The 114,997-nt window shown below is 71.0% G+C and carries 97 protein-coding genes, 1 tRNA gene and 1 pseudogene; 56 read left to right on the forward strand and 43 right to left on the reverse strand.

Features of this window, described 5'->3' with window-relative positions:
* Nucleotides 1–1,180 (reverse strand): hypothetical protein (locus tag ACH4U8_RS24105; RefSeq protein ID WP_395780106.1); only part of this gene is annotated, 1,180 nt, incomplete at its 3' end.
* A 2,048-nt stretch (nt 1,181–3,228) separates the two neighbouring features.
* Between ACH4U8_RS24105 and ACH4U8_RS24110 the strand changes: the two genes are divergently transcribed.
* The 3 genes from ACH4U8_RS24110 (at nt 3,229) to ACH4U8_RS24120 (ending at nt 4,906) form a co-directional block, all read left to right on the forward strand.
* A complete protein-coding gene (locus ACH4U8_RS24110; RefSeq protein WP_395780108.1) occupies nt 3,229–3,477 on the forward strand; it encodes a hypothetical protein in 249 nt (82 codons plus the stop codon).
* 507 nt (nt 3,478–3,984) lie between these two features.
* On the forward strand, nt 3,985–4,578 hold the full coding sequence (locus ACH4U8_RS24115; protein WP_360325167.1) for a sigma-70 family RNA polymerase sigma factor: 594 nt from the start codon (nt 3,985–3,987) through the stop codon (nt 4,576–4,578).
* Nucleotides 4,568–4,906, forward strand: coding sequence for a hypothetical protein (locus tag ACH4U8_RS24120; RefSeq protein WP_395780110.1), 339 nt, complete (start codon nt 4,568–4,570; stop codon nt 4,904–4,906). The genes ACH4U8_RS24115 and ACH4U8_RS24120 overlap by 11 nt, the downstream gene beginning before the upstream one ends.
* 1,307 nt (nt 4,907–6,213) lie before the next feature.
* Here ACH4U8_RS24120 and ACH4U8_RS24125 read toward each other — a convergent pair.
* Nucleotides 6,214–7,443, reverse strand: coding sequence for a styrene monooxygenase/indole monooxygenase family protein (locus tag ACH4U8_RS24125; protein ID WP_379990522.1), 1,230 nt, complete (start codon nt 7,441–7,443; stop codon nt 6,214–6,216).
* A 230-nt stretch (nt 7,444–7,673) separates the two neighbouring features.
* The gene (locus ACH4U8_RS24130) at nt 7,674–8,831 is read right to left on the reverse strand and encodes a hypothetical protein (RefSeq protein WP_395780112.1); all 1,158 of its coding nucleotides are present in this window, start codon (nt 8,829–8,831) and stop codon (nt 7,674–7,676) included.
* 184 nt (nt 8,832–9,015) lie between these two features.
* Between ACH4U8_RS24130 and ACH4U8_RS24135 the strand changes: the two genes are divergently transcribed.
* Nucleotides 9,016–10,215 (forward strand): CoA transferase, encoded by a 1,200-nt coding sequence (locus ACH4U8_RS24135; protein ID WP_360314714.1) that lies wholly within the window; start codon nt 9,016–9,018, stop codon nt 10,213–10,215.
* A 230-nt stretch (nt 10,216–10,445) separates the two neighbouring features.
* Here the strand turns inward: ACH4U8_RS24135 and ACH4U8_RS24140 are convergent, their stop codons facing one another.
* Nucleotides 10,446–10,829 (reverse strand): hypothetical protein, encoded by a 384-nt coding sequence (locus ACH4U8_RS24140; protein ID WP_360314716.1) that lies wholly within the window; start codon nt 10,827–10,829, stop codon nt 10,446–10,448.
* A 220-nt stretch (nt 10,830–11,049) separates the two neighbouring features.
* On the opposite strand from ACH4U8_RS24140, the gene ACH4U8_RS24145 reads away from it, so the two are divergent.
* Nucleotides 11,050–13,563 carry a DEAD/DEAH box helicase gene (locus ACH4U8_RS24145; RefSeq protein ID WP_395780114.1) on the forward strand — a complete coding sequence of 838 codons (2,514 nt, stop codon included), beginning with the start codon at nt 11,050–11,052 and terminating at the stop codon, nt 13,561–13,563.
* A gap of 38 nt (nt 13,564–13,601) precedes the next feature.
* The gene (locus ACH4U8_RS24150; RefSeq protein WP_395780116.1) at nt 13,602–13,985 is read left to right on the forward strand and encodes a hypothetical protein; all 384 of its coding nucleotides are present in this window, start codon (nt 13,602–13,604) and stop codon (nt 13,983–13,985) included.
* Between the two features lie 63 nt (nt 13,986–14,048).
* On the opposite strand, the gene ACH4U8_RS24155 is transcribed toward ACH4U8_RS24150, so the two are convergent.
* Together ACH4U8_RS24155 and ACH4U8_RS24160 are read right to left on the reverse strand one after the other, a co-directional pair.
* Nucleotides 14,049–15,362, reverse strand: a complete 1,314-nt coding sequence (locus tag ACH4U8_RS24155) for an ammonium transporter (protein ID WP_360314722.1) — start codon at nt 15,360–15,362, stop codon at nt 14,049–14,051.
* A gap of 334 nt (nt 15,363–15,696) precedes the next feature.
* Entirely contained in the window at nt 15,697–16,590 is an 894-nt protein-coding gene (locus ACH4U8_RS24160) for an IclR family transcriptional regulator (RefSeq protein WP_395780118.1), read from the reverse strand.
* 117 nt (nt 16,591–16,707) lie between these two features.
* On the opposite strand from ACH4U8_RS24160, the gene ACH4U8_RS24165 reads away from it, so the two are divergent.
* From ACH4U8_RS24165 to ACH4U8_RS24175, 3 genes are all read left to right on the forward strand, one after another.
* A complete protein-coding gene (locus ACH4U8_RS24165; RefSeq protein ID WP_360314726.1) occupies nt 16,708–17,820 on the forward strand; it encodes an LLM class flavin-dependent oxidoreductase in 1,113 nt (370 codons plus the stop codon).
* 134 nt (nt 17,821–17,954) lie between these two features.
* Nucleotides 17,955–19,808, forward strand: coding sequence for an exonuclease domain-containing protein (locus ACH4U8_RS24170; protein ID WP_395780120.1), 1,854 nt, complete (start codon nt 17,955–17,957; stop codon nt 19,806–19,808).
* A gap of 102 nt (nt 19,809–19,910) precedes the next feature.
* Nucleotides 19,911–20,345, forward strand: coding sequence for an SRPBCC family protein (locus ACH4U8_RS24175; protein ID WP_379990519.1), 435 nt, complete (start codon nt 19,911–19,913; stop codon nt 20,343–20,345).
* Nucleotides 20,346–20,463: 118 nt separating this feature from the next.
* On the opposite strand, the gene ACH4U8_RS24180 is transcribed toward ACH4U8_RS24175, so the two are convergent.
* Nucleotides 20,464–21,183, reverse strand: coding sequence for a M50 family metallopeptidase (locus ACH4U8_RS24180; protein ID WP_360314732.1), 720 nt, complete (start codon nt 21,181–21,183; stop codon nt 20,464–20,466).
* A gap of 393 nt (nt 21,184–21,576) precedes the next feature.
* Entirely contained in the window at nt 21,577–22,713 is a 1,137-nt protein-coding gene (locus ACH4U8_RS24185) for an FHA domain-containing protein (protein ID WP_395780122.1), read from the reverse strand.
* Between the two features lie 96 nt (nt 22,714–22,809).
* Here ACH4U8_RS24185 and ACH4U8_RS24190 point away from each other — a divergent pair, with 96 nt between their 5' ends.
* Nucleotides 22,810–23,595, forward strand: coding sequence for an ATP-grasp domain-containing protein (locus tag ACH4U8_RS24190; protein WP_395780124.1), 786 nt, complete (start codon nt 22,810–22,812; stop codon nt 23,593–23,595).
* A gap of 13 nt (nt 23,596–23,608) precedes the next feature.
* On the opposite strand, the gene ACH4U8_RS24195 is transcribed toward ACH4U8_RS24190, so the two are convergent.
* Nucleotides 23,609–24,094, reverse strand: coding sequence for a hypothetical protein (locus ACH4U8_RS24195; protein WP_360314738.1), 486 nt, complete (start codon nt 24,092–24,094; stop codon nt 23,609–23,611).
* 292 nt (nt 24,095–24,386) lie between these two features.
* On the opposite strand from ACH4U8_RS24195, the gene ACH4U8_RS24200 reads away from it, so the two are divergent.
* The 7 genes from ACH4U8_RS24200 to ACH4U8_RS24230 all read left to right on the forward strand — a co-directional run bounded on the left by ACH4U8_RS24200 (nt 24,387) and on the right by ACH4U8_RS24230 (nt 32,632).
* Complete coding sequence (locus ACH4U8_RS24200; protein WP_360314740.1) at nt 24,387–25,292, forward strand: helix-turn-helix transcriptional regulator; 906 nt, start codon at nt 24,387–24,389, stop codon at nt 25,290–25,292.
* 10 nt (nt 25,293–25,302) lie between these two features.
* A complete protein-coding gene (locus ACH4U8_RS24205) occupies nt 25,303–25,509 on the forward strand; it encodes a DUF397 domain-containing protein (protein WP_360314742.1) in 207 nt (68 codons plus the stop codon).
* Between the two features lie 202 nt (nt 25,510–25,711).
* On the forward strand, nt 25,712–28,321 hold the full coding sequence (gene valS, locus ACH4U8_RS24210; RefSeq protein ID WP_395780126.1) for a valine--tRNA ligase: 2,610 nt from the start codon (nt 25,712–25,714) through the stop codon (nt 28,319–28,321).
* A gap of 64 nt (nt 28,322–28,385) precedes the next feature.
* Complete coding sequence (locus ACH4U8_RS24215; protein WP_395780128.1) at nt 28,386–29,396, forward strand: hypothetical protein; 1,011 nt, start codon at nt 28,386–28,388, stop codon at nt 29,394–29,396.
* A 219-nt stretch (nt 29,397–29,615) separates the two neighbouring features.
* Nucleotides 29,616–30,545, forward strand: coding sequence for an ABC transporter substrate-binding protein (locus ACH4U8_RS24220; protein ID WP_360314748.1), 930 nt, complete (start codon nt 29,616–29,618; stop codon nt 30,543–30,545).
* A gap of 156 nt (nt 30,546–30,701) precedes the next feature.
* Nucleotides 30,702–31,808, forward strand: coding sequence for an iron ABC transporter permease (locus tag ACH4U8_RS24225; RefSeq protein ID WP_360314900.1), 1,107 nt, complete (start codon nt 30,702–30,704; stop codon nt 31,806–31,808).
* A complete protein-coding gene (locus tag ACH4U8_RS24230) occupies nt 31,808–32,632 on the forward strand; it encodes a heme ABC transporter ATP-binding protein (RefSeq protein ID WP_395780130.1) in 825 nt (274 codons plus the stop codon). The genes ACH4U8_RS24225 and ACH4U8_RS24230 overlap by 1 nt, the downstream gene beginning before the upstream one ends.
* A gap of 97 nt (nt 32,633–32,729) precedes the next feature.
* Here the strand turns inward: ACH4U8_RS24230 and ACH4U8_RS24235 are convergent, their stop codons facing one another.
* Both ACH4U8_RS24235 and ACH4U8_RS24240 read right to left on the reverse strand, forming a co-directional pair.
* Nucleotides 32,730–33,650, reverse strand: a complete 921-nt coding sequence (locus ACH4U8_RS24235; protein ID WP_360314752.1) for an alpha/beta hydrolase — start codon at nt 33,648–33,650, stop codon at nt 32,730–32,732.
* Between the two features lie 92 nt (nt 33,651–33,742).
* Entirely contained in the window at nt 33,743–34,921 is a 1,179-nt protein-coding gene (locus tag ACH4U8_RS24240; RefSeq protein ID WP_395780132.1) for an FAD-dependent monooxygenase, read from the reverse strand.
* Between the two features lie 190 nt (nt 34,922–35,111).
* On the opposite strand from ACH4U8_RS24240, the gene ACH4U8_RS24245 reads away from it, so the two are divergent.
* The gene (locus tag ACH4U8_RS24245) at nt 35,112–35,765 is read left to right on the forward strand and encodes a TetR/AcrR family transcriptional regulator (RefSeq protein ID WP_395780134.1); all 654 of its coding nucleotides are present in this window, start codon (nt 35,112–35,114) and stop codon (nt 35,763–35,765) included.
* Between the two features lie 89 nt (nt 35,766–35,854).
* Nucleotides 35,855–37,417, forward strand: a complete 1,563-nt coding sequence (locus ACH4U8_RS24250) for an APC family permease (RefSeq protein ID WP_360314902.1) — start codon at nt 35,855–35,857, stop codon at nt 37,415–37,417.
* Nucleotides 37,418–37,627: 210 nt separating this feature from the next.
* Here ACH4U8_RS24250 and ACH4U8_RS24255 read toward each other — a convergent pair whose 3' ends face one another.
* On the reverse strand, nt 37,628–38,335 hold the full coding sequence (locus ACH4U8_RS24255) for an IclR family transcriptional regulator (protein WP_360314758.1): 708 nt from the start codon (nt 38,333–38,335) through the stop codon (nt 37,628–37,630).
* Nucleotides 38,336–38,386: 51 nt separating this feature from the next.
* Here ACH4U8_RS24255 and ACH4U8_RS24260 point away from each other — a divergent pair, with 51 nt between their 5' ends.
* A complete protein-coding gene (locus ACH4U8_RS24260) occupies nt 38,387–39,646 on the forward strand; it encodes a phytanoyl-CoA dioxygenase family protein (RefSeq protein ID WP_395780136.1) in 1,260 nt (419 codons plus the stop codon).
* A gap of 190 nt (nt 39,647–39,836) precedes the next feature.
* On the opposite strand, the gene ACH4U8_RS24265 is transcribed toward ACH4U8_RS24260, so the two are convergent.
* Nucleotides 39,837–41,180 carry an MFS transporter gene (locus ACH4U8_RS24265; RefSeq protein ID WP_395780138.1) on the reverse strand — a complete coding sequence of 448 codons (1,344 nt, stop codon included), beginning with the start codon at nt 41,178–41,180 and terminating at the stop codon, nt 39,837–39,839.
* 479 nt (nt 41,181–41,659) lie between these two features.
* Here ACH4U8_RS24265 and ACH4U8_RS24270 point away from each other — a divergent pair, with 479 nt between their 5' ends.
* Complete coding sequence (locus ACH4U8_RS24270) at nt 41,660–42,418, forward strand: Fic family protein (protein WP_395780140.1); 759 nt, start codon at nt 41,660–41,662, stop codon at nt 42,416–42,418.
* A gap of 521 nt (nt 42,419–42,939) precedes the next feature.
* Here the strand turns inward: ACH4U8_RS24270 and ACH4U8_RS24275 are convergent.
* Together ACH4U8_RS24275 and ACH4U8_RS24280 are read right to left on the reverse strand one after the other, a co-directional pair.
* The gene (locus ACH4U8_RS24275) at nt 42,940–43,539 is read right to left on the reverse strand and encodes a hypothetical protein (RefSeq protein WP_360314764.1); all 600 of its coding nucleotides are present in this window, start codon (nt 43,537–43,539) and stop codon (nt 42,940–42,942) included.
* Nucleotides 43,540–43,766: 227 nt separating this feature from the next.
* Nucleotides 43,767–44,138, reverse strand: a complete 372-nt coding sequence (locus tag ACH4U8_RS24280) for a hypothetical protein (protein ID WP_395780142.1) — start codon at nt 44,136–44,138, stop codon at nt 43,767–43,769.
* Nucleotides 44,139–44,313: 175 nt separating this feature from the next.
* On the opposite strand from ACH4U8_RS24280, the pseudogene ACH4U8_RS24285 reads away from it, so the two are divergent.
* Nucleotides 44,314–44,925, forward strand: a pseudogene (locus ACH4U8_RS24285) (Scr1 family TA system antitoxin-like transcriptional regulator).
* A gap of 165 nt (nt 44,926–45,090) precedes the next feature.
* Here the strand turns inward: ACH4U8_RS24285 and ACH4U8_RS24290 are convergent.
* The 3 genes from ACH4U8_RS24290 to ACH4U8_RS24300 form a co-directional block, all read right to left on the reverse strand.
* The gene (locus ACH4U8_RS24290; protein ID WP_360314768.1) at nt 45,091–45,831 is read right to left on the reverse strand and encodes a class I SAM-dependent methyltransferase; all 741 of its coding nucleotides are present in this window, start codon (nt 45,829–45,831) and stop codon (nt 45,091–45,093) included.
* 214 nt (nt 45,832–46,045) lie between these two features.
* Nucleotides 46,046–46,738: a DNA polymerase beta superfamily protein gene (locus tag ACH4U8_RS24295; RefSeq protein WP_360314770.1), complete on the reverse strand. Its 693-nt coding sequence runs from the start codon at nt 46,736–46,738 to the stop codon at nt 46,046–46,048.
* A 95-nt stretch (nt 46,739–46,833) separates the two neighbouring features.
* The gene (locus ACH4U8_RS24300; protein WP_395780144.1) at nt 46,834–47,547 is read right to left on the reverse strand and encodes a hypothetical protein; all 714 of its coding nucleotides are present in this window, start codon (nt 47,545–47,547) and stop codon (nt 46,834–46,836) included.
* A gap of 226 nt (nt 47,548–47,773) precedes the next feature.
* Between ACH4U8_RS24300 and ACH4U8_RS24305 the strand changes: the two genes are divergently transcribed.
* From ACH4U8_RS24305 to ACH4U8_RS24340, 8 genes are all read left to right on the forward strand, one after another.
* Entirely contained in the window at nt 47,774–48,613 is an 840-nt protein-coding gene (locus tag ACH4U8_RS24305) for a hypothetical protein (RefSeq protein WP_395780146.1), read from the forward strand.
* Nucleotides 48,614–48,910: 297 nt separating this feature from the next.
* Nucleotides 48,911–50,509: an acyl-CoA carboxylase subunit beta gene (locus ACH4U8_RS24310; protein WP_379992162.1), complete on the forward strand. Its 1,599-nt coding sequence runs from the start codon at nt 48,911–48,913 to the stop codon at nt 50,507–50,509.
* Between the two features lie 144 nt (nt 50,510–50,653).
* A complete protein-coding gene (locus tag ACH4U8_RS24315; RefSeq protein ID WP_395780148.1) occupies nt 50,654–52,645 on the forward strand; it encodes an acetyl/propionyl/methylcrotonyl-CoA carboxylase subunit alpha in 1,992 nt (663 codons plus the stop codon).
* Nucleotides 52,642–54,408, forward strand: a complete 1,767-nt coding sequence (locus ACH4U8_RS24320; RefSeq protein WP_395780150.1) for an acyclic terpene utilization AtuA family protein — start codon at nt 52,642–52,644, stop codon at nt 54,406–54,408. The genes ACH4U8_RS24315 and ACH4U8_RS24320 overlap by 4 nt, the downstream gene beginning before the upstream one ends.
* A 3-nt stretch (nt 54,409–54,411) precedes the next feature.
* Nucleotides 54,412–55,578, forward strand: a complete 1,167-nt coding sequence (locus ACH4U8_RS24325) for an acyl-CoA dehydrogenase family protein (RefSeq protein ID WP_360314781.1) — start codon at nt 54,412–54,414, stop codon at nt 55,576–55,578.
* A gap of 230 nt (nt 55,579–55,808) precedes the next feature.
* The gene (locus tag ACH4U8_RS24330; RefSeq protein ID WP_395780545.1) at nt 55,809–57,065 is read left to right on the forward strand and encodes an alpha/beta hydrolase; all 1,257 of its coding nucleotides are present in this window, start codon (nt 55,809–55,811) and stop codon (nt 57,063–57,065) included.
* A gap of 151 nt (nt 57,066–57,216) precedes the next feature.
* A complete protein-coding gene (locus ACH4U8_RS24335) occupies nt 57,217–58,779 on the forward strand; it encodes an AMP-binding protein (protein ID WP_395780152.1) in 1,563 nt (520 codons plus the stop codon).
* A 52-nt stretch (nt 58,780–58,831) separates the two neighbouring features.
* Nucleotides 58,832–59,791, forward strand: coding sequence for a DUF1152 domain-containing protein (locus ACH4U8_RS24340; protein WP_360314785.1), 960 nt, complete (start codon nt 58,832–58,834; stop codon nt 59,789–59,791).
* 37 nt (nt 59,792–59,828) lie between these two features.
* On the opposite strand, the gene ACH4U8_RS24345 is transcribed toward ACH4U8_RS24340, so the two are convergent.
* The 5 genes from ACH4U8_RS24345 to ACH4U8_RS24365 form a co-directional block, all read right to left on the reverse strand.
* Nucleotides 59,829–61,370, reverse strand: coding sequence for a DUF6745 domain-containing protein (locus ACH4U8_RS24345; RefSeq protein WP_395780154.1), 1,542 nt, complete (start codon nt 61,368–61,370; stop codon nt 59,829–59,831).
* Nucleotides 61,371–61,632: 262 nt separating this feature from the next.
* Nucleotides 61,633–61,959 carry a hypothetical protein gene (locus ACH4U8_RS24350; protein WP_360314789.1) on the reverse strand — a complete coding sequence of 109 codons (327 nt, stop codon included), beginning with the start codon at nt 61,957–61,959 and terminating at the stop codon, nt 61,633–61,635.
* 91 nt (nt 61,960–62,050) lie between these two features.
* Complete coding sequence (locus ACH4U8_RS24355) at nt 62,051–62,719, reverse strand: response regulator transcription factor (RefSeq protein WP_360314791.1); 669 nt, start codon at nt 62,717–62,719, stop codon at nt 62,051–62,053.
* Nucleotides 62,716–63,996 carry a sensor histidine kinase gene (locus ACH4U8_RS24360; protein ID WP_395780156.1) on the reverse strand — a complete coding sequence of 427 codons (1,281 nt, stop codon included), beginning with the start codon at nt 63,994–63,996 and terminating at the stop codon, nt 62,716–62,718. The genes ACH4U8_RS24355 and ACH4U8_RS24360 overlap by 4 nt, the downstream gene beginning before the upstream one ends.
* 218 nt (nt 63,997–64,214) lie before the next feature.
* Nucleotides 64,215–66,461 (reverse strand): putative bifunctional diguanylate cyclase/phosphodiesterase, encoded by a 2,247-nt coding sequence (locus ACH4U8_RS24365; protein WP_395780158.1) that lies wholly within the window; start codon nt 66,459–66,461, stop codon nt 64,215–64,217.
* A 467-nt stretch (nt 66,462–66,928) separates the two neighbouring features.
* Between ACH4U8_RS24365 and ACH4U8_RS24370 the strand changes: the two genes are divergently transcribed.
* On the forward strand, nt 66,929–67,783 hold the full coding sequence (locus ACH4U8_RS24370) for an ADP-ribosylglycohydrolase family protein (RefSeq protein ID WP_395780160.1): 855 nt from the start codon (nt 66,929–66,931) through the stop codon (nt 67,781–67,783).
* A 135-nt stretch (nt 67,784–67,918) separates the two neighbouring features.
* On the opposite strand, the gene ACH4U8_RS24375 is transcribed toward ACH4U8_RS24370, so the two are convergent.
* Nucleotides 67,919–67,994, reverse strand: a tRNA-Thr gene (locus tag ACH4U8_RS24375).
* An 85-nt stretch (nt 67,995–68,079) separates the two neighbouring features.
* Nucleotides 68,080–68,877 carry an STM4013/SEN3800 family hydrolase gene (locus ACH4U8_RS24380; RefSeq protein WP_360314906.1) on the reverse strand — a complete coding sequence of 266 codons (798 nt, stop codon included), beginning with the start codon at nt 68,875–68,877 and terminating at the stop codon, nt 68,080–68,082.
* Between the two features lie 288 nt (nt 68,878–69,165).
* Between ACH4U8_RS24380 and ACH4U8_RS24385 the strand changes: the two genes are divergently transcribed.
* The 6 genes from ACH4U8_RS24385 to ACH4U8_RS24410 all read left to right on the forward strand — a co-directional run bounded on the left by ACH4U8_RS24385 (nt 69,166) and on the right by ACH4U8_RS24410 (nt 75,684).
* A complete protein-coding gene (locus ACH4U8_RS24385; RefSeq protein ID WP_360314799.1) occupies nt 69,166–70,020 on the forward strand; it encodes an NUDIX domain-containing protein in 855 nt (284 codons plus the stop codon).
* Nucleotides 70,017–71,231: a lipopolysaccharide kinase InaA family protein gene (locus ACH4U8_RS24390; RefSeq protein ID WP_360314801.1), complete on the forward strand. Its 1,215-nt coding sequence runs from the start codon at nt 70,017–70,019 to the stop codon at nt 71,229–71,231. The genes ACH4U8_RS24385 and ACH4U8_RS24390 overlap by 4 nt, the downstream gene beginning before the upstream one ends.
* Before the next feature lie 67 nt (nt 71,232–71,298).
* The gene (locus tag ACH4U8_RS24395; RefSeq protein WP_395780547.1) at nt 71,299–72,294 is read left to right on the forward strand and encodes a hypothetical protein; all 996 of its coding nucleotides are present in this window, start codon (nt 71,299–71,301) and stop codon (nt 72,292–72,294) included.
* On the forward strand, nt 72,291–73,574 hold the full coding sequence (locus ACH4U8_RS24400) for an adenylosuccinate synthetase (RefSeq protein WP_395780162.1): 1,284 nt from the start codon (nt 72,291–72,293) through the stop codon (nt 73,572–73,574). Before ACH4U8_RS24395 ends, ACH4U8_RS24400 begins: the two co-directional genes overlap by 4 nt.
* 253 nt (nt 73,575–73,827) lie before the next feature.
* On the forward strand, nt 73,828–74,607 hold the full coding sequence (locus ACH4U8_RS24405; RefSeq protein WP_395780164.1) for an electron transfer flavoprotein subunit beta/FixA family protein: 780 nt from the start codon (nt 73,828–73,830) through the stop codon (nt 74,605–74,607).
* 117 nt (nt 74,608–74,724) lie between these two features.
* Nucleotides 74,725–75,684 (forward strand): electron transfer flavoprotein subunit alpha/FixB family protein, encoded by a 960-nt coding sequence (locus tag ACH4U8_RS24410; RefSeq protein ID WP_360314807.1) that lies wholly within the window; start codon nt 74,725–74,727, stop codon nt 75,682–75,684.
* Between the two features lie 47 nt (nt 75,685–75,731).
* On the opposite strand, the gene ACH4U8_RS24415 is transcribed toward ACH4U8_RS24410, so the two are convergent.
* The 4 genes from ACH4U8_RS24415 to ACH4U8_RS24430 all read right to left on the reverse strand — a co-directional run bounded on the left by ACH4U8_RS24415 (nt 75,732) and on the right by ACH4U8_RS24430 (nt 78,814).
* Nucleotides 75,732–75,953, reverse strand: coding sequence for a hypothetical protein (locus tag ACH4U8_RS24415; RefSeq protein ID WP_395780166.1), 222 nt, complete (start codon nt 75,951–75,953; stop codon nt 75,732–75,734).
* A 196-nt stretch (nt 75,954–76,149) separates the two neighbouring features.
* Nucleotides 76,150–77,289 carry a LuxR C-terminal-related transcriptional regulator gene (locus ACH4U8_RS24420; RefSeq protein ID WP_395780168.1) on the reverse strand — a complete coding sequence of 380 codons (1,140 nt, stop codon included), beginning with the start codon at nt 77,287–77,289 and terminating at the stop codon, nt 76,150–76,152.
* Between the two features lie 355 nt (nt 77,290–77,644).
* Nucleotides 77,645–77,833 carry a hypothetical protein gene (locus ACH4U8_RS24425; protein WP_395780170.1) on the reverse strand — a complete coding sequence of 63 codons (189 nt, stop codon included), beginning with the start codon at nt 77,831–77,833 and terminating at the stop codon, nt 77,645–77,647.
* 54 nt (nt 77,834–77,887) lie between these two features.
* On the reverse strand, nt 77,888–78,814 hold the full coding sequence (locus ACH4U8_RS24430; RefSeq protein WP_395780172.1) for an EamA family transporter: 927 nt from the start codon (nt 78,812–78,814) through the stop codon (nt 77,888–77,890).
* A gap of 73 nt (nt 78,815–78,887) precedes the next feature.
* Here ACH4U8_RS24430 and ACH4U8_RS24435 point away from each other — a divergent pair, with 73 nt between their 5' ends.
* From ACH4U8_RS24435 to ACH4U8_RS24445, 3 genes are all read left to right on the forward strand, one after another.
* Nucleotides 78,888–79,835, forward strand: coding sequence for a LysR family transcriptional regulator (locus ACH4U8_RS24435; protein ID WP_360314819.1), 948 nt, complete (start codon nt 78,888–78,890; stop codon nt 79,833–79,835).
* A gap of 320 nt (nt 79,836–80,155) precedes the next feature.
* Complete coding sequence (locus ACH4U8_RS24440; protein WP_395780174.1) at nt 80,156–80,389, forward strand: tryptorubin family RiPP precursor; 234 nt, start codon at nt 80,156–80,158, stop codon at nt 80,387–80,389.
* Nucleotides 80,390–80,498: 109 nt separating this feature from the next.
* Entirely contained in the window at nt 80,499–81,542 is a 1,044-nt protein-coding gene (locus ACH4U8_RS24445; RefSeq protein WP_395780176.1) for a cytochrome P450, read from the forward strand.
* 125 nt (nt 81,543–81,667) lie between these two features.
* Here ACH4U8_RS24445 and ACH4U8_RS24450 read toward each other — a convergent pair whose 3' ends face one another.
* Nucleotides 81,668–82,618, reverse strand: coding sequence for a hypothetical protein (locus tag ACH4U8_RS24450; protein WP_395780178.1), 951 nt, complete (start codon nt 82,616–82,618; stop codon nt 81,668–81,670).
* Nucleotides 82,619–82,867: 249 nt separating this feature from the next.
* On the opposite strand from ACH4U8_RS24450, the gene ACH4U8_RS24455 reads away from it, so the two are divergent.
* The gene (locus ACH4U8_RS24455) at nt 82,868–84,601 is read left to right on the forward strand and encodes a choice-of-anchor A family protein (protein ID WP_395780180.1); all 1,734 of its coding nucleotides are present in this window, start codon (nt 82,868–82,870) and stop codon (nt 84,599–84,601) included.
* Nucleotides 84,602–84,773: 172 nt separating this feature from the next.
* Nucleotides 84,774–85,688: an SDR family oxidoreductase gene (locus ACH4U8_RS24460; RefSeq protein ID WP_395780182.1), complete on the forward strand. Its 915-nt coding sequence runs from the start codon at nt 84,774–84,776 to the stop codon at nt 85,686–85,688.
* Nucleotides 85,689–86,051: 363 nt separating this feature from the next.
* On the opposite strand, the gene ACH4U8_RS24465 is transcribed toward ACH4U8_RS24460, so the two are convergent.
* Nucleotides 86,052–87,266: an amidohydrolase family protein gene (locus ACH4U8_RS24465; RefSeq protein WP_360314831.1), complete on the reverse strand. Its 1,215-nt coding sequence runs from the start codon at nt 87,264–87,266 to the stop codon at nt 86,052–86,054.
* A gap of 157 nt (nt 87,267–87,423) precedes the next feature.
* Here ACH4U8_RS24465 and ACH4U8_RS24470 point away from each other — a divergent pair, with 157 nt between their 5' ends.
* Nucleotides 87,424–88,332 (forward strand): LysR family transcriptional regulator, encoded by a 909-nt coding sequence (locus ACH4U8_RS24470; protein ID WP_360314833.1) that lies wholly within the window; start codon nt 87,424–87,426, stop codon nt 88,330–88,332.
* 132 nt (nt 88,333–88,464) lie between these two features.
* On the opposite strand, the gene ACH4U8_RS24475 is transcribed toward ACH4U8_RS24470, so the two are convergent.
* Genes ACH4U8_RS24475 through ACH4U8_RS24490 form a run of 4 tightly spaced genes read right to left on the reverse strand, consistent with a single transcriptional unit; the run spans nt 88,465 to nt 91,510 of the window.
* A complete protein-coding gene (locus ACH4U8_RS24475; protein ID WP_360314835.1) occupies nt 88,465–89,238 on the reverse strand; it encodes an AIM24 family protein in 774 nt (257 codons plus the stop codon).
* A complete protein-coding gene (locus tag ACH4U8_RS24480; RefSeq protein ID WP_379989889.1) occupies nt 89,235–89,855 on the reverse strand; it encodes an AIM24 family protein in 621 nt (206 codons plus the stop codon). Before ACH4U8_RS24480 ends, ACH4U8_RS24475 begins: the two co-directional genes overlap by 4 nt.
* A 23-nt stretch (nt 89,856–89,878) precedes the next feature.
* Nucleotides 89,879–90,502, reverse strand: coding sequence for an AIM24 family protein (locus tag ACH4U8_RS24485; RefSeq protein WP_379989888.1), 624 nt, complete (start codon nt 90,500–90,502; stop codon nt 89,879–89,881).
* Nucleotides 90,503–90,538: 36 nt separating this feature from the next.
* The gene (locus ACH4U8_RS24490; RefSeq protein WP_360314841.1) at nt 90,539–91,510 is read right to left on the reverse strand and encodes an SPFH domain-containing protein; all 972 of its coding nucleotides are present in this window, start codon (nt 91,508–91,510) and stop codon (nt 90,539–90,541) included.
* 240 nt (nt 91,511–91,750) lie between these two features.
* Between ACH4U8_RS24490 and ACH4U8_RS24495 the strand changes: the two genes are divergently transcribed.
* From ACH4U8_RS24495 to ACH4U8_RS24510, 4 genes are all read left to right on the forward strand, one after another.
* Nucleotides 91,751–92,611, forward strand: a complete 861-nt coding sequence (locus ACH4U8_RS24495; RefSeq protein WP_379989887.1) for an AAA family ATPase — start codon at nt 91,751–91,753, stop codon at nt 92,609–92,611.
* 6 nt (nt 92,612–92,617) lie between these two features.
* Nucleotides 92,618–94,009 (forward strand): VWA domain-containing protein, encoded by a 1,392-nt coding sequence (locus ACH4U8_RS24500; protein ID WP_360314845.1) that lies wholly within the window; start codon nt 92,618–92,620, stop codon nt 94,007–94,009.
* Nucleotides 94,010–94,221: 212 nt separating this feature from the next.
* Nucleotides 94,222–94,884, forward strand: coding sequence for a class I SAM-dependent methyltransferase (locus ACH4U8_RS24505; RefSeq protein WP_360314847.1), 663 nt, complete (start codon nt 94,222–94,224; stop codon nt 94,882–94,884).
* 124 nt (nt 94,885–95,008) lie between these two features.
* Nucleotides 95,009–95,758, forward strand: coding sequence for an enoyl-CoA hydratase-related protein (locus ACH4U8_RS24510; RefSeq protein WP_379989883.1), 750 nt, complete (start codon nt 95,009–95,011; stop codon nt 95,756–95,758).
* Nucleotides 95,759–95,762: 4 nt separating this feature from the next.
* On the opposite strand, the gene ACH4U8_RS24515 is transcribed toward ACH4U8_RS24510, so the two are convergent.
* Nucleotides 95,763–96,230: a YbaK/EbsC family protein gene (locus tag ACH4U8_RS24515; RefSeq protein ID WP_360314850.1), complete on the reverse strand. Its 468-nt coding sequence runs from the start codon at nt 96,228–96,230 to the stop codon at nt 95,763–95,765.
* Between the two features lie 41 nt (nt 96,231–96,271).
* Here ACH4U8_RS24515 and ACH4U8_RS24520 point away from each other — a divergent pair, with 41 nt between their 5' ends.
* The 4 genes from ACH4U8_RS24520 to ACH4U8_RS24535 all read left to right on the forward strand — a co-directional run bounded on the left by ACH4U8_RS24520 (nt 96,272) and on the right by ACH4U8_RS24535 (nt 101,383).
* A complete protein-coding gene (locus ACH4U8_RS24520) occupies nt 96,272–96,823 on the forward strand; it encodes an NADPH-dependent FMN reductase (protein ID WP_360314852.1) in 552 nt (183 codons plus the stop codon).
* Nucleotides 96,824–96,925: 102 nt separating this feature from the next.
* Nucleotides 96,926–99,061: an endonuclease/exonuclease/phosphatase family protein gene (locus ACH4U8_RS24525; RefSeq protein ID WP_395780184.1), complete on the forward strand. Its 2,136-nt coding sequence runs from the start codon at nt 96,926–96,928 to the stop codon at nt 99,059–99,061.
* A 137-nt stretch (nt 99,062–99,198) separates the two neighbouring features.
* Nucleotides 99,199–100,629 carry an MFS transporter gene (locus ACH4U8_RS24530; protein ID WP_360314856.1) on the forward strand — a complete coding sequence of 477 codons (1,431 nt, stop codon included), beginning with the start codon at nt 99,199–99,201 and terminating at the stop codon, nt 100,627–100,629.
* Between the two features lie 40 nt (nt 100,630–100,669).
* Nucleotides 100,670–101,383 carry an SMI1/KNR4 family protein gene (locus tag ACH4U8_RS24535; protein ID WP_360314858.1) on the forward strand — a complete coding sequence of 238 codons (714 nt, stop codon included), beginning with the start codon at nt 100,670–100,672 and terminating at the stop codon, nt 101,381–101,383.
* A 66-nt stretch (nt 101,384–101,449) separates the two neighbouring features.
* Here the strand turns inward: ACH4U8_RS24535 and ACH4U8_RS24540 are convergent, their stop codons facing one another.
* The gene (locus ACH4U8_RS24540; RefSeq protein WP_395780186.1) at nt 101,450–103,240 is read right to left on the reverse strand and encodes a hypothetical protein; all 1,791 of its coding nucleotides are present in this window, start codon (nt 103,238–103,240) and stop codon (nt 101,450–101,452) included.
* A 547-nt stretch (nt 103,241–103,787) separates the two neighbouring features.
* Here ACH4U8_RS24540 and ACH4U8_RS24545 point away from each other — a divergent pair.
* Nucleotides 103,788–104,735, forward strand: a complete 948-nt coding sequence (locus ACH4U8_RS24545; RefSeq protein ID WP_395780188.1) for a LysR substrate-binding domain-containing protein — start codon at nt 103,788–103,790, stop codon at nt 104,733–104,735.
* On the opposite strand, the gene ACH4U8_RS24550 is transcribed toward ACH4U8_RS24545, so the two are convergent.
* The gene (locus tag ACH4U8_RS24550; protein WP_395780190.1) at nt 104,678–104,968 is read right to left on the reverse strand and encodes a hypothetical protein; all 291 of its coding nucleotides are present in this window, start codon (nt 104,966–104,968) and stop codon (nt 104,678–104,680) included. The two genes, ACH4U8_RS24545 and ACH4U8_RS24550, sit on opposite strands and share 58 nt — an antisense overlap.
* Before the next feature lie 286 nt (nt 104,969–105,254).
* Here ACH4U8_RS24550 and ACH4U8_RS24555 point away from each other — a divergent pair, with 286 nt between their 5' ends.
* Both ACH4U8_RS24555 and ACH4U8_RS24560 read left to right on the forward strand, forming a co-directional pair.
* Entirely contained in the window at nt 105,255–106,319 is a 1,065-nt protein-coding gene (locus ACH4U8_RS24555) for an acyl-CoA desaturase (protein ID WP_360314866.1), read from the forward strand.
* A 243-nt stretch (nt 106,320–106,562) separates the two neighbouring features.
* The gene (locus ACH4U8_RS24560) at nt 106,563–107,972 is read left to right on the forward strand and encodes an MFS transporter (protein ID WP_395780549.1); all 1,410 of its coding nucleotides are present in this window, start codon (nt 106,563–106,565) and stop codon (nt 107,970–107,972) included.
* On the opposite strand, the gene ACH4U8_RS24565 is transcribed toward ACH4U8_RS24560, so the two are convergent.
* Nucleotides 107,944–109,497: an ABC transporter substrate-binding protein gene (locus ACH4U8_RS24565; RefSeq protein WP_395780192.1), complete on the reverse strand. Its 1,554-nt coding sequence runs from the start codon at nt 109,495–109,497 to the stop codon at nt 107,944–107,946. The genes ACH4U8_RS24560 and ACH4U8_RS24565 overlap by 29 nt on opposite strands.
* Nucleotides 109,498–109,767: 270 nt before the next feature.
* Between ACH4U8_RS24565 and ACH4U8_RS24570 the strand changes: the two genes are divergently transcribed.
* Nucleotides 109,768–110,901 carry a chemotaxis protein gene (locus ACH4U8_RS24570; RefSeq protein ID WP_360314872.1) on the forward strand — a complete coding sequence of 378 codons (1,134 nt, stop codon included), beginning with the start codon at nt 109,768–109,770 and terminating at the stop codon, nt 110,899–110,901.
* A 100-nt stretch (nt 110,902–111,001) separates the two neighbouring features.
* On the opposite strand, the gene ACH4U8_RS24575 is transcribed toward ACH4U8_RS24570, so the two are convergent.
* A complete protein-coding gene (locus ACH4U8_RS24575; RefSeq protein WP_360314874.1) occupies nt 111,002–111,643 on the reverse strand; it encodes a hypothetical protein in 642 nt (213 codons plus the stop codon).
* A 117-nt stretch (nt 111,644–111,760) separates the two neighbouring features.
* Between ACH4U8_RS24575 and ACH4U8_RS24580 the strand changes: the two genes are divergently transcribed.
* Nucleotides 111,761–111,946 carry a DUF5703 family protein gene (locus ACH4U8_RS24580; RefSeq protein WP_020551221.1) on the forward strand — a complete coding sequence of 62 codons (186 nt, stop codon included), beginning with the start codon at nt 111,761–111,763 and terminating at the stop codon, nt 111,944–111,946.
* Between the two features lie 140 nt (nt 111,947–112,086).
* Here the strand turns inward: ACH4U8_RS24580 and ACH4U8_RS24585 are convergent, their stop codons facing one another.
* The 3 genes from ACH4U8_RS24585 to ACH4U8_RS24595 form a co-directional block, all read right to left on the reverse strand.
* Nucleotides 112,087–112,689 carry a chaplin gene (locus tag ACH4U8_RS24585; protein WP_395780194.1) on the reverse strand — a complete coding sequence of 201 codons (603 nt, stop codon included), beginning with the start codon at nt 112,687–112,689 and terminating at the stop codon, nt 112,087–112,089.
* Nucleotides 112,690–113,028: 339 nt separating this feature from the next.
* Nucleotides 113,029–113,268 (reverse strand): chaplin, encoded by a 240-nt coding sequence (locus ACH4U8_RS24590; RefSeq protein ID WP_395780196.1) that lies wholly within the window; start codon nt 113,266–113,268, stop codon nt 113,029–113,031.
* A gap of 211 nt (nt 113,269–113,479) precedes the next feature.
* Nucleotides 113,480–114,808, reverse strand: coding sequence for a M20/M25/M40 family metallo-hydrolase (locus ACH4U8_RS24595; protein ID WP_360314880.1), 1,329 nt, complete (start codon nt 114,806–114,808; stop codon nt 113,480–113,482).
* Between the last annotated feature and the right edge of the window lie 189 nt (nt 114,809–114,997).

The following is a 114,997-nucleotide window of genomic DNA, read 5'->3' on the forward strand; positions in this document are numbered from 1 at the left end:
GCACACCACTCGAAGCCCTGCAAAACCACCACGAGCTCGGACTCGCCGCATAAAAGGACAGCGAACAAGGCGTCCGGAAAACGCGGGGCACCTCATGCTCCAGGCCGCTCGCGTCGATGGCGGCGAGCGCTTCCAGGTAGGCGGGCCGCGCGTAGGAGTGCGGGGTGTGCAGCCAGAGCCGGCGCAGGTCGGCCACCGCCTCGGCGGCTTCCGGCCCGAAGCGGGCCAGTTGCCGTGCCGTGGCCTCGGGGCCGCACCAGGTGTGGGTCCGCCGTTGTTGCGCGAGTTCGGCCAGTAGGACCGGCAGCGCCTCGGGGACGGCCTGGTCGGCGAGGACGTTACGGCCGAGGCGGGCGAGCCATTCGCGCTCGTCGCCCGCCCAGTCGCGCGCCGCCGGTACGGCCAGGGCGCCGAGGTGTTCGACGGCCCGGGTGAGCTGCGGGAGGGGACGGCGACCGTCCGGGGTGGCGAGCGAGGGTACGAGGGGGATCAGGGCTTCCGTCGGGTCGCGGCGGCACAGTTCGTGCAGGGCGTCGACCCGGATGCGGTCCCCGGGCGGGGCGAGGGTCAGCAGGTCGAGCAGCTCGCCGTCGGTATGCCCGCCGAGATCGTGCGGAGCCGGTCGTGGATCGGGCCGCCGGACCACGACTCCGAACCCGGCCCACGGCTCGGTTCGCCACGGCGGCTCCGGTTCCCGGCCGATGCGGGTTTGCGCGACCTCGGCCAGGTCCTCCCACCAGGTGTCCGGCCAGTGGTCCGCGACGGACTCCAGTACGGGTACCCAGTGGGCGCCTTCCCGGATGTGGGCCCGCAGTCCCTCCCGGGCCTCGTGCGATCCGCCGAGAGCGAGCAGGACCAACACATCGGCCGCCCGGGAGCACTCGTCCTCGGAACCCGCGAGTTGCTTCACGATCGGTGCCGGCGACAACTCCAGCTCTTGGACCGACCGCGCCAGGTACAGGGCACGTTCGTCGACGAGTCCGTCCCAGGCCCAGTCCCGACGGATCCCGTCGTACACGAACGGCGCGGCTGCCGAGGGGCTTTGCCGCGCCTGTATGGCGCCCAGGCCCCGTCCTCGTTGCAGCAGCCCTTGGAGGGATTTGTGGGGGGCGTAGAACATTTCGTCGTTCTTGTTGTCGTTCTTGTCGTTGTTCTTGTTGTCGTTCTTGTTGTCGCTCATCGGGCGGAACCCTGCCGGATGAGGGGCTTGGCTGTCGCGTGATATTTGCCCTGCTTCGGTCCTTCGGTTCTGTCCCGAGGGGCGAGGTCCGGTGGGCTGTTTGGGTGGGGTTGTTTCGGTGGAGGAACCGGCGTGGGGGAAATGGGAGTTCGCGTGGTGGTGGCGCCGGCGTTTTGTGACGGGCGCCGTGGCGAGGGCGAGGATCAGTCCTGCCTCGCGGGGATCGCGTTTGGGAACGGCGTGCGTGCCGACTTCGGGTGATGCGGCATTGTCGTGTGGCGTGTCCTGGCGTGTCCTGGCGTGTCCTGGCGTCTCCTGGCCGATAACGGTCTCTGCGGCCGGTCCCACGGCGGGCGCAACGTCTCTGTGGGGGAGGGGATTTCGGGTGCTATTGGACACATCCGGATCGGCCGCATCGCAACGGCGGGGGCAAGCGTCAGGTCCGGACGCACCGGTCTCATGGGTCGACCACCCGGAAGTTGCTTCATCAACCTCATGGGAATACGTGCAGGGGTGTGGGGCGGTTTGGGGGGCTGACGACTGGTTCGTTGTTTGGTTTGGGGTGGGGTTGCGTTGTGGGATGCGTTGCGATGCGCGGTTGGCTCGGGGTGGGGGCGGACACTTGGACGAGGGATCTTCTCACTGTGAGTAGTTGTTCGTGTGCCGCCGGACACGTGGACCTTGATCAACCCTTAAGTGGGCCTTAAACCCTTGTCTCGGGGCCAATCCGGTCGGGTCGACAGGTGTTCTTCGGCCACGGTTTTCACTAGCCTTCAGAACGACGGTCCATTCGGAACCAACGGGACTCCCCCCTTTCCGAATGGCCCAGGCGCAGCCCAATCCCCCCCAGGGTCTGTAGCCGTTCGGGGATCTCGCATCCCCGGCCGCTCGTGTCCCCACCCCCACCCGGGGCACGACGGCATCCCGACCCGAGAGCGAAAACTCTCGGGTCGGGCTTTTTTATGGGCCGAATGGGGCTGGGGCTGGGGCTGGGGCTGCGGCTGGGGCTGCGGCTGCGGCTGCGGCTGGGGCACGGGCGCTGGCGCGGGGCGGTGCTTGGGCTTCCGGCGGGTCGCGGGGGTGGCGGGTCCGGGTGGCTGGGGTTGCGGGGCGGCGGTGGAGTTGGCCTGGGTCGTGAGCGCAGCGAGTACGGCGACCCGGTTGCGCACGGAACCGGTGGGACGGCCTGGGTCGCGAGCGCAGCGAGCATGGTGGCCTGGGTCGCGCACGGACGGGAGGGACGGCCTGGGTCGCGAGCGCAGCGAGCACGGTGGCCCGGGTCGTGAGCGGAACGGGTGGGACGGCCGGGGTCGTGAGCGGAACGGGTGGGACGGCCGGGGTCGTGAGCTGAGTGAGCGGGTGGGCGTCGGTCGGCGATGCAGCGCTGCTTTTTATTGGGCGCCTTCGGCGCCGGCTCGCGAGGCACCACTTTTTGCTCCCCCGCTGACGCTCCTCCGCAAAAAGTGGCCCCTCGCTCGTGACTTCGTGTCCCTTCGCTTCGCTACGGGCCACGAAGTCAAAGTTTGCGGCTCCGCCGCTCTCCGCGCTTCGCGCGTCGATCACCGGGGTGGGCCAAGGTCGTGGGCGCTGACGCGCCGAGGGTGGGGCTTTGGTTGGTGGGCGGAGGTCGTGGGCGCAGCGCGGCGCGCCGGTCGAACCGGGTCGCAAGCGCAGCGTGCCGGCGGACCCGGGTCGTAAGCGCGGTGTGCCGACCGGGCTGGGGTGCGGGGGTGGGCGAGGTGGGGATGGTGGCGATTCGTTCCGTTCATGTCAAGAAGTGGTAACCGGTCCGAACCAATGTTGGGGTGTCGTTCACCCGGTGACCATCCGGGCGTCGAACCGTGCATGCCTGCGCCGGTCAGGCTGTACTGATCGCCCATGCCCTGGAGAGCCGTCTCATGCACCCTGCCCGCGACGATCGATCGTTTTCGATGCCTGCCTCGGCGGTTCCGAGGCCGGGCCTGGCCGTGACGTCCGTTACCGGCAGGGCGAGCGAACTCGGGCGGCCCGATGGCCAGGGGCCGTGGTGGGCGACGGCGACGGCTGAGGTGACCGGTACGAGCGGCGATCCGGTCGCCGGCGCCTGGGTCACCGCCGAGGTGCGTTCCGATGGCAACACCATGAAGCACTTCGGCCTCACCCGCCGCGACGGCACGGTCGACTTCGGTGTCTCCGTGTCCTGGAGCAACGACGCGACGGTGACCGTCACCACCGTTCGCCACCTCGAACTGCCGTACTACCCGGACCTGTCCACCGCCCACGAGGTCCGCATCCAACGCCCCCGACGAAACGTCTGAGCCGCCGCCTACGGCTTCCGTATCCGGCCGGGTGGGTGGGGTGTGGCTTCCGCCCCGGTCACGGCGGCGGGGCGTGCCCCCTCGCGGCGCCGGCGGGCGTGGGCGATCGTGGGGCCGACTCCGACAGGCGTCGGAACATCCGCTGTCACGGCGGGCGTTGGGCCGGCGCGTCACACCAGGTGAGGTTGCGGCAGTGCTTGCACGCCACCGCGTCGATCGCCGTCGCCGCGCGGTGATCGGTCCACCGACCACCCCCGGTGTGGCGTGCGGTCGTGGTTCCGCGTTGTGGGGTGGGACGGACTGCACCACCACTCGGCTACGGACGGGGGTGAATCCTTTCGCGTCGTCGCGCCTCTTATAGGTGTTAGGTGTGCGGACGACCTCGTCCGCCCCCGTACCCCACCCGGGAGGACCTCATGACCGCTGTCATCGTCATCGCCGTCGCGGTTGCCGCGTTGTTGGTGTGCGCGTGTACCGTCACGCTGCTGCGCCGCCGGAGGCGTCAGGGTGTCTGACCGCACCTGGCCGGGCGCGACCCTGGTCGCCGCAGCGCAACGCGGCGATGTCGATGCGCTCACCGCGTTGGTGCGCGGCTCCTATCCGCACGTGAGCCGATTCGCGCACACGTTGTGCGCCACGCCCCAGGACGCGGAGGACGCGGCTCAGGAAGCGCTGATCATCCTGTACCGCAAGATCGGCATGCTCCGCGCGTCCGGGGCACTGGCCTCGTGGATGTTCCGGATCGTCCGCAACGAGTGCCTGCGGCGTACCCGCGCCCTGTTCCAACACGGGCCCGCCGACGATCCCGGTGGGTTGGACGCGTTCGGCGGCGCCGCGCGGTCCGCCGAGGAGGATGTCCTGCTGCGCCTGGAAGCCGAACGCGTCGCCGCCGCGATCGCCGCGCTGCCCGACGACCAGCGGCAGGTGCTGGTCATGCGGGACATCCAGGGCCTGCCCGGCCGCACCGTCGCGGACCGGCTCGGACTCGGCACAGCCGCAATGAAGTCCCGCCTGCACCGCGCCCGTTCGGCGGTACGCGAGGCCCTCCACGACGACCCGACCGGATCGAAGGGAACGAGGGAATCCGACCATGACTCCTGACTCGACCACGGCAACACGCCCCGCCCCGCCCGATTCCACCCCCGACGCCGCCGATGCACGTGGCGGCTTCGCCAGCGCCACCGTCCCGCGCCATCTGGCCCGCGGCGCCATCGGGTTCGGCGCACTCGCCGGATCCCTGGCCCTGCTACCGGTCACCGGCCCGGCAAGCCTGCTCCTCGCCCCGGTCGGCCTGGTCGCGCTGCGCGGCTGCCCGATGTGCTGGGCAATCGGCCTCATGGAGACGGTCTCGGCCGGCCGCCTGCGCCGCTCCTGCACGGACGGGAGGTGCGAACTGAAGCGAAGCGGTCCCCACGACCCCGCACATTGACCCGCCCCGGCGCGGTCGCGTCGGACACCAATCCCGAGCCCGCCCCCGCCGAACCGCCGCCGTCCCCACCCACGCCCCCCAACCCAACCCCAACCGGCCACCCCACCCCCCGGCGCGTCAGCGCCCCCGACCCAGCCCGCCCCCGTGATCGACGCGCGAAGCGCGGAGAGCGGCGGAGCCGCAGAACGTTGACTTCGTGGCCCGGAGCGAAGCGCAGGGACACGAAGTCACGAGCGAGGGGCCACTTTTTTGTGGAGGAGCCTGCGACGGAGCAAAAAAGTGGTGCCTCGCGAGCCGGCGCCGAAGGCGCCCAACAAAAAGCAGCGCTGCATCGCCGAAAGCCGCCCACCCGCTCGCTCCGCTCACGACCCGGGCCGTCCCACCCGTTCCGCTCACGACCCGGGCCGCCGTGCTCGCTGCGCTCGCGACCCGGGCCGCCGTGCTCGCTGCGCTCACGACCCGGGTCGTCCCGCCGGTTCGGTTCGCGATCGGGGCCGCTGTGCTCGCTCCGCTCGCGACCCAGGCGATCCCGCTCGCTGCGCTCACGACCCGGGCCGTCCCCGCCGGTTCGGGCCGTCCCACCCGTTCCGCTCACGACCCGGGCCGCCGTGCTCGCTGCGCTCGCGACCCGGGTCGTCCCGCCGGTTCGGTTCGCGATCGGGGCCGCTGTGCTCGCTCCGCTCGCGACCCGGGCGGTCCCGCTCGCTGCGCTCACGACCCGGGCCGTCCCCGCCGGTTCGGGCCGCTGCGCTCGCTGCGCTCGCGACCCGGGCCATCCCGCCGGTTCTGCTCACGACCGAGGCCGCAGTGCTCGCTCGCGCTTGCGACCCGGACGGTCCCGCGCGACTGGGGCGCTGTGCTCGCTGCGCTCGCGATCCGGGCCGTTCCGCCGGTTCGGTTCGCGATCGGCGTCGCCGTGCCCGTTGCGCTCGCGATCCGGGCGGTCCCACCGGTTCGGTTCGCGATCGGGGTCGCCGTGCCCGTTGCGCTCGCGATTCGGGCCGTCCCGCCCGTTCCACTCACGACCCGGGCCGCCATGCTCGTCGCCCTGCCGCCCGCAGCCCCGGGCGCTACACCCGCGACCCACCCCACCCCACCCATCGCACCCACGACCCACGCTCCACCCCGAACGTGCTCGCTGCGCTCGCGCCCCGCGCCCTCATACTTCGTCCGCCCACGACCCGCCTCGGCCCGCTCACGACCCGGGCCCTCCGCCTACGCCCCGCGACCGACGCCAACCGACCAAGCGCCCCCACTTCCATCTCGGCGCCCCCAACCCCCCAATCTCCCAATCTCCCCCAACCCCCCTAAACCGCCCCCACCTTCGTCAAAAACGCCATCGTCTTCTCCGGGTCGTACATGAACTCCTCGAACTCCACCGGGTTGTCGAAAGCGCTCATCACCGCGTCGCACACGGCGGGGCACGTATTGCCCGCGCCCATCAGCATCTGGACGTGCTCCGGGGGGACTCCGAGCAACGAGCTGGAGAACTTGACGCCGTGTCGGGCGCGGGACCAGAACGCGTCGAAGACCGACTGCATCCAGGCCGCGTCGAACGGGAGGTCGCCGCGCGCGACGATCTCGTTCAGGTACAGGTCGGCGGCTCGTGCGGCGTTGTTGGAACCCTGTCCGCTGATCGGGTCGTTGGTGACCAGGACGTCGCCGATGCCCAACGCGATACCGCCCATCGGCAGTTCGGCGATCGGCTTGCGCACGATCGGGGCGAAGCCGCCGCTGAGCACGCACATCGGGTCGGTGAGTTCGGCGCGGCTGATCCGGTCGTGGTCCCACGGCGCGAACTGCCGGACCAGGTCCCGCAGCACGGCCCAGTGGGTGTCGGGGTCGCGTACGTCGCGGAACACGTCCAGCGGGCCGCCCGGCACGGCTTCCAGCAGGATGATGTCGCACGGGCCGGACAGCGTCAGGCCCGGGAACATGATGATCTCGCCGATCCCGGGGATCGCGTTGACGTGCAGCGCGGCGTACCCGACCTCCGGGCGCGGGGTCGCGCCGTGGAAGTAGGCCACCGACAACTGCCGCTGGGGCTTGGTGAATTCGGACTTCTCGTGATCGCGGTCGAACATCGACACCAGCTCGCCCTTGCCGGCGGCCACCACGACCAGGTCGTAGTTGCGGGTGTACCAGTCGATGTCGGAGACCGCGACCGGGTGCACCACCAGGTTGCCGCCGCGGGCCACGAACAGGTCCATCCACGCGGGCATCTTCATCCGCTGGTCGACCGACTGCGCGCCACCCAGATCGCCCAGCCAGTTCACCACCGGCGTGCCGTCCGGGCCGGGGATGGTGAACCCGGCCCGGTCGATCGGCGGCACGCGATCCGACCACAGGTCCAGGCCGTGCGGCTGCTCCAGCGCGATCGTCGACGGCATCATGATCTGCGTCGAGGTCACTCGCCCGGCGCGGATCTCGTCGGGAGTCCGCTCGGTCATCACGGTCACGTCGTAGCCGTGGGCCAGCAACCCCAGGCCGAGTTGGAGCCCGGATTGGCCGGCACCGACGATGAGGATCCTGCGCATGGCTGACGTCCCTTCCCCTGATCAAAGTCGACAGCATCGTATGGCTCGCGCTGCGTGTTCAGCGGAATACCGACCGAGAAAGAAACCGCACAGCCCGCGCGCGGCCGGCTCGTGCACAGCCGTCCCGCATACGGCCGTCCCGCGCACAGCCGTCCCGCACACGGCCCCCGCGCAGCCCGCCACCGATCCGCCCGCCATCACGCAACGCGCCGCCACCCGACCCAACTCCGCTACATGAACGACGACTCCGCCGTGAGCCCCAACCCCGGGTCCGCGCCCGTCACGATCGGCTGGCAGTTGCCCCAGCCGACCCCGCCGCCGACCGGGTCGGTCACCCGTACCACCGTGTCCCGGATCTGGTGCAGCCGGCGGGCCTGTTCGGGGGTCGAGCAGTCCGCGATCCGCTCGCCCTCCACGTGCAGGTCGCCGCGCCACTCGCCGTGGTGTCGGCCGTCCAGGCCGAAGTACAGGCCCGCGCCGAGGTGGAAGCCGGTCGCCGAGACCACCTCCAACTCCAGCGGCCGGGTCGAACCGTCCGCCATCGTCGCGTGCAACTTCCCGCCGAGCAGCCGCCGGTTGGCCGGGTCGTAGCTCAACTCCGGTACCAGGTCGGCCCATTCCTCCACGCGGCCGTCGGGGTGCTCGACCCCGCCCATCACCCGCTTCTGCGCGAAGCCGGGCCCATCGGTGATCTGGTAGTGCAGGAACAACGCGTACCGGCTGCCGTCCGCCCGCTCCATCAGGATGGGCGCCCAGATCATCCGGAACGACATCGAGGCGGGCATCCCGGCCGGCTCCAGGTCGGCCGCCGGCGCCCCCACGTCGTAGCGGGTGCCCCACGAGTGGTCGCGCGTCGACACCCACGTGTCGGGGGTGATCTCGGTGCGCTCGCCGTCCACTTCGACCCAGCCCGAGGCCACCCCGGTCTGGTGGTAGCGCACCAGGTCGGCGGTGGTGCGGTAGCCGCGCCGGTTGTGCGTACGGTCCTCGCAGACCGCCGGGACGGCCGCCTCGAAGGTCCAGTCGAAGGCGATCGGCTGGGCTTCGTTCGCCTCCAGGGCGAAGCGCACCACCCGGAGCGGCTCGATCACCTCGTAGCGGATCGGTCCCACCGTCGTGGTGTGCGGTTCGGGCGACAACCGGCGCGAGGCGCGGACCGTGAGCTGTTCGACGCCGCGCGAGATGCCCGCATAGCCGTCCATCACGTTGCGGTTCGTGTACTTGCCCAGCCCGAAGCCCAGTTGCAGGCTGCCGTCCCGGGCCGCAGCCATCGCGCAGACCTTCTCGGTCCACGACGGGTCGGTAGTGGCCACGGTCGCGAACGTCTCGGCGACCTGGTGGTGAAAGCCTTCGTCGGCCGCGGTGAGCGGCCCGATCGGGTTGGTCACGAATCCTCCGTGGATCGGTGTGGCGTCCCGAGCACCGGGACGCTGCCGGATTCTCCGCCGGACCTCGCCAACAGACCAGAGCCTTGACCTGTGACAGAGAACCTGTTTTCGTCATCCGGGTATCCGAGGCACCGGGTCCCGTCGAATCACGTCGCGCGAGCGACATCGGAGGGGGAGCGCCACCATGGAACGTGTTCCGATCGACGGACCCCTGGCCGGCCTGCGCGTCGTGGACCTGTCCACGGCCGCGACCGGTCCGTACGCGGTGACCCTGCTCGCCGATCAGGGCGCCGACGTGATCAAGGTCGAACGCCCGGGGATCGGCGACATCTCCCGCTGGATTGGCACCGCGACCGGTGGCATCAGCGCGCTCTACCAGATGTGCAACCGCGGCAAGCGCTGCGTCGCGGTGGACCTGCGCACCGACCGGGGCCGCGACCTGGTGCGCGAACTGATCGCGCGGGCCGACGTGGTGGTGCAGAACTGGCGGCCCGGCGTGGCCGAACGGCTCGGCCTGGGCTACCCCGACGTGCGGCGGGACGACCTCGTCTACTGCTCGATCTCCGGCTTCGGGGCGCACGGGCCGTACGCCGGCAAAGGCGCCTACGACACGGTGATCCAGGCGTACGGCGGGATCGCCGAGAACCAGAAGGACCCGCAGACCGACCGCCCGAGGTTCTCCAACCAGGCCCTCGCCGACAAGGTCACCGCGCTCACCGCCGCGCAGGCGATCACCGCGGCCCTGTACGCCCGCGAGCGCGGACGCGGCGGCCAACATCTCGAACTGTCCATGCTGGACGCGGTGATCTCCTTCATGTGGGTCGACTCGGCCGGCAACGACGTGCTGCGCGACGGCGACGGCAGCCAACCCGGCAGCTTCGTCGCGGACGTACGCCCGTACGCCTTCCTGGACGGCTGGGGCATCGCCACGCCCACCTCGGACGCGGACTTCGCCGGCATGTGTCGGGCGTTCGGCGTCGACGGGTACGACGACCCCCGGGTGGCCACGATCGCCGAGCGCCGGCGCAACCGCGAGGTCGGCCACGCGCTGGTGACCCGCTGCCACGAGGCCGCGACCAAGCTCACCGTCGCCGAGGGCATCGCCCGCCTGGAGGCGCAGAACGTGCCGTGCGGGGTCGTACTGGGCCCCGCCGACCTCGCCGGCGACCCGCACATCGCCGCCGTCGGCGTGCTGGAGGACGATGTGCACCCCACCGCCGGTCGGCTGCGGCAGCCCCGGCATCCGGCGCTGTTCGGCGGTACACCCGCGCGGTTGGGCACACCGGCCCCCACACTCGGCGCCGACACGGACGCGATCCTCGCCGAACTGGGCCTCGACACGGACCGGGTGGCCGAACTACGGGCGGCCAAGATCGTCTGCTAGGCCCCGCGGGCGGCGGCCGTGGGGCCTGCGGCCGCCTCGTCCGCAAACGCCGGACGGGCTGATTCGGGCTTGCCCGGGCCTGTCGGCCCGGTCGTCCTCGAACGCCGGGCGGGCCGAGTCGGTGTGGGCGGGCCGATCGGTGTGGTCGGGCTTGCCGGCCGCGGTGCCGTCGCGTTGCGTAGAGGCGTCCTCGAACGCCCGACCGGCCCGATCGCGCCGCTCCCGATTCCTCAGGCCCGAAAGACCGTCCACTGGTCTCGGGCGCTCCAGCCCGAGTCGTGGCCCTCGTGGTCCTGGACGCGCACGCTCCAGTAGTACGTCTCGCCCCTCTCGACGCGGAGGCCGAAGGGGCGCACGCCGATGTGCTCGGCGGACTGGACCACGCCGCTGTCCCACACGGCGGGGTCCACGCCACCGTCGGTCACCGCGTCGACCGCGCGGGGGTCGGTCGAGACGACCAGGCGGTAGTTGCGCTGCGTCTGGATCCGGCCGCCCAGCCGGACCGTCCAGCTCATGCCGTCGGGGTCCGCCTCCGGGTTGTGCGCGGGCGCGACCGCGGTCAACGTGCGCGGCGAAGTGGGCGCCGTACAACCGAGGAGAGCGCCGGTCGACATCAGACCCATGAGAAGCACGAGGCCCACTCGGCCCACTCGGCCCATCTGTCGTACCGGCCTCACACACACCCCTGTTTCCGGCGGCAGATGATCACGGCGACTCTACGGATGTGACACGCGTCACCGGAAGTGCTCCGCCGGCGGGGCGCGCGACGTGCGCGGGTGGGCGGTATCCGGGTTGCGTCCGGGCCCGGGCGCGCGAGCAGGCAGGATAGAGCCTGTGACTCTCATCGATCTGCTCCCCGCCGAGGCCGACCCCGACGCCCTGTACGAAGCCTTCGCGTCGTACGCCGAGGAGCGTGGCCTCACCCTGTATCCCGCGCAGGAAGAGGCGCTGATCGAGCTTGTCTCGGGCAACAACGTCATCCTCAACACGCCGACCGGCTCGGGGAAGAGCCTGGTCGCCGCCGGCGGGCACTTCGCCGCGATGGCGCGCAAGGAGCGCAGCTTCTACACCGCGCCGATCAAGGCGCTGGTCTCGGAGAAGTTCTTCGACCTCGTCGCCCAGTTCGGCACCGAGAACGTCGGCATGATGACCGGCGACGCCTCGGTCAACGCGACCGCGCCGATCATCTGCTGTACCGCCGAGGTGCTGGCCAACATCGCGCTGCGCGACGGCGCGGACGCGGATGTCGGCTTCGTGGTGATGGACGAGTTCCACTACTACGGCGACCCGGACCGGGGCTGGGCCTGGCAGATCCCGCTGATCGAGCTGCCCAAGGCGCAGTTCCTGCTGATGTCGGCCACGCTCGGCGACATGGACCGCTTCCAGGGCGACCTGAAGCGACGCACCGGCCGGACCACCGCGATCGTCAAGTCGGCCACGCGCCCGGTCCCGCTGTACTTCTCCTACCGGGTCACCCCGCTGCACGAGACCATCGAGGAACTGCTGACCACGCGTGAGGCGCCCGTCTACATCGTGCACTTCACCCAGGCGTCGGCGGTCGAGCGGGCCCAGTCGCTGATGAGCATCAACATGTGCACGCGGGCGGAGAAGGATCAGATCTCGTCGGTGATCGGCGGTTTCCGGTTCACCACCAAGTTCGGCCGGCAGCTCTCGCGCTGGGTGCGACACGGGATCGGCGTGCACCACGCGGGCATGCTGCCCAAGTACCGCCGGCTGGTCGAGCGGCTGGCCCAGGCCGGTCTGCTCAAGGTGATCTGCGGTACCGACACGCTCGGCGTCGGGGTCAACGTGCCGATCCGTACCGTGCTGTTCACCGCACTGTCCAAGTACGACGGCCAGCGGGTGCGCCGGCTGCGGGCGCGCGAGTTCCACCAGATCGCCGGGCGGGCCGGGCGGGCCGGCTTCGACACGGTGGGCAATGTGGTCGCGCAGGCTCCCGAGTACGAGATCGAGAACATCAAGGCGCTGGCCAAGGCCGGGGACGACCCGAAGAAGCGCCGCAAGGTGGTCCGCAAGAAGGCCCCCGAGGGCTTCGTGGGCTGGAACGACGAGACCTACACCCGGCTTCAGGAGGCCGAGCCGGAGCCGTTGGCGTCGCGCTTCCGGGTCACCCACGCGATGCTGCTCGCGGTGATCAACCGGCCCGGCAACGCGTTCGAGGCGATGCGGCACCTGCTGGTCGACAACGACGAGCCGCGAGCCCAGCAGTTGCGGCACATCCGGCAGGCGATCGCGATCTATCGTTCGCTGCTGGACGGCGGCGTGGTGGAGAAGCTCGACGCTCCGGACGAGGAGGGTCGGATCGTTCGGCTCACCGTGGACCTCCAGGCCGACTTCGCGCTCAACCAGCCGCTGTCCACGTTCGCGCTGGCCGCCTTCGACCTGCTCGACCCGGAGGCGCCGACCTACGCGCTCGACGTGCTCTCGGTGGTCGAGGCCACCCTCGACGACCCGCGCCAGATCCTCGCCGCGCAGCTCAACAAGGCCAAGGGCGAGGCGGTCGGCCAAATGAAGGCGGACGGCATCGAGTACGAGGAGCGGATGGAGCGGCTCGCCGACATCCAATACCCGCGCCCGCTCGAAGAGTTGCTCGAACACGCCTACGCCATCTACATGCGCAGCCACCCGTGGGTCGGCGACCACCCGCTGTCGCCCAAGTCGATCGTGCGGGACATGTACGAGCGGGCGATGACCTTCGGCGACTACGTCGGCTGGTACGAACTCGCGCGCACCGAGGGCATCGTGCTGCGCTACCTGGCGAGCGCCTACAAGGCGCTCAACCAGACCGTGCCGGACGACGCGAAGAACGAGGACCTGCACGATCTGATCGCGTGGCTGGGCGAGTTGGTCCGACAGGTCGACTCCAGCCTGCTCGACGAGTGGGAGAAGCTGGCCAACCCGGATGCGACCCAGGAGGAACTCGACGACATCGAGGGCCGCACCACGCCGGTTACCGCGAACGAGCGGGCGTTTCGGGTCCTGGTCCGCAACGCGCTCTTTCGCCGGGTGGAACTCGCGGCCCTGCGGCGCTACTTCCAGCTCGGCGAATTGTCCGAGCAGGAGGGCGACGGCAACTGGGACGCGGAGCGCTGGCAGGACGCGTTGGAGGACTACTGGGACGAGCACGACTCGATCGGTACCGGTCCCGACGCGCGCGGCCCCAAGCTCATGCAGATCACCAAGGAGGACTCGGCGTGGCGGGTCCGTCAGGTCTTCGACGACCCGGCGCAGGACCACGACTGGGGGATCACCGCCGAGGTGGACCTGACCGAGTCGGACGAGACCGGGCGCGCGGTGCTGCGGGTGGTCGCGGTCGATCGCATGTGAAGTCGTCCGGGTGTGCGGCGGTCGGGCAGACTGGGCCGATGACGAAGAAGCGGTCCGGCGTCGACGCCCACGGTTCGATCCTGTCCTGGCGTTCGCACAACTCGGTGTTGTCGATCGCCTCCGAGGGTTCGGTGCTCTCGATCGGCTCGGTCGGCTCGGTGTTGTCGATCGGTTCGGTCGGCTCCGCCCTGTCCGCCGGGTCGATCGGTTCGACCCTGTCGGCCGCCTCGATCGGCTCCTACCTGGGCGTGGCCTCGGCGTTCTCGGCCCAGTCGGTCTGGTCCGCCTTCTCGTTCCAGTCCAGCGGCGCGATCTTCGACCACCACAACACCCGAAAACTCGCCCGCCGAGCAGCCCTGCCCGCCGCCGCCCTGGCCACCCTCGCCACGGCGGCCCTCCTCACCCGCCGACCCCTCCGCTGAACCGGCGACCCGCCCTCGGCCGACCCGCTCGATTCGCCGGCCCGTGATCCCCGGCCGGCGAGGTCAGCCCAGGTCCAGGTCGTTTGCCGGCTTCGAGGTGGGGCGGGGGGTGGGGGTGCGCTTGGTGCCGGCGAAGGCGGTGAGGTCGTAGGCCGTTTCGGCGTGTACGGCCAGGTCCAGGCCGACCTGCTCGTGGTCGGCGTGGGCGCGGAAGCCGATGGTGCGGTCGATCACCTTGGCGATCGTGTACGTGACGCCGAAGGAGAACGCGGTCACCACCACGATCGCCACCACCTGCTTGCCCAGCAGCGCGAGGCCGCCACCGTGCAGCAGGCCCGCCGGCCCGCCGGTGACGTCGGCAGCGGCGAACAGGCCGATCAGCAACGTACCGACCACCCCGCCGACGTAGTGCACGCCGACCACGTCGAGCGAGTCGTCGTAGCCGAAGCGGTGCTTCCAACCCACCGCGAAGCTGCACAGCACCCCAGCGACCAGGCCGATCGCCATCGCGCCGGGCAGATCCACCACGCCACAGGCCGGGGTGATCGCGACCAGGCCGGCGACCGCGCCGGAGGCCGCCCCGAGCGTGGTGGCGTGCCCGTCTCGGCGCTTCTCCACCGCCAGCCAGCCGAGCAGCGCGGTGCACCCGGCCGCCTGCGTGTTCACCAGCGCCTGAGCGGCCAGACCGTTCGCGCCCAGCGCCGAGCCGCCGTTGAAGCCGAACCAGCCGAACCACAACAACCCGGCCCCGAGCACCACGAGCGGCAGGTTGTGCGGTCGCATCGGATCACGCTTGAAGCCGATCCGCGGGCCGAGTACCAGGGCCACCGCCATACCCGCCGCGCCGCAGTTGATCTCGACCACCAGGCCGCCCGCGAAGTCGAGTGCGCCGAGCCGGTGCGCGATCCAGCCGTTCGGCCCCCACACCCAGTGCGCCAGCGGCACGTATACGCAGATGACCCAGACCGCGCAGAAGAGCACCCACGCCTTGAACCGGGTGCGGTCGGCGATCGCACCGGAGATCAGCGCCACGGTCAGGATCGCGAAGGTCAACTGGAACGCCATGAACAGCAGCTCGGGCACCGTGCCGTGCAGGTCGGTCGGCTTGGTGCCGGCCATGAACACGTCGCCGAGATCACCGAGCAGCCCGCCGCCCACATCGCCGCCGAAGGCCAGGCTGTAGCCGAAGGCGATCCAGACCACGGTCACCACCGCGATCGCCACGAAGCTCATCATCAGCATGTTGAGCACACTCTTGGCCCGGACCATGCCGCCGTAGAAGATCGCCAGGGCGGGGGTCATCAGCAGCACGAGCGCCGTGGCCACCAGCAGCCACGCGGTGTCTCCGGCGTTCGGGGCGTCGGTCGCGACGGTCATGCGGCTCCCTCATGGGCCTGATCGGGTCGGGGACTGTGGTCAGGGTGGGCAGCCCGGGTTTCCTGCCGTATACCTCGGTGTTACGCGCGGGTTAAGGAACCGGCCCCGTGTTACGCGCGGATTGCCCGACGGTGAGCGAGTGCTCACACGGTGAGCGCCCCGACACGCTCACGAAACACACACCCGCGCAGCGCCGATCCGAAACACACCCGCACGGCACCGATCCGAAACACCACGCACGCGAGCAGCGCAGCCGCGGCAGGCATCGCCCACCTCGCGGCACCCATCCGGACCCTGTCTCGGTCCCCGCCCCGCTCCCGCCTCGCCCCCGGCCCTACTCCGGTGCCCGGCCGCCCGACCGTCGGGTGACCAGCCGGGCGACCGCGCCCAACCGCTCGCCGTGGCCCGTCACCCGCCGACCGGTCACCCCCTTGAGGCCGTTCACGGTCAGCGCGACCGCGACCCGGCCGGCGGTGTCGAAGACCGGGGCGACCAGGGCCGAGATGTCGTAGACGGTGTCCGGGTCGACCGCGACCAGCTCGTACTCCTCCTCCCCGAGCGCGGCGGCCAACTCGGCCAACCGGTCGCGCAACAGCGCCGCCTCGCACGGGTGTTCGGCCATCCGCTCCAGCGTGTCGCCGATCCGGGTCCGGGTCGGACTGTCCAGGGTGATCGAGTAGCCGCGCTCGCGCACCGCCGCCAGCGTCGGCGGCAGGTGGATCCGGGCCGTACCGCGCACCCGTTCGTCCAGCCGGTCCAGCCACGCGTCCACCTCCGCCGGCGTGGACCAGGCGTGGAAGACCTGGCCCAGCGGCGGCACCATCCGCAACCGCTGGCCCACCCGCACGTCGGCGGAGGCCAGTTGCGGCCGACCCTCGACGGCCAGGATGACGATCTCGTCGCCCACCGCGACGCTGGCGATCACCTCGGTGTCGAACTCGTCCGCCATCTCCCGCAGTTGGCCGCGAGCCAGGTCCACCGCCGGGTTGCCGCGCAGCGCCGCGTCCCCGAGCGCGACCAGGGCCGGACCCAGCTCGTAGGTCTTGCGGCGCGGATGCCGCACCAGATAACCGGCGTCCTCCAGTGCCTGGAGCACCGACAACGCGGACGCGAGATTGATGCCGAGCGCGGCGTGCAGCTCGGACAGCGTGTACGCGCCGCCCGGATGCGCGGCGAAGAAGTTCAGAATCTCGACCGCACGACCGGCGGCCAGGGCGGGACGAACCATGACGGCGACTCTCCGACCCCCGGGCACCTTGTGGCCGGTACCTCGGCGGGTCACACTCGGGACCACGAAATACGGGATTCGAAAACATTTTTCAATATATCGAAAATGGAGTCCGCGATGAAGCTCGACGTGCTCTACGAAGTGGACGTGCCGCGCCCGTGGCACGGTGAACACCCGTACGGCCAACGGCGCGAGGAACAGCGTGCGTATCGCGAGGCGGTCGAGCAGATCCGGCTGGCCGACCGGATGGGCTTCAACACCGTCTGGGCGGTGGAGCACCACTTCCGCGAGGGCCGCTCGCACATGCCGGCCTCCGAGGTCTTCCTCGGTCACCTGGCCGGCATCACCGAGCGGATCCGGATGGGCTTCGGCGTCACGCTGACCCCGTTCGGGTTCACGCCGCCGCAGCGGATCGCGGAGAAGGTCGCGACCGTGGACATCCTGTCCGGCGGCCGGGTCGAGTGGGGGACCGGTCGGTCCACCCCGATGGAGCAGACCGCGTTCGGCGTGGACATCGCCCGCTCGCGGGACGACTGGCGCGAGGCGATCGAGATCGTCACCGGCATGTGGCGCGAGGAGTACTTCGAGTACGAGTCGGAGCGCTTCTCCTTCCCGCGCCGGATGGTCACGCCCAAGCCGTTCCAGGACCCGCACCCGCCGTGCTGGATGGCCGCCACGTCACAGGGCTCGGCGGAGATCGCCGGCCGCAACGGGTTGGGCATGTTGTCCTTCTCGATCATGCAGCCGCTGGAGACGATGGCCGCCCAGGTGGCCGCCTACCGGGCGGCGGCACAGACCCCGACGCCGCTGACCGAGGTGACCACGAACAAGGTCGCGGCCTACACCCTGGTGCACACGACCGGACGCAAGCAGATCGACCGGCGGGTCTGGGACTCGGTCGCGTGGTGGTACAAGAACCTGGCGATGTTCACCCTCGAATGGGAACTGCCGCACCTCTCCCCGGCCGAACAGGACAAGACCTTCCCGCTCCTGAAGCCGATGTTCGAAGGCACCGTGCCGGTGGAGACCTTCGACGCGGCGGACATGATCGTGATCGGCGACGTGGAGACCTGCATCCGCAAGATGAAGCGCTACGCCGACCTGGGCGTGGACGAGCTGATCTGCTACGTCCAGTGGGGCTTTTTGGAACACCGCGACATCATGCGGACGATCGAAATCCTGGGCAAGGAAGTCATCCCGGAACTGGAGAAGTACCAGCCGAACACCTGACGCCCGACCCGTGTTGCGCGTCCCGTGCCCCGCAGCCCGTGAGGCGCGATGCCAGGATGTGCGATCCGGCCGGACGATCCCTCGATTCCGGTGCTCACCAAGCGCGTTCGAGCGATGCGTTGTACGGTCCCTGGGTGACAGTCACACCGCTTGCCCACTGGCCCGCCGACTACCCGAGCGACTACGCGGTGGTGGACGTGGAGACCACCGGGCTCCGTAGTTCGGATCGCATCGTCTCGGTCGCCGTGGAGTTGCTCGATCGAGCCGGTACGGTGACCGACCGGTGGTCGACGCTGGTGGACCCGGAACGGGATCCCGGGCCGGTGCACATCCACGGGCTGACCCCGGAACGGCTCGCGGGCGCGCCCACGTTCGACCGGATCGCGGACGACTTGGCCGAGTACCTGGACGGGCGGGTGCTGGTCGCGCACAACGCGCCCTTCGACTGGGGGATGTTGACCTCGGAGTACCGCCGGCTGGACACGCCGTGGCCGATGCGCCGGCGGTTGTGCACGATGGCGCTGGCGCGACATCTGGAACTGCCGATCGGCGACTACAAGCTGGCCACCCTCGCGGCGCACTACCGGGTCCGCCAACTGCGCGCGCACGACGCGGTGGACGACGCGCGGGTGCTCGGTGAGATCTTCCGGTACGGCCTGCACGAGGCGGCCGGGGCCGGCCTGCCGCTGCCGTTGGCCGTGCCCGACAGCGGCTCCGGGCTGCGGCGCGGGGCGGCGGCGCGCAAGCGGATCCCGGAGCGGGCCGCCGGGCCGAAGGCGCCCTGCCCGTGGACGAATCCGGGCCGGCTCGACCTCGCGGTCGGTCTGGTCCAGGGCATGCGGGTGGCCTTCACCGGCGGCGCGGGACATGCGCGCGAGCAGTTGGAGCGACAGGCGGCCGAGGCCGGCCTGTACGTGGCGACTTCGGTCAGCGGCAAGACCTCCGTCCTGGTGACCGAGGACCCGGGCAGCGGCAGCGGCAAGAACCGTACGGCCGCGCGCCTGGGCACGCCGGTGATCGACGAGGCCACCTACCTGCGGCTGTTGGCCCGGGTGCAGCCGGGCACCCCGATCGCCGGATCCGCCCCGGTGCGAGTCCCGGCCCCACGCCCGGAGCCGGAACCCGAGCCGGAAGAACCCGCACCCGTCTCGGGGGTGGCCGACACCCCGTCGCCGCCGTCCACCCGCCCGACGGTGCGTCAGGTCCTGGTTCTCCAGGGCCGGGACGAGCACGCCGAGGGCGGCCGGGTGCGCCAACTCGTGAGCGAATCGGGCGCCCGGCTCCGGATCAACCTCACCTCGACCGTGGACACCGTGCTGGTGTTGCCCGGCGCGGCGAGCGATCCCCGGATCGCCCGGGCCCAGGCGTTCGGCGCGGTCTGCCTGACCGAAGCCCAGTGGCGGGCGGCACTGACCGAGGCGCCGACCCCCACCCCCGCCTCCTCCGGCCCCGGTGCGAGCGCGAGCAACCTTCCGCGCGGCGGCGCGGTGCAACTGCCCGGCGACGCCCGGCCCGGCCGGTGGATCCTGAACGCCTCGTGGGCGTGGGATCGCCCCGACGAGGACATCGACATCGTGGCGTTCCTGCTGGACGAGCACGAACGAGTACGCGGCGATTCCGATTTCGTGTTCTGGAACCAGCCGGTCGCCCCGCTGGACGTGGTCGCACTGGACGCGTCCGGCCCCGCCGAGCAGACCGTCACCCTCGAACTGGATACGCTGCCACGTGACGTACATCGCGTCGTGGTCGCGGCGTCGGTCGACGGGACGAGCACGTTCGCGGCGGTCGGGCCGATCGAGATCGACGTGGCGCCGTTCCAGGCCACCTCGTTCCGCCGCTCGGTGCTCGACGCCGCCACGGTCGAACGGGTGTTGCTGCTCGGCACGTTCTACCGCCACGGTGTCGGGTGGAAGTTCCGTACGGAGGGTCAGGGCTACGAGTTCGACCTGGCCGGGTTGGCCGGCTCGTTCGGCGTGGAGATCGCCTGAGACCCGGTGCCGACCGGCGGGTAACCGGAGCACGATTCGGTGCCCGGGCGGTGGAGTGGTTTGCTTGACCCGGCCGACAGCAATCGAGGGCAAGGAGTGGTCATGGCGCAGGTCAGGGCAACCGCACACACGACTGTGGCGGCGGAACCGGAGGCGGTTTTCGCGGCCGTCGCGGATTACGCGGACGTGCGGCCCAAGCTGCTCACCGAGCACTTCTCGGAGTACGACGTGCGCGAGGGCGGCAAGGGTGCCGGCACGGTGGCGCACTGGCGCCTGCAGGCCACGAGCAAGCGCTCGCGCGACTGCCTGGTGACGGTCACCGAGCCGGCCGCCCTGACGCTGGTGGAGACCGACGCCAACTCGTCGATGGTCACCACCTGGACCGTGTCGGCGGACGGCGCGGGCAGCCGGGTCGAGATCGTCACGGTGTGGAACGGGGCCGGCGGCATCGGGGGCTTCTTCGAGAAGACCTTCGCGCCGGCCGGGCTCAAGCGGATCTACGACGGCGTGCTCGCGAAGCTCCCCGACGCACTCTGAGCAGACGCAGGCCGGCCCCGCCTCCAGGCGGAGCCGGCCTGCGTCGGGCCGGGACGTGCGTTCGATCCGCCGGCGGGTTCGTGGAACCCGGCGGGGGATCGGGGACCGGTCCCGACGGTCAGGTGAGCAGCGAGCCCGCGCCGAGGCCCAGGGCCGCGGCCGAGACCAGCCCGAAGAAGCCGACCCACACCGCCCCGGGGATCCGGGTCAGGTCGGCGAGCTGGTCCGCGTCCGACCAGGGGGCCCGCCCGCGGCTGCGCATCTGCTGGAGTTCGAGCACCGGCCGTACCCCGGCCACGAGCAGGAACCACACCAACAGGTAGGCGAACGCCGCCTGGATCCGCGCACTGGCCAGCCAGGAGATCGCGAAGATCACCCCGCCGGTCACCAGCAGCACCAGGGCGCCGAACCAGTTGCGTATCGCGATGAACATCAGCGCGAGCAACACCAGCGCCACCCACAACACCATGGTGATGTGCGCCCCCGCGAGCAGCGCCGCGCCACCCGCGCCCAACAGGGACGGCGTGATGTAGCCGGCCATCGCGGTGAGCACCATCCCCAGGCCGCGCGGCCTGCCCACGGACACGGTCACGCCCGAGGTATCCGAGTGCAGCCGGATCCCGGACAATCGACGCCCGCTGAGCAGCGCGACCATCGCGTGACCACCCTCGTGCGCGATCGTCACCACCGACCGCAACGGCCGCCAGGTCGGGCGATACAACACCACCACGACCGCGACCGCCCCGGTCACGAGCGCGAGCCAACTCGGCGGATCCGGTTGGGTCCCGATCACCCGGTCCCACAGATCCTGCAACGACACCGTGTCGACGCTGCTCACGCCACCCCTCTCGTCCGACTTCCGTCCCCGACCCCCGCCGCGAACGCTACCGCCCGCCCCGCCCCGTCCACCCGCACCCCAACCCCCCTGTAACGCGACTGTCGCCAACCCGAACCCCCACCAACACCCCACGCCTCCCCGCGCCCACGGCGGGGCCGGCCGGGTGCGGTCTGCTGCGCTGAGCTCGCGGGGTGGGCCGGCCGGGTTCGTTGCGCTGACGGGGTGGGTGGGTCGCTGCGTTGTGCTCGCGGGGTGGGTCGGCTGGTTTGTTGCGGTTGCGAAGTGGGTCGGCCGGCTTGCTGCGCTCGCGGGGTGGGTGCGGTGCGCTGCGCTCGCGGGGTCGTTGCGCTTGGGGACTGTGTGGCTTTGTTTGTCGGTCTTGGTTCGGTTTCCTTACCTCGGTGGTTCGTTTGTTGGGTCGAGGTGGTGTTGTGGGAGCTCGACGCGTACCCCGCCGCCCAGGACGAGTCGGTCGTGGGGGGCGAGGAGTTCCTCCGTGTCCGCGTCGAGTGGGCGGCCGGGTTCGTGGGTCGAGCCGTTCCATCGCTCGATTTCCGTGCCGTTGGAGGAGCCCAGGTCGACGGCGAGCACGTGCTCGCCGGCCCGCCCCTCCGCGAAGCGCAACAGCACGTGTTGGCGGCTCACATACCGCACCGCCTCGCCGAAGCGGTCCTGTCGGCTGCCCAGGTCGTAGCCGTTCGCGATCCGGCCCCGGCCGAGTACGAGGTTGCTGCCCAGTTCCAGCGGGAGGCGCTCGATCGGCTCGCCGGTGGCGTGGTCGGCCAGCTCGACCTGCCGGGTCGGCCGCCGGGGCCCCAGCGCTCGGAGCGGGCTCGCGCACTCCGGGCAGACCGCCCCCGCGCGGGCATCCACGCGGGGCCAGACCGGGAGCCGGCCCGTCCACATGCGCGCGTACACACACAGCGGCTCCTCGCATCGCCACCGGGTGTTCGCGATCCCCGGGTGTTCGCCAGGGTCGAAGTGTTCGTCCCGAAGCCCCACGAACTCCGCGCCGGCCGTGACCTCGTCGCCACCCGCGACCTCTCGGCCCCGGAACCCCGTGGCCTCCCCGCCCCGATGCCCCGCGCCCGCCCCGTCCTCGAAATCCCCCCGCCCCCGCTCCCGTTCCGCCCCGATTCCGCGCAGCACGAACCGCACTCCCCGGGCGTCCTGGTGCCAGTGATGGAACCGCTCCGGGTGTGCCGGGATCCACGGATGCCGGCGTCGGAAATCGAGGAAGAAGTCGCCGCTGAGCACGTGCAGTCCGTCGGCCTCGGCGCGTTCGAGGACGAGCGTGTCGGCGACCGGGCGCAGGGTCACCTCGCCGTCGGTCACGCGCCGCCGCAGGTCGCGTCGATCGGTCGCGTCCAGCGCGTGCAACAACGCCTTGTCCGCGACGAGTTCGACCCGGACGTCGGCGCCGTGCCGAGCCCGCCAAGCGTCCACGACGGCGTCCAGACGGGCCAGAAACGGCCCCTTCTCGCCGATCGGATACAGCTCTTCGGAGTGACACACATTGGCCACATCCACGATCGCGTCCCACACATCGTCCCCCTGATCGAGCCTCGCCCAATTCCTATCCGAAACCCGGTCGCCCCGCTCGGCTACACGCCCTAACGTGCCACCGTGATCCAGACCCTGGCCCTGTCCGCCCAAACCACCCCGACCGCCGACCTGTTGGCCCGGGCCGCCGTCGCGCGCGGAATGTCCGTCGCGGTGCTCGCCGGCCCGCGTCCCGACCTGCGCGGATCCGCGGCCTACTACGGCGGCCCCCGATTCGCCGACACGGTGGTCGATTCGCTGGACGTGGCCCTGCTGGAGCCGGCCGACCACTGGCTGAGCACGCTGCCCGAGCGCTGGACGCGGCGGGAGATCACGGCGACGACCATGGACGAGGCGCGCCGGTTGCGAACGCCGGTCTTCGTCAAGCCGCCGAGCGACAAGTCGTTCGAGGCGGCCGTGTACGCCGACGGCACCCGGCTGCCGCGGACCGTGCCCGGCCGGACGCCGGTCCTTCTCAGCGAGATCCGGACATTCGTCGTCGAGTACCGGTTGTTCGTACTGGACGGCGTCGTGCACACCGGTTCGCGCTACGCGACCTTCGGCCGACTCGACCCGCTGCCGCTCAGCGAGGATCCTCGGTCCGGCGAACTACTCTCCTTCGCGGCCGAGTTGCTCGCCCACCCGGACGCCGACCTGCCCGGCGCGGTGGTCGTGGACGTCGGCCTGGCCGGTACCGCCGATTCCGCCGAGGAGCACTGGGTCGTGGTCGAGGCCAACATGGCCTGGTTCAGCAACAGCTACGCCGCCGACCCCACCCGTTGCCTGGACACCGTCCTGGCCGCAGCCGGCCCGCGAACCGCCCTGCCCACCACCGATCGACGCTTCGTCCGCCCTCGATCCCAGCCGTGACCGGCGTCGCGCGTCACGGGGTGGGCCCGGGTCTGGAGCGGGGGTCGGGTCCGGCGGCCTCGGCGGCCAGGTAGACGGCGGCCAGGCTGGTGACGCAGGTCAGGTTGGTGCCCAGGCCCGGGGGGACGATCCAGGTCATCGACGAGCCGGGGTAGGGGCGCGGGCCGGGCAGGGTGAGGCAGCCGCCGTGGCCGACGTAGTGGTATCGCGTGCCGTCGGCCGGGCCGACCGCAGCGAGCCACACCTCGGCGCTGCCGGGCCCGACCAGGTAGGCCCACTTGCCCGCGTGCTCCTCGGCGATCACCGCGCCGGTGGGCTCGGCCGCGGCGGTGAGCAGATCCAGTACGACGGCGCCCAGTCGGGCCCGCATCACGACCGCGTCGAACAGCCGGCCGGTGTCCGCCGCGCGGCGTGCGCCGGGGTTGGTCAGCCAGGTGTACCGCGTGTCGCGCGGATCGCGGGTGGCGGCGCTGATCCACGCGATGCCTGCCTGGTTCACGCCGGCATCTTGCTCCTGCAGCACGTTCCCTCGCCTCCCAATGGTCGGGAAAAGGCGCGACCGGTCACTCGCGGATCCCCTGCCGAGTGGTCGAGGAGTCGCTGTAAGTAGCGTCCTCGGTGAGCGCAATAAGTGCAAGTCAAACAACTCACTCGACTTGCAGCGTGTCGGACATGAGTACCATGACGGCGCACACGGACGACCCCTCGGAAATCTGCGTGTGTCGGGGGTCTTCAGGTTGTTCGAGCTTGGTTTCCGGACCTCGTTCGGGCTTGCCGGATCGGGAGGACCCATGGGCGCCGAGCAATACCCCACAGTGCGCAGACGTGTTCTGGGCGCCAACCTGCGCCGCTTGCGCGAGGACAGGTCGCTGCTGCTCGAGGACGCCGCCGACGCCCTCTCCTGCCATCCCGCGAAGGTCAGCCGGATCGAGTCCGGCCGCAGCGGGATCCGCGCACTCGATCTGAAGGCGCTGCTCGACCTGTACGAGGTACGCGATTCGGCCGCGCGCGAGGGCTGGCTGGCGCTGGCCCGCGAGGGTCGTCGACAGCGCTGGTGGCGCGACCTCGCCGATCGACTGCCGCAGGACTTCCTGGACTTGATCGGCCTGGAGGCCGAGGTGGCGTCCTGCCTGGGGTTCCAGCCGAGCATCATTCCCGGACTGTTCCAGACCGAGGAGTACGCCACGGCGGTGATCCGCGGCGGCACCGTGGGTCCGGTCGACGAACAATGCCGCACCCGGGTCCGGGTACGGCTGGATCGACAACGTGTGCTCACCCGCGAGGAACCGGCGCCGCTGGAGGTGCTGATGGTGATCGGCGAGGCCGCGCTGCGCCAGGAAGTGGGCGGACGACGGGTTCTGCGCGAGCAACTCGTTCACTTGATCGAAATTGCGCGACTGTCGAACGTGACCGTGCAAGTACTACCCTTTTCGGCAGGCGCCTATCCGGGCGGCCCCACGCCGTTCTCGATCTACGGATTCCCTCCCCCGTCGGGGATGGAAGTGGTTTCGCTGGAGAACATCACCAGCCACGCGTACCTGGAAAGAGCCCAGGACACCGCTCACTACGGCAAGGTCTTCGCCGACTTGCGGGGCATCGCCCTCAGCCCCGTCGAGTCCGAAGCCTTCATCGCGGCCAGTGCCCAGCACCTCGCAGACCGAGTCACTCGCGACCGGAGCGACTCGCCGACTGAGTAGGAAGAACGCCATGTCCGACAACGCCATGTCCGCGAACACCGCGCCCCGTTGGGCCAAAAGCTCCTACAGCATGCAGAACGGGGACTGCACCGAGATTCGCCCGCACCCGGACGGCACCGTCGACGTCCGGGACAGCAAGGACCCAGCCGTGGGCATGCTGACCCTCGCCCACACCCCCTGGACCACCTTCGTCGGCACCCTGCGCACCAACCCCTGACCGACGCCACCCGACCGACCACCCCCGACCGAGGCCGGCGGGCCGCCCCACCCCCCGAAGGGCGGCCCGCCGACCCACCGCACCGCACCCCCAACGCCGCGATCCGCCACGCCACGCCCGCGCCGCGCCGGAATCGGGTCGAGTCCAGCCCCGGCTCCCGGTACGCTCCGGGGGCATGGTCGCCCCCTCCGGATCCCCCCGCATGCCCGACAAGCCCACGCTCGACGGGCTGGAAGCGAAATGGTCGCGCGTCTGGGAAGAGACGGGCGTATACCGCTTCGACCGGAGCCGGACCCGCGCGGAGATCTACTCGATCGACACCCCGCCGCCCACGGTCAGCGGATCGTTGCACGTGGGACACGTGTTCTCGTACACCCACACCGACGCCGTCGCCCGCTACCGGCGGATGTGCGGACGCGAGGTCTTCTATCCGATGGGGTGGGACGACAACGGCCTGCCCACCGAGCGCCGGGTGCAGAACCACTTCGGCGTGCGCTGCGACCCCGCGCTGCCCTACGACGCCGACTTCGTGCCGCCCGAGCAGCCGGACGGGAAGTCGGACGACAAGCCGGACAAGAAGTCGGCCGGCCGGCAAATCCCCGTTTCCCGCCGGAACTTCATCGAACTCTGCGAGCAACTGACCCACGAGGACGAGAAGGCGTTCGAGGAACTGTGGCGGCTGCTCGGCTTGTCCGTCGACTGGACGATGACCTACCAGACCATCGACACGGCTTCGCGCACCGCCTCCCAGCGGGCCTTCCTGCGCAACCTGGAGCGCGGCGAGGCTTATCCGGCCGAGGCGCCCACGCTGTGGGACGTCACCTTCCGCACCGCGGTCGCCCAGGCCGAGTTGGAGGACCGGGAGCGTCCCGGTGCCTTCCACCGACTGGTGTTTCGCGGGCCGACCGGCGACGCGCTGGAAATCGCCACCAGCCGGCCGGAGTTGTTGCCCGCGTGCGTCGCACTGGTCGCGCATCCCGACGACACGCGCTACGCCCACCTGTTCGGGAGCAGCGTGCGCACCCCCCTGTTCCGGGTGCCGGTGCCGGTCTACGCGCATCCGCTGGCCGACCCGGAGAAGGGTTCCGGGATCGCCATGGTGTGCACGTTCGGCGATACCACCGATGTCACCTGGTGGCGTGAACTACGCCTGAACACACGGGCCGTGCTCGGTCGGGACGGCCGCTTCCGGAGCGATCCACCGGCCGGGCTCGACACCCCCGAGGCGGTCCGCGCGTACGCCCGCCTGGCCGGCGCGACTGTGTTCACCGCGCGCGAGCGGATCGTGGCGATGTTGCGCGAGAGCGGCGAACTGGTCGGCGAACCGAAACCGATCACGCACGCGGTCAAGTTCTACGAGAAGGGCGACAAGCCGCTCGAAATCGTCACCACCCGGCAGTGGTACCTGCGCAACGGCGGGCGCGACGCGGACCTGCGCGACCGACTGCTGGCCCGAGGCGCCGAGTTGACCTGGCACCCCGCGCACATGAAGGTCCGCTACGACACCTGGGTCGAGGGCCTCAACGGCGACTGGCTGATCAGCCGGCAGCGCTTCTTCGGCGTCCCGGTGCCGCTGTGGTATCCGCTGGACGAGACCGGATCACCGCGCCACGACACGCCGTTGCGGCCGGCCGAGGCGGATCTGCCGATCGACCCGTACACCGACGTGCCGCCCGGCTACCGGGCGGAACAGCGGGGCGAGCCGGGCGGGTTCGTCGGCGACGCGGACGTGATGGACACGTGGGCGACGTCCTCGCTCACGCCGCAGATCGCGGGCGGTTGGGGGCGCGACGAGGATCTGTTCGCCCGGGTCTTCCCGATGGACCTGCGCCCACAGGCGCACGAGATCATCCGTACCTGGTTGTTCTCCGCCGTGGTGCGGGCGGATGCGGAGAACCACAGCCTGCCGTTCGCACACGCGGCGATCTCCGGTTGGATCCTGGACCCGGACCGCAAGAAGATGTCCAAGTCCAAGGGCAACGTGGTCACTCCGGTCGACCTGCTCGCGCAACACGGCTCGGACGCGGTGCGCTACTGGGCGGCGAGCGGCCGGCCCGGGGTGGACACCGCGTTCGACGTCGGCCAGATGAAGGTCGGCCGGCGGCTCGCGATCAAGCTGCTCAACGTCGGCCGGTTCGTGCTCTCGATCGGCGCGGCCCGGGCACCCGACGCCGCCCACGCACCCGATGCGGCCGGGGCACCCGACCCGACCGAAGCCCCCGCCGCGGTGTGCGAACCGCTCGACCTGGCCCTGCTCGCCGAGTTGGCGGAGGTGGCCCGCGCGGCGACCGAGGCGTTCGAGGACTACGACTACGCCCGGGCGTTGGCGCGCACCGAGCGGTTCTTCTGGTACTTCTGCGACGACTACGTCGAGTTGGTCAAGGCCCGTGCGTACGGCGAGGCCGGTTCGGCGGCGGGTGCCGAGTCGGCTCGGGCCACACTCGCGAGTGCGCTGTCCGTACTGCTGCGACTGCTCGCGCCGGTGTTGCCGTTCGCGACCGAGGAGGTGTGGTCGTGGTGGCAGCCCGGCTCGGTGCATCGGGCGGGTTGGCCCGCGCCGCAAGCACCGGCGGCCGACCGGGCGTTGCCGGGCATCGCGTCCGAACTGATCGCCGGCGTGCGCAAGGCCAAGTCCGCCGCGCAGGTCTCGATGCGCGCCGAGGTGGCGGTGCTCACGGTCACCGGCGACCCGGCCGACCTGGCCCGGGTGGCCCTGATCGAGACGGACCTGCGCGCGGCCGGACACATCGCCCGTATCGATCCGGTGCCGGCGGAGGGCCCGCTCATGGTGGAGGTCGGCCTCCGGGGATGATCACCGACCGGGTTCGACGGCCATAATCATTGACTCGGCCAAGCACCCGTAGTACCCGTTGGCCATGACCACCGAGCACACCGAGCCGCACGCCGAGCAGGCTGCCGCAGATCCGGCCGAGCAGCACGCCGCGGACCACATCGAGCACCACCCCGACGACCGGTTCCACCCCCCGACCAGCGACGACCCGTACTGGTCGGAGACCTCCTGGTTCACCTTCACGGTGCCGCACAAGCGGCTGTCCGGACAGCTCTATCCGTTCTTCCGGGCGAACCAGGGGGTCGCGGCGGGTGGCGCGTACTTCTGGGACGACAGTGGGCAACACCCGCACGAGGCGGTCTACGCCAAGAACTTCTGGCACCTGCCGATCCCGGACCAGGACCTGACCGACCTGCGCATGCCGAACGGGTTCCGGGTGCGCTGCGTGCGGCCGCAGGCGGTGTACGAGATCGGCTACGACGATCCGGACGGCGGCGACGAGATCCACGTCGACCTGACCTTCACCGGGGTGCTGCCGCCGCACTACCTCGGGGACAAGCACGTGGACCAGCCCGGGCGGTACACCGGCACGGTGGTGCTGCGCGGCGAGGAGATCGCGGTCGACTCGTACGGCTTCCGGGACCGTTCGTGGGGGCCGCGTTCGCAGTTCGGTCCGGGCCTGATGCAGTCGCCCGCCAAGCGCGGCGGCTACAGCTACGCGACCGCCTCCGCACGGGACGCCTTCCACAGCATCACCCTGGATTTCGGCTCGGGCTGCGTGTCCATCCACGGCTACCTGCTCCGCGACGGCACCTGGGCCAAGCTGGCCAAGGGGCGCCGCGAGGTGGTCGAACGCGACGACGCCACCGGCTGGGCGACCCGGATCGTCCTGGACGGCGTCGACGAACTCGGCCGCGAACTGCACGCCGAGGGGCGCATGCACAACCGGCTCGGCTTCTTCCTGAATCCGAATCTGTTCACCGTCAACGGCCTCACCGAGTGGACCTTCGACGGGGTCACCGCGTGGGGCGAGGACCACGAGAACTTCTCCGCCGCCGAGATCCGTCGGCACAGCCGCGCCTGGCGCGAGCGCTGACGCCGGCGATGTCGGTGTCGCGCCTGCTCGTCCGGTGAGCCGGCGAGCACGCCCCACATGTGACGTTGTCCACCCGATCCGGGCTTGAAGTTAGGCAAGCCTCACCTCTAGGTTGCGGAGTAGGACAAGGCAAGGCTTGCCTAATAACGGAAGCCTGCCTTCCGCTCTCTCCACAGCCCGAAAGGCCGCCGGATGCGTCTGCGTCGAACAAGCTTGAAGGTGGCCGCGGCCGTCCTCGCCATCACCGCGTTCGCCACGGCGTGCGGCGACGACGACAAGAAGTCCGACGGCAAGGCCGACCAGGCCCCGGCCGGTTCGGTGCTGCCCGCCACCGTGGACACCACGATGGGCAAGGTCACCGTCAAGGACGCGAGCCGGATCGTGCCGCTCGGCGGCGACATCGCGCAGACCGTGTACGCCCTGGGCCTGGCCCCGAACGTGGTCGGCGTGGACACCTCCGGCGCCGTCCTGCCGGAGAGCAAGGGCAAGCCGACCTTCGGCAACTCGCGCGGCCTCAACCCCGAGGGCATCCTCGCCCAGCGGCCCACCGTCGCCATCGGCAGCGCCTCGGTCGGCCCGCGCACCGCGATCGACCAGCTCAAGGCGGCCGGCGTACCGATCGTGCTGATCCCGGACAGCAGCAAGCCCGAGGACGCGATCACCCGGATCACCACCATCGCCACCGCGCTGGGCGTGCCGGACAAGGGCAAGACGCTGGCCGACCGGACCGCCGGCGAGATCGCCACGGCCAAGGCCAAGGGCGCGCAGGCCACCACCAAGCCGCGCGTGGCGTTCCTCTACATCCGCGGGCAGGCCAACCTGTACCAGATCGGCGGCAAGGGCCTGGGCCCGGACAGCATGATCACCGCGGCCGGCGGCATCGACACCGGCACCGAGCTGGGCGTCGAGATGTCCGCCGCGCTGACCCCCGAGGCGATGGTCTCGGCCAAGCCCGACGTCATCCTGGTCTTCCAGAAGGGCCTGGAGTCGGTCGGCGGCGTCGACGGCGTGCTCAAGCTGCCCGGTGTCGCCCAGACGCCCGCCGGCCAGAACCGCAAGGTCGTCGCGATGGACGACCTCGAACTGGGCGGCGGCGGCCCGACCGCGGGCGTCGCGCTGAACAAGCTCGTCGATCTGCTGCATGGCTAGGGACGGCCGGGCCGCGGCCCGCCGACCGCAAGCGCCGGATGGGCCGTGCCGGCCCGCCCGGCGCTTGCGCACGAACAACGGGAAGGGACGGGGGAGACCGTGGCAACGGTGACGGAGCGTCAAGAACCCGCGGACGAACCGCACTCACTGCCGCCGGTGGTCGAACTCGCGAAAACGACCACCCCGGTACCCCCCGCGGCCTCGACGACCGCGGCGACCCCGGTCACCGCCGCGCCGCGTCGGCACGGCCGTTGGCTGATGCCGACCCTGTTGTTGCTGCTCCTGGTCACGAGCATCGTCTCGGCCGGCATGGGGGCCTTCGACATCCCCTCCGACCAGGTGCTCTCCTCGGCGCTGCGACATCTGGGCCTGGACGTCGGCCACGTCTCACAGGCCAACGAGGCGGTGTTGTGGAACATCCGCTTCCCGCGCATCGTGCTGGGCATCATGGTCGGCGCGTGCCTGGGCTGCGCCGGGGCCGCGATGCAGGGCGTGTTCGGCAACCCGCTCGCCGAGCCCGGCGTGATCGGCGTGTCCTCCGGTGCGGCACTGGGCGCGGTCGGCGCGATCGTGCTGGGCGTGTCCACGTTCGGCTCCTGGACGGTGACCGCGTTCGCCTTCGCCGGCGGCCTGCTCACCACGCTGTTCGTCTATCTGCTCTCGCGTGCGGACGGCCGCACCGAGGTGGTCACCCTGGTGCTGACCGGCATCGCGATCAACGCGCTGGCCGGCGCCGCGATCGGGCTGTTCACCTTCGTCGCCGACGACGCCGAACTGCGCAGCATCACCTTCTGGAACCTGGGCAGCGTCGGCGGCGCGAGCTGGAAGATCATCGGCGCGCTCGCGCCGTTCGCGCTCGTCGGCCTGCTGATCCTGCCCCGGTACGCCCGCGCGCTCGACATCATGGCGCTCGGCGAACGCGGCGCCCGACACCTGGGCGTGGACACCGAACGGGTGCGCATCGTGGTGGTCGTGCTCAGCGCCACCCTGGTCGGCGCGGCCGTCGCCGCGGCCGGCGTGATCACCTTCGTCGGCCTGGTCGTTCCGCACATCATCCGGCTGATCGCCGGCCCGCGACACCGGCTGCTGCTGCCCGCGAGCGCCGTGCTCGGCGCGCTGGTCACCGTCGGTGCGGACCTCGCGGCGCGCACCATCGCGATGCCCAAGGAGGTTCCGCTCGGCGTGCTCACCGCGCTGATCGGCGCCCCGTTCTTCCTGTGGCTGCTGCGCAGGACCCGTTCCCGGCAAGGAGGTTGGGCCTGATGAGGCTGCTCGCCCGGAACCGGACCGCGGCGCTTGCGAGCGCGCCCGAAATCGGCACGATCGGCGTCGAAGCGGAGGACGTCACCTATGGCATCGCCGGCCGCAACCTGGTCGACGGCGTCTCGTTGACCGTGCGCCACGGCGAGATCGTCGCGGTGCTCGGCCCCAACGGCGCGGGCAAGTCCACCCTGCTCGGCCTGCTCACCGGCGACCTGACGCCGCATCACGGCACCGTGCGGATCGCCGATCGGGCGTTGGCCGACTACTCGCAGCGCGATCTGGCGCTGCGTCGCGGGGTGTTGCCGCAGAGCGTCACGCTGTCCTTCCCGTTCACCGTGGACGAGGTGGTCCGGATGGGCCGCGCGCCGCACGCGGGGCTGCCGAGCGACGAGTCCGAGGACACGATCGTGGCCCGGTGCCTGGCCGAGACGGACGTGGCGCACCTGGCCGACCGGGTCTACCCGTCTTTGTCCGGCGGCGAGCGGGCCCGGGTCTCGCTGGCCCGGGTGCTCGCGCAGGGCGCGCCCGTACTCTTCCTCGACGAGCCCACCGCCGCCCTGGACCTCAAGCACACCGAGGACGTGCTGCGGCTGGCCCGGGACCGGGCCCGTCGAGGCGACGCGGTGGTGATCGTGCTGCACGACCTCAACCTGGCCGCCGCCTACGCGGACCGGATCGCCCTGCTCGCCCGGGGCCGCCTGGTCGGGTGCGGCCCGCCGGAAGAGGTGTGCACCGCGCCGGTGTTGTCCGAGCTGTACGGCCATCCCGTGGACGTGCTGCGTCGGCCGGGCACGGACGAACTGCTGATCCTGCCGTCGCGCTGACGCCGCCGGCGGGGCGCCCCGGGAGGCGGCGCCCGGGGGCGGCGGGCGCCGGGCCTTGATCGGCACCGCCGCAGGTGCGGTGCCCGGCGCGACAGCGTTACGGGTGCAGTGCCTTGTGCAGCGCCGCGAAGGAGCCCGAGGCGCACTCCGCGCAGCGCGGGACCAGGTCCACGAAGCTCATGAAGCCGTGCACCATGTCCTCGAACAGCTCGCACTCCACCGTGCCGCCCGCCGCGCGCAGCCGCTCGGCGAAGTCCGCGCCCTCGTCGCGCAGCGGATCGTGACCGGCCAGGACCACGTGCGCCGGGGCCAGGCCGGACAGGTCCTCGATGGTGCCGATCGCGGCGTACGGGCCCAGTTCGTCGAGTCCGCGTCCGCCGAGATAGTGCGCCATGAACCAGGCGATCGAGGCGGCCGAGAGCAGCGGCGCGTGCGCGTTCTCGATCCGTGACGCGGTGCCCTCGACGCCCGTTGCCGGATACCACAACATCTGCAACGCCGGTTGGGGAAGGCCGTGTTCGCGTGCCAGCAGGCAGGTGGTCGCGGACAGGGTGGCGCCCGCGCTGTCCCCGGCCAGCGCGATCCGGCTCGGATCGACGCCCCATTCGGCGGCGTGGTCGAGCACCCACCGGTAGGCGGCGAGGGCGTCCTCGATCGCGGCCGGGAACGGGTGTTCCGGGGCGAGCCGATAGTCCACCGAGATCACCACACACTCGGCGTGCCGGGCGATCCGCCGGGCCAGCGCGTCGTGGCTGTCCAGGCCGCCGATCACGAATCCGCCGCCGTGGAAGAACACGGTCACCGGCAGATCGGGCTCCGCCGAGGGCCGGTACACCCGCACGGGCCGGTCGTCCTCGGCGCCCGCGATGGTGCGATCCTCGACCCGGGCCAGCTCGGTCATCACCGGCAGCAGCCCGATTCCGGCGTCGATGGTCGCCCGCGCGCCGGCCGCGTCGCCCACGAACAGATCCTCCGGCATGAGACTCAACAACTCCACGAGCTGCGGATCGATCGACACGGTGTTCCCTCTCCGTCACCCACATACCGGCCGGTACGGAATGTACGACGCATCCCTCGTGGGCGGAACCCACACGGCGGCCCTCCCGGGGCTCAGACCGCACCGTCCGGCGAGCGCCGACCCAGGATCGAGTCCAACGGTCGCAACGCCGCGTCCGGCGCCAAGCGCCCTGCCACCCGCAGGAGTCCGTCCCGGATCGCCACGGCGCCCCGACCCTCCCACTGTGCCATCGCCCCCAGCCGCCGCGACTTGCGCACCACCTCCGAGGTGTGTGCCAGCCGTCGCTTGGTGTACGCGGGCAGCGCGTCGGCCACCTTGCCGGCGGGCACGCCGGTGAGCACGTCGGCGAGTTCGATCGCGTCCTCCAACGCCTGATTGCCGCCCTGACCCAGGTTGGGCGTCATCGCGTGCGCCGCGTCGCCGATCAACACGACCCGCCCCCGGTGGTGCGCGGGCAGCGGCTCGGCCATTTCGTGCACGTCCAGGTGCAGGATCTGCTCGGGCGTCGCCGCCTCGATCAGTTGCCGGGTCGGCGCGTGGAAGTCCCGGTACAGGCGCAGCAGTTCGGCGCGCTCGTCGCCGTGCACGACACCGGCCGGGCGGTTCGCGGTCGCGTACCAGTACACCCGGCCGTCGGCCAGCGGCATCGAGCCGAAGACCAGGCCGCGGCCCCAGGTCTCGCCCGGTACGACCTCGACGTGCGGCACGATCGCACGCCAGGTGGTGAATCCGGCGTAGCGCGGACCGGGGTGCTCGGGGAACAGCGCGCCGCGGATCGGCGAGCGGATCCCGTCGGCGCCGACCACGAGGTCGGCGGTCAGGGTCTCGCCGGTCGTGGTGGTCACCGACGCGCGCCGGTCCGCGCCGCCCGGTCGCACGCCGGCCGCCGTCGTGCCGGTGCGCAGCGCGTCGCCCGGCAGGCCCGCGAGCAACACCCGCATCAGCTCCGCCCGCGGCGCCACCACCATCGGCTCGCCGAAGCGCTCGACGAACGCCCCGGCGCTGGTGGGCGCGAGCACCCGCCCGTCCGGCCGACGCAGCGTCGCGGCGCCCCGGATCGCGGCCGAGTCGCGAAGTTGCCTGCCCGCGTCGACGGCGTCCAGCGCGCGCAGCCCGTTGGGGGCGACGGCGATGGCCGCGCCGATCGGCTCCAGGGTGGCGGCGCGTTCCAGGACGAGCACGGACCAGCCCCGGCGGTGCAGGGCGATCGCGGCGGTGAGTCCGCCGGGGCCGGCGCCGACGACGATCGCTTCGGGCTTGGTGACGGACATGGTTCCCCCGATGTCGATGCGGATGTCGGTGTCGACGTCCGCGCCTTCGCATCCACTACAGGTGTAGAGGCCGTGATGCCGACTCTACATCCGTAGTGGCCATTTCCTCTACGGCTGTAGTGGAGGTATCTCTACGGCCGTAGAGGGTGAATCTCTACAGCCGTAGCGGACGCATGGCAGGCTGGCCCGCGTGACCACCGCGAAGCGCACCAGCCCCGACCGTCCGGACCGCCTCGTCCTGATCGGCGACACCGCGATCCGCCTGCTCGTCGAGCGCGGCATGCGCGGCCTGACCCATCGCGCCGTCGACGAGAGCGCGGGGCTGCCGCCCGGATCGACGTCGTACTACGCGCGCACGCGCGCCGCGCTCCTGGAGGTGGCGCTCGCGCGGATGACCGTGCTGGAAGCGGGCGAGTTCGCGCCCATATTGGCCGACGGCGAGGTGCACCTCGCGCTGCCGAGCGACGTGGCGGGCGTCGCCGACCTGGTCGCGACGATCGTGAGCGCCGCGATCCGGAGCGGGCGGGACCAGAAGATCGCCCGCTACGAACTGGCCCTGGAGGCGACCCGCCGGTCCGAGCTGCGCACGATGTACGACGAGGCGGGCGCCGCGTTCCGGGGCGCGGCGGTCGGCATGCTCGCCGCGCTCGGTTCGACGGCGCCCGAGCGGCACGGCCGCTTCGTGGTCGCGTGGTGTGAGGGGGTGATGTTCGACGCGATCGCCGGCGCGGGCTGGGCGACGCCGCCGTCGCGGGCCGACATCCGGGTCGGGGTCGTCGAACTGCTCTCCGGGATGCTCGGAGTCGGTGACGCCCGGCGCGGCCCGGAAAGCCCCAACGAGTGACATGAGCGACTCACCGGATCGTTCGTGACCTCCTTGGTCAAAAGTCGTTTCATCCTGACTTAGTCTGTTCACTTGTGAGTAACGAGCACGTGCGCCAGAGGGGCGACAAGCACCACCGGGTAGGGGAGTCGCACTACCTCCCGGAGTCGGATCTCAAGGACAAGGGCCTGCGCCGAAATTCCATCGGGCTGCTCGGGAGCGTGGTCGTCGCCATCTCCACGGTGGCGCCCGTGTACACCCTCACCGGCGCGCTCGGGCCCACGGTCAACAAGGTCGGCACGCAGGCTCCGGCGATCTTCCTGGTCGGCTTCGTCCCGATGTTGCTCGTCGCGTTCGCGTACCGCGAGCTGAGCAAGGCGGTGCCGGACGCCGGCACCTCGTTCACCTGGACGGTCAAGGCGTTCGGCCCGCGCGTGGGCTGGATGTGCGGCTGGGGTCTGGTGATGGCGACCGTCATCGTGTTGTCCAACCTGGCCGGCATCGGTACGTCGTTCTTCTACCTCGCGCTCGGTGAGGCGTTCGACAGCGACTGGGTCCGGAACCTGGACGACAACAAGCTGGTGCACGTGCCCACGTGCCTGGCCTTCATCGCGATCGCCACCGCGATCAGCTATCGCGGGATGACCGTCACCAAGCGGGTCCAGTACGTGCTCGTGGCCCTGCAACTCGCGGTGCTCGCGTTGTTCGTCGTGATGGCGATCACCAAGGCCACGGCCGGCGACGTGCCCACGTCGATCCCGTTCTCCTGGGACTGGTTCAACCCGTTCTCCATCGACGGCGGCTTCACCGCGCTGACCGCGGGTCTGTCCTTGTCGATCTTCATGTACTGGGGCTGGGACACCGCCCTGAGCATCAACGAGGAGACCGCCGGAGGCCCCAAGGTGCCGGGCCGGGCCGCGATCATCTCGGTGTTGTTCATCGTGGTCGCCTACCTGATGACCGGTGTCGCGACGCTGATGTACGCGGGCACCGGGACCACCGGACTGGGCCTGAACAACGACGAGGACGACAACATCTTCGCCAAGCTGGCCGACCCGGTGATGGGTTCGGGCCTGGGCATCCTGATGTTCGTCGCGGTATTGGCCAGTTCGGTCGCCAGCCTCCAGACCACCTTCATCCCGGTCGCGCGCACGCTGTTGTCGATGAGCGCGTACGAGGCGGTGCCCAAGGTGTTCTCGCGCGTGCATCCCACCTTCAGGACACCGGGGTTCGCCACCATCTCGGCCGGCGTCGCGACCGGTGCGTTCTACACGATCATGACGATCCTGTCGGAGAACGTGCTCACCGACACGATCTACGCGCTGGGCCTGATGATCTGCTTCTACTACTCGCTGACCGCGTTCTCCTGCGTGTGGTACTTCCGCAAGGACCTCTCCCGCAACCTCCACGAGACGATGATCAAGGGCGTACTGCCCGCGCTCGGCGGCCTGATGCTGGGCGCGATCTTCCTCAAGACGCTGGTGGACGTGGCCGACCCGAACTACGGCGACGGCAACCGGGTGGCGGGCGTCGGCAGCGTCTTCATCATCGGCGTCGGCCTGCTGGTCCTCGGCGCGATCCTGATGGAACTCCAACGCCTCAAGAGTCCGGCCTTCTTCCGCGGCGAAGTCCTCAAACGCGACACCCCGGTCCTGGTCCCGGACGAAGACTGACACCCCGCCAGGAGTACAACCCCCGCAGCCGCCGGCACCCCACCGGGCCCGAACTCCCGCTCAACCCTTGTTCGTTGCATGCGGACAGGGGTCGGCCGGCCCGGCGCGCCACAACGACCGCGGCGGAGCGAGCGAGGGCCGCAGCTCACCCGTCAGGGCGCAACCCGGCCCGATCGAACGACGCACACCCGCACCGGGTTTCCGGGGCCGTCAACGTCCGTCCCAGTCGCCGGCGAGGCGGGCCACCAACTCGCCATGGGGCGGCATCAGTTCTCTGTCGAAGCGGGTCGAGGGGCCGACCACCACGAGCGCGGCGATCGGCAGGCCGTCGGCGCCGCACAGCGCCGCACCGACGGCGCGTGTGCCGTCGGACACCTCGTTGTCGTTCAGGCCCCACCCGCGCTCTCGGGTGGCCCGAAGGGCCTGGTCGGTGAGTTCGGGATCGACGCGACGCCAGGCCGGCAATTGTTCCGCGGGCAGGCGGGCCGCGATCGCACGCAACGCCGAGCTCGACCTCGCCGGCATCTCCGAGCCGACGGTGACCGAGACGCGCAGCGTGTGACCGCTTTCGACGACATCGGCGATCAGGAGCCGATTGCCCTCCGGGACCACCAGCATCGCGGTCTCCCCGGTCGCGTCCCGGGCGGCCTCCAGCAACGGGCGGGCGCTCTCGGCGAGCGACATCGAGGAGGACTCGCGCAGCACCGCGAGCAGCTTGGGGGCGAGGTACCAGCGACCGTCCGCGGTGCGCTGCAGCCACCCCGCGGCGTTGAGGGTCACCGCGAGCCGATGAGCGGCACTCTTGTCGATCCCGGTGATCCGCGCGAGATCGCTGACCCCGGTCGGCTGCTGCCGGGCCACCTCTTCGAGAAGCCGGCACGCGTTCCGCACCGACCGGATTTCCTTGACCGAGGACACTAGGCGCTCCTATCCTCACCAGGAAACACAATCATGTTACATGGTAACACGATGAGGAGCGTCACCATGGGCGCCGACACCACCGGCACCGGCCTTCCCTGGGTCGAGGCGATCGCGGATTCCTTTCCCCGCCACTCGTTCGGCCGGTTCCACACCGTGCACCTCCCCGCGCTCGGTGCCGAACACCGCGACCTCTTCGTCGACGACCTCGACGGCGTGCCGCCACTGGCGTTCCGCCTCCCCGACGGTCGTGCCTACACGTGGATCGCGGGGCCGAAGGGGGTCGAGGCGGTCGAGGGCGACGCGGGCGCGGCCACCGTGATCGAACTCGACGAGCCCACCTTCTCCGAGTACGTCAACGAGCTCCTGACCGCCACCGGCTGTGTGCGGACCGAGCGCGCGGAGGTCGTGCGCGGCACCCTCCAGGACTGGAAACGGTGGGAGCCGGCCACCCGGGCCCTGCTGACCGGGCGGCCCATCTACACCAACGCCGTCCGGGAGACCCTGGTCGACCGCGACGGCAAACCGCTGGACCTGCGTCGCAGCTTCCCCGCCGACGGCAACCGCGAGGAGATGCGGCACTTCCTCGACACCACGGGCTTCCTGCACGTCAAGGGCGTCTATGCCGAGGCCGAGGTGGCCCGGTTCGCCGCGGAGGTCGAGCACGTACGCTCCCGAACCACCCCGGGCGACCGCTTCTCGTGGTGGTCGCTCAACGGCGACGGGGAAGAGGTCGTCACCCGGATCAACTACCTCGGTCGCCACTCCGAGGTACTCCAGGAGCTGTGTTTCGAGCCCCGCATGACCGAACTCGCCCGCCTGGCCGACGCCGGGTTCCGCGTCTGTGACGATCGCCTCGACGGCCCGATGGTGTTCGTCAAGTCCTCCGACCTGGTCAAGGGCGACGGCAACCTGGGCTGGCACACCGACGACGGCATCGGCGGCCACCCCGCACTGTGCCCGTTGATCCAGGCCGGCATCCAACTCGACCACGCCAACCCCGCCAACGGGCAACTCATGGTCCTGGCCGGCTCCCACCGCCACGCCAACCACTGGCTGAAGTGGGGCGAGGAGGGCGACCTGCCCGTGGTCAGGATCGAGACCGAGCCCGGCGACCTCACCCTGCACTTCGGCGACATCATGCACAGCACCCCGCCGCCGACCGGCCCGGGCGCCGGCCGCCGCGCGCTGTACTACAAGTTCTCCCAGGAGAAGACCTTCGAGTGGGTGCCGTCCGGCTGCCACTACAACGACGCCCTCTTCCATGCCGACAAAGCCGGAAGGATCGCCGCCCGCGCCGCGACCCAATAGGTACGCGTGTCCAGCCCTTCGGATATCGGGGCGGGGTTCGTGGTGAAGGGGCGCGGCGGCTCCGGACGACAAGACGTCACCGGGTCGGTGGTCGGTGCGGATGGGCAAGCGCCCGGTCGGGTGGCAAGTCACCGCGCCATGCCGACCGGGGCGCCCCACCCGCTCCGACGCGGGCTGCCGCACGTGGTGCTCAGTGCACGTGCTTGACCTTGACCACCAGGAGGGCCCCGACGATGCTGATCGCCGCCGCGACCTGGAACATCAGGTCGTAGCCGCCCGCGTCCACGATCCAGGACGCCACGAACGGGGCCGCGACCTGCGGGGCCGCGTTGGCGATGTTGATCAGGCCCATGTCCTTGCCGGCGTCGCGGCCGTCCGGCAGCACCTGGGTGATCAGGGCCATGTCGACCGCGAGGTACATGCCGAACGCGAAACCGTTGAGGATGTTGAACACCGCGAGGCCGGTGACGGTGGGCCACCACATCGGGATCATCAGTGAGATGCCCGAGACGATGCCGGACGCCAGCACGAAGGGCTTGACCTTGCGGACCCGGTCGGCGATCTTGCCGATGATCAGCGACGCGACGACGGTCGCGACGGCGCTGACGACCAGCAGGTAGCCGTTGACCCCGTCGACGTCCTCGAGCGGGACGTGCACGTAGTCGATCAGCATGAAGTAGCTGTAGATCAGCGTGATGAAGTACCCGGCCATGACGCCGAACCGGGACACGAACGCCCAGGCGAAGTCGGGGTGCTTGCGCGGGTCGACCCAGAAGCCGGCCAGGAACGCCTTGAGGTCGAACTTCTCGACCGTCATGTCCTTCGAGGACGTCTCGGGCGACAGGACGACGAACAGCAGTGCCGCGACCACGATCGACGCGGCCAGCAGGTAGTAGCCGTTGGGACCGGCGAACCTGCCGTCGAAGCCGCCGATCACCTTGTCCACGCCGAGCTCGGACATGTCGACGCCACCGATGACGAACGCGGTGATGAGGATGCTGATCGGGGTGGCGACGCCGATCAGGCCGGAGAACACGCCGTACTTGGCGGGTGGCACCCGGTCGGGCATCGCCGCGGTGATGCCGGCCTGGTAGCCGTTCAGGATGAACTGGACGGCACCCCACGTGAGGCCGAGGGTGAGGATCGAGTCGGCCTTGGCCTGACCGCACAGCGCGAGGGCGCCGAGCCCGGCGCACAACAACACCCACGGCCCGCGGCGGCCGAAGCGCGACCTGGTGCGGTCGGACAACTGCCCGAAGAGCGGGTTGCCGAGCGCGGCGAGCGCGGCTCCGATGGCCACGGCGTTCTTCATCGCGTCCGGGTCGGTGCCGCCGGTGATCTCCATGACCTGCTTGGGGATCAGGTACGACCCGGCACCCATCCACACCAGCCACAGCGCGACGTTGGCCAGCGGCAGCGTCAGGTAGAGCGGGGCCAGGCGGGCGGTCCCGGGGTCGCCTGCGGGTGCCGGTCGGGACTTGCCGTCGGGTGGGACGGCGGCGTCGGCGTCGACGCCGAGAGGGGTGTGGCTCATAGGGAAGTCACCGGTCATTCCTGGGAGTCGCCGCGTGGTGGGCCCGGTTTCGGGCAGCCGGTCCGGCGGGGACCGACCGCTGTCGGCGAGGCGGGGATGCATCTATGTCAACTGCGATGACATAGACAAGCGCCGGGAATACTGCCAGCGGGACCGTTCCCGCACTAGGTAGTAGGTTTTCGATTTCCGTCTCGATCGGATAACGCTTGGCTGCATTGCCGGCCGGGCGCAGCCCGGCTTGGCGAATCAGTGACGAACCCCTCGCACGGCGTCGCGCCGTGAGCGTGCTACATCGAGGTGCACAACGACGACCTCATGTCGCACGGAGCCGGCACCGAGGCATACAAGCGCGCGGTCGCCGGCGAGTCGCGCTTGTTCGCGGTGTGGCCCGGAGAACGGTCGAGCCATCTCGACCTGTCACGCGTTCGCCGCACGAGCCTCGCCACCTGAACGCGACGAGTCACCTCGAAGGCCGCGAGTTGCAGGCCGTCCTTGTCAAGGGGACTCGAGGCGACAGCTACGACGCGGGTCGGCTACGCCAACGGCAGGTCTACATCGGCGAGCGGTATGGGGGGATCGAGCAAGCCCGCTTCGTACCGCCTCCCCACGGCAGCCACCTGGAGAACGGCGTAAGCGACTGGGATAAATGGATCAACGCCGATGACGACATTCCACTGATCGCCAAGACGGCGTTGGCTCACCACCAATTTGAGACGCTTCACCCGTTCAGCGATGGCAACGGCCGCCTGGGCCGTCTGATCGTCGTCCTCATGCTTACCACCGCCGGTGCACTCCACTACCCGGTGTTCAACGTCTCCCCGTGGCTGGAGCGTCACCGAGAGCAATACAAGGATCTACTTCTACGCGTTAGTCAAACCGGAGATTTCGACGATTGGACGCAATTCTTCTGCCGGGCGGTAATCGATCAGGCAGCCGATACGGTCGCTCGCATCGAGGACCTTCTGACGTTCAGAGAACGGGTGCAAAGCCGGTTGCGCACGGCGAAGGTCAAAGGTGTGGCACTCGACATCGCGGACGAACTGATCGGCTATCCCATCATCAGCCCCACCGAAGCTGCCGGTCGACACTCCGTGACGTATGCGGCGGCCAATACAGCGGTGGGCAAGCCGGTGGAGCACGGTCTCCTGCGCGAGACCACCGGACGCTCCTACGGTCGTCTCTTCGCCTGCGACGAAGTCATGACCATCATCCTCGGCAACGGCCCCGCAGCGAGTTGAGTCCCGAACCTTCGGGCGGCAGGATGCGCGACGAACGGCGTCACCACTACCGGTGGCACCTGTCGGACCGGGCGCTTCGAGTGATGGTCCCGTCCGGCCGGCGGCAAGTGCTCCGCCGGCCCGAACGGCCGAGACGTCAACCCCCCGCTCGGTTCGCCGGTGGGGCTGACGTCGTCGCCGTCTCGGTCTACTCGGCGGACGACGGGTCCGGCCGCGCCGAGCGACTGCTCGGCTTCAGCTTCCCGGACACCCGGCATCGTCCGCGATCATCGCAGCACCGATCCCGGCGACTCCCACTCGCTTTCGGGCATCGAATGCCACACGGGTTCCCGCTCGCTGGGAATCTCCGGCCGGACTTCGAGGGCATTTCCCGACCCGGCCGCGGGCCTTGAAGCCGACATCCTCGTGGGTGCATTTCCGGTGCCGCCGCAGGGGGCTACTTTCCCCGCCCGCGCGCGCCGGCCGGTTCGGGGGCGGTCGGCGCGCGTGGGGGAGGGGTGGCGGGTGTGCGCCGGGGTTGGTCAGCGGTTCTGGATGGCGTCCATGGCTACTGCGACGCTGATGGCGAGGCGGCGGTCCATGGTGGAGTCGGGGAGCTTGACCAGGTACTGGTCGCGCAGCTTCATCTGGCGCTCGACGGTCAGGACGGGCTTGCCGCTCTCGTCGACGAAGTCGAAGTGGTACGTGGGGGCCGGCAGCCAGGCGCCGACCACGGGTATGAAGCCCCACACGCGGCGCAGGATCGCGCCGAAGAGGCTGCGCTCCTGGCCGACGGCCTTGGCGGCGTCCGGGCGTTCGAGGTTCCAGGTGGAACGCAGGAGGGACTTCTTGAAGTCCTTCGAGAACATGCCGAGGTTGGTGCCCTCGACGCCGGTCACGTCGTGCTGGGCGCGTACGTCGAGCATTTGGCGCGCCTTGAAGCGGGCGAGTTCGGTGGTCTTGGTGTCATCCGTGTAGAGGATGACCTCTTCCTTGAGCTTGCCGCGCTTTTGCTGTGCGAACGCGATCACCGGTCCGTGCTTCCCGTCCGGACCGACCAGGTGGACCACGTACTGGTTCACGATCGGGCGGAAATTCTGACGGATGATGAGCTGCGTTTCGTTCTGGAACGGCATGGTCATGGCGTGCGGGATCCCCCAGGGGTATGCGGAGCGTTGAAGGCGCGGAGATCCGGAGAACCGGACACGCGGAGCCTTGGAAGCGCACAACCTATCGGTGTTCCAACGACATGGGCAGCCGAGATTTCCAGTGGAAACCTCTCGTTGCGCTTTTGTGTCGCACGCGTTCGCCCCAGACACCCCATTTCGCCGATCGGGATGGCGAGATGGCACTTTCCGTAGTCGGGGGGCTACGCAAATGAGTGGATGGGGTGTGGAGTTCCTTTGCGGTGCAGCGAAAATGCCCAGTGGTGTGGTGGTGCGTGCTCGACTTCGTGAATCCGGCGTGCCCGGAACAGGCCGCCGTCGGTCGGCTGGACGGATACCGCGCGGCCGGGCGCGAAATCGTCGAGCGCGATCACGTCGCCGGCCGGTTGGCCCGGGTGCCGGGTGGCATCGATCATTCGTACGCGGCCGGCCGGCTCGATTGCGCGGCGGATCGGTGGCGCGTCGTTGCGCTCGTCGCGCCTGACGACCCGTACGACTTCCGCGCCCGGATCGGAACTCCCGGGCCCGGGCCCGGCGAAGCGACGGCGGGACGTGCCGCACGGGTCGGCGCTCATGGCGCGGCCCTGCGGTGGCGATGTGCCTCGCGCACGCGCGTGCCGGCCATTGCCTCGACCTGCCCCCGGACGTCGTCGGATACGCCCGGCAAGCGGACGGCCCGGCGAACGCGTGGCAAGGCTGCGATTGAGCGCGGGGATGACGCAAGCCGAGTCGGCACTTGCCGCCAACCGCATGCACTACTCGCGCGTCGGGCAGATCGAACAGGCTCCGGGCCACCCGCCGACGGAACAGCAGGCCGCCGACCTGGACGCGGCGCTGAACGCCGACGGGCTACTGATCGACCTTTGGGGCTACTTGTACCGCGGGTCCATTCCGGACTGGGTGAGGCGGCTCATGGAGCTTGCGGAGCAGGCAACCCGAATCCGGCAGTACATGGCGCACGTTGTGCCCGGGCTGCTTCGGACGGAGGACTATGCCGAGGCACTTCTCCGTGCGTAGGGACCCGAGCACTCGAAGAGCGTCTTCACCTGCGAATGACGCGACAAGTCCGTGCTGCTGCGACCGGTGGGCGGCGAGGCGGTTATGGTGCGCCGATTCCGTCATCTTCGGACTATGACGGATCTACCCGAGATCTCGGTCCACGTGTTGCCCTTCATGCCGCGTACACGGAAGGTGCCCGATACCGGCCGCCTACGAGCGCCGGCAGGAGTCGGCTCTCCCACCGATATTGTCGGCAGAATTGCTCGATTACATGTCAGGGGACACGTGACCGAGTCCGAGCACTTGGCCATGCCAGGCCGACGTGTCGGTCTTCCCGGCCGCGACCCGGCGGCTCCACCATGAGCCGAGGATGGGCTGACATATCCGAGGCGACCGAGGCTGGAGTCCGGTCCCGGCTGCACGAGGTCCTTCCGGCCAGGCTTCGCGGCGCGAACGCCCTGGGCTTCTCCCGGGCGGCCCTCGACGGCTACCGCAACGACGTCACCCCCGACAGCCCGGTGGCCGACCTCAGGCCGGCTTGCGCCACACGGAGATGTGCTTCGCGGAGTCCTGGGTGAACGGAGCCTCGTCCCAGTCCGCGACGCGACGTTCCAGTTCGAGCCCGGCGATCCGTGCCATCAGGTCGAGCTCTGCCGGCCAGGCGTACCGGTGCCGGGAGTTGTCGCGGCGGTAGCAGCCGTCGTCGCCGTCGCGGGTGAAGTGGTGCGAGACGAGAATCTGCTCGACCAGGTCGAAGGTGTCGAAGCCGAGATGCTGCTCGGAGACATCGAACGGCACCGCGACCTGGCCGGGTGGCAGGAACCGCAGCGGCGGCACACCCAGCTCGATGACGAATCGGCCGCCGGGCTCCAGATGCCGTGCGGCGTTGCGGAAGCACTCGACCTGCTCGTCCTGAGTGAGCAGGTTCGTGATGGTGTTGTAGACGAGGTAGACCAGGGTGAACTCACCGGGAACGACAGTGGTGGCCATGTCCCCGATGACTACCGGGAGTGTGTCCTCGTCGATCTTGCGTCGTAGCACCGCTGCCATGTGCTCGGACAGTTCGATGCCCACTACCGGCACGCCGCGTTCCCGGAGCGGGACTCCCACTCGCCCGGTTCCGATGGCGAACTCCAGTGCCCGGCCGTCTCCGGCGAGCTCGGCGAGGAAGGCGAGAGTCGGCCCGAGAACGGCAGCCGAGGACGCTTCGGTCTCCTCGGCGTCGTAGCGGTCGGCGGTGGCACGGGTCCACAGTTCACTGCTCGTCACGGACGGCCACTCTGCCGGATGCCGAGCGGCGCTGTCGACCGCCCACAACTCGTCGTCGCCTTCTCATGGTTTCGACCCAACCACCCCGCACCCCGGATCATCGGTTCCGGAGTGATCCAACGTCGTGGCTTGCCCTTGACGGCCACGCTCGGCGCCTGACAGGGCGTGGGATTGTCGCGCCTTCCCGGGATTTGGGGAGGGGGCGCCGTCGGGTTCAGCCCGTGAGGGCGGCCAGGCGGAGGTCGACGACCAGGGTGTCGATGGCTTCGCGGTCGGGGTGGTCGGGGAGGGCCGAGTCGATGGCGTCGAGGGTGGCCTTTTCGCGTTCGAAGCGTTGGGCGAAGGCTTCGGGGTTTTCGGCGGCCAGTCGGCCGACGGCGAAGAGGTCTTCGCGGTGGGCGCTCACGTCGAGAAGCAACTCGCCGGTGCGTAGGAGTTGTTGGCCCTGAAGCAGCAGGCGCAGGCAGTGCCGGCCGTGTTTGGCGGTGCGCTTGGCCGTGTCGGCGGAGAAGCCGGCCTTGCCCGCCTCGTGCCGGCCCTGTAGCCGCTTGGCCTGCTGGACGGCGTAGCCGCCGTAGGCCGACCGTACGTACTCCGTGGACAGGAACGCGCCGCGCAGGGCCCGGAGTCGGCGGCCGGCCTCGGTCTCGACGCGGTACTCGGGGAGCCAGAGCAGCTCGGTCACCGTCGGGTTGCACTTGAGCGCCAGGCCGCAGTACTTGCCCAGTTCGTGCATCGTCACATCGGGCTTGGTGGTCACCTTGGAACTGCTCGTCGCGTTGGCGCCGTTCAACCCCAGGACCTCCCGCGAATCGGCGATGTACACCCCGAGCAGGTCCTCGTCCGACTCCGGCGTGGCCAGTCCGTAGGCGGTCGAGCCGACCACCCCCATCAGCAACGTACGCATCCCGCCGATCCCCGCTTCCCCGTGATGATGATCGTGGCACCGTTCGATTCCGAAGTATCCGATACGGCGGGTGCGATGCGAATCCGGTTTTTCCTTCAGCGTCGACCGGGTCGCCGGCTCAGCGCGTGGCCCAGCGCGAGGACCCACACCAGCAGCAGCGGCAGGGAGAGCAGGGCCAATCCGCCGAGCGCGGTGTTCAGGAGCAGGTAACCGAGGCCCGAGCCGACGATCGCGGCGGCCAGCGCGTACCCGGTGAACGATTCCCAGCGGCGCAGCGGTACGACCCGACGGGCCGCCACGGCTCCCACCGCGAGCGCGGCGAGGGCGAACATCTTGACGCCGTCGATGCGTTGGACCAGGTCGAACAGCCCACCCGCGCGGCCCGGATCGGCCGTGTCCGCCCGGCCGATCGCGACCAGTTCGAGCACGAGTTGGAGCACGGCCAGTCCGGCGGCGGTCGTCCCGGCCCAACCGGCGAAGCGGGCTCCCCGATCCCCGCCCGCCCGACGCAGCAAGGCGATACCGAGGACGGCCAACGCGCCGGCCGCGAGCCCGTGCACCAGCACGGACTGGGCGATGGCCCGGCCGGCGTCGCCCACATAGGCCGAGGTGACCTCGGCGGCCGAATCACCAAGCTCCGGCGTGGCCCCTGCCGCGACGGTGAGCCCGGCGACCCACACGGCGGCGTGGCCGACCCCGGCGGCGAGCGTGCGCCTGCTCGGCGTACCCGGTGCGTCGGGCGTACCCGGCGCGCCGGGCGCGACCTGCCCGGTCGAAGCGGTCGTCGTCCGCGCGGTGGTGATGGTCATCAGTTCTCCCGAGACTCGATGAGCTAACGCTGTTAGCTGCTCTGTGTCCATCATCCGGCTAACGGCGTTAGCCGTCAAGTGACCCCCGCCACCCGGCGCGCCCGGCACTTGCACTTGCCTGATACCCCCCTGGGGTATAACTTTTCGTTGTGGCCGCCACCAAGGCCACCGCGAGTGGTCCGACCGGGCCCGCTCGGCCGGATCGCACGACGCACGGGAGATCGCCATGACCGTCCACGCCCACCACACCGCCGCCGCCGACACCCCCGAGGGTCTCCAGGTCTCGCGCGACGGCTACACGCTGGTCCCGGTCGCCGCGCCCGCCGGCACCTTCGCGTTCCGCATCGACGGCCCCGACGGAGCCCCGGTGCGCGAATACCTACCGCAGCACGACAAGGACCTGCACCTGATCGTGGTGCGGCGCGACCTGAGCGGCTTCCGCCACGTACACCCGGTACTCGGCGAGGACGGCGTGTGGACCCAGGAGTTGACCCTCGACCGGGCCGGCACCTATCGGGTCTTCACCGACTTCGCCCCGGCCGCGACCGGCACCCCGCTCACCCTCGGCGTCGACGTCCAGGTCGCCGGCGACTTCCGGCCGGTGCCGTTGCCCGCGCCGGCGCCGACCGCGGAGGTGGACGGCTACACGGTGACCCTGGCGGGGGAGCCGGCCGCCGGGCAGGGCGCGCACATCACCCTCTCGGTCGCCCGGGACGGTCGGCCCGTCACCGACCTGGAGCCCTACCTCGCCGCGTTCGGCCACCTCGTGGTGCTGCGCGAGGGCGACCTGGCCTACCTGCACGTGCACCCCGGCGGCGCGCCCGGCGACGGAGTGACCCCGGCCGGCCCGGAGATCGCCTTCCACACCGAGCTGCCCAGCGTCGGCACCTACCGGTTCTTCCTCGACTTCAAGCATGGGGGCGTGGTGCGAACCGCCGAGTTCACCGTCGAGGCCGGCAAGCCCGCCGCCCCGGCCGACCCGCACGCGGGGCACGCGGGGCACCAAGGCCACCAGAACCACGACAGCCACCAGAACCACGACAGCCACCACGGCCACCACGGCTGACCCGACCCCACCCACATCGACGCGGCCCCGCCACTCCCGGGCCGCGTCGATGTCGTGTTTTCCCGGCCAAAGGGGTACCGGAGCGATGCCCACCGCCCGCCCCGCCCCGCCCGGAGCACTCGAATGGCCCACCCGCGCCCGCCACGCCCCTCCGCACCCCCCGAGCATCCGGCGAACGCCCGGCCCCGCACCCCTTCCGCGCCCCGCAACCCTTCCGCAGCCAAGCTACCGGCCGTTAACATCCGGAAGCTGCCGTCGACATGCCCCGTCATGTTCGACAGGTGAGGAGGCGTGCTCGTGCCCGTTCTTCGTTCCCGGCTCGATCCCCGGTCGGACATCTACCGGGACAACCGCACCGCGCAACTCGCCGCGCTCGCGGCGCTGCACGAACAACTCGACCTGGCCCGCGCCGGCGGCGGCGAGCGCTACGTCGAACGGCACCTGGCGCGCGGCCGATTGACCGCCCGTCAGCGCATCGAGCTGCTGCTCGACCGGGACGCGCCCTTCCTCGAACTTTCCTCGCTCGCCGCGTGGGGCACCGAGTTCACCGTCGGCGCGGGCCTGGTCACCGGCATCGGCCCGGTCTCCGGCGTCGAGTGCGTACTGATCGCCAACGACCCGACCGTGCGCGGCGGTTCGCTCAACCCGTACGCACTGCGCAAGAACCTGCGCGCCCTGGAGATCGCCCGCCGCAACCGCCTGCCGGTGATCAGCCTGGTCGAGTCCGGCGGTGCCGATCTGCCCACCCAGGCCGAGCTGTTCGTGCCGGGCGGTCGGGTCTTCCACGACCTGACCGAGCTGTCCGCGCTGGGCATCCCCACCATCGCGCTGGTGTTCGGCAACTCGACCGCGGGCGGCGCCTACATCCCCGGCCTGTGCGACCACTCGGTGCTCGTGGCGGGGCAGGCCAAGGTGTTCCTCGGCGGCCCACCGCTGGTGCGGATGGCCACCGGCGAGGAGGCCGACGACGAGGAACTGGGCGGCGCCGCGATGCACGCCCGGGTGTCCGGGCTGGCCGACCACTACGCCGTGGACGAATACGACTGCCTGCGGATCGGTCGGCGGATCGTGGCCGAGCTGAACTGGCACAAGCACGGCCCCGGGCCGACCCACCCGGCGGACGAGCCGCTGTACGACATCGACGAGGTGCTCGGCCTGGTCTCCGCCGACCTGCGCGTGCCGTTCGATCCCCGCGAGGTGCTGGCCCGGGTGGTGGACGGTTCGCGGTTCGGCGAGTACAAGCCCGGCTACGGGACCAGCCTGGTCACCGGATGGGCCTCGGTGCACGGCTTCCCGGTGGGGGTGTTGGCCAACGCGCGCGGCGTGTTGTTCGGCGAGGAGTCGCGCAAGGCCGCCGAGTTCATCCAGTTGGCGAACCGCTCGCACACCCCGCTGCTGTTCCTGCAGAACACCACCGGCTACATGGTGGGCACCGCGTACGAACAGGGCGGCATCGTCAAGGACGGCGCCAAGATGATCAACGCGGTGACCAACTCGACCGTGCCGCACCTGACCCTGAACATCGGCGCGTCCTTCGGCGCCGGCAACTACGGCATGTCGGGCCGCGCCTTCGACCCCCGGCTGTTGTTCGCCTGGCCGACCGCGAAGCTCGCCGTGATGGGTGCGGCGCAACTGGCCGGCGTGTTGTCCATCGTCGGCCGACAGGCCGCCGCGGCGCGCGGGATCGCCTTCGACGAGGAGGTGGACGAACTGCGCCGGAGTGCGATCGAGGCGCAGATCGAGCGCGAGTCGCACGCGTTCTTCGTCACCGCGCGGCTCTACGACGACGGCGTGATCGATCCGCGCGACACCCGCACGGTGCTCGGCATCGCGCTGTCCGCGGCGCACTCGGCACCGGTCGCGGGCACCACCGGCTACGGGGTCTTCCGCATGTGACGCCGGCCGAGGGCACCCCAGCCGACCCGCCCACCAGGCGGCAGCACACCGAAGGCACCCCGGCCGCCTCGCCCACCCGGCGCCGGGACACCCAAGGCACCCCAGCCGCCCCGCCGCCCGGAAACCGCACACCGAGGGGATCGTATGCCGTTCATCCGCAGGCTGTTGATCGCCAACCGCGGCGAGATCGCGGTCCGGATCGCCCGCACCGCACACACGATGGGCATCGACACGGTGGCCGTGTACGCCGATCCGGACACCGACTCGCCCCATGTCGCGGCGGCCGATCAGGCGGTCCGGCTGCCCGGCGAAACCGCCGCGGACACCTACCTGCGCGCCGACCTGCTGATCGAGGCGGCCCGGAGCACCGGCGCCGACGCGGTGCACCCGGGCTACGGATTCCTGTCCGAGAACGCCGACTTCGCCCGCCGGGTCGAGGCCGCCGGACTCGTCTTCGTGGGGCCCGCGGCGCAGACCATCGCCGCGATGGGCGACAAGCTCGCCGCGAAGGAACTGCTCGGCGCGGCGGGTGTGCCGGTGTTGCCCGGCGGGATCGTTCGCGAGGACGGCGACGCGCGCGAACTCGCCGCCCGGATCGGCTTCCCGCTGCTGGTCAAGGCCGCCTTCGGCGGCGGCGGCCGTGGCATGCGGGTGGTGCGCGAACCGGGCGCGCTGGCCGAGGCGGTGGCCGGCGCCCGGCGCGAGGCGGGCGCCGCGTTCGGCGACGACACCGTCTTCCTGGAGCGTCTGGTGGAGCGCCCCCGACACGTCGAGGTGCAGATCTTCGGCGACACCCACGGCACGGTGCTCGCGCTCTTCGAGCGGGACTGCTCGATCCAGCGCCGGCATCAGAAGCTGATCGAGGAGAGCCCCTCCCCGGCCGTCGACCCGGCGCTGCGGGCCCGGTTGTGCGCGGCGGCGGTGACCGCCGGTCGGGCGATCGGCTATGTCGGCGCGGGCACCGTGGAGTTCGTGCTCGACCGGGCCGGCGCGTTCCACCTCCTGGAGGTCAACACCCGACTCCAGGTCGAGCACCCGGTCACCGAACTGACCACCGGCCTGGACCTGGTCCGGCTGCAACTCCTGGTCGCCCAGGGCCACCCGCTGCCCGCCGAACCGGTCGCCGCCGGCCACGCCATCGAGGCCCGGCTGTACGCGGAGGACCCCGGCCGCGGCTACGCCCCCTCGGTCGGCACGCTGCACCGCTTCGAACTGGCCGAGCGGGACGGCATCCGGGTGGACGCCGGCGTGGCCGAAGGGAGCCGGATCGGCCCGCACTACGACGCGCTGCTGGCCAAGGTGATCGCGTACGCGCCGACCCGCGACGAGGCCTGCCGCAAGCTCGCCCACGCGCTCGCCCGGGCCCGACTGCACGGCGTGCGCACCAACCGCGACCTGCTCGTGGGCATCCTGCGCTCGCCCGAGTTCACCGCCGGAGACGCGGACACCGGCTTCCTGGATCGACATCCGCCGGCCGAACTGTGCGCCCCCGACCCGGCGGCGGCGGCGATCCACGCCGCCGCCGCGGCCCTGGCCGGACAGGCCGAACGGCGGGCGGCGGCCCGCGTGTTGGGCGGCATTCCGAGCGGCTGGCGCAACGTCCGCAGCGCCGACCAGCAGGTGACCTACGCGCACGACACCGACGGCCGCACGGTGGTCACCTATCGTCTCCCCGACCAGGTCGCGATCGACGGAAAGCCGTTGCCCGGTCTGGTCGTTCACGCCGCACACGCGGATCGGGTGGACCTGACCGCGGACGGGGTGCGGCGCACCGTCTCGGTGCACCGGGTCGGCGACACGATCCACCTGGACAGCCCGCTGGGCGCGAGCGAGCTGACCGAGCTGCCGCGACTGCCGGAACCGGCCGAACCCGTTCGGGAGCCCGTCGGTTCGCTGTCGGCCGCGATGCCCGGCACGGTGGTCCGGGTCGCGGTCGAAGAGGGCCAACACGTCGTGGCCGGACAACTCGTCCTGGCCGTCGAGGCGATGAAAATGGAACACGAGGTGCTCGCACCGCACGCGGGCGTTGTCGGCCGACTGACCGTGCGTCCGGGCGAACCGGTGGACGCCGGCACGGTGTTGGCGATCGTGGCCCCCGACGCCGACGCCGAGACTCACGCGGAGGCCGCGCGATGAGCGCCTCGACCGACGGGACGCCGGCCCGCCGCCCGGTCCGGATCGCGAACTGCTCCGGTTTCTACGGCGATCGACCGGCCGCCGCACGCGAGATGGTCGAAGGCGGCCCGATCGACGTGCTCACCGGCGACTACCTGGCCGAACTGACCATGTCCATCCTGTGGAAGGCCCGGAACAAGGACCCCGACGCCGGCTACGCGCGCACCTTCGTCACCCAGATGGAACAGGTGATGGGCACCTGCCTGGACCGGGGCATCCGGATCGTCTCCAACGCCGGCGGGCTCAACCCGGCGGGCCTGGCCGAACGCCTGCGGGCGAGCGCGGAACGCCTGGGCCTGGCCCCGCGGATCGCCTACGTGAGCGGCGACGACGTACTGGACCGGATCGACGCGGGACCGCGCGCGGTGACCGCGAATGCCTACCTCGGCGGCTGGGGCATCGCCGAAGCCCTCGCCCGGGGCGCCGACATCGTGGTCTGCCCGCGGGTGACCGACGCCTCCCTGGTGGTCGGCCCCGCCGCCTGGTGGCACGGCTGGCGGCGCACGGACCACGACCGGCTCGCCGGCGCCGTCGTCGCGGGCCACGTGATCGAATGCGGCCCGCAGGCCACCGGCGGCAACTACCCGTTCTTCGGCGACCTCCCACGCCTGCAACGGCCGGGCCGCAGCCACGACTTCGCGCTGGACACCCGCCGCCCCGGCTTCCCGATCGCGGAGCTGGCCGCCGACGGTTCCTCGGTGATCACCAAACACCCGGGCACCGGCGGCCTGGTGTCGATCGGCACGGTCACCGCGCAACTGCTGTACGAGATCGCCGGACCCGCCTACGCCAACCCCGACGCGGTGGCCCGCTTCGACACCATCACGCTCGGCCCGGCAGGTCCGGACCGGGTGCGCATCCGCGGCGTGCGCGGACTGCCGCCGCCGCCCACCCTCAAGGTCGCCGTCAACGAACTCGGCGGCTACCGCAACACCATGACCATGGTGCTGACCGGCCTGGACATCGAGGCCAAGGCCGCGCACGCCGAACGCATGCTCTTCGACACGCTCGGCGGCCGGGACCGGTTCGCCGAGGTCGACGTACGGCTGCTGCGCTACGACCGACCCGACGCGCCGACCAACGAGCAGGCCACCGCGCACCTGCGGGTCACCGTCAAGGACCCCGACCCGACCAAGGTCGGCCGCGCCTTCTCCGGCGCGGTCGTCGAACTCGCGCTGGCCGGCTACCCGGGCTTTCACACCACCACCCCGCCCACCACCGAGACCGCCTACGGCGTCTTTCGGGCCGGGTGGATCCCGGTCGCCGAGGTCGAGCACACCGTGGTGCTGCCCGACGGCACCTCGCGGGCGATCGCGCCGCCCGAACACACCGCGCCGCTGCCCGCCGCCACCCCGCCGGCCGAACCACCGGTCCGCCACCCGGGACCGACCCGCCGGGCGCCGCTCGGACTGGTCTGCGGCGCCCGCTCCGGCGACAAGGGCGGCGACGCCAACCTGGGTCTGTGGGCCCGCAGCGATGCCGGCTTCCGCTGGCTGCGCGGGCATCTGACGGTCGATCGACTACGCGAACTGTTGCCCGAAGCAACCGAGTTGCCCATCCAGCGGTATGTGCTGGCGAACCTGCGCGCGATCAACTTCGTGATCGTCGGCCTGCTCGGCGAGGGCGTCGCCGCCACCACCCGCCCGGATCCACAGGCGAAGGGCCTGGCCGAGTACATCCGGTCCCGACACACCGACATCCCCACGACGCTGTTGGACGGGTGAGCCATGGACTTCCGAGAGAGCGACGAACACCGGGCCCTGCGCGCCGCGGTGGGCGCGATCACCGACGGATTCGGCCCCGGCTACTTCGCCGAGCACAGCCGCGACCGCCGACCCACCACCGAACTGTGGCAGGCCCTGGGCAAACACGGCTACATCGGCGTCAATCTGCCCGAGGAGTACGGCGGCGGAGGCGGCGGCCTGGTCGAACTGGCGATCGTCTGCGAAGAGGTCGCCGCACACGGCTGCCCGCTGCTGTTGCTCCTGGTCTCCAGTGCGATCGCCGGCGAGGTGCTCACCCGGTTCGGCACCGCCGGGCAAAAGCGCACCTGGCTGCCCCGCCTGGCCGCGGGCACCGGCAAGATCGTGTTCGCGATCACCGAACCGGACGCCGGCTCCAACACCCACCGCCTGGCCACCACCGCGACCCGCGTCGGCGACGGCTGGTCGGTGCGCGGCACCAAGCAGTTCATCTCCGGAGTCGACGAGGCCGACGCGATCCTGGTGGTCGCCCGGACCGGCACCGACCCCGAATCCGGCCGCGCCCGGCTCTCGCTGTTCCTGGTCGACGCCGCCCACCCGCGCCTGACCGCGACCCCGCTGGCGATCGAGGGCTCCGCACCCGAGCGGCAGTTCACCCTCTTCTTCGACGACGTACCGGTCGCCCCCGACCGACTGATCGGCACCGAGGGCGACGGACTGCGCCAGGTCTTCCACGGCCTGAACCCGGAACGGGTGACCGGTGCGGCACTGGGAGTCGGCATCGCCCGCCACGCGCTCGCCCGCGCCGCCGACTACGCCCGTACCCGCGAGGTGTGGGGCCGCCCGATCGGCACCCACCAGGCGATCGCCCACCCGCTCGCCGAGGCCGCCGTCGAGGTCGAGTCGGCCGCGCTGATGACGGCCCGCGCCGCCTGGCTGCACGACGCGGGCGAAGCGATGGTCAAGGCCGCCGGAGAGGCCGCCAACATGGCCAAGTACGCCGCCGCCGAGGCGGCCATCCACGCGGTGGACGCCGCCATCCAGACCCACGGCGGCAACGGCATGAGCCGCGACTACGGCCTGGTACCCCTGTGGGGCATGGCCCGCGCGTTGCGGATCGCGCCGGTCAGCCGGGAGATGATCCTCAATCACGTGGCGCAACACACCCTCGGACTGCCGCGCTCGTACTGATCGACACCCCCGTGTGTACCGGTCCGCGCTACGACTGCGGAGGACCCGGCGTACTTGCGTGCGACTTGTGAATGACCCGGTTCGGGACTCGGGATCGACGCGGCAGCACGCGGCCGGGCAGAAGATGGAGAGGCAGGCTGCTCCGCTCCCGGCGCGACTGTGTCGGGTGTCGGCCGGGACCGGTGTCATCGGTCGGGCTCGGCGAAGAAGGCAGTGGAAGCGTGGATCAGATGTTGGCGGGGCGTCCCTTCTGGGACGTGGACATCACGAGCATGTGGTTCGTCATAGGCATGGCGCTGGCCACGGCAGGCACCGCCTTCGCCACCATCTGGTTCTGGAACCGCCCCACGCTCCAGCGCACCCGCCGGATCTGCACGCTGCTGTTCACCCAGCTCATGGTCACCTTCACCATCCTGGCCGCGGTCAACGCGCAGATGTACTTCTACTCGACCCTGTCCGACCTGATGCACATCGCGGACGGGCCGCCGGTGCCGGACGTGTCGGTGTCCACCGTCAAGGTCAAGCACCTCGACCCAAGGCCGGCCGTGCCGTTCTCCGACGACCACGGCAAGGGGCTGCCGTTCATGGTCACCAAACCCCCGCTGACCGACCAGCCCCGAACCCCCAAGCCGCGACGGTCCGGCGCGGACCCCAAACACGGCGTGCTGGTCAACACCTCCATCCAGGGTGCCCGCACCGGCTACAAGCTGGACACCTTCGTCTACCTGCCCGCCGCCTACTTCAACGCGGAGAACGCTCGCGCCCGCTTCCCGGTCATCCAGCTCACCTCCGGCTTCCCCGGCACCCCCGACACCTGGCTGCGCCGGATGAAGGTGCACCAGATGCTCGCCGGGCTGATGGAAACGGGCAAGATGCCGCCGACCATCGTGGTGATCGCGGCGCAGAACCCGATCGCGGGCCGGGACAGCGAGTGTGTGGACGCCCCCGGCGGTGCCCGCGCCGACACCTACCTCGGCCAGGACGTACCGGACGCCATAGCGGCCAACTTCCGCACCGCGCCCGCGCCGGCCGGATGGGGCCTGCTGGGCTACTCCACGGGCGGCTTCTGCTCGGTCAACCTGGCGCTGCGCCACCCCGACCGCTACACCGCCGCGGCCAGCCTCTCCGGCTACTTCAAGGCGATCACCGACGTGACCACCGGCGATCTGTACCGCGGCGACGACGCGCTGCGCCGGGCCAACAGCCCGCTGCACACCGTCGACGACGTGCGCAGGCCGCCGGTGCGGATGTACCTGTTCGCGGCCAAGGGCGAGGGCAAGACGGTCCGCGAGGCCCGTGAGTTCGCCCGCAAACTGCGGCCGACGGACAGCGTGAAGGTGCAGATAGAGTCGTCCGGCGGCCACAACTTCGGTACCTGGGCCAGGGGCCTGCCGGGCGCGTTCGAGTGGCTGGGGCGCGAACTGGCGACCGGACCGGGCGGCGAGGTGCGCGGGCCGGCCTTCTCGGGCGGGCGACCGCTGCACTGAGACCCCGGCGGCGGGTGGGCGGGCGACCCGGCCGATCCCTTCAATACGGCCCGGTACGGTGCGAGACTTCTGCGGCGCCATCCGAACGGAAGCCCAGGGCCCGCGCCCGGCTCGGGAGCGGGACGCCGTCGCACCGAGACGAGGATCGCCCATGCATCCCGGTGTCACCGCCGCCGCGCACCCGCACCGCCCCGCCGTGATCATGGCCGGCACCGGCCGGGTCGTCGGCTACGCCGAACTGGACGCGGAGTGCAACCGCTTCGCCCACCTGCTGTACGACGCCGGGCTGCGCCCGGGGGACCACGTCGCGATCGCGCTGGAGAACCACCCGCTCTACCTCGCGCTCACCTGGGCCGCGCAGTGCTCGGGTCTGATCTACACGCCGGTGGGCGTACGACTGCATCCGGACGAGCTGGCCTATGTCGTGGACAACTGCGGGGCACGGGTGTTCGTCACCTCGGCCGCGCAGGCCGAACTCGCGGGCGCCATCCGCGACCGGGCGCCCCGGGTGGAGCGGTGGCTGATGCTGGACGGCGCGGTGCCCGGCTTCGAACCGTACGAGGTCGCGGTCCGCACCTGCCCGAGCACGCCGCTCGCGAGCCGGTTCGAGGGCGCGGACATGCTCTACTCGTCCGGCACCACCGGTCGCCCCAAGGGGGTACTGCCCAAACGCGAGGAGCACCCGCTGGGCACCGGGCCGGCGCTGACCCTGTTCCGCCTGATCGGCGCGCTGTACGGGATGGACACCTCGGGCGAGGGCGGCGACGTCTACCTGTGTCCCGCGCCGCTCTACCACGCGGCGCCGCTGCGCTACTGCATGCAGTTCCTGCGCGCCGGGCACACCGTGGTGGTCCTGGAGCGTTTCGACCCGGAGGCTGCGCTGGCCGCGATCGAGCGGTATCGGGTGACGCACAGCCAGTGGGTGCCGACGATGTTCGTGCGGATGCTCAAGCTGCCGGCCGACACGCGCGAACGCTACGACCTGTCCTCGCTGCGCTACGCGGTGCACGCCGCCGCGCCGTGTCCGCCCGAGGTCAAGGAACGCATGCTGGACTGGTGGGGACCGGTATTGCACGAGTACTACGCCGGCACCGAGGGCAACGGCTACGTCGGCTGCGGGCCCCGTGAGTGGCTCGCGCACCGGGGCACGGTCGGGCGGGCGATCCTGGGCACGCCGCACATCTGCGACGGTGCGGGGCGGGAACTGCCGGTGGGCGAGGACGGTCTGGTCTACTTCGCCGACGGGCCGCAGTTCTCGTACCACGGCGACCCGGACAAGACCGAGGCCGGCCGCGATCCGGCGGGCCGGGGCTGGACCACCCTCGGCGACATCGGGCACCTGGACGCGGACGGCTACCTGTATCTGACGGATCGCCAATCGCACATGGTGATCAGCGGTGGGGTGAACATCTATCCGCAGGAGGTGGAGAACCTGCTCGCGCTGCATCCCGCGATCGCCGACGTCGCGGTGTTCGGCGTCCCGGACGCGGAACTGGGCGAACAGGTCAAGGCGGTCGTGCAACCGGCCGAAGGCGCGACGCCGGGGCCGGAGTTGGCCCGCGAGCTGATCGCCTACTGCCGGGCCCGGATCGCGCACTACAAGTGCCCGCGATCGGTGGACTTCCGCGCCGAGTTGCCTCGGCATCCGACCGGGAAGTTGTACAAGCGGCTGCTGATCGACGAGTACCGGGCGGCGGCGCCGGGTTCGACCTGAGGATCGGCAATTGCCTTGGCGTACGGCCCGGGTGCCTTGATACCGTCCGCGCGTGTTCACCCTTGCCGAACCTCCGGTCTTCGCCCGTCTGCGGGACGCCCGTTCCGTGTTGATCGCGGGGGCGGGGGGTGGTTTCGACGTGTTCTCCGGACTGCCGCTGGGGCTCGCGCTGGCCGAGCAGGGCAAGCGGGTGCACTACGCGAACCTGTCGTTCGTGACCGTGGATCGGCTGCCGTCGGCGAGTCGGCTGTTGCCCGGACTCGCCGCGGTGCGACCGGACACGTCGGGCAACGACGACTACTTCCCGGAGCGCACGCTGGCGAGCTGGCTCGGGCGCAACGGTTTCGCCGACACCGTCTACGCGTTCGGGAAGACCGGGGTCAAGCCGCTGCGGGCCGCGTATCGGCGGTTGGTCAAGGACCTCGACGTGGACGCGATCGTGCTCGTGGACGGCGGCACCGACATCCTGATGCGCGGCGACGAGGCGTCGTTGGGCACCCCGGAGGAGGACATGACCAGCCTCGCCGCGGTGGCGGGTGTGCGGGTGCCGACCCGGCTGGTCGTCTCGCTCGGCTTCGGCATCGACTCCTACCACGGCATCTGCCACGCGCAGGTGTTGGAGAACCTGGCGGCGCTTACCCGGGAGGGGCACTACCTCGGCGCGTTGTCGATTCCGCGCGAATCGCGGGAGGGAGCGCTGTACCTGGACGCGGTGGCGTACGCGAACCGGCGCACCCCGCAGCGGCCGAGCATCGTGCAGGGCTCGGTCGCCTCGGCCCTGCACGGGCGGTTCGGCGACGCGCACTTCACCGAACGCACCGGAAACAGCGAGCTGTTCATCAATCCGCTGATGAGCGTGTACTTCACCGTCGACCTGGTCGGCCTGGCCGAACGCTCGTTGTACCTGTCGCGGCTGGAGGGCACCGAGAGCATCTGGGACGTCGCGCGGCGCATCGACGAGTTTCGCGACGAGTTGGCGTTCACCCGGCCGAGGCAGGCGATCCCGCACTGAGGCCCGGCGGGGCGCCGACCGGATCGGTGACCGGGCGTCAGGTCTCGTGCGACGGGCGGTATTCCTCCGGGCTCAGGCCGAACGTCCAGGCCACACCCTCGCGGGCGGTCTCGGTGTCCGGCGGCACGCGCAGCCAGTAGGTGCGGGTGCTGCCGTCCGGTTCGGGCGTGGAGTTGAGCACCTCGACCATCATGATCGGTTCGTCGTCGTCGAGTTCGATCTCCCACAACACGCCGGTCTCGTCCCGATCCAACGGCTGGGCACCGACCTCGCGCAGGTAGCGGTCGTAGCCGTAGATCTCCAGCATCACCCGGCGCAGCTCGGCGTTGTCCTCGTTGTGGATCGCGCGTACGGTCAGCCGGCTGCCGCCGGGGCCGAGACCGCCGACGAAATCGGCCGGCACCGGCATGCCGCGCCACGCGTGCAGCGCGAAGCCGTCGGCGTAGGTCAGCGCGGGGCCGTCGCCGTTGTGCAGCCGCGACTGGTCGTCGCGATGCATCGTGGTGGGCCGTTCGCTGACCAGCACGACCCGCTCGTACGGCCACCACCAGCCGACGTGCCGGGCCACCTCGGCGAGTTCGGCCAGGACCGGGAAGTCGAACTCGGGGAAGCGCTCCTTGAGTCCGTCGAAGACCGCGAGCCAGGCCGCGTCGTGTTGGCCGCCCAGCGCGCTGTGCGTGGTCGCGCGGACCTTGTCCGCGATGTCCCAGCGGCCGCGCGAGGCGGGGGTGCGCACCGAGGGGTCCCACGCGCCGACGCCGGAGTGCACCGCCTCGCGGATGCGCTCGGTGAGCTGCCGGGTGGGCTCCCACAGCCGGTCGGCGCCCTCGGCCCAGGCGAGCTCCCAGCCGCCCGCCCCCAGCACCGCGGTGGCCTGGGCCTTGGCGGCCGTCCAGGGGCCGCTCCAGAGCCGTTCCTGCACGGGTCGGCCCGGTCGCCCGGGCACCTTGACCGACAGCCGGGTGGCGGCCAGGTCGGCGGGCTTGCAAGTGCCCGCCGCCACGGTCGCGGCCACCGCCGCCGCGAGGGGCGAGTCGTACCAGACCACCCGCTCCGGCTCGGACAACCCGGCGGCCCGATACACGGCCCGGATGGCCTCCTCGGCGGCGGGCCGATCGGCGGGACCGGTGGCGGCGGCGACGTGCGCCCAGTCGGTGGTGGCCTCGGCCAGGGCGAGCCGATCCGCGAGGCCGAGCACCGGCCGAGGGGCGGGTCGCGGCCGGCCGACGACCGGCGCGTGTTGCGGGGTCGGCCGGGCGCGGTCGGCGGCGGCCCGGGCGTCGTGGGTGGTCGGCCCGGTCGCCCCCGCGGGCTCGGCGGCCCGGGTCGGCGCGTGCAGCGGGGTGCGCCGTGCCCGGTGGGGGCTCGGCTGTGGCGGCTCGTGCGGTCCCTCGTCGAGCGGGGGAGTGGCCCGCGCCGCGGACTCGGCCTCGCGCGCGGCCCGTTCCTCGCGTGCCCGCAGCGCCGCCCAGGCCGCCGCCGCCGGATTGGCGGGCGGCGCGGGCGGGTTTGGCGGGCGCGGGGCGAGGGCCTTGCGCGGCAGCGCGATCCCGGGCAGCTTGCGGGGCGGCGTGGCCATCGTGTCTCCCGTGGTGTGCGGTTGCGCCCGGTCGGCGGCGAAAGCTCGGGCCGGACCGGTCGGTTCGACGCGTCGGATGATCGTCGCCCACCGGATCGGCTCGGCGCGTCGGGGTGTGTCGAGCGCGGAGACCATGGTTCCACCGGCTCCGACCCGGCTGCGGTGAATGTCGGCTCCGACCCGATCCCGAGCCCGCGTTCGAGCCGGCGAGCCGGAAAGAGCCCGGGCCCGAAGGCGCGTCGGCGGACGTGCCGGACCGGATCTAGTCCGCCACCATCCGGACCGCGCCCGGGATGTACTCGCGTTGGCGGACCACTCGGTACCAGCCCTTCGGCAGGTCGATCGTGGCGTGTTCCTCGTGCACGATGCGGGTGGCCTCGTCCAGGTGCAGGTGGCCGATCAACATCGGTTCCGGGGCCAGGTACAGCGTGCCACTGCCGACCACCGCGTGGGCGTGCCCGGTGGCCTCGCCGAGCGCCAGCACGAGTCGGCCGCGGGCGTCCCGGGGTTTGGTCGGCAGCGCCTCGACGCCGGTGGGCACGGTCTGTGCCTTGATCGGTTGCAGCAGGATGTCGCCCTGGCGAAACATGGCAAACCTCCATCGGGATGGTCGAATCGACGGTGGCTCAACCCCACCGCCGAACACGCTAACCACCCCGACCGACAGGCCGCGCCGCCGATCAGTAGCCCGCCGGCCGGATCAGCCCGGTCTCGTAGGCGTACACCGCGGCCTGGGTCCGGTCGCGCAGGCCCAGCTTGACCAGGATGCGACCGACGTGGGTCTTCACCGTCTGCTCGGCCACCACCAGGCGGGCCGCGATCTCGGCGTTGGACAGGCCCTGGGCGATCAGCGACAACACTTCGGTCTCGCGTTCGGTGAGGTCGCCGACGCGGTCCTTGAGCGGGACCCGCGGCGCACCGGCCAGACGGGAGAACTCGCCGATCAGGCGCTTGGTCAGGTTCGGCGCGAGCAGCGCGTCCCCGGCGGCCACCACCCGTACCGCGTGCGCGAGTTCCTCGGCCGAGGCGTCCTTGAGGAGGAAGCCGGACGCGCCCGCGCGCAGCGCCTCGTACACGTACTCGTCCAGATCGAACGTGGTCAGCACGAGCACCTTGGTCGCCGTGCCGGCGGATCCGGTGATCCGCCCGGTGGCCTCGATGCCGCCCAGCCGAGGCATCCGGATGTCCATCAGCACCACGTCGGGGGCGAGTTCGGCCACCTGCCCGACCGCGTCGAGGCCGTCGACGGCCTGCCCGACCACCTCGATGTCGGGCTCCGCGTTCAGCAGGACGGTGAAGCCCTGCCGGACCATCATCTGGTCGTCGGCGATCAACACCTTGATGCTCACGAATCGCCCCCCAAAGGCAGTCTGGCCACGACCTCGTAACCGCCGTCGGGGATCGGCCCGCCGGCGAAATCGCCCCCCAGCATGGCGACCCGCTCGCGCATTCCGAGCATCCCGTGCCCGCCGCCCGGCGGAGTCGACGGGGCGGACGAATCGAGCGGCTCGCTCGCGGTGTTGGCGACCCGGATCGCCAAGCCGGTCGCCTGATAACCCAGCTCCACCCGAATCGCCGCTCCCGGCGCGTGCCGCAACACGTTGCTGAGCGCCTCCTGCACGATCCGGAACGCGGACAGCTCGACCCCGGGCGGCAGCGCCCGCCGCTCGCCGGTGATCCGGGTGTCCACCTCCAGACCGGCGCCGCGCACGTTGGCGACCAGCTCGTCCAGCCGATCCAGGGTGGGCTGTGGGGCGTGCCGGACGGCCTCGGACAGGTCGTTCTCGGAGCGCAGCACACCCAGCACCCGGCGCAGCTCGGTGAGCGCGTCGACCGCGTTCGCCCGGATGCCGACCAGGTTTTCCTTGAGCGCCTCGGAGGGATTGTCCACCAGATGCGGCGCGACCTGGGCCTGGATCGAGATCACCGACATGTGGTGCGCGACCACGTCGTGCAACTCGCGGGCGATCCGGGTGCGTTCCTCCAGGAGGGTACGCCGGGCCCGCTCCTCGGCGGTGAGTTCGGACTGGACCACCAACGCGGTCCGGGCCTGCCGCCGGCCGCGCAGCGAGGCACCGACCACCGCCGCGATGGTCAGCGTCACCGCGGCCGATTCCAGGTCGAACCTGCGCATAGGGGCGAAGAAGGTGACGTGCAGCAGTGTCCCGATCAGCAGGCTGATCGCCAGCACCTCGAACGTGACGCGCGGCCGGGCCCGCAGCGCGACCATGAACACCGCAGCGGCGTGCAGCGCGATCCCGGTCCCGGTCCACGGGTACAGCTGCGGGGTGTCCGGGTTCGCCGCCAGCGCGACGACGACCATCGCCGCGGTCACCGCCCACCACGCCTGCACCGGCCGGAACATCGCGACCACGATCGCCACCGACGGGGCGCCGCCGAGCAGGATGCCGGCCGACTGGCTCAGGCCGTACTGCCAGACGAGTTGGTTGATGTTGACCACCGCGGCCGGGACCGCCAGGAACACCAACAACACCGCGGACGCGGGTTGCCAGTCCCGCCAACGGCGCGGCAGCGGGTCGGGAGCGCCCGTCCACAGGTCGGCGCGCAGGGTGCGCACGAGCGCGCCCACCGCCGTCCTGATCCGGCCCCCGCCCTCCCTTCGCACAAGATCAACTCTAGGCACGCCGCACCTCCGCCGTCCGGGCGGGCCTCGTGCGCGCCTTCGGCACCGACGCTAGGCGCGGTCCCCGGCCGCGGACATCCCGCCAGGGGGCTCACCCGTCGAGTGGCTCTCGGGTACTACGGGTATCGGTGCGGCGCATCGCACCGACCCGCACCGACCCGCCGTCGGGGCCGCCGGACCGAGCCGGCGTGCCCCCACCCTCAACTGCGCTCCTTGACCCCCGCCAACATGCCCTCGATGCGGTCCGGCGGCCCGGGCCGGGAGAAGTACCAACCCTGCCCGGCGTCACAGCCGATCGCCCGCAGCCGCTCCGCCTGGACCGCGGTCTCGATGCCCTCCGCGGTCACCGTCAGGCCGATCGCGTGCGCCAGTTCGACCAGCGAGGCCACGATCCGGCCGTCCACCGGATCGGAGTCGCCGGGTTGCCGCAGGCCCTCGACGAAGGAGCCGGCGATCTTCAGCTCGCAGACCGGCAGTCGACGCAGGTAGGCCAGGTTCGAGTAGCCGGTGCCGAAGTCGTCGATCGCGATCCGGATGCCCATCGCGGCCAGTTCGCGCAGTCGCTCCAGCGGACCACCGTCGGTGGACATGATCTGACTCTCGGTCAGCTCGAATTGCAGTCGGCCCGGATCCAGGCCCGTCTCGGCCAGCACCCGCTCCACCTGGCGTACCAGGCCCGGTTCGCGGCACTGGCGTTCGGCCAGGTTGACGCTGATGAAGGGGGCGCCGTCCGGCTCCAGGTCCTGCCAGCGGCGTGCCTCGCGGCACGCCTGCTCCAGCACGTGCATGCCCAGCGGCACGATCAGCCCGGTCTCCTCGGCCAGCCCGATGAAGCGGTCCGGGCCGACCAGGCCGTTGCGCGGATGGCGCCAGCGCACCAGCGCCTCGACGCCGAGCACACCGCCGTCGGCGAGCGAGACGAGCGGCTGGTAGTCGACGTAGAACTCGCCGTGGTGCAACGCGGCGGGCATCTCCGCGGACAGCGTGTAGCGCGCCACCTCGCGGTCGTTGCGGTCGGTGTCGAACACCGTCCAGCGCCCGCGCCCGTCGGACTTGGCCCAGTAGAGCGTTATGTCGGCCGCCCGCAGCGTGTCCGCCGGGCTGGTGCCGGCCACCGGCCGCTCCACGATGCCGATGCTCGCGGTGACCGTCAGGTCGTGGCCGCGGATGCGGAACGGCTCGCGCAGCGCGGCGAACACGCCGTCGGCCAGCGCCACCACCTGGCCGGTGCCGGTGGAGTGCTCGACCAGGATGACGAACTCGTCGCCGCCCATCCGCGCCATCAGGTGCCCGGCCTGGCCCGCGTACCGACTCAGCCGCCGGGCGACCGCGACCAGCAACTGGTCGCCCACGTCGTGCCCGAGGCTGTCGTTGACCACCTTGAACCCGTCCAGGTCCAGGTAGCACAGGCCGACCCGGTCACCGGGGCCCGGGTGTTCGAACGCGGCGGTCAGTCGTTCGACGAACAGCGCGCGGTTGGGCAGCCCGGTGAGCTGGTCGTGCATCGCCTGGTGGCGCAGCCGGGTGTGCAGGCGGTGCCGGTCGGTGACGTCCTCCAGCATGCAGACCTGGTACTCGGGGCTGCCCTTGGAGTCGCGGACCAGGGACAACGACAGGTGCGTCCACAACGTCTCGCCGTCGGCCTTCTCGAACTGCTTCTCCAGGGCGAAGTGGTCGCGTTCGCCGCTGATCAACTCGTCGTAGAGCTTCCACATGTGGTCGGTGTCGCCGTCGTGCATGAAGTCGCGGACCTGCCGCTTGCACATCTCCTCGACGCTGGCCGCGAACATCGTGGTCATCGCCTGGTTGACGTCGATCACGTTGCCGTCGACGTCGCCGATCCCGATGCCGATCGCGGCCTGGTCGAAAACGGCCCGAAAGCGCGCTTCACTCGTGTGCAGTGCGTGCTCCGCGCTGTCCCGGGCGACCAGGACGGCGGCGTGGATGGCCTCCTGCTCGTCCAGGGTCCGCCGGCGCAGCGCCTCCGCGTAGCCCGCCGCGAGCGCGCCCATCAGCCCGGCGATGCGCTCCAGGTACGCGTCGGGATCCCGACCGCGGGAGACCGCCTCGCGGCGCAGGATGGGCCACCACGGGCCGACCAGGCCCAGGGTGCGCTCCAGCGTGCCGCTGCCGGTGAAGTGTTCGCCGACGAGGGACGCGCCGACCTCGCGCGCCGCGGCCGGGTCGAACGGCTCGGTGCGCAGCGCCTGCGCCAGGCGCAGCGCCTGGTCGCGCAGGTATTGCTCGATCTCGGCACCGCTCAACGGGACGAAGCTGGTGCCCTCGACGGCCCGGGCCCAGTCGCGGGCGAATCGGCTCAGCGACGGCCTGGCCCCGTCGGCCCGCGCGTCGTCCGTACCGCCGTTCACCCTGCGCTCCCCACGGTGGTCCGGGCGCACATGCCGGTCCCCCGGCACGCCTGGACCCACGCTGTGCCCGGCGCCCATGATGGTCGATCCACCGCCCCACCTTTCCTCCTCGGGGGCGATCCGTCACCGTGCAATGTCGGTGCGGTCGCCGCTCGGACGAGCCGGCCACAATCCCCAGCGGCCGTGTGAACGAGCCACATCACCCGTTATCACCCGTTCGGACGAGCCGGTTGGTACCTCCGGTGTGTCCCGACGATCGCGTGATCATCGTTGACGGTATCCGCCGCGGCGCGGAAACGTCTTGTAGTTGGACACGGCGCGAGGAGCATCACTCCGGAGAGGGACATGTGGTGCGCGCGGGTCCGTACCGAATTGTGGCGTACGCCCTCGCACTCCGGCGCACGCAGGGCTCCCCACGCGACGACTGACGGACCATCAGGTTGCCGCCCCCGGGCAACGGTACGCTCTACCGCCACGAGTCGGCGAGGTGGGGCGCCGTCGCCGCGGTTGCCCGGCGGTCCACCCGAGTGGAGGAAGTGGTCCCGATGTTGGTGGAACTCGCGGTAGGGGATGCGTACGGGGCGGGATTCGAGTACGCCGATCGTTCGTTCGTCGTGCGAGGCAACACACTCGCCGGTTATGTGCAGCATCCTCGTCATCGTGACGTGCTGCCCGGCCGATATACCGACGACACGCAGATGAGTATCGCGGTCGCCGAATGGTTGCTCGGCGACGATCACGGGATACCGGCGCTCGCGGACCTGTTCGTGCGGGCGTACAAGCGTGACGCGCGCGCCGGTTACGCGCGGGGGTTTCGTGGCGTACTGGAGGAGGTCGCCGACGGCGCGGAGTTGCTGGCGGTATTGCGGCCGGAGAGCGACAAGAGTGGCGCGGCGATGCGCGCGGGCGTGCTGGGCCTCTTGCCGGACCCGGCCGACGTGCGCCGGATGGCGGCGACGCAGGCCCGGATCACCCACCGCACGCTCGGCGGGATGACCTCGGCGACCGCGGCGGCGCTGGCGGTGCACTACTGCCGGTACGGCCTGGGTCCGGTCGCCGAACTGCCGACGTGGCTGGTGGCGACGCTGCCCGCGTCGACCGGGCCGGCCGTGTGGGCGCAGCCGTGGCGCGGCAAGGTCGGCTCGCCGGGCATGGACAGCACCCGCGCGGCGATCACCGCGCTGGCCGCGCACACCGGCACGGCCGCGTTGTTGAAGGCGTGTGTGGCGTACACCGGCGACGTGGACACGGTGGCCACCATCGCGCTCGCGGCGGCGAGTTGCTCGGCGGAGTACACCCGGGACCTGCCGCCCGCGCTGGTGGCGGGCCTGGAGAACGGCCCCTACGGACGAGAGCATCTCGCGGGCCTGGACGCGCGGTTGGCGGCCCGGTTCGGCTGAGCCGCGCCGGGCGGGCCCGGTCGGCCGCGGCGCGTCGGTGAAAGACCGGCGAAAGATCCGGCCCGGGACGTCCCGAGGGACGGATCGGCGAAACGCGAGAGGCCCCCCGGCGGACCGGGGGGCCTCTCGTTTGCCTGGAGCCCCAATACGGAATCGAACCGTAGACCTTCTCCTTACCATGGAGACGCTCTACCGACTGAGCTATTGGGGCCTGCGCGGCGAAAACTTACCGGATCCGCGTTCGGTTCGCCAACTTGATCCACGAGCGGATCCGGATCGACCTCGTCGGGCGCGCTTCACCACTCGCCGGGGCTCATCGTGAAGTGCGCATACGGGACGGTCCACACCACTTCGCGGGCCGCCTCCGCGCGTTCGTCGTAGGCGGTGCCGTGGTCGGCGGTGACGATGGCGAAGCAGGGTCTGCGGCAGCTCATCGCGCGAAACAGCCGGCCCAGGTGCCGGTCCACGTACTCCAGCGCGGCGGCGTGCGTGTCGCGGTTGTCGCCGTCGGCGGCGGTGGCGCCCGGGGTGTGGAACCAGTTCGGCTGGGCGATGGCGGCGACGTCGACGAGCAGGAAGAGTCGGCGGTCCGGGTCGAGGCCGCCGACCACCAGTTCGGCGCGGGCGACCTGGGCCTCGAACGAGATCGGTGAGGTGACGCCGAGTTCGGGGTCCCAGTGGCTTTCGGCGAACATCCCCGGCAACACCGAGTCGAGCGCGCCCTGTTTGTCGAAGCAGCCGACGCCGCCGATGCACGCGGTGTGGTAGCCCGCCTTGGTCAGCGCGCTGGGCAGGTCCGGGGTGTCGAACAACCACGTGTGCGCGTCGGTGGACTCGGTGTCGCCGCGTCGGGCGGCGAACAGGCGCGGGTGCGGGCCGGGGCCCGCGGGGGTGGGCAGGTAGCCCGCCAGGAACGCGGTGTGCGCGGCGAAGGCGAGGGCGGCCGGGGTGTAACGGCGTTGCCAGCCGCCCTCGGGCAGGACCCGGGAGAGGTTGGGCAGCCTGCCGGCCGCGGCGAGCTCGACGGCCACGTCGTACCGCAGCGCGTCGAGCGTGACGAGCAGTAGGTCCTGCTCGCCCACGACGGCGTTCATGTCGGGACCGGTCATATCGGACATGCCACCTTCTCCGCATCTGCTCGGGTGTTCGGGGCCGCCGCCGGTGGTCCGCACGCGGGCGGCGAATGGATCGCCCATGCCTACCAGAGGGAGGCGACTCTTCGAGGGATAACCCCCTCGCCGGTGTCCGGGTCGCCGTGTATGTTGTTCTCAACCTAAGAACATCTCATTCGGAGAACAACCGTCGAGTCGGTGTCGGGAACGTGAACCGGCGGGACTGCGTCGGACGTGCATCGCAGTGGGCACATCGGAGGGAAGTGCGACATGGCCGACACTGCCATCACCGAACGCGAATGGCTCGCGTCCTACGACCCCAGGGCCTGGGATCCGATCGCGGTGACCGTCGACATCGTCGCGCTGACGATTCGCCAACTCGGCGGCGCCGACCGGGCGGGCACCGCGCCGGAGGGCACCGGCGAGGAGTCGCCGAAGGCACTGCACGTGCTGCTCGTGCGGCGCGGCGAGATGCCCTTCGCGGGCCGGCTCGCGCTGCCCGGCGGCTTCGTGCGGCCCGTGGTCGACCCGGACGGCACCCGGCACGAGGAGGACCTGGGCGAGGCCGCCGCGCGCGAACTGGCCGAGGAGACCGGGCTCGCCGCCGGTGCCCGACTCGACCGGGTGCACCTCGAACAACTGGGCACCTACGGTGCGCCCGGACGCGACCCGCGGATGCGGATCGTCTCGGTCGCGCACCTGGCCTTCGCGCCGGACCTGCCCGACCCGACCGCCGGCGGCGACGCCGCCCACGCACTGTGGGTGCCGGTGGCCGAGGTCGATCCGGACACGCTGGCCTTCGACCACGCGCGCATCCTCGCCGACGGCCTGGAGCGCGCCCGTGCCAAACTCGAATACTCGCCACTGGCCACCGCGTTCGCCGGTGAGGAATTCACCGTCACCGAACTGCGCGAGGTCTACCAGGCGGTGTGGGGACAACCCATGCACGCCGGCAACTTCCACCGCAAGGTGCTGTCCGTGCCCGGCTTCGTCGAGGACACCGGCGCCACCACCGCGCGCGGCGGGGCTCGCGGCGGTCGCCGCGCCCGGCTGTACCGCGCGGGCCCCGCACGTCTGCTGCACCCGGCGCTGCTGCGCCCGTCCCCGGAGGAGGACTCCCGATGACAAGGACGCCCGGCACCACCTCGACCACCCCCACGACCTACCCGGCCGCGCTCGACCTGCTGAGCCGCGCACCGGACCCACAGGGCGTCTTCGGGCCCTACGACGGCACGCCGGAGGCGTGTCTGCGCGCCGGCAACCGCACGTATCGCCAACTCGCCCGGCTGCTCCACCCGGACACCGCGCCCGCCGATCGGCGCACCGAGGCCGCCCGCGCCTTCGCCGAGTTGGGCGAATTGTGGAACCGCTATCAGCAGGACATCACCGGCGTGACCGGCCGTCAGGTGGTGATCACCACCAAGCGCCGGGTCTACTCGGTCGGCGAGGAGCGCGCGAGCGGCGACATCGCCACGCTGTACAAGGTCGGCTACCGGGCCGAGGACGACGGCGAGGCGCGGGCGTTGCTCAAGCTGCCGCGTTCGGTGAGCGACAACGACCTGATGGAGCGCGAGGCCACCGCGCTGGAACGGATCGCCCGCGAAGGTGATCCCCAGTACGCGAACTACGTGCCCCGGCTGATCGAGACCTTCCGGCACCGGGACGCCAAGAGCGGGATCGAGCGGCGCGCCAACGTCCTCGAACGGGTGCGCGGCTTCCGCTCGTTGACCGAGGTGCGCGAGGCGTACCCGGACGGCCTGGACGCCCGCGACGTGGCGTGGATGTGGCGCCGCCTGCTCGTCGCGATCGGATACGCGCACCGGGCCGGCGTCGTGCACGGTGCGATCACCCCCGACCACGTGCTCATCCACCCGCGCGAGCACGGACTCGTCCTGGTCGACTGGTGCTACTCGGTGTTGCTCGACGCCCCGGCGGACACCGACCGGCCGGAGGCGATCCTGCGGGCCAAGGCGGTCGAGCACGTGCCGGCGATGATCGACCGGCACGCGGACCTGTATCCGCCGGAGATCCCCGGCAAGCAGCCGCCGGAGACCGCCGCGGACGTCTACATGGCCACCGCGTGCATCACCGGCCTGCTCGCCCCGGACGCGCCCAAGCCGCTGCTGCGCTTCGCCCGAGGCTGCTCGCTGCCCGCTCCCGCCCGCCGTCCGCACGACGCGTGGAAGCTGCTCGGCGAGTTGGACGAACTGCTCGGCAAGCTCTACGGACCGCGCCGATTCCGGCCGTTCGCGATGCCCACGCGCCGCGAGACCAAGGTTCCGGCGCCGGCCGCCGAAACCGCCCGCACCGGCGACGAGCCGGTCGATTCCATCTAGTCGCGGGTCGGCCCGCCGGGCCGACCCGCGCACGGATCCCAACGCATCCGATCGGGGAGTGAGCACCATGGGCAGTGGCAACTGGTCCACCAACGTCTACGACGCGGCGCAGAGCTACAACGCGGCCGCCGGACGCAGCGCGTTCCACTACGACCACGTCACCAAGCGAAGCACGCCGCACAGCGCCTGGAAGGCGCACGACGACCTGGATCCGCGCCTGGCGAGCGTGCGGGAGAGCCGGGACAGCGACGAGCACCCCACCTCGGTGGCCATCTCGGTGCTGTTCGACGTGACCGGTTCGATGTTGCGGGTCCCGCAGACGCTGCAGACCAAGCTGCCCGAGTTGTTCGGCCTGCTGCTGCGCAAGGGCTACGTGCAGGATCCGCAGATCATGTTCGGCGCGATCGGCGACGCGACCTGTGACCGAGTGCCTTTGCAGATAGGCCAGTTCGAGTCGGACAACAGGATGGACGACCAGCTCGGCAACATCCTGCTGGAGGGTGGCGGCGGCGGCCAGAAGCGCGAATCCTACGAGTTGGCCCTGTACTTCATGGCCCGGCACACCTCGATCGACTGTCACGACAAGCGCGGCAAGCGCGGCTACCTGTTCGTGATCGGCGACGAGATGCCCTACCGCCGGGTGCGCCGCGCCGAGGTGAGGGAGTTCATCGGCGACGACCTCGCCGAGGACATTCCGATCGAGCGCATCCTGGCCGAATTGCAGCGCATGTACGAGGTCTACTACATCCTCCCGGCCGGTTCGTCCTACGTGGGCGACGCCGAGGTGCTCGGCGAGTGGAAGGGCCTGCTGGGGCAGCACGTGATCGAACTCGACGACCCGGACGGCGTCTGCGAGACGATCGCGCTGACCATCGGCCTGGCCGAGGACGCGATCGACCTGGACGAGGGCCTGGAACACCTGCGCGAGGTGGGCGCCACCGCCCAGGTCGCCAACGTCTCCAAGGCGCTGGCCTCCTACGCCCGCACCGGCGGCGCGGTGGCCGTCTCCGGCTCGCTGCCCGGCCTCGACGGCGTCGGCGACGCGGGCACCACGCGTCTGTGACACCACGTCATATCGCGGTCGTCGACCTGGGGTTCGGCGACGCGGGCAAGGGCACCACGGTGGACCGGCTGTGCGCGCGAGCGCGCGAGGAGGGGCGGCCGGTGCACGCCGTGGTGCGCTTCAACGGCGGTGCGCAGGCCGCACACAACGTGGTCACCGACGACGGGCGGCACCACACCTTCGCCCAGTTCGGCGCGGGGACCTTCACCCCGGGCACCCGCACCCACCTGTCCCGGTTCATGCTGGTGGACCCGCTCGCGCTGGCCGCCGAGGCCGAGCACCTGCGCGCGCTCGGCGTGCCCGAGCCGCTCGCGCTGCTCACCGCGGACCGGGAGGCGTTGTTGACCACGCCGTACCACGCGGCGGCCAACCGGGCCCGGGAGTCGGCCCGCGGCGCGAACCGGCACGGGTCGTGCGGAATGGGGGTGGGCGAGACGGCGGCCTTCGCGCTGGCCCACCCGCAGGACGCGCCGCGGGTGGGGGACTGCGCCTCGCCGGTGTTGTTGCGGCGGCGGTTGACGGCCGTACGGGACGCGCTGAGCGCCGAATTCGGGACACCCCTGGGTCCGGACGTGTCGGCCTGCGTGGCGGCCTTCCTGGGCTTCGGGAGGGCCGTGCGGATGGTGGATCGCGCGTACGCGCGCGAGTTGATGCGCGCCGGTCCGGTGGTCTTCGAGGGTGCGCAGGGGGCGCTGTTGGACGAGTGGCACGGGTTCCATCCGTACACCACCTGGTCGACCACGACCTTCGCGAACGCCGAGACGCTGGTCGCCGAGGCGGGCGAGGAGCTGTATCGGCTCGGCGTGCTGCGCACCTACACGACGCGGCACGGCGCGGGGCCGTTGCCCACCGAGGACGCGGCGCTGACCGCCGCGCTGCCGGACCCGCACAACGGGACCGGGCGCTGGCAGGGCGCCTTCCGGGTCGGGCACTTCGACGTGCCGGCGCATCGCTACGCGGTCGCGGTGTGCGGGGGAGTGCACGGGCTGGCGCTCACCCACGCGGACGTGCTCGGGCGCCCCGGCGAGTTGGTGGCCGGGTCGTACCTCGGCGAGGAGCCCTCGGCGAGCCCGGTGCCCGACCTCGCGCACGCCGAGCAACTGACCGGGCGGATGTTCGCGGCGCGACCGGTGTTGCGGCCGGCGCCGACGCCCGAGCAGTGGCCGGAATTCGTCGCCGCCGAGCTGGGTGCCCCGGTGACCTTGCTCTCGTTCGGTCCGCGCACCGGTGACAAGTGCGAGCAGCCGGTACTAGGCTCGTATTACTCTCCGGTAACATAGCTGTCCGGAGATCGAGACCGGGCCGGTGGTCAGCGGCTTTGCCGAGACCGCGTACTCTCGAAGCAGAAGTTGACGGACCGTCAGAACTGAATGTGCCCTGTGTCACGCGTGCACCTTCGCGCGAGCGTGGCATCGTGGCGCGGAGATTGATGGATCTTGGGGCCGGAACCGTGGGCCTGTCGCCGCCCCCGTCGACGGGCATGACACCCTCGGACCGGCACCTGGGTGACCGGACGACCACAGGAGAACTGTTGTGAAAATCGTTGTCTGCGTGAAGTACGTACCCGACGCGACCGGGGACCGGGGCTTCAACGACGATGGCACCACCGATCGTGAGTCGGTCGACTCGCTGCTGTCGGAGCTGGACGAGTACGCGATCGAGCAGGCGCTCAAGATCGTGGAGTCCGGCGTCGAGGCCGAGATCACGTTCCTGACGGTCGGTCCGGACGATGCCAAGGACGCGCTGCGCAAGGCGCTGGCGATGGGTGGCGACAACGCCATCCACGTCAACGACGACGACATCGCGGGCACCGACGCACTGGGCACCTCGCTGATCCTGGCCAAGGCCATCGAGCGCGCCGGCTTCGACCTGGTCGTCTGTGGCATGGCTTCCACCGACGCCTCGATGGGCGTCGTGCCGGCCATGCTGGCCGAGCGCCTGGGCGTCCCGCAGGTCACCTACCTGGACGAGATCACGGTCGAAGGCGCCACCGTCAAGGGCCGTCGCGAGGGCGACGTGGCCACCGAGCTGATCGAGGCCGCGCTGCCCGCCGTCGTGTCGGTCACCGACCGCACCGGCGAGGCCCGCTACCCGTCCTTCAAGGGCATCATGGCGGCCAAGAAGAAGAACGTGGAGTCGCTGGACCTGGACGACCTGGGCATCGAGTCGGACCAGGTCGGCCTGTCCGCGGCCTGGTCGATCGTGGACACCGCGACCAAGCGCCCGCCGCGTGCCAAGGGCGAGGTCGTCGAGGACGAGGGCGAGGGCGGCGTGCAGCTGGCCGCGTTCCTCGCCGCCAAGAAATTCATCTGAGTCGGTCGGCAGCACCGGACTGTTTCGACACGTTTGTGTCGGTCGCTCCTCGGGACGACCAAGCATCGCAACCCGGCCGGAGAAATCCGGGCCGACCGGACAAGGAGAGAACCCCACATGGCCGAGATTCTCGTTCTCGTCGACCACGCCGACGGCGCGGTTCGCAAGCCGACCCTGGAACTGCTGACCCTGGCCCGCCGCCTCGGTGAGCCGGCCGCGGTCTTCCTGGGCAAGGGCGCCGAGGGTGCCACCGAGACGCTGGGCAGGTACGGCGCGCAGAAGGTCTACGTCGTGGACGCCCCCGAGGTCGCCGACTACCTCGTCGCCCCGGCCGTCGACGCGCTGACCCAGATCGCCGAGGGCGGCGAGCCGGGCGCGATCCTGGTCGCCTCCTCCGCCGAGGGCCGCGAGATCGCGGCGCGCGTCGCGGTGCGCCTGGAGTCGGGCCTGATCACCGACGCGGTCGACATCGAGGCCGGCGCCGACGGCCCGGTCACCGAGCAGTCGGTGTTCGCGGCGACCTACCAGGTCAAGGCACACGTCACCAAGGGCACCCCGATCATCACGGTCAAGCCCAACGCCGCCACCCCGGAGGAGGCCCCGGCCACCCCCGCCGTGGAGGCCGTGACGGTCGACTTCACCGCCCTCGCCACCGGCACCAAGGTCGTCTCGCGCGCCCCGCGCGAGAAGTCCGACCGCCCCGAGCTGACCGAGGCCGACATCGTCGTCTCGGGTGGCCGCGGCGTCAACGGCGCGGAGAACTTCCACGTGATCGAGTCGGTCGCGGACGCGCTCGGCGCGGCCGTGGGCGCCTCCCGCGCGGCGGTCGATGCCGGCTGGTACCCGCACAGCCACCAGGTCGGCCAGACCGGCACCCAGGTCTCCCCGCAGCTCTACGTCGCAGTGGGCATCTCCGGCGCGATCCAGCACCGCGCGGGCATGCAGACCTCGAAGACCATCGTCGCGATCAACAAGGACGAGGACGCGCCGATCTTCGACCTGGTCGACTACGGCGTGGTCGGCGACCTGTTCAAGGTGATGCCGCAGCTCGAGGCGGAGATCAACAAGCGCAAGTAGGTGGTGGTGGGTCGACGCCGCCCTGTCGGGGCGGCGTCGCTCATTGCTTATCGCTCGCCGCGACCGCGCGCCGGCAGGACCGGTCGCGGGGTCGCGGCGTTCGGGCCGTGCCGTTGTCGGATGCCGCCGGTGATCGTCGCCCGGTACGAGACCCGGCCGCAGGTGGCTTCGCCGTAGCCGGTGATCCGCACCGAACCGGACAGGCCCCCGAGGTGCCGACCGCGTTCGTCCGGGACGCGTCGGGCGTCCCGGACGAACCCGATGAACAACCGCCGAGCACCGACCCGACCGAGAGTGCGGCTGCGGCCATCGATCGCCGCCCTCGTCGCGTCGTGTCGGCGCTCCCCCGAGCCTCGACGGTGTTCCCCCGTGCGCGCCGGTCGCCTGATCCCCCGTCGGCGCGCCCTGTGACTCGGACGTTAATCCGCGTGGCCGGCCGCGAATACCCCACAGATGTGGGGGTGCTCAGGCGGCGGGCGGCGGGGCGGTGAGTCGGCCGTCCAGGGCGAGTGGACCCAGGCCCAGGCGGGGCAGGTAGTGGCGGGAGAAGACCGCGGCGGTCAGTTCGCGGCGGCTGCGCACGCCGACCTTGTCGAAGATCTTCTCCAGGTGGTCGTTCAGCGTGTTCCGGGTGATGTGCAACTCGGCGAGCACCTCTTCGCTGGACCAACCGTGCAGGACGAGCTGGGCGATTCGCCGCTGCCGTTCGCTGAGTCCGTATGCCTCCAACACCAGCGCGATCAGCATGCCGGGCTCCGCCGAGCCGATCGCGACCATGGTCACCGGCTCCGGTGCGGTGAACAACCGCCAGGCGTGCAGCGCCAACCAGTGGCCGTCGCGGGTGCGGACCTGGGACCGGGCGGTGGTGCCCGGATGCCCCGCGCGGGCCGCCGCGGCCACCGCGCGCACGGCGTACGGGCAGGACTTCGGCCGGCCGGCCGCGCCACCCTCCTCGATCCGGGCCAACAACCGCTCGGCGCTGGGACTGCACTCGACCACCCGCTGGGCGGCGTCCAGCACGACGAATCCGGGCCCGTCCGGCGCGGACCCCTCGTCGGTGCCGGTGACCACGAGCGACCGACGCACGGCCCGCGTGGTGGGCGTCGCGAACGCCCGCGCGGCGGCCAGGTCCCGGCTGCCGAACGGGGCACTGTCGGTGGACCGGCACAGCACCACCAGGCCCCAGGTGCGCCCGCGTTCGCGCAACAGGATGCGCAACTCGTCGGCCATGTCCAGGGGGTGCAGGATGTCCCGGTAGTAGGCGCTGGACTCGATCGCGCCGCCGGTGGACGCCTTCAGCGAACTCACCGGCGCCGCACGGCGGGTCAACGCCCGCAGGTTGTCGACCCCGTCCTGCTCCACGTGCTCGATCTCGAACAACCGCGGCATCACCCGCTCCGGGAATCCCGACTCGTGCACGCCCCCGGTGTCCAGCAGCGTCGACGGATCCAGCAGCACCGCACACCAGATGTCGGCCGGCACCACCTTCAACAACCGCGCCGCCGCCACCCCGACGACGTCCGCCGCCCCGCGCCCGGTCTCCACCACACCCTGCAGGGCCCGCTCCAGCCCCCCGACACCCCGCCCCGCCCCACCGGAAACCACCCCTCAACGCTACCGACCCCACCGCCCACCCGCGACGCATACGGCCCAGGAACCCGGCATCCGCAGTGGGTCGCGCACGCGGGCCGGCCGGCGCCGATGCCCACCTCGCGCCTCGACCCGGAGGGGCCCCGGGGCCTCAGCGGTCGGTGTCCTTCGGGTGGCGGGTGGACGCATGGACGAGATGCACGGTCCGTCCCGCCTCGTCGACGAGGTAGCGGACCCGCCCACCGGCGGTCACCTCGTACTCCCATTGCGGATACTCTCGCCGCCGAGGGAGCGCACACCCAGTCGTCCCCGCAATCGATGCGGCCGGTCCGGATCGGCGGAGGGGAGACGTCGTTGCCGCGCTTGGGGCTCACGGGGTGGGCACCTCGCCGTGGTCCTCGCTCGGCAGGGGCGTGGTGAGGTCGGCGGCCAGGGCGGGGTCGGCCAGGATTCCGGCGGTGGCGCGCCATTCGACGATGACGCGGTGCAGGTTCGCGTGGACGTCGAGATCCACGACGTCACGAGTGGCATCGACCGGGTCGACGACGAACTCTCGCACCTCCTCCGCCGAGAGGTGCCGTGTCCAAGGAAAGACCGCAGGTAGTGCCAGGAGTCAAGCTCGGGTTCGTGGCGTGGTCGGCTGGCTCGAGTCGGGGAGGGGCGGGCCGGTCGAAGGGGCGGGCGGGGTTGTTCCCGCGGTCGCGGACAGGGCTATGCCGGTGAGGACGATGGCGGCGCCGAGGGATTCGATCCAGCTCGGGCGTTCGCCGAGGACGGCCCAGGCGGCGAGGATGCCGACGATCGGGACGAGCAGGCCGTAGGGGGCGACGGCCGAGGCCGAGCGGCGACCGAGCAGGGCGAACCACAGGCCGTAGCCGAGCCAGGAGGACAGCACGACGGTGAACGCCAGGCCGCCCACGCCGCTCCACGAGGCCGAGGTGAGCGCGTCCAGATCCTGCCCGGGGCCCTCGACCGCGAGCGAGAGCGCCAGCAGCGGCAGCGGTGCCACCAGCGCGGACCACACCACCAGGCCGGTGCCGCCCGGGATGCCCGCCTTCCGGGTCAGCATGTTGCCGAAGCCCCACGACGCACCCGCGCCGATCATCAGCACGAACGGCCACAGGGACGCGCCCTGCCCCCGGCCGAACGCGATCACGCCCATCCCGAGTGCGGCCACCGCGAGCGAGATCAGCCGGGTACGGCCCGGGACCTCGCGCAACATCAGCATCGCGAACACGACCGTGAACATCGCCTGGCACTGGATCACCACCGAGGCCAACCCGGCCGGCATCCCCGCGTGCATCGCGCTGAACAGGAACGCGAACTGGCCCACGTTGACGGTGAGTCCGACCCCGATGATCAGCCGCAGGCTCGTCTGCGGGCGCTTGACGAACAGCACCGCCGGAAACGCCACGAGGGCGAAGCGCAGCGCGGCCAACAACAGGGGCGGGAAGTCGTCGAGGCTCGCGTCGATCGCGACGAAGTTCACTCCCCAGATCACGCTGACGAGCGCGGCGGACAGTGAATCGGTACGGGTCATGAGCAGAGTGTGTGGCCTGGCCATCCATCGAGTCCATCTACATTTTCCATACCTCAATCGGTAGTTTTCCTACATGGAACTCAAGCGACTGAACATCCTGCGCGCGCTCGACCAACACGGCACCGTCGCCGCCGCGGCCCAGTCGCTGCACCTGACCCCGTCCGCCGTCTCGCAACAATTGGCCGTGCTGGCCCGCGAGGCGGACGCGGCGCTGCTGGAGAAGCACGGCCGCGGGGTCCGGCTGACCGCCGCGGCCCATGTGTTGCTCGGCCACGCCGACGCGATCGCGACCCGCCTGGAGCAGGCCCGCGCCGACCTCGCCGCGCAGCGCGACGGACGGATCGGCCGGGCCCGGATCTCCGGCTTCCCGTCCGGTATCTCGGGCCTGGTCGGGCCGGCGCTGGCCCGGCTCAAGGTGAGCCATCCGGGCTGGCGGTTCGAGGTGGTCCAGTACGAGACCGAGCAGGCGCTCCCGCTGTTGCCCGCCCGGGAGTTGGACGTGGCGGTCGTGATGACGCACCCCGACCTGCCCGCGCCCGACCATCCGCGGATCGAGTTGCACCCGCTGTTGGACGAGCCGTTCGAGATCGCGTTGCCGGTCGGCCACCCGCTCGCCGAGCGGGCCGAGGTCTCGTTGGCGGCCGACCTCGCCGATGCCGACTGGATCATCACCGCGCCCGGGACGGCCTGCCACGGCCTGCTCCTGACCGCGTGTCATCAGGCCGGATTCCAGCCCCGCCTGGTGCACACCTCGACCGACTTCGGCGCCCAACTGGCCCTGGTGGCGGCCGGTCTGGGGGTGACGATCATTCCCCGGCTGGCCCAGCCGGCGCTGCCGCCCGGCGTGGTGCTGCGCCCGATCGTCGCGCCCGCGCCGCGCCGGCATCTGATGGCGGCGGTCCGCCGAGGTTACGGCCCGTCGCCTTTGTTGAGCGCGTTGCGGGCGGTCGGCGCGGAATTGCGTGCCCGGGACGGGCGAGAGATCGGCGCGGGCCGTGCGACGGTCGATTCGGTCGGTTGATTCGGGATCAATGCGGTCCAACACGTGCCGATGCCGCCGGGTGGTGCCCGGTGAGGCAAAGGGAAGGAAATATCGGCAAAGGCTCGTCTCCACGCGTATCACGACGCGACCGTCGGGTCCGTTCTCAAAGCGCACGCAAAACCGGGATCGACGGCCCGGCCCCCGATTGGCCTGATCCGACGCTTCCAAAAGCGTGAGTCCTGCGGTAATCACGAGCGCTGGGCGCCCCGAACCGACACCACCAGGCGTTTTCCGGGCGTAGAACCGGGTAAAGGGCGGGTTCGACACCTGATCATCGAGCCCGCGTACTTATTGACAGCATGAATCGGCGTGGGCTCTACTCGACCCGGCGGCGAGCGGCGGAAGAATTTTCCGAGCGAGCCGGAATAACCGCTCCGAGCTGTCGAGGTCATACCTTTCGAGGCTTGAATTGCCTGGAAAGGACCGTCCACGGTAAAAGGGAGGTGCCTGTCGTGAAGCTTCTTTTCTCGATCAAGGAAAAGTTTACGCCCGGGAAGAGCCTGAAGTCCTACACCTGGTACATCTGGTACTAGCCGGCGAATCGACAATCCGAACAGGGACGTTATTCGCCTCATCGGTCCGCGTCCGGCGTCGCCCTCACCGGCAACGCCGGGCGCGGGCCGCCCGCTTTTGGAGACCAGGATGTACGTATCGGGTACCGGCCGGAGCAGCCGGACCACCGTATTCGCGCCTCGGATGCAGGCCCTTCTGCACGACCATCGCGGCGACGACGTGTTTCGACTGGAGGCCGATACCGTCGCGGTTGCCGGGCCCGAACGCACCGACGCGATTCTCGCCGCCCGGCCGGCCGCGGATGTGGAGCGCCCGACCTTCAAACCGCTCCAGGGCAGAAGCATTCCGCGTACCGAGGCGTCGACCGTCATGCGGGCCATCGGCCGCGACGTGCGGGCGGCGTTGGCGAAACCGACGCCGACGGCCGACCTCACCGGTGAATGGCCGCACGTCGGGCACGTCTATCTGCGCGATCTGATTCTCGGTGCGGATCCGTATCGGCTGCGCGTGCTGATGGACCGCGCCCTGGAGTTGACCCTGCTGCTCACCTGGACGGTCATCGCGGCGGGCGCGGCGCTGCCCGGCCGGCTCCGCCCCGGGGCCCCGGTGTCCGCCATCGCGGGCCTGACCGCCGAGGCGCGGACCTACCGGGACCGGCGGCACGCGATGGGCCTGTACCGGCGTGCGGCGGCCCCGGTCTGTTTCACCGTCTCCACGCTCGTCGCCGGCGCCCTGTGGCTCGGATCGCCGTTCGACGACGACACCCCGAACGAGCACATCCTCTACGAGACGATGCGCCTGCTGCCCCCGTCCTGGAGCATTCTGCGCCGCAGTTCGCCCGAGTACCCGGCGGTGGACCCGCGGATCACCGCGACCGACGACGTCCTGCTGCTGCCGCTGCTCACCCACCGCGATCCGGCTATCTGGGCGGACCCCGACGAGTTCCGCCCCGAGCGCTGGGCCCGGCTCGACCCGGACGAACAGCCCGGATACCTGCCCTTCGGGCACGTCTCGGAGCGGTGCTGGGGGCGGCACATGGTGATGCCGATGGCCGGGCTGCTGCTGGATCTGCTGCGCGCCGACGGGCTCGCGGTCGACCCGGGGCAGAGCACGGCCCGGGTGCGGCTGGCCGGGCTGCTCGGTGTGTCCGAGGTTCGCGTCACCCGCCGTTGACTTCGGCGAGGCTGCGGATCGGGCGCCACGCGGGGCGCCACGCGGGCTGCCACTCGGGCTGCCACTCGGGGTGTCACGAACCGGACGCCGCGCGCCCGACGGGCGTTCGCGCGGCGTCCGGCCGATCAGCTCCGGGCGGCGGCCTCGGCGGGATCCGGATCCGGGCCGGAGGAAGGTTTTTGCGGCTCCTCCGGTTCGTGCTTGCCGAAGTACGCGACGGCCACCGCGCCGGATACCGCGAGCACGAAGCCCAGCACGGCCATCCAGGCCAGCCCGTCCCGTGAGGTGTCGCCGAGCCACAACACGCCGACCGCGCCGGGCACCACCGTCTCGCCGACCACGAGCGCGGCGGTCGCGCCGTTCACCGAACCGATCTGCAACGCGATGGTGTGCAGGTACATTCCGCCGATGCCACCGATCAGCACCGCGTACAGCGCCGGGTCGGCGGCCAGTTTGCCCAGGTCGAACGGGTCGACGCCGTCCAGGATCCGCACGCCGATGCCGAGCCCGCCGAAGCCGAGCCCGGAGAGCAGACCCGCGACGATCGCACCGTTGGCGCCCAGGAAGCGGACCAGCACGGTGCCGCCGATGATCACCACGAACGTGACGATCAGCACCCACCAGTGCGTGGCGCGCGGACTGTGCCCGTCGCCCTCGGGACCGGCCGCGACGCCGAGCAGGACGAGTGCGCCGCAGACCACGCCGATCGAGGTCCAGTCGGCCCGGTACAGCTTGATCCCCAGCAGCTTGATCCCGAGCACGGCGGTGATCACCAGGTTCGCGCTGATGATGGTCTGGGACAGGAACAGCGGCAACAACCGCGCCGCCAACGCGCCGAGCGCGAAGCCGACGAAGTCGAGCAGGGTCCCGACGATGAACTCCCACGTGACCGCGGCCTTGGCGGTGGAGGACAGGCTCGGACCGCCGTACCCGGTCACCTGGGCGGTGCCGCCGCCCCGTTCGGCCCGTTTGGCCTCCTCCTCGCGCGCGGATCGCCGCGACCCGACCGCTTGCAGCACCGACCCCACGCCGTAGCACGCGGAGGCCGCGACAGCGGTGACCAGACCGACGATCACAGATGACTCCCATTCACCAAGATTTCGGATATGCCGCGAGGGCGGCTACGGACACCCTGCCGGCCTCGCGAGGATGCGACCCGCGCCCCTCGCGACGGCCGGCCCGCGCCGGGCCGGTTCGGGCCCGATCGCGGAGCCCTCCCCGCCACGTCTCGCCACGCCAACGATCGTGTTCCGCGCCCGGTTTCCGATTCGGGCCGGTCGCTCACATCCCATACCTGCGGCGTACTCGGCCCGTACGCATCTCGGTTGACGACGAACGACACGCCGGGTCGGCAGGGGCATTCGAGGGAAGCCTCCGCGCGCCTTGTCCTAATTTGTAGATTTATGTCCGATTCTTCGGAAATGCACAGGAAACCGAACGCCCGGATCCGCGCGACGGGCCTCGCGCTGTCCGGAGTCGTCACCCTCGGCGGTGTCATCCTCGTCTGCGTGTTCGCTGTCATGGGCTTCGCCAAGCCGCTGCCCGGCGGTCTCGGCCCCTGCATCCCCGGCGACTGCCCGGCCACGAACCTCGAACCCAACAACGGCCCGATCGCGGGTCGCGACAACGGCATCAACATGTTCGTCGGCGGCAACTGGTCCGTCGGCGGATCCGCCGCGGAGGCCGAGGGCAAGTTGGTCGCCCTCGGCAATTTCGACATGAACAAGACCTCGGGATCCAGCATCTACAACGTGGGCATCGTGGGTGTCGGCACCCGCGTGCCCCCGGACAACGGTACGGACTTCCTCACCGTCGGCGGCAACCTCACGATCGCGAACGGCCAGAGCGTGATCGCCGAGGAGGGCACCGTCAGCGGTGTGGTGCGCTACGCGGGCACCCTCACCGGCACCGTGACCCCGACGGCGGTCAAGGACGGGTCGGCGGCGGCTCCGTACGCCGGTCTGCGTCCCCAGTTGACCGACGCGTCGAGCTGCTACGCGTTCCCGGACGGCAGGCCGCGCGCGGCCACCGGCACCGCCACGAACGTGGGCTTCGAGACGTTGTTCACCGGAGACGGTACGTCGCCGCTCCAGGTGTTCAACGTCGACTTCGACATCGCCAATCCGATCGGCGGCGGGGACCAGGGCATCTCGTTCGTCGGGATCCCCGCGGGCGCCACGGTCCTGGTCAACCTGACCGGGCCGACCCGGGTGATCAGTACCTTCATCGGCAACGCGAACATCCCCACCGGGCTGCGCGAGCACCTGCTGTGGAACTTCCCGGATGCCACGTCGGTGACCATCAAGGGCAGTGCGCAGTTCCAGGGCAGTTTGCTGGTGGGCAACGCGGCGAGCACGACGACCGTTTCGGTGCCGGGTATGAACGGGCGCTTCTTCACGGCCGGTTCGCTGGTGCACCAGTCGACGTCCGGGTCCGAGTTCCATCGGTACCCGTTCGATGGTGACCTGCCGGACTGCGGCGGGTCGACGTCGGCTTCGCCGTCCACGTCTTCGTCGGCGTCGCCTTCGGCCAGTCCGTCGATGTCTCCGTCGGCCTCGCCCTCGGCGTCCCCGTCGGCGTCTCCGTCCGCTTCGCCGTCGGCGTCCCCGTCGGCGTCCCCGTCGGCGTCGCCCTCGGCCAGCCCGAGCGCGAGCCCGTCGGCGTCGCCCTCGGCCAGCCCGAGTGCCAGCCCATCGGCTTCGCCGTCCGCCAGTCCGTCGGCGTCCCCGTCGGCTTCGCCGTCCGCGTCTCCGTCGGCCTCGCCGTCGGCATCGCCCTCGGCGTCCCCGTCCGGCTCGGCCTCGGCCTCGCCCTCCACCAGCCAATCCGCAGTGCCCTCCGGTGCGCACAACAAGCCGCACGGCGGCTCGGGCGGCCACGGCCACGGCGGTAACGGTGGTGGCCACGGTGGTGGCATCGGCGGATCCGGCGGATCGCAGCTCGCCCACAGCGGCATGACGGGCAGCGCCGCGATGTTGCTCGGTGGCAGTGCGCTCGCCATCGGTCTCGGCGTGATCCTGATGTTCGTCTACCGCGCGCGTGGTCGTAACCGCGCCTAGTCCCCATCCGACCCGAATGGCCCCCGGTCTCCCAGGAGAACGGGGGCCATTCCTACGTCCGGCGCCGAGCCGATGGCGTCGCCCACAAAGGATGTACGCGCCAACCGTCTCCACATACTGTGACCTCCGTAGCGAACGTCGGAAACGATTGACCAGCATTCGGAGGGGCCACATGAGCGGGATCTGCGAGGGACGCGTCGTCATCGTGACGGGTGCGGGCAACGGCATCGGCCGGGCGCACGCACTGGCGTTCGCGGCCGAGGGCGCCAAGGTCGTGGTGAACGACCTCGGCGGCGCGCGGGACGGCACCGGCGCGTCGGCGGGTCCGGCCGAGGCCGTGGTGGCGGAGATCGTCGCGGCGGGCGGCGAGGCGGTGGCCAACACCTCCGACATCTCCGACTTCGCCGGCGCCGAGGCGCTGATCGGGCAGGCGATCGAGGCGTTCGGCCGGCTCGACGTCCTGGTCAACAACGCGGGCATCCTGCGCGACCGGATGTTGACCAACATGTCCGAGGCCGAGTGGGACGCGGTGATCAAGGTCCACCTCAAGGGCACGTTCGCCCCCGCGCACCACGCGGCGGCCTACTGGCGCGGCCTGGCCAAGGCGGGCGAGCAGGTCGACGCCCGGATCATCAACACCAGCTCGCCGTCCGGCATCTTCGGCAACGTCGGCCAGACCAACTACGGCGCGGCCAAGGCCGGCATCGCGGGCTTCACCATCATCGCGGCGCAGGAACTCGGCCGCTACGGCGTCACCGTCAACGCGATCGCCCCCACCGCGCTGACCCGGCTGACCGAGGATCTGGCCGGCTTCGCCGACGAGGCCGCCGCCGCGAAGATCGCCGAACAACTCGCCCCCGAGCACATCTCCCCACTCGTGGTCTGGCTCGGCAGCCCCGCCTCGGCCGCCGTCACCGGCCGCGTCTTCTCGGTCACCGGCACCTCGATCAGCGTCGCCGAAGGCTGGTCCAACGGCCCCACCGTCACCAAGGAATCCCGCTGGACCCCCGACGAACTCGCGGCAGTGATCCCGGACTTGGTCGACAAGGCCGCCGGCAACGCAGACATGAGCGGCATCCGCAAGTAGCCCTGCCGCGCCGCTTTCGGCCCCGGCCGCCGCCGACTCCGGTTCAGGCGGCGGCCGTTGCCGTGGCGAGGAGTTCGACCGGGGTGCCGCGGAACGTCGGAAGCAGCCGGGCGGCCACCACCGCGGCGTCCGGTGAATCGCCGAAGTGCGGTGCGAGCAACCGGTCGAGCTCCTCGGGGGCCGGGTATCCCGCGATTCCGGGGGCCGCGGGGTCGAGTGCTCAACCCCGTGCCCGGCCACCCGAGGGTCCGACCCGCCCCATGCCGAACGTGAACCGCCGCCCCGCACCCGGGGGAGTGGGGTGCGGGGCGGCGGGGGTTCGCCGGCATCACCGGGACTGCCGGAACTGCCGGGAATGCTCGGTTACTTGGTGATCCCGAACCGCTCCAGTCCGAACGCCTTGATCGCGTTCGTGCGGAACAGCTTGTCGCACTCGGCCTGGGTCAGACCCGCCTTCGTGGCGATGTCGAGGGCGACCTTGTGCGTGTTCGGGAAGGTCGAGTCCGCGTGCGGGTAGTCGACCTCGAAGCAGATCTGGTCGATGCCGATCACGTCGCGGTTGCGCAGCCCGATCTCGTCGTCGAAGATGCAGCCGTAGATCCGGTCCTGGATGTACGAGCTGGGCTTTTGGGTCAGCGACGAGCCGAACGCGTTGTCGTCGCGCTCCTCCCACAGCTTGTCCGCGCGCTCCATCACGTACGGCATCCAGCCGACCTGGCCCTCGGCGTAGGCGATCTTCATCTTCGGGAAGCGGTCGAACACGCCGGAGAAGATGTAGTCGACCATCGAGCCCATGGCGTTCTGGAAGGTCAGCACCGAGGAGACGATGAAGGGCGCGTCCGGCGACGTGGACGGCATCTTCGAGGACGACCCGATGTGCATGCAGACGATGGTGTTCGTCTCCTCGCACGCCTGGAAGAACGGGTCCCAGAAGCGGTCCTTGGAGTGCACCGACGGCAGGCCCAGCGGGACCGGGTTCTCCGAGAAGGCGACCGCGAACGACCCCTTCGCCGCGCACCGACGCACCTCCGCGGCGGCCAGGTGCGCGTCCCACAGCGGGATGATCGTCATCGGCAGCAGGCGGCCCTTGCCGTCGCCCGCGCACCACTCGTCGATCATCCAGTCGTTGTAGGCCCGCACGCACAGCAGTGCGAGTTCCTTGTCCTCACGCTCGTAGAACGCCTGGCCACAGAACCGCGGCAGGATGTTCGGGAAGCACAGCGACGCGTCGACGTGGTTGGCGTCCATGTCCTTGAGCCGCTCGGACTGGATCCACGCGCCCGGCCGGATGTCGTCGAAGGTGACCGGCGTCACGTCCAGCGTGTCGAAGCCGACCGCGGCCGAGAGCTTGGGGAACGGGTAGACCAGGTCGTCGTACAGCCACCAGTCGCACCACTCGCCGTCCTCGACGCCGCGCTCGTAGGAGAACACGCCGCCGATGAAGTTGAACTTCGCCTTGTCGCGCACCACGCGCGGGCCGCGGTCCTTGTACTTGGCGGGCAGTCGCGAGGTCCACAGGTCCGGCGGCTCGACCACGTGGTCGTCCACGGAGATGATGCGCGGGATCTCAAGCGTCATGGCCTGCTCCTTGTAGCACGTGCGATGGGCCTCGGTGGCGGCGGTGGCCCCGCTTGCGACGCGTGGACCCTGCGCTACCCAGGAAACCCGCTGACGGGTCGTCAGCCAAGCCCCTGTTGTTGCTAACGTTATGCCGACACGGCATAGGTGGGTTTCCATGGAACTGCGTGACCTGAGATGTTTCCTGGCCGTCGCCGAGGAACGGCACTTCGGCCGCGCCGCGGCTCGGCTGTATCTGTCCCAACCGATGGTCAGCAAGGCGGTGCGTCGTCTGGAGCAGCAGCTCGGGGCCCGGCTGGTGGACCGATCCTCGCTGCCGGTGGCGCTCACGCCGCTCGGCGAGGTGTTCCGCAGTCGGCTCGACGAGTCGCTGCGGGTGCTCGACGACGCGTGCGCCGAGGTGCGTCGGCGGGCCACCTGGGACGCCGGTCAGGTGCGCGTGGGGTATACCTCGGGCCTGGGCCCCTCGCTCGTGTCGGCGGCCATCTCCGCGCTGCACATCCGCCACCCGGCGCTGCGCGTGCAGTGGACCAGCGAGCCGACGGCCCGCCAGGTGGCCGATGTGCGCGAGGGCGTCCTGGACGCGGGGCTGGGCTGGCTGCCGGACCTGGGCCCGGGCTTCGAGTCCGCCCGGGTCGGCACCTTCGCGTTCGTCGCGCTGCTCCCGCAGGAACACGTGCTCGCCGGCCGGCTGTCGGTGAGCCTGACCGAGCTGGTCGGCTGTGGCGAGCCGATCGTGGTGTGGCCGCGCCAACCGCACCCCAGGCTGTACACCCGCGTCACCGAAGCGCTGCGGCGCTCGGGCGCGACCGAGATCGTCGAGGCGTACGGCAGCGTGGACGATGTGATCGCGCGCGTGGTGGACCGCCAGGGGGTGGGCCTGTCGCCGCGCGGATGGGCCCGGCAGCGCCCGGTCCGCGGCGTCGTCCAAGTGCCGCTGACCGGGGCGCCGGATGTCGCGGTGACCGCGTTCTGGCGGGCCGACCAGGAGCACGAGGGGGTCGGTGTGCTGGTCCAGCTCCTGCGCGAGGTGACGGCGGACAGCGACCTGGCCGAGCAACTCTGAGCGCACCGCCCGCCGCGTCCAACCGATCCCACACACCCGACCGAAGCACTGGCGAGGCCCTCCACCGTCCCCAGTGAAGGGCCTCTCCCGGTCAACGGCGCGGCCCCGGTGTCGGTTCCCGCCGCGCCGATCTCATTGCAGGAGTCGGCCCAACCGCCCCGGGATGTTCGGCAGCCCGGGAATGCCCGGGATGCCCTGCTGCCCGGGGGGCGGCGGGTTGGCCGCCGTGGTCTGGGCCGGGATCAGGTTCGGGTCGATCGAGATTTCCGAGGACTGCATCAGCACGGTGCCCGCCCCGACGAAGTCGTACTGGTGCTCCTCGCCGGACGCGCCGCCCAGCCCGGTCAGTCGACGCGCCATGCCCAGCGCACCACGCATGTACTTGGTGTCGAAGTGGTGGCACGGCGTCGGGCAGTCCGCCCAGCCGAGCAGCGCCTCGGGGTCCACCCGGATCGGCGGCTCGACGAAGTGCACCGCGCCGTTGGAGGCGGCGACGAACTTGCCGGTGCCGATCAGCGTGACGAATCCGGGCACGATCGACTGCTTCAGGTCCAGGCCGGGCTGGAAGGCGAGCAGGTTGGCGGCCCGGATGGTCAGGTTGCCCAGTTCCAGGTCGTACGAATTGATGTCGAAGCCGCGGTCGGCGAGCAGCAACTGCCCCTTGCCCTGCGCGACGATCCAGTCCTGGATGTACAGCGGGGAGTTGAAGTTCGCGGTGACCAGCCGGTCGAGCGCGCCCACGCCCAGTGCCTCGAACTTGATCCGCCCGTAGTAGGCGATCATCTTGCCCTTCTGCACGAACCACTCGCCGTCGAGGGCCACACAGAAGGTGTACGGATTGACGTTGTCGTCCTGCGGCAGTGTGCGTGCGTCGAACACGGCCGGGCCGGCACCGAGACCGCTCACAACTTCTCCTCGCTCGCCTGGACGTAGACCGTGCCGGTACCGGACAGTTCCAACTGGAACGCCTCGCCGGAACCGCGCCCGATCACGTCGCGCCAACCGACGTTGGCCCCGATTCGGTTCTCGATCTGCCCCCGATGGGCCACATACGCCTGCGGGTCGACGTGGATCGAGCGACCCGGCTGGACCGGCAGCTCGATCACGCCGCCGTGCGCGAGCACCCCGCACCAGCCGTGACCGGTCAGCGTCGTGGTGAACAGCCCCTGGCCGGTCACCTGACCGCGGATCATCCCGCGAACGCCACCCTGCGAGCCCATGAACATGGTGCCCTGCTGCAAGGAGTCCTCGAACACGAGCAGCCGGTCCGCCTCGACGTGCAGCGTGTCGCCGGTGATCTGGATCAGGTGCACGTGTCGGCCGGCGTGGCCGAACATCACCGTGCCGTCGCCCTCGGCCTTCATCAGCGGCACCGACTCGCCCGCGAGCCGCCGCCCGATCATCCCGCCGACGCCCTGCGCGCCGGTGCTGGTCGGGGTGAAGGACACCTCGCCCCGGTAGGCCAGCATCGCGCCGCGCAGGCAGTACAACGTCTGCCCCGGGCGCACGGTGGCCTCGATCATCTTGGAGTTGACCTGGTCGAACGTCACGTCTGGCCCCCGATGGTCTGCCGCTCGGTGGGCTGTACGTAGACCAGCCCGTCGCCCTGGAAGCGCAACTGCACGCTCTCGCCCGAGCCTTCGCCGATGAAGGTGCGCCAGTTGACGTCCTTGACGAACTCCTTGCGGAGTTGACCGGTGTGCGCGACATACGCCCCCGGGTCCACCGACAGCGGTTCGCTCTGCGACACCCGCAGCACGATGGCCGGCCCGTCGGAGGTGACCGCGACCGTGCCCTGACCGGACACGGTCGTGGTGAACAGGCCCTGGCCGCTGGTCGCGCCGCTCAGGCCGGTGAACTCGGTGCCGGTGCGCAGACTCTGGTCCACGGCGAGCAGGTTGCTCGACTCGACGTGCAGGGTCTCGCCGGTCAATTGCACGAGGTTGATCTCGGTGGCCCGATCGGCGAACCAGCAGGTCCCCTCACCGCTCACCTCCATGAGGGTCATGCCCTCACCGGTGAGCCGGCGGGTCACCATGCCGCGCAGCCCCTCACCCCCACCGGACAGTCGTTTGAAGGACATGCGTCCGTCATAGGCGATCATCGTCCCGTTACGGGCCTTGACCGCCTCTCCGCTCATGCCCACCGCGAGAACTCGCGTGCCATGCATCACAAAGGTCGCCACGTTCGGGAAGCTAGCAGCGCTCTACCGGTCGCCGGATGGTGGAAGCCCCTCATCTTGCCGGGGTTTTACCAGCGGCGGCGCGGTCGGCACCGGCGGGACCGCGGGCATGGGGGGAAGCGGCGGTGTGGCCGGGACGACCGGCGGCAGCGGGAGGGCGTCGGCGCCGGAGCCGAGCGGCTCGACGCCGCCGGGATCGGCCGGTGCCTGCCCGGTGGGGCCGGCCTTCCCGGCGGCGCCGGCCGGGAAGTTCTCGAAGAACCGCAACATCTCGACCGGGAACGGCATCACCAGCGTCGAGTTCTTCTCCGCCGCCACCTCGACCACCGTCTGGAGCAGACGCAGTTGCAGCGCGGCGGGCGAGTTGGACATCTCGTCGGCCGCCGCGGCGAGCTTCTTGGACGCCTGGAACTCACCGTCGGCGGTGATGATCCGGGACCGACGCTCTCGTTCCGCCTCCGCCTGACGCGACATCGAGCGCTTCATCGACTCGGGCAGTTGCACGTCCTTGAGTTCGACCCGGTCGATCTCGACACCCCAGCCCACCGCCGGGCTGTCGATCATCAGGGCCAGGCCCCGGTGCAGTTCCTCCCGATTGGACAGCAGATCGTCCAGATCGCTCTTGCCGATGATCGAGCGCAGCGAGGTCAGCGCCACCTGCTCGATCGCGAACACGTGGTTCTGCACCTCGACGATGGCCCGTGAGGGGTCGTGCACGCGGAAGTAGACCACCGCGTCCACCCGCACCGTCACGTTGTCCCGGGTGATGCCCTCCTGGGCCGGGATCGGCATGGTGATGATCTGGACGTTGACCTTCCGCATCCTGTCGAAGAACGGAACGATCACGTGGAATCCGGGCTGACGCACCCTCGGCCGGACCCGGCCGAGCCGGAACACCACCCCACGCTCGTACTGCTGTACCACCCGTGCGCCCTTGGCCACGACGATCAACGCGGCGACCACGATCCCGATGACCAAACCCATCGCGACATCCATGTCTCGATGCTAGGAACCCGGGGCCGGAAAGGGAGCGGGGATCTCCCTACGCATCGGCCGATCGGCGTCAAGAATCGGTCATGTGACGGTCAATCAGTTACGCGGGCCGGTGATTGCCCCGGCCCGGCCACACCGCCCCGCCCGGGCGCCGGGCCGCTTGCTAGCTTGAGGGGCAGCCGGCGTGGACCCGGCGCACCGGCCGGCCGCAGATCGCCCCGCGAGGAGTGCACCACCATGACGATGTTCGCCTCGCCCGAGGACGCCCGTACCCGACTCGGCGCCGTCGACTACCTGACCGACCCCGGCATCGCCACCGCCGTGTTCCTGGCCGACGCGCTGGGCAAACCACTGCTGATCGAGGGCCCGGCGGGGGTCGGCAAGACCGAGCTGGCCAAGGCGGTCGCCTCGGCCGCGTCCGCCGAACTGATCCGCCTGCAGTGCTACGAGGGTCTGGACGAGTCGCGCGCGCTGTACGAGTGGGACTACCGCAAGCAACTGCTGCGGATCCAGGCGGGTGTGGACGGGTGGGACGAGGCGCGGGCCGGGATCTTCGCCGAGGAGTTCCTGCTGGCCCGGCCGCTGCTCACCGCGATCCGCCGGGACGAGCCGACCGTGCTGCTGATCGACGAGACGGACAAGGCGGACGTCGAGGTCGAGGGGCTGCTGCTCGAAGTGCTCTCCGATTTCCAGGTCACCATCCCCGAGTTGGGCACGATCACCGCCTCGCGGCGCCCGTTCGTGGTGCTCACCTCGAACGCGACCCGCGAGCTGAGCGAGGCGCTCAAGCGGCGGTGCCTCTACCTGTACATCGACTACCCGACGCCCGAGCGCGAGCGGGACATCGTGCTCACCCGGGTGCCCGGGATCCGCGCGCAACTCGCCGAGCAGGTGGTGCGCACCGTCGCGTCGTTGCGGGCCCTGGAGCTCAAGAAGGCGCCCTCGATCGCCGAGACCCTGGACTGGGCCCGGACGTTGATCGCGCTGTCCGCCGACGAGTTGGACGAGGAGACCATCGCGAGCACGCTCGGCGTCGTGCTCAAGCACGCCTCCGACCACACGCGGGCCGTGAAGGAACTCGGCCTGCCCGGCATCGGCGGCTGATCGCCGATGTCCCTCCTGGATCGACACACCGGCTTCGTCCGGGCGCTGCGACACGGCGGGTTGCCGGTGTCGCTCGCCGAAGGACTCGACGCCGCCCGCGCGTTGACCGTGCTCGACCTCGCGGACCGGGAGACGCTGCGGGCCGCCTACGCGGCGTCGCTGTGCAAGCGGCACACCCACCGGGCGGTCTTCGACACGCTGTTCGAGCTGTGGTTTCCGGTGGGACCGGCGGCCGAGACCGAGGCCGATGCGGCGGACCCGACCGACGAGCAGCCGGGCGGCGCGGCCGAAGGCGGGACCACCGCGGACGCCGAGGAATTCCGCGACCGGCTGCGCGAACTCCTGCTCGGCGAGGACGACATCGCGCTGCGCCGACTGGCCCGCGAGGCGGTCGGGCGGTTCGGCGCGTTCGACGGGCCCTCGGGCGCCTCGTGGTCCGCGCACCTGGTCGGTCGGGCGCTCGACCCCAGGACGCTGATGGCCGGCCTGCTGCGCGCGGTCCTGGGCGGGCAACTCCCGGGCGGGGTGGCCGAACGCAACGCGCGGCGGATGATCCAGGCCCGGGTGGACCGGCTGAACGAGCACGTGCTGGCCGACGTACGCCGCCGGCTCGCCGAGGAGCGCGGCGTCGAGCGGGTCGCCGAGACCGCGGTCAAGCCGGCCGTGGAGAACCTGGACATCCTGCGCGCGAGCCGCACCGACCTGATCGCGCTGCGCCGGGAGATCCAACCGCTCGCACAGCGGCTGGCCACCCGGCTGACGATCCGGCAACGCGCGGGCCGGCACGGCCGGCTGGACTTTCGCCGCACGGTGCGCGCGTCGTTGTCCACCGGCGGGGTGCCCCTGACCACCCATCACCGCCCGCGCCGGCCGCACAAACCCGAGCTGGTGGTCCTGTGTGATGCCAGCGAGTCGGTCTCCTCGTTCGCCCACTTCACCCTGATGCTCGCCTATGCGCTGCGCGAACAGTTCGCCCGGGTACGGGCGTTCGCGTTCATCGACACGGTGGACGAGGTGACCCGGTTCTTCGAGAAGCCGGGCGGCGACGTCACCGAGGCGATGCGCCGACTGACCGCCGAGGCGAATCTGGTGCGGCTGAGCGGACACAGCGACTACGGACACGCGTTCAACGTCTTCGTGCAGCGCTACGGCGACGTGATCGGCCCGAAGTCCTCGCTGCTGATCCTGGGCGACGCGCGGAACAACTATCAGGACCCGGCCCTGGCGGCGCTCGCGGCGATGGTGACGCCGGCCCGGCACGCGTGGTGGCTCAACCCCGAGCCGGAACGGGACTGGGACACCGGCGACTCGATCGCCGGTGTGTACGGCCGGCGGATCTCCATGATCGAGTGCCGCAACCTGACCCAACTGGGCCGATTCATCGGCGAGCTGGCCTGATCCCGAACCATGTGCGGCGGCCTCGGCGACGCTGCGATGGTCGGGCGCGAAGGGGTCCGCGGAGGCGGGTGCGTTCGAAAGCGGTTTCGACGAACGACCCTTCGCGGAGATCGCACAACCGCTCGATCGTCGCGAACGTGGCCGGTTTGTCGCCGCCGACTCGCCGGGCCGAAGCGGCCGACGGTCGGGCCGAACCTGTCAGGCTCGACGGCATGGACCCCCATCACATCGCCGTGGACTACTGGGACAACGCCTACGCGGACGGGATGTACGCGGACATCGGGCCCGATCCGTTCGTGGACCGCATCCTGGCGGTCGCCTCGCCGGGCACCTCCGGCGTCGAGATCGGCTGCGGCAACGGACGCAACCTGATTCCGTTGACCCGCGCCGGCCTCGACCTGATCGGGGTCGACCCCTCCCGCACCGCGTTGGACCAACTCGCGGCGCGGGCACCGGAGTCGACGCTCGTCCACGGCACCCAGGAGGATTTGCCGGCCGGTCGACGCTACGACCTGGTGATCGGCATCCAGGTGCACCAGCACGGCACCCGGGCCGCCGCGCGGGCGCTGCTGCGCGGTTCGCTCGCCCGGGTCGCGCCCGGCGGCCTGTTCGCGCTGCGCACCGCCTCCGCCGACACCGAGGCGGTCGAGGCGCACGAGACGTTGGACACCGACGAGGACGGCGGTCGCACCTTCCGCTACCTGGCCGGCTTCAAGGCCGGCCTCACCGTGCACTACTTCGGACGACTCGAACTGGAGTTGCTGCTGGCCGACTTCGAGCCGGTCCTGCCGCTGCGCGCGGAACACACCGAGCGCCGCGACCCGCCGCCGGGGCGCTGGGCGCACTGGGAGACCATCGTCCGCCGGCCGACGTGATCACCCTTGCGAGCGTGAGCGACCTGGGCTAGAGATCATCCGAAGGCCGAAGATCGTCCGCGAGTCGGGGAACGTCCGCGGGCCGGAGATCGGCCGAACCGGATCGACCACGAAGGAGCCCGGCATGACGGTGACCACCGAGCGGCGCGGACGGGTGCTGGTCGTCGCGATCGACCGCGAGGCCAAGCGCAACGCCATCGATCAGCGGGTCGCCGACGGGATCGAGGCCGCCCTCGACCTGCTGGAGGACGATCCCGAGTTGTGGGTCGGGGTGTTGACCGGCACCTCGACGGTGTTCTCGGCGGGTACCGACCTGGCGGCCGGCTTGAGCCCCAAGGGCGAGCGCGGCGGCGAGTACGGCGTGATCCGGCGGCAGCGGACCAAGCCGCTGATCGCCGCCGTGGAAGGCTTCGCGCTGGGCGGCGGCTTCGAGATCGTGCTCGCGTGCGACCTGGTGGTGGCCTCCGCGGCGGCGCGCTTCGGGCTGCCCGAGGTCAAGCGGGGCCTGATGGCGATCTGCGGCGGGACGTTCCGGGCACCGCGGGCCCTGCCGCTGAACCTGGCCCGGGAAATGTTGCTGGTCGGCGATCCGCTGCCCGCCGAGCGGCTGTATCAGGTGGGCGTGGTCAATCGGTTGACCGAGCCGGGGCAGGCGCTGGCGGGCGCGGTCGAACTGGCCGAGCGCATCTGTGCCAACGGCCCCGTCGCGGTGCGCGCGAGCCTCGCGGCGGTCGAACACGTGGTCGCCGCCGACGACGAGGCGGGCTGGGCCGGCACCGCGACGGGATTCGCCGCGATCGTCGCGTCCGAGGACATGAAGGAGGGCGTCGCCGCGTTCCTGGCCAAGCGGGCGCCGGAATGGACCGGCCGCTGACCGGCTACACCTCCACGTCCGCGGCCCGGCCATCCGTCATCCGCAACAGTTCCGCGTAGGTGGTCGGGTACATGTGGTTGTGGTCGCCGGCGCCGGCCCAGACCACGTCGTGCTCGGCCAACCAGGTGTCGACCAGGGTTCGGATGCGATGCGGATGGCCGACCGGGGCCACCCCGCCCACCTCCTGGCCGGTCGCGGAGAACACGAAGGCCGGGTCGGCACGGCGCAGCTTGCGGATGCCCAGGAGGCGGGAGACCACCCGGGTGTCGACCCGGTGCGCTCCGCTGGTGATCACCAGCAGCGGTTGGCCGTCGGCGGAGAACACCAGGCTGTTGGCGATCGCGCCCACTTTGCAGCCCAGCACCTCGGCGGCGGCCGCCGCGGTCGGCACCGTCTCGGCGAATTCCCGGATCTCTCCCGTGGCATCGAGCGCGCGCAGCGCCTCGGCGACCTTCTCGACCGGCGTGTTCATGAGGCGAGGGTAATACGCCCGCAGTGCTACGTTGACCGGCCATGACAGTCCTTCGCCGGGTGCTTTTGATCAGTGGATCCCTTCGGGCGCAGTCCACCAACTCCGCGCTGGTGCGCACCGCCCGGGAGGTCGCGCCGGCCGGCGTGCACGCGGTCGTGTTCGACGGCCTCGCCCGCCTGCCGCACTTCGATCCGGACGCGGACCGCGAGCCGCTGCCGCCGGCCGTGGTGGAGTTGCGCGCCGCGATCGAGGCGGCCGACGCGGTGTTGTTCTCCACGCCCGAATACGCCGGCGCGCTGCCCGGGTCGTTCAAGAACCTGCTCGACTGGACCGTCGGCGGCGTGGAGACCAGCGAGAAGCCGGTCGCCTGGATCAACGCCTCCACCAACCCGGGCGGCGCGACCAAGGCACACGAGTCGCTGCGCATCGTGCTCGGCTACACCGGAGCCGACGTCGTGGACGCGGCCTGCGTCCGCGTGGGCGTGGCCCGCGACGCGGTGGGCCCGGACGGCCTGATCGCCGACCCGCGGGTACGCGACGGCATCATCGCCGCGTTGACCACCCTCGCGCGGGCGGTCCCCGCGCGCACCTGACGCCCGGGCGCCCCGCCGCCCGCCGATCGATCGTCAGAAGTGGTCTGCCCAACGGCGTTTCGTCGCTCTATGCTGACCCCGCCATCGAGACGGGGGTTGCGCGTGCCTGTGATCGTGATCGCTCTGGGGATCGTCTTTCTGGTCGACATCCTGCGGGTGTGGTTGCCCTCGCTGATCACCGTCTACGGGGACGCCGGGGCCACGCCCGCCGAACAACTGGGCCTGTTCGCGCTCGCCTGGTTCGCGGTCGCGTTCGCCGTGGTGCCGCTGTGTCGGCGGGTCGGTGGGCGGCCGGTCGCGGTCCTGGCCGGGGTGGCGATGGTGATGTCGCGGTTGTGGCTCCAGTTCACCGACGGCGGCGACGCGCAGCTCTACCTGGCCTGCCTGGCACTGGTCGCCGGACTGTGTTGGCTGATCGCGGTGGCGCACACCGGCTGGGAGGCGGGCGTCGGGGTCGTGGCCGGCCTGGCGGTGGCGGTGGCGCTGCACGCGGGGCTCGGCACGCTGGACCCGATGTGGCTGGAGGTCTGGCGCGGCTGGGCCGTCCTGGGCACGCTCGCCGTGTTGTTCGTGGCCGCGCAGGTGTGGATACCGGCGCCGGCGCGGCCCGTGGCGCAGCCGATCCTGTGGGCCGTGCTGGGACCGGCGTTGTTCCTCACCGGCGTGTTGTTCGGCAATGTCGGTGTCGCGCACGCGGCGGCCGGCGAACCGCGCTGGGGCGTGCCGGTGCTGGTCGGCGCCTGGGCACTCGCGGTGCCGGTGTCCCGGCTGCGCGGCCGGTGGGTGTGGCCGCTCGGCCTGGCCTTCCTGGTGGCGGGTGTGGTCGGCGCGGGCTACCTGGAGACGAGCGCGCACGAGGGGATCGTCGGCCTGGCACCGGCCGGCGCGGCAGCTTGGCAGGCCCTCGGCGTGCTCGGCCTGGGCCTGGTCCTGGGCGACGCCGCCGGGCGGGTGCGACCGGCCGTGCGTTGGGCGCCGGCCTGGAGCATGGTCGGCTTCTTCGTGCTGACCTTCCTGCACTACGCCCGCTACGACATCGAGATCGACGTGTTGGCTCGCGGCCGGGTGTTGCTCCTGGGCGTGCTCGCGCTCGCGGTGCCGGCCGGCCTCGCGGCGCTGCGCGATCGGCGCGCGCCCGCCCCGGCCGAGCCCGAGGCCGCGCCCGCTCCCGCGCGTGCCCGCGGCCGCACGGTCGCGCACAGCGGCGGGCACGGGGGAGTCCGCTCCGATGTGCCCCTGGGCGGCCGGGCCCGAGCCGGTCAGGGTGCGCAACGGCCCGGCCGGCGGCCCGGCACGCGTCCCGGGGCCAAGCCCGCGCCCGGTCGCGCGGGCAATCGGCCGGGAGCTCCCGCCGCGCCCACGCCCGGTGCCGCCGGCGGCCGGAAGCCGGATCGGCCGTGGGACGTCCCGCCGCCGCCGTCCCTGGCCGAGCGGCTGCACGCGCCACTGGCCCTGGCGACGGTGTTTCCGGTGGTGATCGCGCTCGCCGCGTTCGGGCTGCGCCCGGCCGCCGGGTCGGCCCCGGTGTCGGACGCGGCGGCCGGGACGTTGCGGGTGGTCACGTACAACATCCGGATGGGGTACGGCGTGGACGGTCGGTTCGATCCGGACCGCACGGCGGACACGATCCGGGCGCTGAAGCCGGACGTGCTGGTGCTCAACGAGGTGGACCGGGCCTGGTTCCTCAACGGCGGCCACGACGTGCTGACGCTGCTCGCCCGCCGGCTGGACCTGCCGTACCGGTTCGCGCCGGCCGCCGATCCGCAGTGGGGCGACGCGGTGCTCACCCGCAAGCCGATCCGGCACCTGGAGTCGATCGAGTTGCCGGCCGGCGGTGCGCCGACCGGTGCGCAGGCGCTCGGCGTGGTGATCGAGGCCGCGCCCGGCAGGTCGGTCGCGGTGGTGTCCACACACCTTCAGGACGTGGACGACAAGGTGCCCCAGGCCCAGGCCGAGCGGGCCGCGGAGTTCGCCGTGCGCCTGGGCACCTCGGCGCCGGTGGTGGTACTCGGGGACATGAACGCGACGATCGACAGTCCGCAGTTGAAGGCGTTCACCGGCCGGGGACTCGTGGACGGGCTGGCCCGGGCCCGGCCGATCCGGACCTACCCGGCGGACAAGCCGAAGAAGGAGATCGACCAGGTCTTGGTGGACGCCCGGTTGCGGGTCGCGGCCGTCGACTCGCCGCCGTCGACGGCATCCGACCACCTGCCCGTGGCGGTGACCCTGCTGTACTGACCCGCCCCCCAGCCCCCACTCGGCGCGGGCGTGAGCGGCCCGGGTCACCCGCGCGGCGGCCTTGTCGGCACCGAATGTGGGCACCGTCCTTCGGATGGCCACCGCCGGGGGTGGCTCCGGAGGAGGGGTGTGGGCCGGTGACCGAGCGCGAGGAGCCCGATCCGCATCGCTGGCAGGCGCTCGCGGTCTGTCTGATCGCGGGGTTCATCACGCTGCTGGACGTGTCGATCGTCAACGTCGCGCTCCCCTCCATCCGCGCCGGCCTCGACGCGAGCGTCAGCGACATCCAGTGGGTGTTGTCCGGCTACGCGCTGACCTTCGGGCTGGCCCTGGTACCGGCCGGCCGGATCGGCGACGCGCGCGGTCGCCGGATGATGTTCATGACCGGCCTGGCCCTGTTCACCGGGGCCAGCGCACTGTGCGGCGCGGCACAGACGTCCCTGTGGCTGGTGCTGGCCCGCCTGCTCCAGGGCATCGCCGGTGGCCTGCTCACCCCGCAGGTGTCCGCGCTCATCCAGCAGATGTTCTCCGGCCGTGAACGCGGCCGTGCGTTCGGCATGTTCGGCACGGTGATCGGCATCTCCACGGCCGTCGGCCCGCTGCTCGGCGGCCTGATCATCAAGGTGTTCGGTGCCGACGAGGGCTGGCGCTGGGTGTTCTACGTCAACCTCCCGATCGGCATCGTCGCCTTCGTGCTGGCCCGGCGGTTGTTGCCCGGTCCCGACCACGCGAACCGGGCGTGCCTGCGCGATCTGGATCCGATCGGCGTGCTCCTGCTCGGCTCCGGCGTGGTGTTGCTGTTGTTGCCGCTGGTCGAGGAACGCCAGTGGCAGGGCTCCGCCAAGTGGCTGTTGGTGCCGATCGCGGCGATCTTCTTCGGCGCCTTCGTGCTGTGGGAGATCCACCAGGGCCGGCGCGGTCGCCAACCGGTGGTCGACCTGGCGCTGTTCAAGGTCCGCTCGTACACGCTCGGCCTGTTGGTGATGCTCTTCTACTTCGCCGGATTCACCTCGATCTTCTTCGTCTTCACCCTCTACTTCCAGTCCGGCCTGGGCTACAGCGCGCTGCTGGCGGGCCTGGCGATCACCCCGTTCGCGCTCGGCTCGGCGCTGGGCGCGTCGATCGGCGGGCGCCTGGTGAACCGGTTCGGTCACGCGCTGGTGACCGGCGGGTTGCTGATGGTCGTGGTCGGTCTGCTCGGCTCGATTCTGGCGGTGTACGAGGTGCCGGGGCACCACGTCGGTTGGATGCTGGTGGCGCCGCTGCTGTGTGCGGGGCTGGGCAGCGGTCTGGTGATCTCGCCCAACCAGACGCTGACCCTGGCCGAGGTGCCACCCGTGCAGGGCGGTGCGGCGGCCGGGGTGCTGCAGACCGGACAGCGGATCGGCTCGGCGACGGGCATCGCGGCGGTCGGCGCGGTCTTCTTCTCCCAGCTCGCCGACGAGCGGGGCCGGGACTGGGCCGAGCCGCTGCGGCACGGGCTGACGGTCTCGGTGGGCTTCGTGCTCGCCGCGTTCGTGGTCGCCTTCCTGGACCTGCGCAAGGGCCGCGCCCCGTTGCCCCGATAGGGACCCGGGAATCGTCCGGGCCACCCGGTAGCGTCCGGGCATGACTTTCGACATCCACGCGGCACTGCCCGCCGCGCTCGCGGACCGGGCCGGGGCCTGGGCGTTCATCCGTGCGTTCGCCGCCGACCGGGGCGGGGCGATCGAGGCCGCCGACGGGTACGACCCGGCGGAGCTGGACGCGAGCGCCGCGCGCCTGGGCGTGGAATTGCCGAGCGCGCTGCGGGAGCTGTACGAACTCCTGGGTCGGCGGGTGGACCTGACGAGCAACCACGACGTGCTGTTGCCGCCGGACAAGCTCTACGTCGAGGACGGCGTGCTGGTCTTTCGCGAGGAGAACCAGGGCGTCGCGTGGTGGGGGGTGCGGCCGGGCGGGGACGATCCCGCGGTGCTGGCGGCCTACGACGAGGCCGAGCCGGCCGCCGAGCGCTGGTCGGCCTGGTTGCCGCGATTGTCGGTCGCGGCGGTGGAGATCGTGCTGTCCGAGGTGCTGCTGTTCGACGACGAACTCGTCGAGGCGATCGAGTTCGCGCCCGAGGAGATCGAGCGACTGCCGGCGGAGACGCGCGAGTTGCCGTTCCCCGGCTATCCCGAGTGCGAGGAGCCCGGGAACCGGGTGCGCTGGTTCGCGGGCCCCGACCTGTTGGCCCGCTACGACGGCGCGATGATCGTGTTCCGCGCACGCACGGAAGAGCACTTGGACCGCTTCTTCGACACGGTCTGCGACGAGGACGACGAGGACGAGCCGGTCGCCTGACCCGGCGCGCCGAGGCTCGACGCCCCCAGCGGGACGTCGAGCCACGGTCTTGCGCCGCGATCCCGATCAGAATTGGCTGTTGCGGAACGGCTCCTTCGGCCTGCCCAGGTTCGGCTTGCCGAGCACGTCCTTGGCCGACAGCGCGTAGATGCCGTGGTTGGTCAGCACCCACACGACGTTGCGGTCCCACTCGACGTAGACGCCGTGCGTCTGGTTGCCCATCGCCCACTCCGGGAACGTGCCGTCCTCGGTCGGCCAGTCCCGGGTCTTGGTGCCGAACGCCTTGGGCACGAAGTACGCCTCGATCTCCGGCCGGGCCGGATTCTTGACGTCGAAGACCTGGGCGCCCGCGTTGTAGAAGCCGTACACCAGCGTGCCGTCGTCGTGGCGGCCCGGATTGGTGTAGTAGCCGGTGCGCTTGGGGCCGAAGCTGCCCCGCCGCTGGCAGTAGTCGGTGACCCCGGCCGACCTGGGCGGCGTGGGACGGGGCAGTTGCCCGACGATTCGGGGGTTGGCCACGTCCCGCGCGTCGATCTGGTAGATCGGCTTGTACGGCTCGTAGCAGTCCTCGGTCAGCGGATAGCCGGAGAGGTAGATCATCCCGGTCTTCTCGTACTGCGACACGTCGATGTTGTCGCCCTCGGTACCCGCCACCGACGGCGGCAGGTCCACGTGGCCCACCTGACGCAGGTCCGCCGGGTTCGAGATGTCCAGGACGGTCATGCCCAGGCCGCCCTGCACCGCGAAGCCGTATCGACCGCCCTGCTCGACCGGCTTGGGCACGAACAGCGACATGCGCGCACCGAGCCAGCTCGTGCGATTGCCGCAGCGCGGGTTCCGCGCGTACGCGTCGTCCTCGCCGGTGACCTGTCCGGGCAGATGCCAGGTGTCCAGGAGCCGGGGCGCGGCCGGGTCGGACATGTCGTAGGACTGATAGCCGGCCGAGTGCAGGTTGGTCGGGTACTCGGTGTTGGCGAAGGTGTCGTTCGGCGCGACGGCGATGAACATGTACTTGCCGCCGTCCCAGTACGGCACGTCCAGCGAACCGGAGCCCTGCTGGGCCTTGGTCGGGTCGCTGTTCAGCGGATTCGGCTGGGTCGAGTCGGTGCTGACGGTCGAGATCAGCCGCCAATCGGCCTTCCGGGGGCCGTCCAGGCGGTAGACCTTGAAGCCCTTGAGCCCGGGCTTGGTGCGCAGCTTCGCCACGCCCTCGGGGTTGCCGTACTTGTCGTGGCCCGGCTCGTCGGTGAGTTCGCTGATCTGCCGCTTGTCCTCGAAGGACTGCACCATCACGTAGGCGTTCAGCCGCTTGTTCCACTGGATCGTGGACGCACCCCAGTAATCGCCCGCCGCCCAGGTGCCGTTGGCCTTGAGCTCGTCGCCGCCCACGTCCTCACGGGACATCCGCTCCACCACCGTGACGTGCTTGACGTCGGTGATGTCGTAGACGCGGCCCTCGGAACGGTCGTACTGGAACATGTACCGGCGTCCGCCGAAGTCGACGATGTTCTGCCAGGTGTGGAAGAAGTCCGGCGTGAAGTCGTAGCCCTCGTAGGCGGCTTCGACGTTCATGTTCTTCACGTACTGCCGGCCGTCGTAGTCGGCGCGGCGCCCCGGGAAGGGGTGCGGGTTCTCCTCGTCGAGCGGGGTGGACGCGGGAGCCAGGAACGAGCCGTCGAGCTGCATGCCATAGGAGTTCGGGTCGGCCGGCTGCGGTCGACGCTCCTGGCAGACGAACGGGATGTTCGGGTCCTGCCCGGCAGCCGCGGCGGTCGCGGTGCGCGGTGTGGAGCCGGCGGCGGTGCGGCCGGGGTCGCCCAGGTAGGTGCTGCCGGTGGCGGCCACCAGGGCGGCCATCGCGATCGCACCCGATCTGCCGTATTTCCGGGCTCTGTCGGCTCTGCGGGAGCCGTCGGATCTACCGGCTCTGTTGCCGAGGGTGGGTGTGCGGCGCATCTGACGAACCTTCCGACACGGGACAATGACGGGGAAGTGCGCTGGCGGTGCGGCGGGGGGAGCGCGCCGTGATGGCCGGCCGAACCGCCCTCGTCACCTCTTCGCAGGCGAAGCCGACCTTCTGCGAAGAAACCCGACCGGTGACCCCGGATGCTCCGGTGTCCCCGGGTGTCGGTCGAGGACCGCGGTGTCGACGGACCGGCCCGCTCCGCCACGCGGAACGGATCGGCGTCGGGACCGAACAACGACGGCGCGCGGACTCGATCCGGCACCCGTACCCGGCACCGTGCCTGCGGCACCGGACGGATGGCTCGTCAAGAAGCTGTCGCCACGTGCATGATGGCTGCGCCGGCGCATGTCCATCCAATGCCGATCCGGCGCCACTGCATCACCAAACAGGTATGCGTGCCCGTCCGGTACGCAACACCGAACCGGTACGGGAGCCTGCGTGGACCTGCTCGACGGACGCCTGAAGTTCCGGCATCTGACCCTGATCACGGCGATCGCCGAACACGGGGGAGTCAGCCGCGCGGCCGAGGCGCTGCACCTGACCCAGCCCGCCGCGACCCGCACCCTGCGCGAGCTGGAGACCATGGTCGGCGTCCCGCTGTTCGAGCGCGGCCCGCACGGGATGACGCCCACGCTCTACGGCAACGCCCTGGTCGCCCATGCCCGGGTGATCCTGGCCGAGGTGCGCCGGGCGGGCGACCACATCGCGAGCCTGCGCGAGGGCCAGACCGGTACGGTCACCGTCGGCACGCTGCTCGCGGGCACCAGCGTGCTGCTGCCGCGCGCGGTGTCCGCGCTCAAGCGGGACCGACCCGGGATCACCGTGATCGTCCGCGAGGCCACCTACGACGTGCTGTACCCGCAACTGCTCGCCGGCGAGATCGACGTCGTGGTCGGCCGGCTCGGCCGGGCCGAGGACGCCGGGCGGGTTCGGCAGACCGCGTTGTATCGCGAGCCGATCCGGCTGGTGGTGCGGCGCGGCCACCCGCTCCTGGACGGTGCGCGCGTGCTTGCCGACACGATCGCGCACCCGTGGATCCTGCCGCTCGAACAGACGGCGCTGCGCAGCGAGTTGGCTCAGTTGTTCACCCGCAGCGGGCTGCCGCTGCCGGTCGACCGGGTCGAGTGCACCTCGATCCTGACCGTGCGGGCGCTGCTGCTGGCCACCGACATGATCGCCGCGTTGCCCGAGCTCGTGGTCACCGGCGACGAGCGGCTCGCGGTGCTGCCGGTGCCCCTGGAGTCGGTACGCCGCACGGTGGGCACCACGCTGATGGCGGACCGGCCCCCGACGCCGGCGGTGAGCGCGTTCCTGGCCTGCATCGGCGATCAGGCGGTGGCGCTGCGGGCCGCGCTCGGCGAGGAGGCGGCGCTCGACGTGGACTGAGCGCCGAGGGTGCGGCGGCGCCCGATCACGCCGGTGCGGCGGGCCGGTGCGCGGAACCGCTGGATCTCCTGGCCGAGCGGGGCTTCGACGTCCGGCACGTGACCCTGCACCTCGACCGGCGCGGTCTGCGGGCCCGGATCGGCGACGAGGAGGCGGTGTCGGCCGGCCGACGGCGGGTCGAGCAGGAGCGGCGCCACCGGGCGGCCGAGCCGTGGCTGTACGCACGCCGGCACGGATCGGTCGATTCCGGAATATTCCCCGACGGAACGGGTAGCCGGCGACCCGGTTGGGGTGCGACAGTTCGCAGGACGCGGCAACCGTGCCCGGACCCCGTGCCGGCCCCTACCGGATCACGCCGCGTGTGTCCATGGCGCTCGCCCCCCGTGCAGGGGGCAGAGCCTCCCCCCGGGATCGGGGGGCTTGTCGGATCGTCCCGCGGATGGGCGGTCAATAGCGTCGAGACGGCGCCAAGCCACCGCGCTCAGCCGACCATCCTCCCCCCAGATACCGGGACGCCCCATGACCTCGACCGCACCCACCCTGGACCATCCGGAGATATCCCCGCCCACGCGTCGGGGCAGCGACTTCGCGCCGCTGCTCGCCGATCTCAAGGCGGCCGGACTGCTGGAGCGGCGCACCGCCTGGTACGCCCGGATGATCGGCCTGAACCTGCTCCTCCTGCTCGGCTCCTGGGCCGCGGTGGTGTGGGTGGGCGACTCGTGGTGGCAACTCGCCCTGGCCGTTCCGGTCGCGTTGTTCACCACCCGCGCCTCCTTCGTCGGCCACGACGCCGGCCATCAGCAGATCGCCCGCACGGCCCGCACCCACCGGGTACTCGCGCTGCTGCACGGCAACCTGCTGATGGGGATGAGCTGTGGGTGGTGGAACGCGAAGCACAACAAGCACCACGCCAACCCGAACCACCTGGAGAAGGACCCGGACGTCGCGGTCGGCGTGCTGGTCTGGGACGCCGACCAGACCGGCGGGCGGACCGGCGTGTTGGGTTGGCTGACCCGGCACCAGGCCCGGCTGTTCTTCCCGCTGCTGCTGCTCGAAGGGCTCAACCTCAAGGTCAACGGCCTGATGGCGCTCAAGGAGCGGACCCCGCGCGAGCGCCTGGTGGAGGGCTCGGTGCTGGTCGTGCACTACGCCGTGTACCTCTCGGTGTTGCTGATCGCGATGTCCCCGGTCAAGGCGCTGGTGTTCGTGCTGGTCACGCACGCGCTGCTCGGCCTGCATCTGGGCATGGCGTTCGCGCCCAACCACAAGGGCATGCCGATGCCCGAGCCGGGCGTCAAGTGGGACCACCTGCGGCGTCAGGTGCTGACCTCGCGCAACGTCCGGGGCGGCCCGGTCACCGACTGGATGCTCGGTGGCCTGAATTACCAGATCGAACACCACCTGGTGCCGAACATGCCGCGGGTGAACCTGCGCCGGGCCCAGCCGATCGTGCGCGCGCACTGCGACCGGCTCGGCGTGCCCTATCTGGAGACGAGCCTGGTGCGGTCCTACCGGCAGGCGCTGGGCCACATGCACGACGTGGGCGCCTCGCTGCGCGCCGAGCGGACCGGGCGCGCGGCCTAGCCACCGCGTCGCCGGCGGGCGGGACGGTCGGCAAAGCGGCGGGCACGGTACGGTCGGCAAAGTGGCGGACAAAGGTGCGCACAAACGATTGATGTGTTTTACATCTATCTCTAGGGTGGGGCCGTCCATCCCCCTCCCCACCCAGGAGCGCGTTCCGTGGCCGGCCCCGCCCCAACCCCGCAGGACCCGCGACAACGTTTCCTGGTGCCGGTGCTCGGCTCGTGCGGCATCGTCGCCGCGCTCATGCAGACCGTGGTGGTACCGCTGCTCCCGGACCTGCCCGCGCTGACCGGCAGTTCGGCCTCGACGGTCAGTTGGACGGTCACCGCGACGCTGCTCAGCGGCTCGGTGTGCACGCCGCTGCTCGGCCGCGCGGGCGACATGTTCGGCAAGAAACGCATGCTGGTCGTGGCGATGAGCGTGCTCTCGGTCGGCTCGGTGATGTGCGCGCTGACCTCGGACATCGGCGTACTGATCGTCGGCCGCACCCTCCAGGGCATGGCCACCGCCGTGGTCCCGCTGGGGATCAGCATCCTGCGCGACGAATTGCCGCCGGCCAAGGTCGGCGGCGGCGTCGCGATGATGAGTTCGACGCTGGGCATCGGCGCCGCCGTCGGCCTGCCGCTGGCCGGTCTGGTCGTGGACCACGCCGACTGGCACGCGATGTTCTGGGGCGCCACCGTGCTCGCCCTGGTGGTGCTGGGCCTGGTCGTGCTGGTCGTGCGCGAATCGCCGGTGCGCAGCCCCGGCCGGTTCGACGTGGTCGGCTCGCTCGGCCTGACCGCGTTCCTGGTCTGCCTGTTGCTCGCGGTGTCCAAGGGCACCGCGTGGGGCTGGACGAGCACCCGCACGCTGGGCCTGCTGGCCGCCGCCGTGCTGATCGTGCTCGCCTGGGGGGTGCACCAGTGGCGGGTGAGCACCCCGCTGGTGGACCTGCGGGTGACCGCGCGGCCGGCGGTGCTGCTCCCCAACATCGCCGCGTTGTTCATCGGCTTCTCGTTCTACGCGAACAGCCTCTCCACCGCCCAACTGGTGCAGACGCCGAAGGAGAGCGGCTACGGACTGGGCGTCTCGGTCGCGATCGGCGGCCTGTGCCTGCTGCCCGGCGGGGTGATGATGGTCGTGCTCTCACCGATCTCCACCGGGCTGACCGCCACCCGAGGACCCAGGTTCTGCCTCGGCGTCGGCGCGATCCTGCTCGGCCTGGGCTACGTGGTGCGGATCTTCACCAGCCACGAGTTGTGGACCATCGTCCTGGGCGCCACCGTGGTCGCCTCCGGCACGGCGATGTGCTACTCGGCGCTGCCGATGCTGGTCATCCGGGCCATCCCCGCCGCACAGACCGCCGCCGCCAACGGCATCAACGCGCTGATGCGCACGATCGGCCAGGCCGTGTGCAGCGCGGTGGTGGCGGCGGTGCTCACGTCCTACACGATGTCCGTCGGCGGCCACGTGCTGCCCACCCTGCACGCCTACATGGTCGTCTTCGTGATCGCCGGCATCGTGGCCGGCTGCGCGCTCGTGGCCTGCCTGTGCATCCCCGAGCCCGCGGGCCCGACGGCCGCGGCGATCCCGCTCGAATCGGCGAGCCCCGCCCGGGCCGTCGAGCCCCGGTCCATCGCGGCTACGCCGGACCCAACCGGTCGAACATGATCAGCCCGTCCTCGAACACGGTCAGCTCGCCCACCTTCGCGTCCTTCGCCCGGATCGCCGCGGTGAACGCCTGCTCGTAGGCGAACATCGGGACGTCCTTGGCCAGTTCGCGCTGCACCACGGCGTAGGCCGCGCGCCGGGCCGAGGCGTCGGTGGTGGCCCGGGCCGCGTCCAGCGCCTGGTCCACCGCCGGGTTCTTCCACTGCATGTGGTTGTCCTGGCCCTTGGAGTGCAGGAAGTTGTACAACACCGGCTCCGGGTCGTCGAAGGACAACACGAACTCGCCCGCGTCGAACTGCCGCTGGATCTGCACCTTCTGGAGGTATTGGGTGCCCTCCAGGAACTCGGTCCGCATGGTGATGTTCTTCATCGTGGCCACCTGCGCGAGCCAGTACTCGGCGGTCAGATGCGAGCCCGGGCTGTTGTAGGTGCTGTACGTGAAGGACAGCGGCTTGCCCTCGGCGGCGAGCGCGTCCAGCAGTTGCTGGGCCTCGACCCGGTTGTTCGACGGCAGCGGCGCCTCGGCCGAGGCGAAGTCCGAACCCGGGCGCAGGAACGTGCTCAGCGGCTTGCCGGTGTTGTCGGTGACCACCTTCGCACGGGCCGCCGGGTCCATGATCAACGCGAACGCGCGCCGCGCGCGCGGATCGTCGAACGGCGGCCGGCTGGTGTTGAACAGCGTCATGAATCCGCCGCTCTTGCCCTCGGTGAGCACCGGCAGACCGGCCTTCTGCGCGTCGCCGAGCAGCTTGGCCTGCGCCGTGGTCAACACCTGGGCCTGGTTGGCGCCCAGCATGGCCAGCCGCTGTGACTGGTCGACCACCGGCTTGAGGGTCAACTGCTTCAGCGGCGGCCGACCGCCCACCTGCCAGTACCGGGGATTGCGCTCCAGCACCATCTGCTGGTCGCGCACCCAGCTCTTGAGCCGATACGGCCCGGCGCCCACCGGCTTGGCGCCGAAGCCCTTCGGGTCGGCCTTGATCGCTGTGGGCGAGCCGACGAACGCGAGGTTGTGCGCGATCACCTTGTCGAAGTGGGCGTTCGGCGCCGGCAGCGTGACCTTGACGGTCCGGCTGTCGGTGGCGGCTATGCCGATCCCGGCGACCACGCGCGCCTGCAGCGACTTGTTCGCCGGATCCGCGTGCCGCTCCCAGTTGAACTTGACCGCCTCGGCGTCCAGCGCGGTGCCGTCGGAGAACTTCAGGTCCGGCCGCAGCCGCAGCGTCCAGACCCGGCCGCCCTCCGCCGCGGTCGCGCTCTCGGCGAGCTGGGGTTGGGCCCGACCGGTCTTGGGGTCGATCCACAACAACACGTCGAACACGGCCGCGGCCTGGGTGCCGCCGGTGATCTGGGACAGGCTCGCCACGATCGGGTCCAGGCTGCGCGCCTCCTGGGTGACCAGGACGGTCATCGAGCCGCGCGCCGAGTCGCCGGCACCGTCGTCGGAGCCGCACGCGGCAGTGGTCAGGATCAGTCCGGTCAACGCGGCGGACAGGGCCGCCTGCCGGATGGGCACGGATCGCACGGTGGTCGCTCCTCGCACGGGCCCACCTGGGTCGGGCAGACCCTGGGTCTCCATGGATGTTGCGTCCGGGGCATCAACGGGGATCAACCTAAGTCCCTCCTGACTCACCGTCAACAACCGTTCCGTGCAGAGTGATGGGCGGGCGGGTGCCCGGGGACGCGCCGCCGACTGCGAGCCGGTCGGGTGACGCATGCGATTTTCGCGCCGAATCGGGCATAGGACGCTGTGTTTGTCGATCCCATGAGGCCGGACCGCACGCCAGGAGACCGCATGACGACCGCCGCACTGTCGCCGGAACTGCTCGCCGAGCTGCGCCGCCCGCGCGCGTATCCCGCGGTGTCCCTGACGCTGCCCACGCACCGGCACCGCCCGGAGAACCAGCAGGATCCGATCCGACTGCGAAACGTGCTGGCCGAGGCGGAGAAGCGGCTCGCGGCCGATCCGGAGGTGGGTCGGGAGGCCCGGATCAAGACCGTCGACCGGCTCAAGGCGGCGGCGGCCGAACTGGATCCCGAACACTTCATGGACGGCCTGGTGCTCTACGCGTCGGCCGACGAGCACTACGCGTTCACCGTGCAGGCACCGGTCGGTGAGCGCGTGGTGCTGGCGACCACCTACCTCACCCGCAACCTGGTGGCCGCGGCCGAACGGCTCACCCCCTATTGGGCACTGGTGCTCAGCGAGCACGAGGTGCACCTGTGGCACGGTCGCGGCGACGGCGTGCACGAGGTCCGCGACGGCGGCTTCCCGATCACCTCGGCCGGTCCGGAACGGGACGGACCGCCCACCCGCGAGGGCGGCGGGCTGGGCGTGAGCGAGGACCTGCGTCGGTTGCTGAACGAGGCCGACGAACAACTGGCGCGGGCGCTGCTCGGACGCGAGGACAAGGTCGTCCTGGTCGGTCTGCGACCGCAGGTCAAGGCGTTTCGGGAGAGCAGTCGCAACGGCGCGCACCTGGCCGAGACCGAGTTGGAGGTCGGCGGCGTGAGCGAGGCGACCCCCGGCCAGTTCGCCGAGATCCTCGCGCCGGCGCGGACCGCGCTGGCCGCGGAGGCGACCGCCGCGGCGTTGCGGGCGCTGGACGACGCGCGCAGCGGCAAGCGGTACGCGGGCGGCATCCAGGAAGTGTGGGCGCCGTCCCGGGCCGGGCGCGGTGCGCTGCTGGTGGTCGAGGAGGGGCTGCGGGTGACCGGTCGCCTGGTGACGGTCGACCGCACCGGGGAGGTCGCGCTCCAGGTGCTCACCGGGCCGCACGCCGAGGACGCGGTACTGGCCGGCCGAGCCGAGGACGACATCGTGGACACCGTGGTCGAGGCGACCCTGGAGGCCGACGGCAAGGTGGTCTTCGTACCCGACGACACGCTCAAGGAGGCCGGCGGCATCGCGCTGGCACTGCGCTACTAGGCCCGAACCGCGACGAGTGCGGCGGCGACCCCTCGGGGGCGCCGCCGCACTCGGTCGTAGCGGGTCGAGCGGTGCTCGGCTCGACGGATGGCCCGGCCGGTCAGAGCAGGTCGCGCTCCAACGCCTCCAGGTCGTCCTCGTACGCGGTACTGGTCTCGAACCGGTAGATGATGCTGCGCGGATCCGCGTCGTCGAACGGGGCGTCCAGCCACTCGCCCGGCTCGGTCGGCTCGATCGCCGACACCCACAGGGTGGAATCGCCCGGTTCCAGGCCGAGTTCCTCGGCGCGCTGGGCGATTTCGTCCGGTTCGTAGACGTCGAAGAGCACCGCGACCGCGCTCGACGCGCTGTCGGTGCCGGTGTCGCGCGGGGACGCCGGCGGTTCCGCGTCGCCGGTCTCCGCGTCGGCGCGGCGGGCGTGGTCGACGAGGGTGATCAGGTCCTTGATCACGTAGTCCCGGCGGATCAGCACGGTGACCGCCTCCGGGTTGGTGGGACCCTCGTACTCGGCTTCCTCGCTGTTGCCGGGCACCTCGAACGGGGTGACCTCGTCGTAGGCGTCGTACAACAACTCGTCGTACGCCTCGGCGGCGGCCGCGAGCGCGTCGTACGCGGCGAACACGGCCGGGTCGCTCTCGCCTTGGCGGGCTTCGACGGCGGCCAAATGGTCGTCGATCGCCGATTTGAGAACGTCCGCGGCGACACGGACCTGCTCTGGCGTGGGCTGCGCAACACCGGTCATGGGGTGACGTTATCCGCAAGACCCCCGCGCGCGCACAATGGTTCACTGATGGCGGAGTCGGAGACTTACCAAAAGGCCGGTCACCGCGCCTTCGCGCGGCCGCCGGGGAACGGAAACATGGCGGAATACGAGTTTCGGCAACTGGACATCCCGCGCGGGACCTCCCGGACCGACGCGTGTCGCATCCTGACCGAGCAAGCGGAGTACGGCTACTGGGAGCTGGATCGGCTGTTGCTGCGCGGCGACGGCAGCCGACGAGTGGTCCTGCGGCGGCGGATCATCCGTCAGGTGCGCACCATGTGACGAATCGTCACCGAACGGATCGTCACCGATGAGTCGTCACCGATGGGTCGTCACCGATGGGTCGTCACACACGAGGACTGCCCGCCCCTGTCCTCCCAGGGGCGAGCAGTCATCGGATTCATCCGCCGTGCAGGCCGTGCTCAGTCCTGCGCGGGGCGTGAACGGCGGTACAACACGAAACCGCCGAGCAGCAGCGCGGCGCCGATCGGGGCCACGGTGAGTGCGTTCGAACCGGTCTCGGCGAGCGTGCCGTGGCTCGTGGACCCACCGGTGCTGCCGCCGGTCGTCCCACCGGTGCTACCGCCGGTGGTCCCACCGGTGGTGCCGCCCGTCGTGCCGCTGGTGGTGCCACCCGTGGTCGGCGGCTTGGTGGTCGGCGGCTTGGTGGTCGGGGGCTTGGTGGTCGGCGGCTTCGTCGTCGGCGGCTTCGTGGTGGGGGGCTTGGTGGTCGGCGGCTTGGTGTGCGGCGGCTCGGTGTGCGGAGGGCGCGTGGGGTTCGACGCGTTCACGCAGTGGTTGCCGAACGCCGGGTTCAGGGCGCCGATCACGTTCACCGTGTTCCCGCACACGTTCACCGGAACGTGGATCGGGATCTGGATGTTGTTGCCCGAGGCCACGCCGGGAGACCCGACGGCCGCGCCATCGGCCGCACTGCCGGCGTTGGCCACGCCTACCGCCGCGGACGCGAGTGCGCCCGTGGTGGTGATGACGACCAACAGCCCCTTCTTTGCGAACTGGTGCATGTAGATACCCCTGTGTCTCTCTCGCGAGGGGCGGGGGACGATGACCCCGCACGGACGTCAACGAGAGCCGACACCCGAGGTCACCGACGTGGGGACGATTCGCTCGTACGGCTGAGTTTCAGGATTCTTCGCAACCGGGTCTTGACGGTTTTCGAGCACTTTTCATCCCAGTCGAGCGCTTGGCTGACCGATGGCGATCGTCGCCCCCGGGTGTGCCGGCGGGGTACCGACGAGTCGGCTGCGGCCGTGCTCCGAGCCCGGGCCGACGCACAGCGGGACGGCCCCGAGACCGTGCGGGTCTCGGGGCCGTCCTCACGCCGACGAACGCGTGGGCCTGGATCAGGCGTTGATGCAGGTGTTGCCGAACGTGGGGTTCAGCACGCCGATGATGTCGATGCTGTTGCCGCACAGGTTGATCGGAATGTGGATCGGAACCTGGATGTTGTTGCCCGAGATCACGCCGGGGGAGTTGACCGCCGCACCCTGCGCATCGGAGTTCGCCATGGCGCCGCCGGCACCCGCGAGCACAACACCACTGCCGGCCGCGACGATGAACGCGACCTTGCCCGTCTTCTTCATGATTCTTTCGTCCTCCTTGTCGACACCACGACGCGCTTGCGCGCCGCACAAGGGGAAACGACGGGATCGCACGGAGGCTACGTGTCGGTCGAGGTATTCACTCGATCGGGCCCGCCCCCGGGAAATCCCCGGCCGGGAGCACACGTTGGGGCCGAGTCGGCGCGCGGTCGGGACGCCGGAGTGCTTCCCGGACCCCGACCGCGCACCGCGCTCACGCGTTGTCGAGAAAGTGATCCAGCACCCGCACACCGAACTTGAGCCCGTCCACCGGGACCCGCTCGTCGACGCCGTGGAACATGCCCGCGAAGTCGAGGTCGGCCGGCAGCTTCAGCGGCGCGAAGCCGAAGCAGCGAATGCCCAGATCGGCGAAGGACTTCGCGTCCGTGCCCCCCGACAGGCAGTACGGCACCGCCCGCGCGGCCGGGTCGTGCGCACGCAGCGCGGCCGACATGGCCTCGACCAGCGCACCGTCGAAGCCGGTCTCCAACGCCTGGTCGGTGTGCACCGTCTCGCGCCGCACCCGCGGGCCCAGCACCGCGTCCAACTCGGCGTGGAACTCCTCCTCGAAGCCCGGCAGGAACCGGCCGTCCAGGTGCGCGGTGGCCTGCCCGGGGATCACGTTGACCTTGTACCCGGCGTTGAGCATGGTCGGCTGCGCGGTGTTGCGGATGGTCGCGCCGATGATGCTCGCGATCGGGCCGAGCCGCTCGATCGTGGACTCGATGTCGTCCGGGTCGAGTTCGATGCCCAGCGCGTCCGAGATCTCGTCCAGGAACGCCCGCACGGTCTTGGTGACCCGGATCGGGAACTTGTGCCGACCCACCCGGGCGACCGCCTCGGCCAGTTCGGTGATCGCGTTGTCCTTGGCGATCATCGACCCGTGGCCGGCCGTGCCGTCCACGATCAGCCGCATCCAGTCCATGCCCTTCTGGGCGGTCTCGACCAGGTACAGCCGCAGGTCGTCGTTGACCGTGAAGGAGAACCCGCCGACCTCGCCGATGCCCTCGGTGACCCCCTCGAACAGGTCGGCGTGGTTGTTCACCAGATGCCGCGCGCCGAAGAGGCCGCCGGCCTCCTCGTCCGCCACGAACGCGAGCACGATGTCGCGCGAGGGCCGCCGGCCGGTCCGCACCCGGTCGCGCAGCACCGCGAGCACCATCGCGTCCATGTCCTTCATGTCGACCGCGCCGCGACCCCACACGCAGTCGTCCGCGACCTCGCCCGCGAACGGGTCGTAGGTCCAGTCCGCGGCGTTGGCGGGCACCACGTCCAGGTGGCCGTGGATCAACAGCCCCGGCCGGGACCGGTCGGTGCCCTCGATCCGGACCACGGTGCTGGCCCGGCCGCGTTCGGATTCGTAGATCTTCGGTTCGAGGCCGACCTCCGCGAGCTTCTCGGCGACGTACTCCGCGGCGGCGCGTTCGCCCGGACCCGAGCCGTCACCGTAGTTGCTCGTGTCGATCCGAATCAGGTCGCGGCACAGGTCGACGACCTCGTCCTCCGCGGTGGTGGTGGGCTGGGGACGGACAGCCTCCGTCATGACGGGCTCCTCGGGAAAGGCGGGACGGCACGTGTGTACGGGTGTACCACCATCCTGCACCCGCGTGCGCGGTCGGCATGGGCCGGGCGCCCTTTTGCCGACCGGTCGGTTGAGCGGCGCGGCGGCGGACCCGGACGAGGGCGGCCGGCGACGGCCCCGGCACGAACGTAGGGAGATGCCTCTGACCGG

Source organism: Embleya sp. NPDC020886 (genome assembly GCF_044333915.1).
GTDB lineage: Bacteria > Actinomycetota > Actinomycetes > Streptomycetales > Streptomycetaceae > Embleya.

Coding starts and splice junctions, on each gene's coding strand:
- ACH4U8_RS24120 (WP_395780110.1), top strand. CDS start 4,568: ATGACTCCTGACTCGACCACGGCAACACGCCCCGCCCCGCCCGATTCC.
- ACH4U8_RS24125 (WP_379990522.1), bottom strand. CDS start 7,443: ATGCGCAGGATCCTCATCGTCGGTGCCGGCCAATCCGGGCTCCAACTC.
- ACH4U8_RS24135 (WP_360314714.1), top strand. CDS start 9,016: ATGGAACGTGTTCCGATCGACGGACCCCTGGCCGGCCTGCGCGTCGTG.
- ACH4U8_RS24140 (WP_360314716.1), bottom strand. CDS start 10,829: ATGTCGACCGGCGCTCTCCTCGGTTGTACGGCGCCCACTTCGCCGCGC.
- ACH4U8_RS24150 (WP_395780116.1), top strand. CDS start 13,602: ATGACGAAGAAGCGGTCCGGCGTCGACGCCCACGGTTCGATCCTGTCC.
- ACH4U8_RS24155 (WP_360314722.1), bottom strand. CDS start 15,362: ATGACCGTCGCGACCGACGCCCCGAACGCCGGAGACACCGCGTGGCTG.
- ACH4U8_RS24160 (WP_395780118.1), bottom strand. CDS start 16,590: ATGGTTCGTCCCGCCCTGGCCGCCGGTCGTGCGGTCGAGATTCTGAAC.
- ACH4U8_RS24165 (WP_360314726.1), top strand. CDS start 16,708: ATGAAGCTCGACGTGCTCTACGAAGTGGACGTGCCGCGCCCGTGGCAC.
- ACH4U8_RS24175 (WP_379990519.1), top strand. CDS start 19,911: ATGGCGCAGGTCAGGGCAACCGCACACACGACTGTGGCGGCGGAACCG.
- ACH4U8_RS24200 (WP_360314740.1), top strand. CDS start 24,387: ATGGGCGCCGAGCAATACCCCACAGTGCGCAGACGTGTTCTGGGCGCC.
- ACH4U8_RS24205 (WP_360314742.1), top strand. CDS start 25,303: ATGTCCGACAACGCCATGTCCGCGAACACCGCGCCCCGTTGGGCCAAA.
- valS (WP_395780126.1), top strand. CDS start 25,712: ATGCCCGACAAGCCCACGCTCGACGGGCTGGAAGCGAAATGGTCGCGC.
- ACH4U8_RS24215 (WP_395780128.1), top strand. CDS start 28,386: ATGACCACCGAGCACACCGAGCCGCACGCCGAGCAGGCTGCCGCAGAT.
- ACH4U8_RS24230 (WP_395780130.1), top strand. CDS start 31,808: ATGAGGCTGCTCGCCCGGAACCGGACCGCGGCGCTTGCGAGCGCGCCC.
- ACH4U8_RS24240 (WP_395780132.1), bottom strand. CDS start 34,921: ATGTCCGTCACCAAGCCCGAAGCGATCGTCGTCGGCGCCGGCCCCGGC.
- ACH4U8_RS24260 (WP_395780136.1), top strand. CDS start 38,387: ATGAGGAGCGTCACCATGGGCGCCGACACCACCGGCACCGGCCTTCCC.
- ACH4U8_RS24265 (WP_395780138.1), bottom strand. CDS start 41,180: ATGAGCCACACCCCTCTCGGCGTCGACGCCGACGCCGCCGTCCCACCC.
- ACH4U8_RS24275 (WP_360314764.1), bottom strand. CDS start 43,539: ATGACCATGCCGTTCCAGAACGAAACGCAGCTCATCATCCGTCAGAAT.
- ACH4U8_RS24280 (WP_395780142.1), bottom strand. CDS start 44,138: ATGAGCGCCGACCCGTGCGGCACGTCCCGCCGTCGCTTCGCCGGGCCC.
- ACH4U8_RS24295 (WP_360314770.1), bottom strand. CDS start 46,738: ATGCGTACGTTGCTGATGGGGGTGGTCGGCTCGACCGCCTACGGACTG.
- ACH4U8_RS24300 (WP_395780144.1), bottom strand. CDS start 47,547: ATGACCATCACCACCGCGCGGACGACGACCGCTTCGACCGGGCAGGTC.
- ACH4U8_RS24305 (WP_395780146.1), top strand. CDS start 47,774: ATGACCGTCCACGCCCACCACACCGCCGCCGCCGACACCCCCGAGGGT.
- ACH4U8_RS24315 (WP_395780148.1), top strand. CDS start 50,654: ATGCCGTTCATCCGCAGGCTGTTGATCGCCAACCGCGGCGAGATCGCG.
- ACH4U8_RS24320 (WP_395780150.1), top strand. CDS start 52,642: ATGAGCGCCTCGACCGACGGGACGCCGGCCCGCCGCCCGGTCCGGATC.
- ACH4U8_RS24325 (WP_360314781.1), top strand. CDS start 54,412: ATGGACTTCCGAGAGAGCGACGAACACCGGGCCCTGCGCGCCGCGGTG.
- ACH4U8_RS24330 (WP_395780545.1), top strand. CDS start 55,809: ATGTTGGCGGGGCGTCCCTTCTGGGACGTGGACATCACGAGCATGTGG.
- ACH4U8_RS24335 (WP_395780152.1), top strand. CDS start 57,217: ATGCATCCCGGTGTCACCGCCGCCGCGCACCCGCACCGCCCCGCCGTG.
- ACH4U8_RS24345 (WP_395780154.1), bottom strand. CDS start 61,370: ATGGCCACGCCGCCCCGCAAGCTGCCCGGGATCGCGCTGCCGCGCAAG.
- ACH4U8_RS24350 (WP_360314789.1), bottom strand. CDS start 61,959: ATGTTTCGCCAGGGCGACATCCTGCTGCAACCGATCAAGGCACAGACC.
- ACH4U8_RS24365 (WP_395780158.1), bottom strand. CDS start 66,461: ATGGGCGCCGGGCACAGCGTGGGTCCAGGCGTGCCGGGGGACCGGCAT.
- ACH4U8_RS24370 (WP_395780160.1), top strand. CDS start 66,929: ATGTTGGTGGAACTCGCGGTAGGGGATGCGTACGGGGCGGGATTCGAG.
- ACH4U8_RS24380 (WP_360314906.1), bottom strand. CDS start 68,877: ATGAACGCCGTCGTGGGCGAGCAGGACCTACTGCTCGTCACGCTCGAC.
- ACH4U8_RS24385 (WP_360314799.1), top strand. CDS start 69,166: ATGGCCGACACTGCCATCACCGAACGCGAATGGCTCGCGTCCTACGAC.
- ACH4U8_RS24390 (WP_360314801.1), top strand. CDS start 70,017: ATGACAAGGACGCCCGGCACCACCTCGACCACCCCCACGACCTACCCG.
- ACH4U8_RS24395 (WP_395780547.1), top strand. CDS start 71,299: ATGGGCAGTGGCAACTGGTCCACCAACGTCTACGACGCGGCGCAGAGC.
- ACH4U8_RS24410 (WP_360314807.1), top strand. CDS start 74,725: ATGGCCGAGATTCTCGTTCTCGTCGACCACGCCGACGGCGCGGTTCGC.
- ACH4U8_RS24430 (WP_395780172.1), bottom strand. CDS start 78,814: ATGACCCGTACCGATTCACTGTCCGCCGCGCTCGTCAGCGTGATCTGG.
- ACH4U8_RS24435 (WP_360314819.1), top strand. CDS start 78,888: ATGGAACTCAAGCGACTGAACATCCTGCGCGCGCTCGACCAACACGGC.
- ACH4U8_RS24440 (WP_395780174.1), top strand. CDS start 80,156: ATGAATCGGCGTGGGCTCTACTCGACCCGGCGGCGAGCGGCGGAAGAA.
- ACH4U8_RS24445 (WP_395780176.1), top strand. CDS start 80,499: ATGTACGTATCGGGTACCGGCCGGAGCAGCCGGACCACCGTATTCGCG.
- ACH4U8_RS24460 (WP_395780182.1), top strand. CDS start 84,774: ATGAGCGGGATCTGCGAGGGACGCGTCGTCATCGTGACGGGTGCGGGC.
- ACH4U8_RS24465 (WP_360314831.1), bottom strand. CDS start 87,266: ATGACGCTTGAGATCCCGCGCATCATCTCCGTGGACGACCACGTGGTC.
- ACH4U8_RS24470 (WP_360314833.1), top strand. CDS start 87,424: ATGGAACTGCGTGACCTGAGATGTTTCCTGGCCGTCGCCGAGGAACGG.
- ACH4U8_RS24480 (WP_379989889.1), bottom strand. CDS start 89,855: ATGATCGAGGCCACCGTGCGCCCGGGGCAGACGTTGTACTGCCTGCGC.
- ACH4U8_RS24485 (WP_379989888.1), bottom strand. CDS start 90,502: ATGCATGGCACGCGAGTTCTCGCGGTGGGCATGAGCGGAGAGGCGGTC.
- ACH4U8_RS24490 (WP_360314841.1), bottom strand. CDS start 91,510: ATGGATGTCGCGATGGGTTTGGTCATCGGGATCGTGGTCGCCGCGTTG.
- ACH4U8_RS24495 (WP_379989887.1), top strand. CDS start 91,751: ATGTTCGCCTCGCCCGAGGACGCCCGTACCCGACTCGGCGCCGTCGAC.
- ACH4U8_RS24500 (WP_360314845.1), top strand. CDS start 92,618: ATGTCCCTCCTGGATCGACACACCGGCTTCGTCCGGGCGCTGCGACAC.
- ACH4U8_RS24505 (WP_360314847.1), top strand. CDS start 94,222: ATGGACCCCCATCACATCGCCGTGGACTACTGGGACAACGCCTACGCG.
- ACH4U8_RS24510 (WP_379989883.1), top strand. CDS start 95,009: ATGACGGTGACCACCGAGCGGCGCGGACGGGTGCTGGTCGTCGCGATC.
- ACH4U8_RS24515 (WP_360314850.1), bottom strand. CDS start 96,230: ATGAACACGCCGGTCGAGAAGGTCGCCGAGGCGCTGCGCGCGCTCGAT.
- ACH4U8_RS24520 (WP_360314852.1), top strand. CDS start 96,272: ATGACAGTCCTTCGCCGGGTGCTTTTGATCAGTGGATCCCTTCGGGCG.
- ACH4U8_RS24535 (WP_360314858.1), top strand. CDS start 100,670: ATGACTTTCGACATCCACGCGGCACTGCCCGCCGCGCTCGCGGACCGG.
- ACH4U8_RS24540 (WP_395780186.1), bottom strand. CDS start 103,240: ATGGCCGCCCTGGTGGCCGCCACCGGCAGCACCTACCTGGGCGACCCC.
- ACH4U8_RS24555 (WP_360314866.1), top strand. CDS start 105,255: ATGACCTCGACCGCACCCACCCTGGACCATCCGGAGATATCCCCGCCC.
- ACH4U8_RS24560 (WP_395780549.1), top strand. CDS start 106,563: ATGCAGACCGTGGTGGTACCGCTGCTCCCGGACCTGCCCGCGCTGACC.
- ACH4U8_RS24570 (WP_360314872.1), top strand. CDS start 109,768: ATGACGACCGCCGCACTGTCGCCGGAACTGCTCGCCGAGCTGCGCCGC.
- ACH4U8_RS24575 (WP_360314874.1), bottom strand. CDS start 111,643: ATGACCGGTGTTGCGCAGCCCACGCCAGAGCAGGTCCGTGTCGCCGCG.
- ACH4U8_RS24580 (WP_020551221.1), top strand. CDS start 111,761: ATGGCGGAATACGAGTTTCGGCAACTGGACATCCCGCGCGGGACCTCC.
- ACH4U8_RS24585 (WP_395780194.1), bottom strand. CDS start 112,689: ATGCACCAGTTCGCAAAGAAGGGGCTGTTGGTCGTCATCACCACCACG.
- ACH4U8_RS24590 (WP_395780196.1), bottom strand. CDS start 113,268: ATGAAGAAGACGGGCAAGGTCGCGTTCATCGTCGCGGCCGGCAGTGGT.
- ACH4U8_RS24595 (WP_360314880.1), bottom strand. CDS start 114,808: ATGACGGAGGCTGTCCGTCCCCAGCCCACCACCACCGCGGAGGACGAG.